The 112,350-nt window shown below is 70.5% G+C and carries 109 protein-coding genes and 1 pseudogene (2 of these 110 only partly in view); 51 read left to right on the top strand and 59 right to left on the bottom strand.

Translation table 11 applies throughout. The annotated features are described in order from the left end of the window. Positions 1 to 563, bottom strand: the start of a protein-coding gene (locus FKR81_RS23925; protein WP_235921729.1) for an ABC transporter substrate-binding protein. Its footprint begins 1,132 nt before the window's first position; only the first 563 of its 1,695 coding nucleotides appear in the window; the start codon lies at positions 561 to 563; its stop codon lies beyond the left edge, outside the window. A 123-nt stretch (positions 564 to 686) separates the two neighbouring features. Between FKR81_RS23925 and FKR81_RS23920 the strand changes: the two genes are divergently transcribed. Next, positions 687 to 1,514, top strand: coding sequence for a M55 family metallopeptidase (locus FKR81_RS23920; RefSeq protein WP_186763140.1), 828 nt, complete (start codon positions 687 to 689; stop codon positions 1,512 to 1,514). A gap of 38 nt (positions 1,515 to 1,552) precedes the next feature. Then, entirely contained in the window at positions 1,553 to 2,854 is a 1,302-nt protein-coding gene (locus FKR81_RS23915) for a M20/M25/M40 family metallo-hydrolase (RefSeq protein WP_146354560.1), read from the top strand. Here FKR81_RS23915 and FKR81_RS23910 read toward each other — a convergent pair. Then, complete coding sequence (locus tag FKR81_RS23910) at positions 2,851 to 3,426, bottom strand: pyridoxamine 5'-phosphate oxidase family protein (protein WP_146354558.1); 576 nt, start codon at positions 3,424 to 3,426, stop codon at positions 2,851 to 2,853. The two genes, FKR81_RS23915 and FKR81_RS23910, sit on opposite strands and share 4 nt — an antisense overlap. Then, positions 3,419 to 4,366: a helix-turn-helix transcriptional regulator gene (locus tag FKR81_RS23905; protein ID WP_186763139.1), complete on the bottom strand. Its 948-nt coding sequence runs from the start codon at positions 4,364 to 4,366 to the stop codon at positions 3,419 to 3,421. The genes FKR81_RS23910 and FKR81_RS23905 overlap by 8 nt, the downstream gene beginning before the upstream one ends. A 62-nt stretch (positions 4,367 to 4,428) precedes the next feature. Here FKR81_RS23905 and FKR81_RS23895 point away from each other — a divergent pair, with 62 nt between their 5' ends. Continuing rightward, positions 4,429 to 5,523 (top strand): epoxide hydrolase family protein, encoded by a 1,095-nt coding sequence (locus FKR81_RS23895; RefSeq protein ID WP_146354554.1) that lies wholly within the window; start codon positions 4,429 to 4,431, stop codon positions 5,521 to 5,523. A 33-nt stretch (positions 5,524 to 5,556) separates the two neighbouring features. Here the strand turns inward: FKR81_RS23895 and FKR81_RS23890 are convergent, their stop codons facing one another. The 3 genes from FKR81_RS23890 to FKR81_RS23880 are packed head-to-tail and all read right to left on the bottom strand — an operon-like array spanning position 5,557 to position 7,833. Next, a complete protein-coding gene (locus FKR81_RS23890) occupies positions 5,557 to 6,276 on the bottom strand; it encodes a MerR family transcriptional regulator (RefSeq protein WP_146354552.1) in 720 nt (239 codons plus the stop codon). A gap of 41 nt (positions 6,277 to 6,317) precedes the next feature. Beyond that, a complete protein-coding gene (locus tag FKR81_RS23885) occupies positions 6,318 to 7,028 on the bottom strand; it encodes a class I SAM-dependent methyltransferase (protein WP_146354550.1) in 711 nt (236 codons plus the stop codon). Positions 7,029 to 7,035: 7 nt separating this feature from the next. Continuing rightward, a complete protein-coding gene (locus tag FKR81_RS23880; protein WP_146354548.1) occupies positions 7,036 to 7,833 on the bottom strand; it encodes a DNA ligase-like domain-containing protein in 798 nt (265 codons plus the stop codon). Positions 7,834 to 7,988: 155 nt separating this feature from the next. Between FKR81_RS23880 and FKR81_RS45840 the strand changes: the two genes are divergently transcribed. Continuing rightward, the gene (locus tag FKR81_RS45840) at positions 7,989 to 9,632 is read left to right on the top strand and encodes a M14 family metallopeptidase (RefSeq protein ID WP_146354546.1); all 1,644 of its coding nucleotides are present in this window, start codon (positions 7,989 to 7,991) and stop codon (positions 9,630 to 9,632) included. 45 nt (positions 9,633 to 9,677) lie between these two features. Here the strand turns inward: FKR81_RS45840 and FKR81_RS23870 are convergent, their stop codons facing one another. Next, positions 9,678 to 11,450: an MSCRAMM family protein gene (locus FKR81_RS23870; RefSeq protein WP_146354544.1), complete on the bottom strand. Its 1,773-nt coding sequence runs from the start codon at positions 11,448 to 11,450 to the stop codon at positions 9,678 to 9,680. 56 nt (positions 11,451 to 11,506) lie between these two features. On the opposite strand from FKR81_RS23870, the gene FKR81_RS23865 reads away from it, so the two are divergent. Then, positions 11,507 to 12,040 (top strand): hypothetical protein, encoded by a 534-nt coding sequence (locus FKR81_RS23865; protein WP_186763138.1) that lies wholly within the window; start codon positions 11,507 to 11,509, stop codon positions 12,038 to 12,040. On the opposite strand, the gene FKR81_RS23860 is transcribed toward FKR81_RS23865, so the two are convergent. After that, positions 12,023 to 12,976 (bottom strand): helix-turn-helix transcriptional regulator, encoded by a 954-nt coding sequence (locus FKR81_RS23860; protein WP_146354540.1) that lies wholly within the window; start codon positions 12,974 to 12,976, stop codon positions 12,023 to 12,025. The two genes, FKR81_RS23865 and FKR81_RS23860, sit on opposite strands and share 18 nt — an antisense overlap. Before the next feature lie 12 nt (positions 12,977 to 12,988). Then, on the bottom strand, positions 12,989 to 14,206 hold the full coding sequence (locus FKR81_RS23855) for an FAD-dependent monooxygenase (RefSeq protein WP_146354538.1): 1,218 nt from the start codon (positions 14,204 to 14,206) through the stop codon (positions 12,989 to 12,991). A gap of 83 nt (positions 14,207 to 14,289) precedes the next feature. Between FKR81_RS23855 and FKR81_RS23850 the strand changes: the two genes are divergently transcribed. Together FKR81_RS23850 and FKR81_RS23845 are read left to right on the top strand one after the other, a co-directional pair. Continuing rightward, the gene (locus tag FKR81_RS23850; protein ID WP_146354536.1) at positions 14,290 to 14,820 is read left to right on the top strand and encodes a TetR/AcrR family transcriptional regulator; all 531 of its coding nucleotides are present in this window, start codon (positions 14,290 to 14,292) and stop codon (positions 14,818 to 14,820) included. Next, complete coding sequence (locus FKR81_RS23845) at positions 14,820 to 15,566, top strand: alpha/beta fold hydrolase (RefSeq protein ID WP_146354534.1); 747 nt, start codon at positions 14,820 to 14,822, stop codon at positions 15,564 to 15,566. Before FKR81_RS23850 ends, FKR81_RS23845 begins: the two co-directional genes overlap by 1 nt. A 9-nt stretch (positions 15,567 to 15,575) precedes the next feature. Here FKR81_RS23845 and FKR81_RS23840 read toward each other — a convergent pair whose 3' ends face one another. Further along, on the bottom strand, positions 15,576 to 16,082 hold the full coding sequence (locus FKR81_RS23840; protein WP_407936546.1) for a pyridoxamine 5'-phosphate oxidase family protein: 507 nt from the start codon (positions 16,080 to 16,082) through the stop codon (positions 15,576 to 15,578). Between the two features lie 256 nt (positions 16,083 to 16,338). Here FKR81_RS23840 and FKR81_RS23835 point away from each other — a divergent pair, with 256 nt between their 5' ends. Continuing rightward, positions 16,339 to 17,097 carry a putative protein N(5)-glutamine methyltransferase gene (locus tag FKR81_RS23835; RefSeq protein ID WP_146354676.1) on the top strand — a complete coding sequence of 253 codons (759 nt, stop codon included), beginning with the start codon at positions 16,339 to 16,341 and terminating at the stop codon, positions 17,095 to 17,097. Between the two features lie 18 nt (positions 17,098 to 17,115). Then, on the top strand, positions 17,116 to 18,129 hold the full coding sequence (locus tag FKR81_RS23830; protein WP_146354532.1) for a hypothetical protein: 1,014 nt from the start codon (positions 17,116 to 17,118) through the stop codon (positions 18,127 to 18,129). 1 nt (position 18,130) lies between these two features. On the opposite strand, the gene FKR81_RS23825 is transcribed toward FKR81_RS23830, so the two are convergent. Then, the gene (locus tag FKR81_RS23825; RefSeq protein ID WP_235921728.1) at positions 18,131 to 18,952 is read right to left on the bottom strand and encodes an alpha/beta fold hydrolase; all 822 of its coding nucleotides are present in this window, start codon (positions 18,950 to 18,952) and stop codon (positions 18,131 to 18,133) included. Between the two features lie 59 nt (positions 18,953 to 19,011). On the opposite strand from FKR81_RS23825, the gene FKR81_RS23820 reads away from it, so the two are divergent. Next, positions 19,012 to 20,031, top strand: a complete 1,020-nt coding sequence (locus FKR81_RS23820; protein ID WP_146354530.1) for a hypothetical protein — start codon at positions 19,012 to 19,014, stop codon at positions 20,029 to 20,031. On the opposite strand, the gene FKR81_RS23815 is transcribed toward FKR81_RS23820, so the two are convergent. Both FKR81_RS23815 and FKR81_RS23810 read right to left on the bottom strand, forming a co-directional pair. Then, complete coding sequence (locus tag FKR81_RS23815; protein WP_222598382.1) at positions 20,032 to 21,015, bottom strand: coiled-coil domain-containing protein; 984 nt, start codon at positions 21,013 to 21,015, stop codon at positions 20,032 to 20,034. A gap of 442 nt (positions 21,016 to 21,457) precedes the next feature. Next, positions 21,458 to 23,161, bottom strand: coding sequence for a right-handed parallel beta-helix repeat-containing protein (locus tag FKR81_RS23810; protein ID WP_146354526.1), 1,704 nt, complete (start codon positions 23,159 to 23,161; stop codon positions 21,458 to 21,460). 33 nt (positions 23,162 to 23,194) lie between these two features. Between FKR81_RS23810 and FKR81_RS23805 the strand changes: the two genes are divergently transcribed. Continuing rightward, positions 23,195 to 24,010, top strand: a complete 816-nt coding sequence (locus FKR81_RS23805) for a TetR/AcrR family transcriptional regulator (RefSeq protein ID WP_146354524.1) — start codon at positions 23,195 to 23,197, stop codon at positions 24,008 to 24,010. Positions 24,011 to 24,121: 111 nt separating this feature from the next. Here the strand turns inward: FKR81_RS23805 and FKR81_RS23800 are convergent, their stop codons facing one another. From FKR81_RS23800 to FKR81_RS23785, 5 genes are all read right to left on the bottom strand, one after another. Continuing rightward, the gene (locus FKR81_RS23800; protein ID WP_235921727.1) at positions 24,122 to 25,003 is read right to left on the bottom strand and encodes an acyltransferase; all 882 of its coding nucleotides are present in this window, start codon (positions 25,001 to 25,003) and stop codon (positions 24,122 to 24,124) included. 32 nt (positions 25,004 to 25,035) lie between these two features. Beyond that, complete coding sequence (locus tag FKR81_RS45150; RefSeq protein WP_235921726.1) at positions 25,036 to 25,404, bottom strand: hypothetical protein; 369 nt, start codon at positions 25,402 to 25,404, stop codon at positions 25,036 to 25,038. After that, the gene (locus FKR81_RS23795; protein WP_235921737.1) at positions 25,401 to 26,558 is read right to left on the bottom strand and encodes a cytochrome P450 family protein; all 1,158 of its coding nucleotides are present in this window, start codon (positions 26,556 to 26,558) and stop codon (positions 25,401 to 25,403) included. Before FKR81_RS23795 ends, FKR81_RS45150 begins: the two co-directional genes overlap by 4 nt. A gap of 289 nt (positions 26,559 to 26,847) precedes the next feature. After that, positions 26,848 to 27,039: an adenylyltransferase/cytidyltransferase family protein gene (locus FKR81_RS23790; RefSeq protein ID WP_146354520.1), complete on the bottom strand. Its 192-nt coding sequence runs from the start codon at positions 27,037 to 27,039 to the stop codon at positions 26,848 to 26,850. A 30-nt stretch (positions 27,040 to 27,069) separates the two neighbouring features. Next, positions 27,070 to 27,828 carry a M15 family metallopeptidase gene (locus tag FKR81_RS23785; RefSeq protein WP_146354518.1) on the bottom strand — a complete coding sequence of 253 codons (759 nt, stop codon included), beginning with the start codon at positions 27,826 to 27,828 and terminating at the stop codon, positions 27,070 to 27,072. Between the two features lie 240 nt (positions 27,829 to 28,068). Here FKR81_RS23785 and rox point away from each other — a divergent pair, with 240 nt between their 5' ends. Together rox and FKR81_RS43700 are read left to right on the top strand one after the other, a co-directional pair. After that, entirely contained in the window at positions 28,069 to 29,496 is a 1,428-nt protein-coding gene (gene rox, locus FKR81_RS23780; protein ID WP_146354516.1) for a rifampin monooxygenase, read from the top strand. A 274-nt stretch (positions 29,497 to 29,770) separates the two neighbouring features. After that, positions 29,771 to 29,911 carry a hypothetical protein gene (locus FKR81_RS43700; RefSeq protein ID WP_186763137.1) on the top strand — a complete coding sequence of 47 codons (141 nt, stop codon included), beginning with the start codon at positions 29,771 to 29,773 and terminating at the stop codon, positions 29,909 to 29,911. On the opposite strand, the gene FKR81_RS23775 is transcribed toward FKR81_RS43700, so the two are convergent. Further along, on the bottom strand, positions 29,908 to 30,444 hold the full coding sequence (locus tag FKR81_RS23775; RefSeq protein ID WP_222598381.1) for an RICIN domain-containing protein: 537 nt from the start codon (positions 30,442 to 30,444) through the stop codon (positions 29,908 to 29,910). The two genes, FKR81_RS43700 and FKR81_RS23775, sit on opposite strands and share 4 nt — an antisense overlap. Beyond that, a complete protein-coding gene (locus tag FKR81_RS23770; RefSeq protein ID WP_146354512.1) occupies positions 30,437 to 30,931 on the bottom strand; it encodes an RICIN domain-containing protein in 495 nt (164 codons plus the stop codon). The genes FKR81_RS23775 and FKR81_RS23770 overlap by 8 nt, the downstream gene beginning before the upstream one ends. Before the next feature lie 159 nt (positions 30,932 to 31,090). Here FKR81_RS23770 and FKR81_RS23765 point away from each other — a divergent pair, with 159 nt between their 5' ends. After that, complete coding sequence (locus tag FKR81_RS23765) at positions 31,091 to 33,703, top strand: ATP-binding protein (RefSeq protein WP_146354510.1); 2,613 nt, start codon at positions 31,091 to 31,093, stop codon at positions 33,701 to 33,703. A 107-nt stretch (positions 33,704 to 33,810) separates the two neighbouring features. Continuing rightward, positions 33,811 to 34,713 carry an ATP-grasp domain-containing protein gene (locus FKR81_RS23760; protein WP_146354508.1) on the top strand — a complete coding sequence of 301 codons (903 nt, stop codon included), beginning with the start codon at positions 33,811 to 33,813 and terminating at the stop codon, positions 34,711 to 34,713. On the opposite strand, the gene FKR81_RS23755 is transcribed toward FKR81_RS23760, so the two are convergent. Continuing rightward, a complete protein-coding gene (locus tag FKR81_RS23755) occupies positions 34,710 to 35,276 on the bottom strand; it encodes a TetR/AcrR family transcriptional regulator (RefSeq protein ID WP_146354506.1) in 567 nt (188 codons plus the stop codon). The two genes, FKR81_RS23760 and FKR81_RS23755, sit on opposite strands and share 4 nt — an antisense overlap. Positions 35,277 to 35,339: 63 nt before the next feature. Here FKR81_RS23755 and FKR81_RS23750 point away from each other — a divergent pair, with 63 nt between their 5' ends. After that, positions 35,340 to 35,837, top strand: coding sequence for an FBP domain-containing protein (locus tag FKR81_RS23750; protein WP_146354504.1), 498 nt, complete (start codon positions 35,340 to 35,342; stop codon positions 35,835 to 35,837). Here the strand turns inward: FKR81_RS23750 and FKR81_RS23745 are convergent. After that, positions 35,821 to 38,463: a P-loop NTPase fold protein gene (locus FKR81_RS23745; protein WP_146354502.1), complete on the bottom strand. Its 2,643-nt coding sequence runs from the start codon at positions 38,461 to 38,463 to the stop codon at positions 35,821 to 35,823. The two genes, FKR81_RS23750 and FKR81_RS23745, sit on opposite strands and share 17 nt — an antisense overlap. 54 nt (positions 38,464 to 38,517) lie before the next feature. Between FKR81_RS23745 and FKR81_RS43695 the strand changes: the two genes are divergently transcribed. Then, complete coding sequence (locus FKR81_RS43695; protein ID WP_186763135.1) at positions 38,518 to 38,676, top strand: hypothetical protein; 159 nt, start codon at positions 38,518 to 38,520, stop codon at positions 38,674 to 38,676. On the opposite strand, the gene FKR81_RS23740 is transcribed toward FKR81_RS43695, so the two are convergent. From FKR81_RS23740 to FKR81_RS23720, 5 genes are all read right to left on the bottom strand, one after another. Beyond that, positions 38,673 to 39,623 (bottom strand): NAD(P)-dependent alcohol dehydrogenase, encoded by a 951-nt coding sequence (locus FKR81_RS23740; protein ID WP_146354500.1) that lies wholly within the window; start codon positions 39,621 to 39,623, stop codon positions 38,673 to 38,675. The two genes, FKR81_RS43695 and FKR81_RS23740, sit on opposite strands and share 4 nt — an antisense overlap. A 2-nt stretch (positions 39,624 to 39,625) precedes the next feature. Further along, positions 39,626 to 39,847, bottom strand: a complete 222-nt coding sequence (locus FKR81_RS23735) for a helix-turn-helix transcriptional regulator (RefSeq protein ID WP_146354498.1) — start codon at positions 39,845 to 39,847, stop codon at positions 39,626 to 39,628. Next, positions 39,841 to 40,257: a hypothetical protein gene (locus FKR81_RS23730; RefSeq protein WP_146354496.1), complete on the bottom strand. Its 417-nt coding sequence runs from the start codon at positions 40,255 to 40,257 to the stop codon at positions 39,841 to 39,843. Before FKR81_RS23730 ends, FKR81_RS23735 begins: the two co-directional genes overlap by 7 nt. A gap of 67 nt (positions 40,258 to 40,324) precedes the next feature. Continuing rightward, positions 40,325 to 41,083 carry an alpha/beta fold hydrolase gene (locus FKR81_RS23725; RefSeq protein WP_235921725.1) on the bottom strand — a complete coding sequence of 253 codons (759 nt, stop codon included), beginning with the start codon at positions 41,081 to 41,083 and terminating at the stop codon, positions 40,325 to 40,327. Between the two features lie 4 nt (positions 41,084 to 41,087). Then, positions 41,088 to 41,816, bottom strand: a complete 729-nt coding sequence (locus tag FKR81_RS23720) for a PIG-L deacetylase family protein (protein ID WP_146354494.1) — start codon at positions 41,814 to 41,816, stop codon at positions 41,088 to 41,090. Positions 41,817 to 41,841: 25 nt separating this feature from the next. Between FKR81_RS23720 and FKR81_RS23715 the strand changes: the two genes are divergently transcribed. Beyond that, a complete protein-coding gene (locus FKR81_RS23715; RefSeq protein ID WP_146354492.1) occupies positions 41,842 to 42,411 on the top strand; it encodes a TIGR03086 family metal-binding protein in 570 nt (189 codons plus the stop codon). Here FKR81_RS23715 and FKR81_RS23710 read toward each other — a convergent pair. Beyond that, positions 42,367 to 42,885 carry a DUF2087 domain-containing protein gene (locus FKR81_RS23710; RefSeq protein WP_146354490.1) on the bottom strand — a complete coding sequence of 173 codons (519 nt, stop codon included), beginning with the start codon at positions 42,883 to 42,885 and terminating at the stop codon, positions 42,367 to 42,369. The genes FKR81_RS23715 and FKR81_RS23710 overlap by 45 nt on opposite strands. A gap of 115 nt (positions 42,886 to 43,000) precedes the next feature. Between FKR81_RS23710 and FKR81_RS23705 the strand changes: the two genes are divergently transcribed. Both FKR81_RS23705 and FKR81_RS23700 read left to right on the top strand, forming a co-directional pair. Beyond that, positions 43,001 to 43,402, top strand: a complete 402-nt coding sequence (locus FKR81_RS23705) for a VOC family protein (RefSeq protein ID WP_146354488.1) — start codon at positions 43,001 to 43,003, stop codon at positions 43,400 to 43,402. Between the two features lie 5 nt (positions 43,403 to 43,407). Further along, on the top strand, positions 43,408 to 43,818 hold the full coding sequence (locus tag FKR81_RS23700; protein WP_235921736.1) for a YciI family protein: 411 nt from the start codon (positions 43,408 to 43,410) through the stop codon (positions 43,816 to 43,818). A gap of 38 nt (positions 43,819 to 43,856) precedes the next feature. Here FKR81_RS23700 and FKR81_RS45145 read toward each other — a convergent pair whose 3' ends face one another. Continuing rightward, positions 43,857 to 46,145, bottom strand: coding sequence for a S8 family serine peptidase (locus tag FKR81_RS45145; RefSeq protein ID WP_146354484.1), 2,289 nt, complete (start codon positions 46,143 to 46,145; stop codon positions 43,857 to 43,859). 766 nt (positions 46,146 to 46,911) lie between these two features. Between FKR81_RS45145 and FKR81_RS23690 the strand changes: the two genes are divergently transcribed. Further along, positions 46,912 to 48,924, top strand: a complete 2,013-nt coding sequence (locus tag FKR81_RS23690; protein ID WP_186763134.1) for a TerD family protein — start codon at positions 46,912 to 46,914, stop codon at positions 48,922 to 48,924. A gap of 72 nt (positions 48,925 to 48,996) precedes the next feature. Here the strand turns inward: FKR81_RS23690 and FKR81_RS23685 are convergent, their stop codons facing one another. Genes FKR81_RS23685 through FKR81_RS23670 form a run of 4 tightly spaced genes read right to left on the bottom strand, consistent with a single transcriptional unit; the run spans position 48,997 to position 51,030 of the window. Further along, a complete protein-coding gene (locus tag FKR81_RS23685; protein WP_146354482.1) occupies positions 48,997 to 49,683 on the bottom strand; it encodes an aspartate/glutamate racemase family protein in 687 nt (228 codons plus the stop codon). A gap of 10 nt (positions 49,684 to 49,693) precedes the next feature. Then, entirely contained in the window at positions 49,694 to 50,245 is a 552-nt protein-coding gene (locus tag FKR81_RS23680; protein ID WP_146354480.1) for a TIGR03086 family metal-binding protein, read from the bottom strand. A gap of 9 nt (positions 50,246 to 50,254) precedes the next feature. Then, positions 50,255 to 50,692, bottom strand: a complete 438-nt coding sequence (gene tsaA / locus FKR81_RS23675) for a tRNA (N6-threonylcarbamoyladenosine(37)-N6)-methyltransferase TrmO (RefSeq protein ID WP_146354478.1) — start codon at positions 50,690 to 50,692, stop codon at positions 50,255 to 50,257. Further along, the gene (locus FKR81_RS23670) at positions 50,689 to 51,030 is read right to left on the bottom strand and encodes a VOC family protein (protein ID WP_146354476.1); all 342 of its coding nucleotides are present in this window, start codon (positions 51,028 to 51,030) and stop codon (positions 50,689 to 50,691) included. Before FKR81_RS23670 ends, tsaA begins: the two co-directional genes overlap by 4 nt. A gap of 74 nt (positions 51,031 to 51,104) precedes the next feature. Here FKR81_RS23670 and FKR81_RS23665 point away from each other — a divergent pair, with 74 nt between their 5' ends. Further along, positions 51,105 to 51,947, top strand: a complete 843-nt coding sequence (locus tag FKR81_RS23665; protein WP_146354474.1) for a sigma-70 family RNA polymerase sigma factor — start codon at positions 51,105 to 51,107, stop codon at positions 51,945 to 51,947. Further along, a complete protein-coding gene (locus tag FKR81_RS23660; protein WP_146354472.1) occupies positions 51,928 to 52,701 on the top strand; it encodes a DUF6597 domain-containing transcriptional factor in 774 nt (257 codons plus the stop codon). The genes FKR81_RS23665 and FKR81_RS23660 overlap by 20 nt, the downstream gene beginning before the upstream one ends. Here the strand turns inward: FKR81_RS23660 and FKR81_RS23655 are convergent. The 3 genes from FKR81_RS23655 to FKR81_RS23645 all read right to left on the bottom strand — a co-directional run bounded on the left by FKR81_RS23655 (position 52,675) and on the right by FKR81_RS23645 (position 55,866). Further along, entirely contained in the window at positions 52,675 to 53,874 is a 1,200-nt protein-coding gene (locus tag FKR81_RS23655; RefSeq protein ID WP_146354668.1) for an RNA polymerase sigma factor, read from the bottom strand. The two genes, FKR81_RS23660 and FKR81_RS23655, sit on opposite strands and share 27 nt — an antisense overlap. 83 nt (positions 53,875 to 53,957) lie before the next feature. Next, the gene (locus tag FKR81_RS23650; RefSeq protein ID WP_146354470.1) at positions 53,958 to 54,392 is read right to left on the bottom strand and encodes a YciI family protein; all 435 of its coding nucleotides are present in this window, start codon (positions 54,390 to 54,392) and stop codon (positions 53,958 to 53,960) included. Positions 54,393 to 54,615: 223 nt separating this feature from the next. After that, a complete protein-coding gene (locus tag FKR81_RS23645) occupies positions 54,616 to 55,866 on the bottom strand; it encodes an FG-GAP repeat domain-containing protein (RefSeq protein WP_146354468.1) in 1,251 nt (416 codons plus the stop codon). Between the two features lie 254 nt (positions 55,867 to 56,120). On the opposite strand from FKR81_RS23645, the gene FKR81_RS23640 reads away from it, so the two are divergent. Then, complete coding sequence (locus tag FKR81_RS23640) at positions 56,121 to 56,648, top strand: fascin domain-containing protein (protein ID WP_222598378.1); 528 nt, start codon at positions 56,121 to 56,123, stop codon at positions 56,646 to 56,648. Positions 56,649 to 56,720: 72 nt separating this feature from the next. Here FKR81_RS23640 and FKR81_RS23635 read toward each other — a convergent pair whose 3' ends face one another. From FKR81_RS23635 to FKR81_RS23625, 3 genes are read right to left on the bottom strand one after another with little or no spacing between them, the layout of a single operon-like run. Continuing rightward, complete coding sequence (locus FKR81_RS23635) at positions 56,721 to 57,569, bottom strand: NAD(P)H-binding protein (RefSeq protein WP_146354466.1); 849 nt, start codon at positions 57,567 to 57,569, stop codon at positions 56,721 to 56,723. Next, on the bottom strand, positions 57,566 to 58,321 hold the full coding sequence (locus FKR81_RS23630) for a TetR/AcrR family transcriptional regulator (protein WP_146354464.1): 756 nt from the start codon (positions 58,319 to 58,321) through the stop codon (positions 57,566 to 57,568). The genes FKR81_RS23635 and FKR81_RS23630 overlap by 4 nt, the downstream gene beginning before the upstream one ends. A gap of 48 nt (positions 58,322 to 58,369) precedes the next feature. Beyond that, the gene (locus FKR81_RS23625) at positions 58,370 to 58,693 is read right to left on the bottom strand and encodes a DoxX family protein (protein ID WP_235921724.1); all 324 of its coding nucleotides are present in this window, start codon (positions 58,691 to 58,693) and stop codon (positions 58,370 to 58,372) included. Between the two features lie 61 nt (positions 58,694 to 58,754). Between FKR81_RS23625 and FKR81_RS23620 the strand changes: the two genes are divergently transcribed. Continuing rightward, positions 58,755 to 59,642: a LysR family transcriptional regulator gene (locus tag FKR81_RS23620; RefSeq protein WP_146354460.1), complete on the top strand. Its 888-nt coding sequence runs from the start codon at positions 58,755 to 58,757 to the stop codon at positions 59,640 to 59,642. Continuing rightward, positions 59,639 to 60,064, top strand: coding sequence for an Ohr family peroxiredoxin (locus tag FKR81_RS23615; protein WP_146354458.1), 426 nt, complete (start codon positions 59,639 to 59,641; stop codon positions 60,062 to 60,064). The genes FKR81_RS23620 and FKR81_RS23615 overlap by 4 nt, the downstream gene beginning before the upstream one ends. On the opposite strand, the gene FKR81_RS23610 is transcribed toward FKR81_RS23615, so the two are convergent. Both FKR81_RS23610 and FKR81_RS23605 read right to left on the bottom strand, forming a co-directional pair. Next, the gene (locus FKR81_RS23610; protein ID WP_146354664.1) at positions 60,061 to 60,564 is read right to left on the bottom strand and encodes a GNAT family N-acetyltransferase; all 504 of its coding nucleotides are present in this window, start codon (positions 60,562 to 60,564) and stop codon (positions 60,061 to 60,063) included. The two genes, FKR81_RS23615 and FKR81_RS23610, sit on opposite strands and share 4 nt — an antisense overlap. A gap of 25 nt (positions 60,565 to 60,589) precedes the next feature. Continuing rightward, complete coding sequence (locus FKR81_RS23605; protein ID WP_222598377.1) at positions 60,590 to 63,091, bottom strand: AfsR/SARP family transcriptional regulator; 2,502 nt, start codon at positions 63,089 to 63,091, stop codon at positions 60,590 to 60,592. Positions 63,092 to 63,133: 42 nt separating this feature from the next. On the opposite strand from FKR81_RS23605, the gene FKR81_RS23600 reads away from it, so the two are divergent. Further along, positions 63,134 to 64,414: an MFS transporter gene (locus FKR81_RS23600; RefSeq protein ID WP_146354453.1), complete on the top strand. Its 1,281-nt coding sequence runs from the start codon at positions 63,134 to 63,136 to the stop codon at positions 64,412 to 64,414. A 1,577-nt stretch (positions 64,415 to 65,991) separates the two neighbouring features. On the opposite strand, the gene FKR81_RS23595 is transcribed toward FKR81_RS23600, so the two are convergent. Further along, complete coding sequence (locus FKR81_RS23595; RefSeq protein WP_146354451.1) at positions 65,992 to 67,242, bottom strand: hypothetical protein; 1,251 nt, start codon at positions 67,240 to 67,242, stop codon at positions 65,992 to 65,994. Continuing rightward, complete coding sequence (locus tag FKR81_RS23590; RefSeq protein WP_235921723.1) at positions 67,235 to 67,834, bottom strand: RNA polymerase sigma factor; 600 nt, start codon at positions 67,832 to 67,834, stop codon at positions 67,235 to 67,237. The genes FKR81_RS23595 and FKR81_RS23590 overlap by 8 nt, the downstream gene beginning before the upstream one ends. A gap of 79 nt (positions 67,835 to 67,913) precedes the next feature. On the opposite strand from FKR81_RS23590, the gene FKR81_RS23585 reads away from it, so the two are divergent. After that, entirely contained in the window at positions 67,914 to 68,321 is a 408-nt protein-coding gene (locus tag FKR81_RS23585) for an SRPBCC family protein (RefSeq protein ID WP_146354447.1), read from the top strand. A gap of 389 nt (positions 68,322 to 68,710) precedes the next feature. Here the strand turns inward: FKR81_RS23585 and FKR81_RS23580 are convergent, their stop codons facing one another. Together FKR81_RS23580 and FKR81_RS23575 are read right to left on the bottom strand one after the other, a co-directional pair. Further along, positions 68,711 to 69,463 (bottom strand): hypothetical protein, encoded by a 753-nt coding sequence (locus FKR81_RS23580; RefSeq protein ID WP_146354445.1) that lies wholly within the window; start codon positions 69,461 to 69,463, stop codon positions 68,711 to 68,713. A gap of 28 nt (positions 69,464 to 69,491) precedes the next feature. Further along, positions 69,492 to 69,968, bottom strand: coding sequence for a hypothetical protein (locus tag FKR81_RS23575; protein ID WP_146354443.1), 477 nt, complete (start codon positions 69,966 to 69,968; stop codon positions 69,492 to 69,494). A 50-nt stretch (positions 69,969 to 70,018) separates the two neighbouring features. On the opposite strand from FKR81_RS23575, the gene FKR81_RS23570 reads away from it, so the two are divergent. Further along, positions 70,019 to 71,029 (top strand): helix-turn-helix transcriptional regulator, encoded by a 1,011-nt coding sequence (locus FKR81_RS23570; protein ID WP_146354441.1) that lies wholly within the window; start codon positions 70,019 to 70,021, stop codon positions 71,027 to 71,029. Here the strand turns inward: FKR81_RS23570 and FKR81_RS23565 are convergent. The 4 genes from FKR81_RS23565 to FKR81_RS23550 are packed head-to-tail and all read right to left on the bottom strand — an operon-like array spanning position 70,975 to position 76,228. Continuing rightward, complete coding sequence (locus tag FKR81_RS23565) at positions 70,975 to 72,573, bottom strand: cholesterol oxidase substrate-binding domain-containing protein (protein ID WP_146354439.1); 1,599 nt, start codon at positions 72,571 to 72,573, stop codon at positions 70,975 to 70,977. The two genes, FKR81_RS23570 and FKR81_RS23565, sit on opposite strands and share 55 nt — an antisense overlap. A 52-nt stretch (positions 72,574 to 72,625) precedes the next feature. Continuing rightward, a complete protein-coding gene (locus FKR81_RS23560) occupies positions 72,626 to 73,153 on the bottom strand; it encodes a sugar O-acetyltransferase (protein ID WP_186763143.1) in 528 nt (175 codons plus the stop codon). Between the two features lie 46 nt (positions 73,154 to 73,199). Then, entirely contained in the window at positions 73,200 to 73,916 is a 717-nt protein-coding gene (locus FKR81_RS23555; protein WP_235921722.1) for an SWIM zinc finger family protein, read from the bottom strand. Next, positions 73,913 to 76,228 carry a DEAD/DEAH box helicase gene (locus tag FKR81_RS23550; protein WP_146354435.1) on the bottom strand — a complete coding sequence of 772 codons (2,316 nt, stop codon included), beginning with the start codon at positions 76,226 to 76,228 and terminating at the stop codon, positions 73,913 to 73,915. The genes FKR81_RS23555 and FKR81_RS23550 overlap by 4 nt, the downstream gene beginning before the upstream one ends. A gap of 41 nt (positions 76,229 to 76,269) precedes the next feature. On the opposite strand from FKR81_RS23550, the gene FKR81_RS23545 reads away from it, so the two are divergent. The 8 genes from FKR81_RS23545 to FKR81_RS44410 all read left to right on the top strand — a co-directional run bounded on the left by FKR81_RS23545 (position 76,270) and on the right by FKR81_RS44410 (position 87,074). Further along, a complete protein-coding gene (locus FKR81_RS23545; protein WP_222598376.1) occupies positions 76,270 to 77,025 on the top strand; it encodes a TetR/AcrR family transcriptional regulator in 756 nt (251 codons plus the stop codon). Positions 77,026 to 77,088: 63 nt separating this feature from the next. Next, entirely contained in the window at positions 77,089 to 78,339 is a 1,251-nt protein-coding gene (locus FKR81_RS23540) for a hypothetical protein (protein ID WP_235921721.1), read from the top strand. Then, complete coding sequence (locus FKR81_RS23535; protein WP_146354433.1) at positions 78,336 to 79,298, top strand: glutamate ABC transporter substrate-binding protein; 963 nt, start codon at positions 78,336 to 78,338, stop codon at positions 79,296 to 79,298. Before FKR81_RS23540 ends, FKR81_RS23535 begins: the two co-directional genes overlap by 4 nt. 13 nt (positions 79,299 to 79,311) lie before the next feature. Beyond that, positions 79,312 to 81,441, top strand: a complete 2,130-nt coding sequence (locus FKR81_RS23530; protein WP_146354431.1) for a serine/threonine-protein kinase — start codon at positions 79,312 to 79,314, stop codon at positions 81,439 to 81,441. Further along, positions 81,441 to 82,397 (top strand): PP2C family serine/threonine-protein phosphatase, encoded by a 957-nt coding sequence (locus FKR81_RS23525; protein ID WP_146354429.1) that lies wholly within the window; start codon positions 81,441 to 81,443, stop codon positions 82,395 to 82,397. The genes FKR81_RS23530 and FKR81_RS23525 overlap by 1 nt, the downstream gene beginning before the upstream one ends. A gap of 47 nt (positions 82,398 to 82,444) precedes the next feature. After that, positions 82,445 to 84,223, top strand: a complete 1,779-nt coding sequence (locus FKR81_RS23520; RefSeq protein WP_146354427.1) for a glycoside hydrolase family 9 protein — start codon at positions 82,445 to 82,447, stop codon at positions 84,221 to 84,223. Positions 84,224 to 84,291: 68 nt separating this feature from the next. Beyond that, complete coding sequence (locus FKR81_RS23515) at positions 84,292 to 84,660, top strand: hypothetical protein (RefSeq protein WP_146354425.1); 369 nt, start codon at positions 84,292 to 84,294, stop codon at positions 84,658 to 84,660. After that, entirely contained in the window at positions 84,660 to 87,074 is a 2,415-nt protein-coding gene (locus FKR81_RS44410) for a caspase, EACC1-associated type (protein WP_235921720.1), read from the top strand. Before FKR81_RS23515 ends, FKR81_RS44410 begins: the two co-directional genes overlap by 1 nt. Here FKR81_RS44410 and FKR81_RS23505 read toward each other — a convergent pair. Both FKR81_RS23505 and hrpA read right to left on the bottom strand, forming a co-directional pair. Next, positions 87,043 to 87,753: a polysaccharide deacetylase family protein gene (locus tag FKR81_RS23505; protein ID WP_146354423.1), complete on the bottom strand. Its 711-nt coding sequence runs from the start codon at positions 87,751 to 87,753 to the stop codon at positions 87,043 to 87,045. The genes FKR81_RS44410 and FKR81_RS23505 overlap by 32 nt on opposite strands. A 4-nt stretch (positions 87,754 to 87,757) precedes the next feature. Beyond that, positions 87,758 to 91,624 (bottom strand): ATP-dependent RNA helicase HrpA, encoded by a 3,867-nt coding sequence (hrpA, locus tag FKR81_RS23500; RefSeq protein ID WP_146354421.1) that lies wholly within the window; start codon positions 91,622 to 91,624, stop codon positions 87,758 to 87,760. A 76-nt stretch (positions 91,625 to 91,700) separates the two neighbouring features. Between hrpA and FKR81_RS23495 the strand changes: the two genes are divergently transcribed. Further along, positions 91,701 to 92,285, top strand: a complete 585-nt coding sequence (locus tag FKR81_RS23495; protein ID WP_146354419.1) for a DUF4240 domain-containing protein — start codon at positions 91,701 to 91,703, stop codon at positions 92,283 to 92,285. Then, positions 92,285 to 92,584 carry a hypothetical protein gene (locus FKR81_RS23490; protein ID WP_146354417.1) on the top strand — a complete coding sequence of 100 codons (300 nt, stop codon included), beginning with the start codon at positions 92,285 to 92,287 and terminating at the stop codon, positions 92,582 to 92,584. Before FKR81_RS23495 ends, FKR81_RS23490 begins: the two co-directional genes overlap by 1 nt. Here FKR81_RS23490 and FKR81_RS23485 read toward each other — a convergent pair. Next, entirely contained in the window at positions 92,574 to 93,077 is a 504-nt protein-coding gene (locus FKR81_RS23485) for a GNAT family N-acetyltransferase (RefSeq protein ID WP_146354415.1), read from the bottom strand. The two genes, FKR81_RS23490 and FKR81_RS23485, sit on opposite strands and share 11 nt — an antisense overlap. Further along, positions 93,058 to 94,029 (bottom strand): adenosine deaminase, encoded by a 972-nt coding sequence (gene add / locus FKR81_RS23480; protein ID WP_146354413.1) that lies wholly within the window; start codon positions 94,027 to 94,029, stop codon positions 93,058 to 93,060. The genes FKR81_RS23485 and add overlap by 20 nt, the downstream gene beginning before the upstream one ends. A 130-nt stretch (positions 94,030 to 94,159) precedes the next feature. Between add and FKR81_RS23475 the strand changes: the two genes are divergently transcribed. The 6 genes from FKR81_RS23475 (at position 94,160) to FKR81_RS23450 (ending at position 100,980) form a co-directional block, all read left to right on the top strand. Further along, positions 94,160 to 94,519 (top strand): DUF4180 domain-containing protein, encoded by a 360-nt coding sequence (locus FKR81_RS23475; RefSeq protein WP_146354411.1) that lies wholly within the window; start codon positions 94,160 to 94,162, stop codon positions 94,517 to 94,519. A gap of 166 nt (positions 94,520 to 94,685) precedes the next feature. After that, the gene (locus FKR81_RS23470) at positions 94,686 to 95,741 is read left to right on the top strand and encodes a threonine aldolase family protein (protein WP_146354409.1); all 1,056 of its coding nucleotides are present in this window, start codon (positions 94,686 to 94,688) and stop codon (positions 95,739 to 95,741) included. Continuing rightward, positions 95,738 to 96,877, top strand: coding sequence for a site-specific integrase (locus FKR81_RS23465; protein ID WP_235921719.1), 1,140 nt, complete (start codon positions 95,738 to 95,740; stop codon positions 96,875 to 96,877). The genes FKR81_RS23470 and FKR81_RS23465 overlap by 4 nt, the downstream gene beginning before the upstream one ends. A 375-nt stretch (positions 96,878 to 97,252) precedes the next feature. Continuing rightward, positions 97,253 to 98,827 (top strand): M4 family metallopeptidase, encoded by a 1,575-nt coding sequence (locus FKR81_RS23460; protein ID WP_146354407.1) that lies wholly within the window; start codon positions 97,253 to 97,255, stop codon positions 98,825 to 98,827. A gap of 114 nt (positions 98,828 to 98,941) precedes the next feature. Next, on the top strand, positions 98,942 to 99,334 hold the full coding sequence (locus FKR81_RS23455) for a hypothetical protein (protein ID WP_146354405.1): 393 nt from the start codon (positions 98,942 to 98,944) through the stop codon (positions 99,332 to 99,334). A 53-nt stretch (positions 99,335 to 99,387) separates the two neighbouring features. Then, positions 99,388 to 100,980, top strand: coding sequence for a trypsin-like serine peptidase (locus tag FKR81_RS23450; protein ID WP_146354403.1), 1,593 nt, complete (start codon positions 99,388 to 99,390; stop codon positions 100,978 to 100,980). Between the two features lie 20 nt (positions 100,981 to 101,000). On the opposite strand, the gene FKR81_RS23445 is transcribed toward FKR81_RS23450, so the two are convergent. From FKR81_RS23445 to FKR81_RS23435, 3 genes are read right to left on the bottom strand one after another with little or no spacing between them, the layout of a single operon-like run. Beyond that, positions 101,001 to 101,687, bottom strand: a complete 687-nt coding sequence (locus FKR81_RS23445) for a histidine phosphatase family protein (protein ID WP_146354401.1) — start codon at positions 101,685 to 101,687, stop codon at positions 101,001 to 101,003. Between the two features lie 9 nt (positions 101,688 to 101,696). Next, positions 101,697 to 102,521 carry an undecaprenyl-diphosphate phosphatase gene (locus FKR81_RS23440; RefSeq protein ID WP_146354398.1) on the bottom strand — a complete coding sequence of 275 codons (825 nt, stop codon included), beginning with the start codon at positions 102,519 to 102,521 and terminating at the stop codon, positions 101,697 to 101,699. Next, on the bottom strand, positions 102,518 to 103,567 hold the full coding sequence (locus FKR81_RS23435) for an LLM class F420-dependent oxidoreductase (RefSeq protein ID WP_146354396.1): 1,050 nt from the start codon (positions 103,565 to 103,567) through the stop codon (positions 102,518 to 102,520). The genes FKR81_RS23440 and FKR81_RS23435 overlap by 4 nt, the downstream gene beginning before the upstream one ends. 71 nt (positions 103,568 to 103,638) lie before the next feature. Here FKR81_RS23435 and FKR81_RS23430 point away from each other — a divergent pair, with 71 nt between their 5' ends. After that, positions 103,639 to 104,604, top strand: a complete 966-nt coding sequence (locus FKR81_RS23430) for an aldo/keto reductase (protein ID WP_186763133.1) — start codon at positions 103,639 to 103,641, stop codon at positions 104,602 to 104,604. A gap of 3 nt (positions 104,605 to 104,607) precedes the next feature. On the opposite strand, the gene FKR81_RS23425 is transcribed toward FKR81_RS23430, so the two are convergent. Further along, positions 104,608 to 105,414, bottom strand: coding sequence for an NPCBM/NEW2 domain-containing protein (locus tag FKR81_RS23425; protein WP_235921718.1), 807 nt, complete (start codon positions 105,412 to 105,414; stop codon positions 104,608 to 104,610). A gap of 220 nt (positions 105,415 to 105,634) precedes the next feature. On the opposite strand from FKR81_RS23425, the gene FKR81_RS43690 reads away from it, so the two are divergent. The 3 genes and pseudogenes from FKR81_RS43690 (at position 105,635) to FKR81_RS23410 (ending at position 107,332) form a co-directional block, all read left to right on the top strand. Further along, positions 105,635 to 106,318 (top strand): carbonic anhydrase, encoded by a 684-nt coding sequence (locus tag FKR81_RS43690; protein WP_186763132.1) that lies wholly within the window; start codon positions 105,635 to 105,637, stop codon positions 106,316 to 106,318. Between the two features lie 379 nt (positions 106,319 to 106,697). Continuing rightward, a pseudogene (locus FKR81_RS45135) lies at positions 106,698 to 107,123 on the top strand (YncE family protein); the annotation flags it as partial. Then, positions 107,120 to 107,332: a DUF5703 family protein gene (locus tag FKR81_RS23410; protein ID WP_146354388.1), complete on the top strand. Its 213-nt coding sequence runs from the start codon at positions 107,120 to 107,122 to the stop codon at positions 107,330 to 107,332. The pseudogene FKR81_RS45135 and the gene FKR81_RS23410, both read left to right, overlap by 4 nt. On the opposite strand, the gene FKR81_RS23405 is transcribed toward FKR81_RS23410, so the two are convergent. Continuing rightward, positions 107,325 to 107,816 carry a hypothetical protein gene (locus FKR81_RS23405; protein WP_146354386.1) on the bottom strand — a complete coding sequence of 164 codons (492 nt, stop codon included), beginning with the start codon at positions 107,814 to 107,816 and terminating at the stop codon, positions 107,325 to 107,327. The genes FKR81_RS23410 and FKR81_RS23405 overlap by 8 nt on opposite strands. 74 nt (positions 107,817 to 107,890) lie before the next feature. Between FKR81_RS23405 and FKR81_RS23400 the strand changes: the two genes are divergently transcribed. Together FKR81_RS23400 and FKR81_RS23395 are read left to right on the top strand one after the other, a co-directional pair. Beyond that, positions 107,891 to 111,487 (top strand): nSTAND1 domain-containing NTPase, encoded by a 3,597-nt coding sequence (locus FKR81_RS23400; RefSeq protein WP_146354384.1) that lies wholly within the window; start codon positions 107,891 to 107,893, stop codon positions 111,485 to 111,487. A 75-nt stretch (positions 111,488 to 111,562) separates the two neighbouring features. After that, entirely contained in the window at positions 111,563 to 112,009 is a 447-nt protein-coding gene (locus FKR81_RS23395; protein WP_146354382.1) for a hypothetical protein, read from the top strand. Positions 112,010 to 112,011: 2 nt separating this feature from the next. Here the strand turns inward: FKR81_RS23395 and FKR81_RS23390 are convergent, their stop codons facing one another. After that, a protein-coding gene (locus tag FKR81_RS23390; RefSeq protein WP_146354380.1) for an alpha/beta fold hydrolase crosses the window boundary here: on the bottom strand, positions 112,012 to 112,350 show its 3' end. 489 nt of this gene lie beyond the right edge of the window; 339 of the gene's 828 nt are visible here — the last part of the coding sequence; its start codon lies beyond the right edge, outside the window; its stop codon occupies positions 112,012 to 112,014.

The following is a 112,350-nucleotide window of genomic DNA, read 5'->3' as shown; positions in this document are numbered from 1 at the left end:
CGGTTGGCCTTGAGCTTGATGTACTCGCCCGCCTTGTACTCGGTGAGCACGAACGGGCCGCTGCCCACGACCGGGACCTGGTCGTTGGCGTAGTTCTTGATGTCGGTGACCGACTCCCACACGTGCTGCGGCACGATCGGGACGTCCAGCGCGGTCATCGTGATCTGCGGCGCCTTGGTCTTGACCACGACCGTCCGGTCGTCGGTCGCGGTCACGGACTCGAAGTTCGCGACGAAGCTGCCGTTCGCGGTGCGGGCGACCTCGTTGGTGAGCATCAGGTTGTAGGTGAACGCGACGTCGCGCGCGGTCAGCGGCTTGCCGTCGGACCACTTCTTGCCGTCCGGGACGGTGAACGTCCAGGTCAGCTTGCCCGGCGACGGCTCCCACGTCTTCGCGACGCCCTCGACGACCTTCTGGTCGGCCTGCGCGTACGCGGTCAGGTAGTCGTACATCAGCCGCCCGACCTCGGTGCTCGACTGGAACACCGCGATGAACGGGTTCAGCGAGTCGATCTGCTGCACGATCGCGACCTTCAGCGTGACCGGCGGCTGCGCCTGCGCCATCGCCGAAGGTGGTGAGGTAAATGGTGAAGTGATTGTCACCGCAATGATTGCAGCGGCCAGCCTGAGCACTTTCGCCCGCATTTCAGACCCCTCTCCCCAGTGATCGGTCGTAACGTTACCGGGGTGCGGATCATGATCTCGGCGGACATGGAAGGTGCGACCGGCGTGACGTGGACGGCGGACGTCGTGCCGGGGACCGAGCAGTGGCAACGGTTCCGGCGGGTGTTCACCGGCGACGTCAACGCGTGCGTCGCGGGACTCGCGGAGGGCGGCGCCGGAGAGGTGCTCGTCAACGAGGCCCACTCGTCGCAGCGCAACCTCCTGCTCGAAGAACTCGACACCCGCGCACGGATGCTCACCGGCAGGCACAAGCCGCTGTCGATGATGCAGGGCGTCGACTCCGGCGTGGACGGCGTCGTGTTCCTCGGCTACCACGCCGCGGCCGGCGCCGAGGGCGTGCTCGCCCACACCTACCTGGAGAACTCGATCACCGGCGTGTGGCTCGACGGCGTCCACGCCTCCGAGGGCCGCCTCAACGCCGCGCTCGCCGCCGAGCACGGTGTGCCGGTCCTGCTGGTGACCGGTGACGACCGCACCTGTGAGGACGCCGCGGACTACGCGCCGGACGCCGAGCTCGCCGTCGTCAAGGAGTGCGTCAGCCGGTACGCGGCGATCTGCGCACCGCCGCAGGTCACGGCCGAGCGGATCACCGCGGCGGCCAGGCGGGCGATGAGCCGCGCCGGCCACGGCCGCGGCGAGGTGCGGGCGCACCGCATCGAGGTCGAGTTCGACGCGACGCACCTGGCCGACGCCGCGGCCGTGATCCCCACGGTCGAGCCGGCGGGCCCGCGCCGGGTCGGGTTCGACGCGGCGTCGATGACCGAGGCGATGAAGGCGTTCAAGATCGTGACGGCCATCGCGGCGGGCGCCGTCGAAGGCATTTACGGGTAGTTAAGATTCCACGGAACGTCGCCATATACGGTTGGGGCGTGTCGACTTCTCCTGGGACGCCCGACGTCGTGGACCTGTGCGCGCAGCTCATCCGGTTCGACACCACGAACCGGGGCGGCGGCTCGTCGGAGGGCGAGCGCGAGGCGGCCGAGTTCGTGGCGGCCCGCCTCGAGGACGCGGGCGTGCGCCCGACCGTGCTCGAGCCCGCGCCCCGGCGGACCAACGTGCTCGCCCGCATCCCCGGTAGCCAGCCCGAGCTGCCCGCGCTGCTCGTCCAGGCCCACCTGGACGTCGTGCCCGCCGACCCGGCCGAGTGGTCGGTGCACCCGTTCTCCGGCGAGGTCCGCGACGGGTACGTGTGGGGCCGCGGCGCGGTCGACATGAAGGACATGGCGGCCATGACGATCGCCGTCGTGGCCGAGTGGGCCGCGACCGGCAGGCGGCCGCGCCGCGACATCGTGCTCGCGTTCGTCGCCGACGAGGAGGACCAGGGCGAGTTCGGCGCGCACTGGCTCGTCACGAACCACCCGCAGCACTTCGCGGGCTGCCAGGCCGCGATCAGCGAGTCCGGCGGCTTCTCGTACCACGTCGACGGAACGCGGCTCTACCCGATCGGCGCGGCCGAGCGCGGCACGTCGCACCTCAAGCTCACCGCCACCGGACGCGCCGGGCACGGCTCGCGCCGCAACCCTGCCAACGCGGTCACCCGGCTGGTGCAGGCACTCGCGCGGATCTCGTCCTACGAGCACCCGATCCGGTTGACGCCCGTCGTGGAGGCGTTCCTCGTCGGCACCGGCAAGGCGCTGGGCGTCGAGGTGGACCTGAGCGACGTCGACGGCACCATCGCCCGCCTCGGCCCGGCCGCGACGCTGGTCGAGAACACCGTCCGCAACAGCACCACGCCGACGATGCTGCAGGCCGGCTACAAGGTGAACGTCATCCCCGGTACCGCGACCGCGCAGCTCGACGTGCGCACGCTGCCCGGCACGGTCGACGAGCTCACCGCCACCATCGACGAGCTGCTCGGCCCGGACGTGCGGCGCGAGTACCTCGAACATCAGCCGCCGGTGCAGGCGCCGATCGACTCGCCGTGGTTCACCGCCATGGCCGACGCGATCACCGACGAGGACCCCGAGGCCGTCGTCGTCCCGTACTGCCTGGGCGGCGGCACGGACGCCAAGGCGTTCAGCACGCTCGGCATCGACTGCTACGGCTTCGCACCGCTGTCGCTGCCGGTCGGGTTCGACTACCGCGCCATGGCGCACGGCGTCGACGAACGCGTCCCCGTCGACGGCCTGCGGTTCGGCGTGCGGGTGCTCGACCGGTTCCTGTCGCGCTAACGAGGCGGCAGCGGGAGCGGCAACGCGGGCAGCCCGTCGATCGAGGTGTCGTTGTAGTCCTTGGACTCGCAGTACGCGCGGAACTCGTCGTCGGACTTCCGCCCGAAGAACTCGGCGTGCAGCGTGCGCTCCTCGCGGTACTCCATGAACGGCACCGCGAAGCCGCACGTGTCGCTGATCAGCTCCGCCGTCACCACGATCACCGCGCGCAACGCCGGCCCGTCCGCGTCACCGAAGCCCGCCACCAGCTCGGCGAAGCGCGGGTCGTCGCGGTACACCGGCTCACCGCGCCCGTGCACCCGCACGATGTTCGGCGGGCCGTCGAAAGCGCACCACATCAACGTGATCCGCCCGTTCTCCCGCAGGTGCGCGATCGTCTCGGCGTGGCTGCCGCCGAAGTCGAGGTACGCGACCGTCTGCTCGTCGAGCACCCGCCAGGTGCCCGCCCGGCCCTTGGGCGAGAGGTTGACGTGCCCGTCACCGGCGAGCGGCGCGGTCGCCACGAAGAAGATCTTCTGGTTGTCGATGAACTCGCGCAGGCGGCCGTCGATCCGCTCGTAGCTCTTACCCATGCTCCCCAGTATCGATGGCGCGCAAGAACCGGTCAGCAGTCTTTCCCAAGGCCTGGACCAGCTCCGGTGGCCCGGTCACCTCGAAGTCCGCGTCCAGCATCCCGAGGTAGAGCGTCAGCATCGCTGGGTTGTCCGACCCGACTGTGAGCACGCACGCGTCCTCGCCATCCGGTTCGACCACGGCCGCGGGCACCTTCGCCGCGATCACCGCGGCCGGGGCGTGCACCCGCACGGTGGCGCGGAACTGCCACGTCGCCGTCGCGAGGCCCCGCGTCACGTAGGCGGGCAGGTCCGGCATCTCCCGCGGGGTGAATCGCGGCCCGGTCGGGATCCTCGGCTCGACCCGGTCGGCGCGGAACGTCCGCCAGTCACCGCGCTCGACGTCCCAGCCGATCAGGTACCAGCGGCCGCGCGCGTGGGCCAGCCGGTGCGGCTCGACTTCGCGGCGCTCGGCGGTGCCGTCGTGCTTGACGTAGTCGAACCGCAGCCGCTCGTGCGCCCGGCACGCGTTCGCCAGCGCCACCAGCACGTCCGCGCTCACCCGCGGACCGCCCGGCACGGGCACGGTGAACTCGGTGAGCGTCGCGACCCGGTGCCGCAGCCGCGACGGCAGCACCTGCTCCAGCTTCGCCAGCGCGCGCACCGCGGTCTCCTCGACGCCGTGCACCGACCCGGCCGTGCGCAGGCCGACCGCGACCGCGACGGCCTCCTCGTCGTCCAGCAGCAACGGCGGCAGCTGCGCGCCCGCGCCCAGCCGGTAGCCGCCGGCCGCGCCGGGGGTGGCGTGCACGGGATAGCCCAGGTTGCGCAGCCGGTCGACGTCGTTGCGCACCGTCCGGGTCGTCACGCCCAGCCGGTCGGCCAGCTCGGGGCCCGTCCAGTCGCGCGTCGCCTGCAACAGGGAGAGCAGGCGCAGCAGCCGCGCCGAAGTTTCCAGCATTCTTCGATCCTGCTCCCCAATGCGGAACGAACCTTTCCGCATTGGATCATAGCGTTGCGGTCATGGAGAACTTCAGCATCGACATCCCGCAGGCGGACCTCGACGACCTCCGCACCCGGCTCACCCACACCCGCTGGCCGCGCGAGCTCCCCGGCAACGGCTGGACCCGCGGCGTGGCACTCACCGAGCTGCGCGAGCTCGTCGAGTACTGGGCGACCGAGTACGACTGGCGCGCCGCCGAGGCGTCGCTCAACAAGTTCCCGCAGCACGTCGTCGACTTCCAGGGCCAGCCGATCCACTTCGTCCACGTCCGCAGCGCCCGCGAGGCCGCGCTGCCGCTCCTGCTGATCCACGGCTGGCCGTCCACGTTCGCCGAGTTCGCCGACGTGATCGAGCCGCTGTCGCGCGACTTCCACGTCGTCGTCCCGACCATCCCCGGTTTCGGCTTCTCCGGCCCGGTCACCGAGAACGGCTGGGAGGTCGCCCGCACCGCGGAGGCGTTCGCGCACGTCATGGAACAGCTCGGCTACACCCGCTACGGCATCCAGGCCGGCGACGTCGGCGCGGGCATCGCGGGCGCGATCTCGCGACTCGGCGACGCGGTCGTCGCGATGCACGTCAACGGCCCCGGCCCGCACCCGTTCGGCGGCCCGGTGTCGCTGGACGGCCTGACCGGCAAGGACGTCGCCCGCGCCGAGCGGTTCAACGCGTTCGTCGCGAGCGGGCTCGGCTATCTGCAGGTGCAGGCCACCCGGCCGAAGACCGTCGGCTACGCCCTCAACGACTCGCCGGTCGGGCAGCTGGCGTGGATCGCCGAGAAGTACCGGGAGTGGAGCGACCCGAACAGCCCGCACGCGTTCGGCATCGACCGCGACGCGCTGCTGACGATCGCGAGCATCTACTGGTTCACCCAGGCAGGCGCGTCGTCGGCCGAGTACGTCTACGAGTCGATGAACGCGCCCGGCACCTGGGCAGCGGCCGCCGCGCCGACCGGGTTCGCGGTGTTCGCCGCCGACCCCGGCATCAGGTCGATCGTCGACCCGAACAACGAGATCGAGCACTGGGTCGAGTACGACGCGGGCGGCCACTTCCCGGCCATCGAGGTGCCCGACCTGCTCGTCGAGGACGTCCGGACCTACTTCAGCACCAGGAGCTAGCCCGGTAGTGCCGTCGGGGTGGCCCCGGCGGCACTACAGCGGTACCCGGTGCAGGTACTCGAGAACGTCGGCCATGTCGCCGGGACCCTCCCAGCCGATCCGCGACGTCAGGTGCTCGTTCAACCGTTCCCGGTTGGCCTCCCACATCGCGTTCACCTGAGCACCGACCTGGGCGTCCCCGGTGGTGAACGCCTGCCCGACCGCCGCCCACCGCCGGGCCAGCTCGCGCACCCGAGGATCGTCCGGCGGCGTGCCGGCCACGACGTGCCCGCGCAGCTCCTGCACCACCGCGAGCCACTCGGCCCGCAGCTCGTCGACCTTCTCCGCACCCAGCGAGGCGCGCTGTGAGGCGAGCGCGTCCCGCTGCTCGCGGCTCAGGAAGCCCTCCGACACCGACATCAGCTCGAGCGTCTTCAGCATCCGCGCCGCGTCGGGCTGGTCGACCAGCCCGCGGATCTGGTCGCGCATCTCGGCGATCCGGTTCGCCTGCACGTCCAGCACCGCCAGCTGCGCGGTCAGCAACGACCGCAGGTCGCCGGAGTCCAGCGCCGCGGCGATCTCCTCCAGCGACAGCCCGAGCTGCCGCAACCCCCGCACCCGGTACAGCCGCACGAGGTCCGCCTCGGTGTACCGGCGGTGCCCCGCGTCGGTCCGGTCGCTCGCCGACACGAGGCCGATCTCGTCGTAGTGGTGCAGCGTCCGGATCGTCAGCCCGGACGCCTGCGCCAGCTCGCCGATCGTCCACATCTCCATGCCGGAAACGCTAGGACCTCACGCGACGTCAGGAACAAGACCTAACTCAGCACCAGGAAGTCCAGGTAGTCGATCACCGGAGCGGACGGGGCGGTCGCGGCGGCATGGCGCAGCCGTTCCAGCCCTCGCTCGAACTCCTCGTCGGTCAGGCCGCGCAGCAACGTGTCCGCGTCGCGGCGCAACCCGTCCGCCTTGTCCCGCAACGACTCCGCGCTCTGCTGCGGGACAGGCTCGAGCGACACGACGTCGAAGCCGAGCCCGTCGGCGACCCCCTCGACCGTCGGGAACCGGGCGAGCCCGCGGGCCGCCTCCGGGAAGTGCTCGAGCAGCCCGAGACGGTCGGTCCGGCCGGGGAACACACCGCGGATCAACACGCTGCCGTCGCGCAGCACGCGCCGGATCTCGCGGCCGGCGGCGGCCAGGTCCGGGACGTGGTGCACGACCGTGGACATCCACACCACGTCCACCGAGCCGTCCGGCAACGGGATCCGAGCGGCGTCACCGGCGAGCATCTCCTCGCCCGACACCGCCCGCATGTCCGCGGACGGCTCGACCGCGATCACCTCGACGTCGAACCACTCGCGGAAGGCGCGCGTGAACAACCCGGTCCCCGCACCGAGATCCAGCACCGTCGTGCCCGGCACGAGGAACGGCGTCAGCACCTCGCGCCACGCCGTCAGCGACGCCAGCGGCAGCTCACGGGCCGCGCGAAAGCTCTCCGCCGTCGCGCGGTCGTACTCGATCATCCCCATGCGGCCATCATGCCGAGCGGGGGAAGTCCTTGCGCTTGATCTTGGCCCGCCGCCCGTCGGGGTGGTGGAACACGATCCCCTCGGCGAGGTGCCCCGGCGCGTACCGGCTGTCCAGCTCCGCCAGGAACTCCCGCAGCTCCGCGTACGAGCGCGGCGCCGTCTCCAGCACCGGCGCGTCGGTGTTGAACGGCACGCACAGGTGCGCGTCCAGTCCCAGCGCGTTGCCCTGGATCCGCGGCCCGAGGGCCTCGCACGGGTGCTCACCATCAGCCCACGCGGTGACGTCGGTGTTCCCGGCCGCCTCGAGGATCCACTTGTCCTCCGGGTCGGCGGTCGTGTCGACGTACCAGCCGTCGACGATGCCCTGCGCCTTGTGCTCCTTGCCGGGGTTGCGCCGCTTCTCCACCCGCACCAGCCGCCCCGACCGCACGGTCAGCCGCACGTTGGTCCCGTCGAGCTTCTCGGTGCCCACACCGTCGCCGTCGAACACCCAGGCGCACTCGGCGCGCGGCCGGTCGACGACCTTGAAGCGCTCGTCTCTCTCGAAAAGCGTCGGAATCTTCTCCATGACCTGTTTCCCCCTGTTGACGTGCCCCAGCAGTTCCTCGTGCGTGATGACGCCGCTCGCCAGGCCGCTGGCGAGCGACCGGACCAGGTCGGCGACCGACACCTCAGCCTCGACGGCGACGTGCTTGAGCGCCTTCTTCTCCTCCGGCGAGATCCACGCGACCAGCCGCGACCACCCCTCGGGCGGGGTCCAGCGCTGCAACGTCGACGGGTCCTTGCGCGGGCGTCCTCGTGTCACGAGAAGAACTTAGCAAACTTGTGCCTGTTGGCATAACAGAAATTCGTTCCACCGTTCGGGCCCGCTACGGACGGCGGATGACAGGTGAACCTCACGCGCATTACACATCTGATGAGTCCATGTCCCTGCCATGGCCAAGAAGGGGTAACCCACCCATGCGTAGACGCAGATCACTGCTGGGCGCGGCCACCGTCGCGCTCACCGCACTGGCGCTCGCCTCACCGTCGGGCGCCGCGCCCGGCGACACCGAGTCGAGCTCGTACGCGGTCTCCGGAGTCCGGACCGTCGAGCAGCGCAGCCAGGTCGCCCGCACCGGTGCGGCGATCGACGAGGTCGAGGAGCACGGCGTCGTCGTGGTCACCGCGACCGGCGCCGAGGTCCGCAAGCTCAAGTCGCAAGGCTTCCAGGTCACCGAGGTGCCGAAGCGCACCGTCGACGGCGCGGCGGTCGGGCCGTTCGACTTCCCGCCCGCGGACTCGAACTACCACAACCACGCGGAGATGACCGCGGAGATCAACCAGGCGGTCGCGGATCACCCGACCCTGCTCACCAAGCAGGTCATCGGCAAGACCTACGAGAACCGCGACATCATCGCGCTGAAGATCAGCGACAACGTCGCGACCGACGAGAACGAGCCCGAGGTGTTGTTCACCGCGCACCAGCACGCGCGCGAGCACCTCACCGTCGAGATGGCGCTCTACCTGATCCAGCAGTTCACCGACAACTACGCCACCGACGCGCGCATCAAGACGCTGGTGGACAGCCGGGAGATCTGGATCGTCCCGGACGTCAACCCGGACGGCGGCGAGTACGACATCGCGACCGGCAGCTACCGGTCGTGGCGCAAGAACCGGCAGCCCAACGCCGGGTCGACCGCTGTGGGCACCGACCTCAACCGCAACTGGGACTACAAGTGGGGCTGCTGCGGCGGTTCCTCCGGCAGCCCGAGCAGCGACACCTACCGCGGCGCGCGCGCCGAGTCGGCACCCGAGGTGAAGGTCGTCGCGGACTTCGTGCGCGGCCGGATCGTCGGCGGCAAGCAGCAGATCACCGCCGCCATCGACTTCCACACCTACAGCGAGCTGATCCTCTGGCCGTGGGGCTGGACCTACGACGACATCGCGCCCGGACTGAGCCAGGACGAGCACGACACGTTCGCCACGATCGGCCGGTCCATGGCGCAGACCAACGGGTACACGCCCGAGCAGTCCAGCGACCTGTACATCACCGACGGCACCATCCCCGACTGGCTGTGGGGAGCCCAGCACGTCTTCGCCTACACCTTCGAGATGTACCCCGGCTCGTCCGGCGGCGGCGGTTTCTACCCGCCCGACGAGGTCATCCCGGCGCAGACCTCTCGCAACAAGGAGGCCGTGCTGCAGCTGCTCGACCGCGCCGACTGCCCGTACGAGGCGATCGGCAAGGAAGGCCAGTACTGCGGCGTCACCCAGCCGCCCGGCAAGTACTTCGAGAACGCGACGGACTTCCAGATCAACGACCTGACCACCATCGAGTCGCCGATCACCGTCACCGAGCAGCCGGGCAACGCACCGTCCGCGCTGAAGGTCGGCGTGGACATCAAGCACACCTACCGCGGTGACCTGCGCATCGAGCTGGTCGCCCCGGACGGGTCGGTCTACCTGCTGAAGGACTACTCCAGCGACAGCGCCGACAACGTGCTGCAGACCTTCTCCGTCAACGCCACCAGCGAGATCGGCAACGGCGTGTGGAAGCTGCGGGTCCGCGACAACTACCGCCAGGACACCGGGTTCCTCGACAAGTGGAGCCTGCAGTTCTGAGCTGACCGGTGTGGGGCGATCACGTGATCGCCCCACACCGGCGTACTACGAGCAGTCCTTCAGGTCCACGCCGGACGTCGCCTGCCCGGCCACGACCCCGACCGGTGCCTGCCGCGAGCAGCTGCGGTCGATCCAGTACTCGAGTCGCACGTCCTGCGTCGCCAGGCTCTTCAGCGCGTAGGCGCCGCTGGTCCAGTCCGACGACGTCCAGCCGACGATGTCGCCCGTGCGCGCGTTGTACCCGTAGACGTAGCCGAACTTCGGCTTGTCCTGCTTGTCCAGCGTGCGTCCGGTGATCTGCCCGCTCGCGACCAGCGAGGCGTTCTGGTCCGTCGTGAACCCGGACCACACCGGGACCGGTCGCGCGGCGAACCGGTCGGCCGCGTCGCCCGACCACTGCCACGCGTAGCGGCCGCCGCGGGAGTCGGCGAACTCGAGGGGCCACCGGTACGGGCCGAGCCCGGTGATCGTGTACTTGCCGCCGTCGCGGGTGCAGTTCTTCCGGAACCCGAACCCGATCCTCGGGTCCACCGCGAACGGGTAGACGCACACGCCGTTCACCCCGGCACCGGTCGCCCGGTCGGTCACCACACCGCTGATCGTGCCCGCCCGGTCCATCCTGATCGGTGCGATCGTCTTCGGGTTGTTCAGCTCCGGCCGCACGACGATCGCCTCGCGCACGTCACCGGTGCCGCCGGACGCGCCGACCCACTGCATCCCGTACCCGTTGTCGCCCACCGGCTTGACCAGCAGCTGGTACGCGCCGGGATCCATGGGCCCGAGCACCAGGGTCCCGCTGCTGTCGCTGCAGCGGTCCAGGTAGTCGCGGTCGATGACCGCCACGACCGGCACGGTGTGGGTCTCCACGCACACGTTCTCGACGGGCCGGCCGGTCCGCGCGTCCTGCACGGTCGTGCGGACCGTCGCGGCCGGACGCAACGCCGTCGCGTGGTCGGTGACCTCACCGGCCCGCAGCGACACCTGCACCGAGTCGGCGGGCCAATGCTCGCCGTTCGACGCCCACACGCCCAGGGTGTAGTAGCCGTTGGCGGGCAGCCGGTCGAACCGCAGCACACCACCCGAGTCCGCGCACTGCTTGCGCTCGTTGCTCGTCGTGTCGTTCAGCTGCGCGCACACCGCGGGCGCAGGCGCGCCGCTCACCGAGTCCTTGACCACCACGCGCAAACCGGCGTAGGGCTGGATCGCCTCGTCGACCACGGTCACCGCGGCGTCCGGCACGGTGAAGGACGTCGCCGAGTAGAAGTCGCCCTTCTGGTGCAGCCACTGCTCCCGGTCGCCGAACCGCACCTTCAGCTTGTAGGTGTCGGCCTTGACCGCGGTGAACTCGTAGGTCCCGTCCGCGGCCGTCTCGACGGCCGACCACCAGCGCTGGTTGGCGTCGGTGATGTCGACACGGGCGCCCGCCGCCGGCGCGCCCGTCTCGTCCGTGATCCGGCCGCGCACCACCGCACTGCCCTGCTGCAGCGTGAAGTCGACGTTGTGCGGCAGGTTCAGCACCTCGGCCGAGAGTCCACTTCCCCTGTTGTAGGCCCAGATCTCCGGGAAACCGCTGGCCGTGGCGCGGGCCTTGTACGGCCCCGGCGCCACGTCGGCGAACGAGTACCTGCCCGCGTCGTCGGCACAGGTGGCCGCCACCTCGTGCAGCTCGAGGTCGAACAGCGACACGCACGCACCCGCCACCGGCTGACCGGTCGCCTCGGCTCTGACCACGCCCGACACGCCTGCCGCCAGCGCCGGAGTCGCGGTCAGCAACCCCAGCAGCGACACGCATGCGGACAGCACGAACACACGTCTCATCGACACTTCCCCCAGATCCCCAGAATCCCCAACCCCAGTGGTGCCTCAGCGTAGTGGTGCGCACCGACGAAATCCCCCCGGTCGGCGCACGACCGCCGGTGAACCGGTCGGGCAGCATCGGCGCCATGACGCTGTCCAGGGCATGGGTGCTCCCGCTGACACCGGTCGCGGCGGTGCTGTTGATCGCGCTCGCGCTGGTCCCCGTGCGACCGGGACAGCCGGAAGCGGCGTGGCTGCTGGGTTTCCTCGTACTCGACGTCGCGCTCGCCGCCGGGGTCGCGCTCGCCGCACGGCAGCTCGTCGGGAAGTTCCCCGAGCCCGTGCACCAGCGGATCACCCTCGCGATCGCCACCGGTGTGCTCACGCTGCTCGTGCCGTTCGCGGTCAGCCTGCTGCTGGGCGGGCCGTCGTCGCCGATGCTCGGGTTCCCCTGGCTGGTCTTCGGACTGGCGGCCGCGTGCTGGCAGCTCTACCTCTGCGAGGGACCGCGCAGCCGCGCGCTGCACGCCGTGATCGGGTTCGGCTACACGTTCTGCTTCGCCGGGCTCACCCTGTTCTTCAGCCTCGCCGCGTCAGGCCTGATCGACTGACCCCGTGTCGACGGACGACTGATCGACGCACCTCATCACCCGCGTCCCCAGCTCGCGGAAGTGCTCGACGAGCTCCGGCGGTGAGTTCACGACGAACTCGCAGCCCAGCGTCGCCACCCGCATCGCGAGCCACCCCAGGGTGTCCCCTGCCGTGCGCAGCCGGCACGTCCCGTCGTCCGCCGGCGTCACCTCGCCCAGCCCGTCCGGCACCTGGTCCGCGCGCATCCTGAGCGTCACGTCCATCTCGTAGACGGGCGCGAGCGAGTACATCCGCTTCGTGAAGTACGTGGCCGCGTCGGCGGGTAGCTCGCGCGGCGTGATCCTGGCGCCGGTCGGGAACGGCTCCGACAGCCGGTCCACCCGGAAGATCCGCCAGTCGTCGCGTTCCAGGTCGAACGCCAGCAGGTACCAGCGCCTGCCCGCGGAGACGAGCCGGTGCGGCTCGGTGTGCCGCTTCTCGTCGCGGTAGGCGAACCGCAGCCGCTCGCGGTTCGTGATCGCCGCGGCCAGCGTCGTCAGCACCTCCGGGTCGACCGGGGTGTCCTCGCTGGTCACCCGCACGGTCGCCGCGTGCAGGTTCGACACCCGGCGCCGCAGCCGTGACGGCAGCACCTGCTCGAGTTTCGTCAGCGCCCGCACGGACGCCTCCTCGACGCCCTCCACGGCGTGTGCCGAACGCAGGCCCACCGCGATCGCGACCGCCTCGTCGTCCTCCAGCAGCAACGGCGGCATCGCGGCACCGGCCACCAGCCGGTACCCGCCGAGCGCGCCCATCGTCGCCTCGACCGGGTAGCCCAGCTCGCGCAACCGGTCGACATCGCGGCGCACCGTGCGCATGCTGACCTCGAGCCGGTCGGCGAGCTCGCTGCCCGGCCACTCGCGCGGTGTCTGGAGCAGCGACAACAGGCGGAGCAGCCGGGCGGGGGTGTCGGTCATGGACGGAGCATGTCACGCATGTGTGTCAGCTTCTGACCTAGTTGCGTAGTCGCGCACGACCATCGAGTCGAGCGCCCGGATTCCCCTGGAGTTGAGCCTCGCGATCCCGCGGGTCACCCACCCCGGGAGCGCCGTGATCAACTGTCCGGCCTTCGCCAGCGCCCAGACACCCGCCTTCGACGTCGGGATGAGGCTCTTCGCCGCACCCAGCGCGAAGGTGCGGCTGTTGACCACGAGCGTGGCCATCTCCCGCTCGTAGGACGCGAACGCCGCCGCGTAGTCGTCGCCGGCGAGCGCGATCTCCCCGGCCAGCACGTACGCGCCGACCACGGCGAGGCTGGTGCTGCCACCGACCGCCGGACCGGGGCAGTAGCCGGCGTCGCCGACCAGCGTCACCCGGCCGCGCGACCAGGAGTCCGTCCGCAGCTGGGTGATCGAGTCGAAGTAGAACGCGGGCGTGCGGTCCAGCTCGTCGAGCCAGCCGTCGACGTCCGGGTGCATCCCCGCGAACGCCTGCCGCAGCAGTTCCTTCTGCTTCGGCACATCGCGGTAGTGGTAGTCGAGCTCGTGCTCGGTGCGGAACAGGAACACCGCCCGCGCGTCGCCGAGGTGCCGAGCCCCGTACACGCCGGCCACGCGGCCGACGCCCGTGTGGCTGATCATCTCGCCGTCGAGCTGCAGGCCGTTCGGCATCGTCAGCACCGCGAGGTACGCGCCGATGAAGTGCTTCGGCACCTCGCCGAACACGAGGTTCCGCACGTTGGAGTGCAGTCCGTCCGCACCCACGACCAGGTCGAACCGGCGCGGCGCCCCCTGCTCGAACGTCACGTCCCCGTCGTCGGAGATCGAGGTGATCGAGTCGCCGAAGACGTACTCGACGTCGTCGCGGGTGGCGTCGTAGTAGATCTCGCTCAGGTCGTCGCGCATGACCTCGACGTGCCGGTCCGACGCGGCCTGGAAGATCTTCGTGACGTCGATCCGCACCGGCTTGCGCACGCCCTCGCGGTAGACGGTCATCAGCGCGGTGCCGGTCGCCAACGACTCGATGCGCCGCAGCACGCCCATCCGCTCCGAGATCTCCATCGCGGGACCGAACAGGTCGACGGCGTGGCCGCCGGTCTTGCGCAGCACGGGCGCCCGTTCCACCACGGTCACCTCGTGGCCGTACCTCGTCAGCCAGTAGGCGAGCACCGGGCCGGAGATGCTGGCGCCCGAGATCAGGATTCGCATTGGGAGACCCCTTCTCTCCTTACTTAACGATAGGTAAGCCTACACCCGTCCTTACCTATCGTTAAGTCAGTTATTCTGTGACGGTGGCGAGACCGTCCGACACCAAACAGCGCATCCTCGACGTGGCGCGCGAGCTGTTCGTCCAGCAGGGCGTGCAGAAGACCAGCCTGCAGGAGATCGCCGACCAGCTCGGCATCACCAAGCCCGCGCTCTACTACCACTTCGCGTCGCGCGAAGACCTCGTCCGCACGATCCTCCAGCCGCTCATCGACGGCGGCGAGGACTTCCTGGTGCGGCACGAGGCGCAGCCCGAGGAGGCCCGCGCGCTGCTGGAGGGCTACTTCGACTTCCACTACGAGCACCGCGCCGAGCTCAACGTCGTGCTCAGCGACCTGACCATGCTCACCGAGCTCGGCCTCGTCGAGATGGTCGTGGCGTGGCGCGACCGGCTGACGAAGCTGCTGATGGGGTCCTCGCCGACGCTGGCCGAGGCCACCAGGGCGGTCGTCGCGATCGGCGGCCTGCAGGACTGCACCATCCAGTTCCCCGACGTGCCGCGCGACGAGCTGCGCGAGGCGGCGGTGAACGCGGCACTCGGCGCACTGGGCCGCTGATGCGCGACGTCGAGGTGCTGCCGGGCGCCCGGATCCGCTGGGTCGAGCTGCCCGGCACCTCGCCCGCCCGGCTCTACCTGCACGGACTCGGCTGCTCCTCGGCGCCGCACTTCACCGAGGCCGCCACCCACCCGCTGCTCTTCGGCCGCCGCACCCTGCTGATGGACCTGCTCGGGTTCGGCATCTCCGACCGGCCCACCTCGTTCGGCTACACCCTCGACGAGCACGCCGACGTGCTGGCCACCGCGCTGAGGTCCATCGGGCTGTCCGCCGTCGAGGTCGTCGCGCACAGCATGAGCGGCGCGGTGGCGGTCTCACTGGCCACCCGGCACCCGTCGCTGGTGGGCCGCCTCGCGCTGGTCGACAGCAACCTCGACCCGCTCACGCCCCGACCGGCGCCGGGCAGCGCCGGCATCGCGACCTACACCGAGTCCGAGTTCGTGCACGGCGTCGGCTGGGAACGCACCCTGCGCCGCGCCGGGCCCCGGTGGGCGGCCACGATGCGGCTCGCCGGCCGGGAAGCGCTCTACCGGACCGCGCTCGACCTGGTGAAGACCACCGCACGCGCACAGCTGCTGCGGCTGACCCTCCCGCGGATGTACCTGCACCCCACCGGCTTCGCACCCGCTGACGTCGCCGGGCTGGAGGCAGCGGGCGTGCGGGTCGTCGAGGTGCCGGACTGCGGCCACAACATCATGATCGACAACGTGGACGGGTTCGCCTCGGCGCTCGTGACCGCCTGGTAGACCTGGCGTTCACCGGCTCCGCTGACGCTCTTCCCGCTGCTGGATCAGCTCCTCGACCGCGCTCGGCAACGTCGTCTCGAAGTCGATCAGCTTCGCCCACGTCGGGGTCACGACGATCCGGACCATGCCGTCGTAGAGCGAACGCACCTCCGCCTCCCATTCGACCCGTTGCTCGGGCGTCATCTCGTAGCTGCCGTTCATCTGGAGGTACTCCTCCGGGATGCCGTCGACGACGTCCAGCTCGGCCCGGCCGCGGATGAGCAGGATCTTGGGCGGGTGCACCTCGGTGTCGATCGTCAGCGCGACCGCGGGGTTGGCGCGCAGGGCCGGGAGCTTCGGGGCGTTCTTCGTGGTGCACAGGACGATCTCCGCGCCGTTCCAGGTGAACGCGATCGGGACGGTGCGGGGTGTGCCGTCCTTGGCGACGTAGGCCAGGCGGGTCAGGTCGCGGGCCAGCAGCTCCTGGCTGAGCGGCCGGTTCAGCACCTCGGTGATCTCGTTCGGTTGCACGGTCATCCTCTCCTGTGGTCGTTTCTCGATCAGCTCGAGCCTGCTGTGACCGTCCGGAGTCCGCACCCGCTTGATCATGGTGGTCCTCCCTTGTCCTGCGGCCCGTCGTGGCCGCTGATGTCCCTGGGACGGAGCCGGCGCCTCGTTCTCGACATCCGCTCACGGATAGGTTGGAAATTTTTCGGCCTGATAGCGTGATCGCACGACCGGAGGAGGTGAGTCCGATTTCCGTTGCCCGCTGCTGGTACCGCGAAAGGTGCTCATCATCTCCGCTTCGATCATCCTGAAACTGCGTGCCGCCGGCTGTGTCTTCGCCGAGGACGAGGCGCGCCTGCTGGTCTCCACCGCCCGTGACGCTGCCGAGCTGGACTCGATGGTGTCCCAGCGCGTCGCCGGGCTTCCGCTGGAACACGTGCTCGGCTGGGCCGAGTTCTGCGGCCTGCGCGTCACCGTCGCGCCCGGCGTGTTCGTGCCTCGACGGCGCACCGAGTTCCTCGTCGAGCAGGCACTGTCGCTGTCACCACCGGACCCGGTGATCGTCGACCTGTGCTGCGGCTCCGGCGCGGTCGGCGCTGCACTGCTGGCCGCACGACCGTCCGCGACCCTCTACGCCGCGGACATCGACCCGGCCGCCGTGCGGTGCGCGCGGCACAACGTCCCGCTCGTGCTGCAGGGCGACCTGTACGAGCCGTTGCCGAAGTCGTTGCGCGGCAAGGTGAACGTGCTCGTCGTCAACGCGCCTTATGTGCCGACGTCGGCGATTCCCCTGATGCCGCCGGAAGCCCGCGACCACGAACCGCAGGTCGCGCTCGACGGCGGCGAGGACGGGCTCGACGTCCAGCGCCGCGTCGCACGGGAAGCACCGCGGTGGCTCGCGCCCGGCGGTCACCTGCTGATCGAGACGAGCACCGCCCAGGCACCGCTGCTGCGCGACGTGTTCACCGCGGCCGGACTCCACGCGAAGATCGTCAGCTCTGACCAAGCCACCGTCGTGACCGGTAGGTTGGGATCAAGTCACTGACGAACCTGGGGGTTTGACTTGAAGACCAGTGCAAAGCTGGGCGCGGTCGCCGCGCTCGGCCTCATCGCCGTGCTCACGCCCGTCCCCGCATCGGCCGCTTCCGTCGTCGAGCTGGGCCGGCTGCCCAACGGCAGGAGCGGTGTCCCCACCGCCATCAACGACCACGACGTCGTCGTCGGCTACGGCAACGCGGGCAACGGAATCCACGCGGTGCGGTGGAACACGCGCTACAACGTCGTCGATCTGGGCACGCTGCCCGGTGACGTCTCCAGCGTCGCCAACGCGATCAACTTCCACAAGGTCGCCGTCGGGGACTCCTCCGGCGGCAACGGCCAGCGCGCGGTCAAATGGGCGGCGGACGGCACGATCACCGCCCTACCGAGCCTGGACGGCGCGAAGTACTGCACCGCCACCGACATCAACGAGCACGGCGTGATCGTCGGTCACTGCGGTTCCACCACGAGCACCGTCGCCGGCCATGCGGTCCGCTGGGACACCGACGGCTCGGTCACCCAGCTCGCCTCGCTGCCCGGTGGCTCCTCGTCCTACGCCAGCGGTATCAACTCCGAGAACAGGATCGTCGGCTGGGCCACGGCGGCTGACGGAGGACTCGACGCCGTGACCTGGTTCGGCGGCACCCCGACCGCGCTCCCGATGCTGCCGGGCGGCGTGGTCGCCAGGGCCACCGGCATCAACGACAACGGCATGATCGTCGGCTACAACCGCATCCTCGGCACCGGCGTCAACCGCGCCGTGTACTGGAACAACGCCGGCCAGGTCACCGAGCTCGACGGCCTCCCGGACGCCCCCGGCGAGAGCGGCCAGGCCAAGGCCGTGAACGAGGGCGGCATCGCGGTCGGGGTCGCGACGTCGAGCACCGAGAGGTACACGCCCGCGTTCTGGGAGTTCGCTCCCGCGGTGGCGCTGCCGTTCGAGCCGGTGCCCGGCGCCCTCAACTCGGCGGTCGCGATCAACAACTCGAACGTGGTGGTCGGCACCGCGGGGAACAAGGCGGTGCAGTGGCGGATCTGAGTCAGCACGCGTGATGCAGCAACGCGGGCACGAACCGGTCCCACGTGCGCTGCGGCAGCTCGTGGCCGGTGTTGTCGAGCACCAGCAGCGCTGACCCGCGGATCGCGTCGAGCAACGCGAAACCGTGGTCCAGCGGGAACACCGGGTCCCGGTCACCGTGCACCACCAGCGTCGGCGTGCGCAGGCGCGCCAGCGCCGGTGGGCTGCCGAAGTCGATCAGGAAGTGGTTGGTGAGACAGGCCGCGACGTCCCTGGTGCGCCGCACGTCCCGCTCGCACAGCTCGCGGACCGCCGGTTCGTCGATCGGGCCGCCCGAGTAGATCCGCATGAGCCCGACCAGGAAGTCCACCACCTGGCCGGGCTCATGCGGATCCGGGCCGTTCGCGGTGTGGGTGAGGAAGTCCTGCGACATCGGCGGCAGGCCGGGCTCACCGGAGCTCGTGGTCACGAGGGTCAGCGTGAGCACCCGGTCCGGGTACTGCTCGGCCGCTCTGGTGACGGTCGCCCCGGCCATCGACCGGCCGACCAGGTGAGCCTGCGGGAGGTGCAGGGCGTCCAGCACGCCCATCGCGTCGTCGACCAGGTCGTCGAGCGCGTAGCCGGGACGGCCTGCCGGGTAGCTGGTGGAGCGGCCGGTGTCGCGGTTGTCGAACCGGATCACGTACCGCCGACCGGCGGCGATCCGCTCGCACAGCTCGTCCTCCCACCACAGCATCGACGCCGACGCGCCGTGGACGAGCAGGATCGCCGGGTCGGCCGCGTCGCCGAACGTCTCGACGCACAGCTCGACCCCGTTGGCCTCGATGATCCGTTCTGCGCCCACGCGGCCGAGTATTTCACCGGTACGTTGGGTGCAGTCGTAGACAAACCTGGGGGAATGACTTGAACACCAGCGCAAAGCTGGGCGCGACAGTCGCGCTCGGCATCCTGGCCGTACTCGCGCCCGTCCCGGCGTCCGCGGAACCGGCGATCAGCAAGCTGCCGGTGCCACCCGGCTCCAGCCAGAGCCTCGCCAACGACATCAACGACCACGGCGTGATCGTGGGCAGCGCGTTGTACGGCAACGCCTCACACGCCCTGCGGTGGAACACCGACGGCACCGTCACCGAGCTCGGTGCGGTCCCGGACGCTCCCAACAGTTCGGCCACGGCGGTCAACGCGGACGGTGTGGCGGTCGGCTCGGCGGGCAACCACGCGGTGCGGTGGGCGCCCGACGGCTCCGCGACCCGGCTGCCGATCCCGAACGGCACCAAGTACTGCCGGGCACTCGACATCAACGTCCACGGGCTGGTCGTCGGTCGCTGCGGCGACCAGAGCAACGGGCTGATGACCGGCCGGGCGGTGCTGTGGTCCGCGAACGACCAGGTCACCGACCTGGGCACGCTGCCAGGCGACGTGGCGGCGTACGCCACCGGCATCAACGACCAGAGCGTTGTCGTCGGCGCATCCGTCCGCAACAGCCTCCCGCGACCCGCGAGGTGGAGCCTCTTCGGGATGGTCACCGCGCTGGCCCTGCCCGAGGGCGGCACCTCCGGCGAGGCGCTCGGCATCAACAACAGCGGCGGGATCGTCGGTGACGTCCGCATCACCGCACCGTCCCGCCCGTCCGTCGACGTCGCGGTGCGCTGGACCGCCGACGGTGCCGCCACCAGGCTCGGCGGGTTCTCCGAGGGGTTCCGCAGCGGTGCCCGCGGGATCAACTCCGCGGGCACGACCGTCGGTGACGCCACCCACGAGAAGGACCGCCAGCGTCACGCGGCGCGCTGGAAACTCGGCCCGGCCGAGGACATCGGGACCCTGCCCGACACCCCTCGCGGCTCCGTCACCTCCGCATCGGCCGTCAACGACTCCGGCGTGATCGTCGGTACCTCGGGAAGCTGGGCGGTGCGCTGGACCTCCTGATCACGTGGCGCGGGCAGCCCTGAGCTGACGCAGCTCGACGGTCACCTCGTCGAGCTGCCGCTCGGCCCGTTCCGCGCGGGCGAGGGTCTGCGCACGCGCCTCCTCCAACGCGGCGACCCGGTCCTGTGCGGCCTGCCGCACCTGGTCGATCGTGCCCGCGGACTCCTGTTTCACCAGCGCCAGCTGGGCGTCGGCGGTGCGCCGCAGGTCGGTCAGCTCCGCACGTGCCCGGTCCAGCTCGGCGCGCGCGTCGGCGGCGGACTGCTCGGCTCGCTCGGCCCGCGTTCGCGCCTGTTCCGCCTTCGTGGTCTCCGTGTCGGCTGACGCCTTCGCCTGCTCGACCTCGGCTTTCGCGCGCTCGACTTGGGACTGCGCGGCGGCCTGCGCCCGTTCGATCTCGGCGTCGGCGGCGGCCCGCGCGCTCTCCACGTCGTGCTGCGCGGCGGCGCGGATCTGTTCGATCTCCTTGGCGGCCTGGCGGCGTGCCTGCTCGGCCTGTTTGACCGCCTCGGCCTGGGCTTGAGCGACCTTCTCGTCGGCGTCCCGGCGGATCTCCTCCACCGCGGCGGCCGCCTCCACCCGGATCGTGCCGATCTCCGACTCGGCCCGCTCCACAGCTGCCGTCGCCTGCGCGCGGGCCTCGTCCCGCTCGGTGATGGCGGTGTCCGCCGCGTCGTCGGCCTCCTCAGCCGCCTGCACAGCTTGCTCGGTGACCTCCTCCGCAGCCTTGCGCGCTTGGTCGGCGTCCCGGCGCCGGCGTTCGGCGGCCGCGACAGCCGCCTCGGCCTCGGCGACCTTCCTGGCGGCCTCCGCCTCGGCGGCCTGCACCTGACTCTCGGCGACGCTCGGGTCGGCGATCGTCGACAGCTCCGTCACGGCCTTCGTGAGGGTCTGCGACATCTGCTCGGACAGCACCCGAAACCGCTCCAGGAGGTCTTCGGCGCGTACTCGGGCGGTGGCCGTCCCACCAGGCTGTTTCGTCACGGTGACGGCCACCTGGTTTTCGTCGGCCGCCTCCTGCAGGCGTTGCCGTTCCCGCCAGGCCCTCCACCGCGTGTGTTCCGGCAGGTCGCAGTACTCCGACGGTCGCCCAGGCCCGCTGCCTCGGAAAACGGGGCGCGCACAGCCGGGGAAGTTGCAGCTCGTCTCCACGCGATTATCGTAGCAGAGTTACGTGTGTAATAACGTTACTTACACCAACGCAACGCTATTGAACCTGCAGATTCTGACCCCCGATAAGTGAACATTATCGGGGGTTAGGATTGAGGGATGCCCCGGAGGGCGGTGGCCCCGATGTGACGCGCAGCTGCGCCGCGCGACGTCGGCGACCTGACCTCCACGCGCGCGGCGCGCATGGACCAGGCCGACTGAGACCCGCGAACGTCCGGGACCCGCGACCCGTGGAGGGGCCGCGGGCCGGGTGCGGTCAGCGTCGGCGAGGTCCGGCTTGCGCGCGTGCCTCGGCGGCGTCCAGGTCGGCCGCGTCGGTCAGGGTCGCGTTGTCCTCGTAGGTGACCGAATCTGGGACGGCTTCGCTGCCGACCGGGTCGGCGTCCCACACGTTGCCGCGGTAGACCACGTTGTCCAGCGGCGGGTGGACGTGCAGCACGGCAGTGTTGTCGGCGCGCCGCACCACGTTGTCCGCCACCGTCACCCACGCCGCGCCGTAGTCGGTGTAGAGGGCGAAGTTGTACGGGGTGCGGGTGTCGGTGACGACGTTGCCGCGCACCACCGCCCCGTCCTCGTGCGATTCGCCCTGCGGCCCGGACACGTAGATGCCACCGCCGTCGGCCAGCACGCCCATCGCGCCTGTGACGTGGTTGTGCAGGATGCGCGTGCCCTTCGCCGGGCCGCCCACGATGCCGCAGTGCGGGACGTCGTCCACGCGGTTGTGCGCGACCGTGCAGTCCACCGTGTCGAGGAGGGCGATGCCGGGCGAGCCCGAGTGGTCGAGCCCGACGCGGCGGACCTCGTTGTCCTCGACCACCGCCCGGTAGGTGCCGGTCAGGGTGATGGCGCCGGCGGCGAGGGTGTCGAACCCGCACCCGCGCACCACGGTGTCCGCGCCACCGGTGACGCCGAGTGCGGTCGAGCCCAGGCGGGTGAAGCGGCAGCCCTCGAACCGGATATCGGTGGTGTCGACCAGGGACGCGCACGCCGGGACGGTCTCCGGCTCGCCGGTGACGGTCAGCCAGGACTGGCCCTCCACGACGACCACGGTGTCGATCCGGCCGCCGTCGTGGAAGCCGCTGCCGTGGTAGTGCAGGAAGCCCCGGTCGCCGGTCGGGCGTAGCCAGGTGGTGTCGGCGAAGATCAGGCCGCGGAAGGAGATGCCGCTGGCCCCCGTCGCCACCAGCAGGGTGTCCCGTTCCGGAGCGACGACCTGGGTGGCGGCGGGGTCCTCGCCGGTGCGCGGGAGGTAGTGCAGGACGTGCTCGCCGGGGCAGGAGCGGTCCAGGGCGAACGTGCCCGGTTCGGTGAGGAAGGACGGGTCGTTCTCCACGCGGGTCGGCAGGCCGGGGCCGGAGGAGGTCTGGCCGTCCCAGGAGGAGTTGTAGAGCTGCCGGGCCCAGGAGAAGGCGGGCTGCTTCATGGTGATCGTGCCGTCCGCGACCGACTCGACCGCGAGCCGGGCCTCGGTCCACGGGTAGACGCCCCGGTGGACGAACTCGACGCCCGCTCGCCAGTCGAGGCGAGCATCCGTGACGTAACCCGACTCGTTTTCACTCACTTCGCCTGGGATCCCGTCGATGGCGGCCCGGTCGACGCGCCGACCGTCGACGGTGAGGTGGCGGGTGTCGAGCGTGCCGACGTCCACGACCCAGACGCCGTCACCGCCCACCCGCCAGCCGGTGATCACCCGTCCGCCGCCGATCACCACCTCGTCCTGCGCGGGGGTGCCGAACCCGTTCGCCTGGTAGGCGATCCGGCTGCCTTCCCGCGCGGAGTCCTCCTCGGTGAACTCCCACGGCCCTGGGTAGGTGCCCGCCCGCACGTGGACGACCACGTCGCCCGCCGCCTCCCGGGCCGCCCTCCGCGCCCGGTCGATCGTGGCGAAGGGCCGTTCCGGGGTACCAGGGGCGTCGTCGTCGCCGTCGAGGGCCACGTGGACTTCGGTTGTGTATGCCATAAACGCATTTATACTATAAACAGGAGGTACTGGGTGACGCAGGACAACGAGCGGGTCGAACTGCTGTGGCGCGACGAGGACGCGCGGCCGGGGTTGAGCCCGGACCGGGTGGTGACCGCCGCGGTGGAGGTCGCCGACGCGGAGGGTCTGGCGGGCTTGTCCATGCGCAAGGTCGCCGAGCACCTGGGCTTCACCACGATGTCGCTGTACCGCCACGTGCCCAGCCGGGAGCACCTGGTCGACCTCATGCGCGACGCCGTCCTGGACGCGCCCGCGCCCGACGACACCGGCGCACCGTGGCGCGAGCGCCTGAAGACGGCCGTCCGGCACGGCTGGGAGCTGCGCAAACGCCACCCGTGGCTGGCCGAGGAGCGCAGCACGCGGCACCTCCCGGGGCCGAACGCGCTGGCGCACTACGAGCACCTGCTGAGCATCCTGGCGAGCACTCCCCTGCCGCCGGCGGAGGTCGTGGCGGTGGCGGGCCTGCTCGGCCGCTTCCTCGACGCCGAGGCCCTGGCGCTGGTCGAGGCGGCGCGCGCCGAGCGGGACAGCGGGGTGAGCGACGAGGAGTTCTGGGGCGCGCGCGACGGGCTCTGGTCGCGGATGAGCCGCTACCCCACCCTCACCGCGCTGTGGGAGACGGGCGGGTTCGAGCAGTCGGACCCGTTCGAGTTCGGTCTGGCGCTCCTGCTCGACGGCGTCGAGTTGCGCATCGCGCAGCGTGACGGAACGCGTGACGAAACCTGCGCGATGTGCGGCGGGCCGATCGAGCAACCCGCTTCGGGCCGTCCGCGCGCCTACTGCTCGCGAAGTTGCCAACAACGCGCCTACCGCAGCCGGAAGCGCTGACACCACCGGCATCACGCCGGCGCGGTCAGGCTCTCCAGGCGCACCGTGCGATCGGCCCAGCGGTCCAGCAGGAGCGTGTCGTGGGAGTGTGGCCCGGCAGCGGGACGAGCGTCAGCGCGCCTGAACGCTCGCCGAGCAGGCCCGCAGCCGGTCGGCGAACTGCGCTGGGACGCCCAGTGTCCACAGGTACCCGGAGTTGCCGAACGCCTTGGTCAGCACTCCCACCCAGGGAACCTCGAAGCACGTAGGGCCCGGAACAGGACAAGACAGGACAGGTGGACGCCCGTCGAACGTCAGGTCGTACAGGTCGAAGCTGCACCAGTTGCTGACCAGCAGCGGGCGATGGGCGGGATCCAGGCCGCGGAACATGACCCGGTGCAGCTGGGACTCGTCGCAGGCTTCGAGATAGGCGCGGTCGGCACGCAGGTTCAGCGGCGAGCGGCTGAGGTTCTCCACCGTGTCCCGCACGGTGCCCGCCAGCAGTTCGGGCCGGGCTCCCGGCCCGCCGGGCACCTCCACGATGGCGATCGTGTTGCCGATCACGGATGGCGGGATGCCCAGCCGCGGCCGGATGTTCACGACCAGGTTGAGGAACCTGGTGTCCGTGCCGCCCTCGATCTGGTGCAGGGTGTCCACGAGGTGTGCGCACAGCACGTCGTTCACCGTCAATGAGCGGCCCTGCGCCGCACTGAACTTCTCCCTCATGCGGCTCACCTCGGTCTCGCCGAAGTGGAGCTGGACGACCTCGGTGGTCTGCATCGCACGCTGGAGTTCGGCGAACATCGCAGCGGCGTCGTCCGCATCCAGCATCCGGTAGCTCGGCTGTCCGCTGTCCAGCGGCGGAAGCATCCTGTCGAGATACGCGTCCCGGTCTTCGACGATGGTCACCTCGGGTGGCGCGGTCCCGTCGACGAACGCGGACCAGGAACGCATCAGCAGCATGAAGCTGTGCATGTCGCCCACCACGTGGTGCAGCGAGCAGCCGAGCACCATGCCACCGCAGGCCAGCCTGGTGACCCGGATCTTCAGCAGCGGACCGTTCCCTGGCGAGTGGCGTCCGTGTCGATGTGGTCGATGAGACCCGAGTCCAGCCGAGCGGCGGTCCGCATCGCCTGATCCAGGGTCATGTCGCTGTCGCGGAAGGACATCGACGCGCCGTCGTCCGAGCAGACGATGTCCAGTGCCTTGCCGCGTTTGCGGAACCGGCCCGCGTAGAGCGGAACGTGGTCGAGCGCGAGTGCCAGGCCGGCTGTCAGGCCGGCCTCGTCCACCGCGTGGTCGAAGAAGAACGCCATCGCCACTGCGCGATCACCGGTGATGGACTCGACCAGCCCGCAGCGGACCACGGTCCCCGATGCCCTGCCCGCGCGGACCGGGCCTCCGGAACGGCTCACTGCCCGGCCGCCGCGGACACGGGCACGCTGGTGGGGCAGCGCAGGTGCACCGGTAGTGCCTCGAGCGTGCGCATGATTCCGCGCTCGACCCACGTGAGCTGATCGGAGTGGATCGCGAGGCGCGCGTCGGGAAAACGACCGATCAACTCACCGATGGCGATTTCCGCCTCCAGTCTGGCCAGATGCACCCCGAGACAGCGGTGGATTCCGTGACCGAAGGAGAGGTGCTGATTGTCTTCGCGGCGGACGTCGAACTCGCCGGGTGCGACGAACCTGGTCTCGTCGCGATTGGCGTCGTCCAGGGAGCAGATCACGATCTCGCCCGCCGGGATCGTGGTTCCCGCGATGGTGACCGGCTCGGTCGTGAGCCGGAAACCGGAAATGCTCAAGGGCGGCGAAACCCGGAGGACTTCTTCGACGGCCGAGGAGATCAACGCAGGCTCGGCGCGCAGCATTTCGAGTTGGGTGGGATGCGTGAGCAGCAGTGCGAGTGCCTTGGCGATCAGCTGAGCGGTAGCGGTCTGCCCGGCGATCAGCAGGATGAACACCGTCGAGGCGAGTTCGTCGTCGGCGGCCTGGTCGGCCGTGTCGAACGACGACACCAGTTGGGAGACCAGGTCGTCTCCTGGTGCAGCGCGCTTGCGTGCGACGAGTTCGTAGCAGTAGCCGAGCAGCGACCGGGTCGCGTCCAGCAGTGAGTCGCTGACGACCAGCAGTTCTTTGACGAACGTGTCGCTCCACGACCGGACGTTCTCGAGGTCCTGCGCGGCGATGCCGACGATCTCGGCCAGCACCCGTACCGAAACCTGGCTCGCGTACATCTCGACCAGGTCGACATCTCGGCGGCCGTCCAGCGCGTCGATGATCTCGTCGACGATGCCGCTCACGAGGGGCCGGAGCGTGGCGATCTTCCGCCCGGTGAATGCCGGGGCCAGCCGCTTGCGGCGTTTCGTGTGCTCGGGCGGGTCGGAGTTCAGCATGTCCATGGCGATCAGGGACTTGATCTCCGCAGGCAGGGACGCCAGCGGATCCATCGCGCCCATTCGCGTGGTGTCGTTGGACAGGCGCGGGTCGGTAAAGGCGCTGCGCGCCTCCGCGTAACCCTTGACCATCCACACCTGACGCCCGTCCGGCAAAGTGGTCTTGTGCACCACGTCCGTCAAGATTGCCTCCACACGCTGCCTTGGTAGTGGCCAGAACTATGTCGGCAATGTACGAGCGCCGCTACTGGCCGAAAGTCGCGGAAAAAACTCGATGCCCTGTTAGCTATCGGCCAGATCCGTGCACTGCGGCTTGTCATTTCAATTGCGCGTCTCAATTGCGCGTCACGCGCTTCGAACGGGCGCTATCGCTGGGCCGTCGCCGCGATGAGGGTCGAGGAGATGTACGCCTGCGCGGGACTGGTCGGGACGAAGAGCGTTTCGAGGCCGCTCAGGCGACGGTTCATCTGAGCCATCGGCAACTGGTCATGTCGGCCAGCAGGGCCAGTCGTTCGGCGAGCGGGAGGCGGCCGGTCTTCTTCGGGTTGGTCAGCACGCACATGACGACTTCGTCGAACATGCCCGCGGCCCGGCGCGCCACGTCGAGGTGGCCCTGCGTGGCCGGGTCGAAGGAGCCGGGGAATACGGCGCGCATCGCTTGATGCTAACGATCGGCGGTGACCGGTCAGATGGAGTGGCGGGACACCGGGAAGTCGAAGTAGGTGTCCGGGAACGGCTCGCCGTTCAGCGTGAAGTGCCACCACTCCTCGGGCAGGTTGCGGAACCCGTGCTGCTGCATGGTCGTCTTCAGCAGCTGCCGGTTCTCCCGTGCCTGCCCGGTCACCCGCGGGTCGTCGGTGTGCGAGAGCGTGTCGAAGCAGTCGTACCCGGTCGCCATGTCGACCGTGTTGTCCGGGAACCTGGTGGGCGCGAAGCACGGCACCAGCCGCTCCCCCGGCACGTACGGCCGCTGGAACCGGGCGGGCAGCTTCACGATCGTCAGGTCGACCGTCGATCCCCTGCTGTGCCCGGACTTCTCCGCGATGTAGCCGTCCTCGAACAACCGCGTCTTGTCCACCTGCGGGTAGAACTCGGTCTTCATCCGCTGGTCGGCCAGATCCTTCGCCCATCGCACGAAGTGGTCGACCGCGCGCTGCGGGCGGTAGCAGTCGTAGACCTTCAGCGTGTAGCCGCGCTTGAGCATCTCGCGCTGCACGCCGCGCAACGCCACCGCGGCCTGCTTGGTCACGATGCAGAGCGGCGCCCGGTAGCCGTCGATCCGACTGCCCACGAAGTTGTGCGCGGTGTAGTACCGCATGTCGTGGACGATCGTCGGATCCACGTCCCGCAACGCGACGAACCCGGTGGGCGAGGCCTGGGCGGCCGCCGGAGCCGTCAGCACGATCGAGAGCAGCACAGTCATCAAGGCGCGCACGGCGTTCATCTAACAGGCCTGGTGGACCGTGCCGAAGGGGTTGCACCGGTCAGCGGAACGAACACCGCAAGAACAATGGCAAGGAGAATTGCTCTCCTTGCCCACTTCAACATATAGCGCACCGGGGGTCTTGCGGCAAGACCCGTGTCGTGCTGCAGAATCTGCGGCCGAAGCCAGCACCTGCGGAAACAGGGGATTCACGACGTACGCGTGCTGGCTGGAAACACAACTCGGCACAGTGGGGGTTTCGTGATTGACGTGATCGTTGCCGGCGGCGGACCAACCGGCATGATGCTGGCCGGCGAACTGCGGCTGCACGGCGTGCACGTGGTCGTGCTGGAGAAGGACACCGAACCGACCAAGGTCGTCCGCTCGCTCGGCCTGCACGCGCGCAGCGTCGAGGTGATGGACCAGCGCGGTCTGCTGGAGCGGTTCCTCGCGGTCGGCACGCGGCACCCGGTCGGTGGCTTCTTCGCCGGCATCACCAAGCCGGCGCCGGACCGGCTGGACACCGCGCATCCGTACACCCTCGGCATCCCGCAGCCCATCACCGATCGCCTGCTGACCGAGCACGCCGTCGAACTGGGCGCCGAGATCCGGCGCGGCTGCGAAGTGGTCGGGCTGAACCAGGACGACGACGGGGTGACCGTCGAGCTGGCCGACGGCACGCAGCTGCGTGCGCGCTACCTCGTCGGCTGCGACGGCGGCCGCAGCACCGTGCGCAAGTTGCTCGGCGTGGACTTCGCCGGCGAGCCGTCCAAGGTCGACACGCTGCTGGGCGAGATGGAGCTGACCGCGTCGCCGGAGACGGTGACCGCGGTGAACACCGAAGTCCGCAAGACCCAGATCCGGTTCGGCGCCGGGCACCTCGGCAACGGGCTGTACCGCGTCGTCGTGCCCGCCGACGGGGTGGCCGAGGACCGCGCCGTCCCGCCGACCCTCGAGGAGGTCAAGAAGCAGCTGATGGCGACCGCGGGCACCGACTTCGGCGTGCACTCACCGCGCTGGCTCTCCCGGTTCGGCGACGCCACCCGGCTGGCCGAGCGCTACCGGACCGGCCGGGTGCTGCTGGCGGGCGACGCGGCGCACATCCACCCGCCGATGGGCGGGCAGGGCCTCAACCTCGGCGTCCAGGACGCGTTCAACCTCGGCTGGAAGCTCGCCGCCGAGGTCGACGGCTGGGCGCCGGAGGGGCTGCTGGACACCTACGAGGTCGAACGGCGCCCGGTCGCCGCCGACGTGCTGGACAACACCCGCGCGCAGATGCTGCTGGCCTCGCTCGATCCGAATGCTCAGGCGGTGCGCAGGTTGCTGACGGAACTGATGGACTTCGACGAGGTGAACCGGCACGTGATCGAGAAGATCATCGCGATCGGGATTCGCTACGACTTCGGTGACGGGCATGAGCTGCTCGGCAAGCGGCTGCGGGACGTGACGCTGAAGCGGGGACGCCTCTACGAGCTGACGCGCGGCGGCCGCGGGCTGCTGCTCGACCAGACCGGCCGCCTCTCGGTGGCGGGCTGGGCGGACCGCGTCGACCACGTCGTCGACGTCAGCGAGGAGCTCGACGTGCCCGCGGTGCTGCTGCGGCCGGACGGCCACGTGGCGTGGGCCGGTGAAGATCAGCAGGAGCTGCTCGGTCACCTGCCCCGGTGGTTCGGCGCCGCGGCCGGCTGAGGGCGCACGGGCTGCGCGAGTTCCAGCCGTCTTCGGGGTTGGTGGTCCTCCGGTGGCAACGCATGACGTGGTCCTCTCGGCCGGACGGCTGCTGGTCTGCCGCCGACTGTCCACGTGGTTGCCTCGCCCCAGGCAGATCCCGACCGAACCCGAATGCGGGTGATGGTGGATCGCCAGCCTCAAAACCATGGCGGCGGCGCAGCAGCTGGTTGACCCCTTCGCCGCGCGCAGGACCGGCCACCGCAGGGTCCGGCGGGCGCTGCGTCACGGGTGCGTGGACGGAGAAGCCCCAGCCATCCCGGCGATCTGCGTGATCGCCGGGATGGCCGGGGTGGGCAAGACCGGGCTCGCCGGCCACGCCCCGGAGGAGACCGCCCACATCGCCCAGCGCTGCGCACGCGCACATCGCCGCTAGAACAGGCGGGAGATCCATATCTTTTGCGCGCTGGTGTTGTTGCAGCGATGGATCCACATCGCGAGCCCGTCGGTCTCCTGACTGAAAGGAACGTCGAGGCAGAGGCTCTTGGTCCCGGAAACCCGCGAGAACAACGGCGGGAAGTCCTCCGGGCCGGGGTCCGGTCCTTCTTCCCAGTTCTCGTTGCTGATGCCGTTGCACGGCCACTGATCGACCGGAGTTTCGCGCGCGGCTGCCCCGTGCGCATTGAGGCACAGTCCACTGTGGATGTTGACGAAGTGGACGACGTTGCCGCTGACGGGTGCCCTCATCCAATGCTGGGCGGTGTTGTTGCGGTCGCACCGCGTCTGGACGATCCGTGTCCCCTGCAGGGTGTTGCCGCCCTCCGGCTGCAGGCACTGGAAGCCGCCACCAATCACGCGGATCTGAAAGGGGCCTGTCGTCGCGGCGGTCGCCGGCGTTGCGGCGATCACCGCTGCGAAGCTGGTGATCAACAACATGACCAGCGTGACGATCTGACGTCTTCTACCCATTGGGGCGGCTCCAGAGCTGTGACAGGTTGCCGTCGCAGAAGCGCAGCTCCATCGGCAGGCCGTCATCGGGTCCCGGCGAGGCGATGCAGTGGCTTCGGGTGCCCGCGACCAGCGAGGCCAACAGGTTGTTGCCGAGACCGAAGCTCCAGTTCTCGTTGCTGATGTCGTTGCACACCCACTGGATGATCGGTGTTCCGTTGGTGGCCCCACCGAAGGCGTCCATGCAGAACTGGCTCGCCCTGTTCACCAGGTGGACACCCCTGCGCTCGAACTTGACCGTCCACTGCTGAGCGCGGGTGCCGTTGCAGGTCATCTGAATGACCTCAGCTCCCTGGTTGAGAGAGGCCGGCTGCAGACACTTGCCGCTCTGGTTGCTCACGAGCTTGACGATGGCGTCTTCGGCCTGTGCCGGCGGCGAGACCGCTAGAGCAGCAGAGGTTGCCACAGCCGCTGCGAACAGCAGACTGGTAGATCGCCGACTTCGCATCTCAAATTCCTTCCGACGGGTGCTCGTCCTTGTGACGTTCCATCTCGTTCCAGCTCCCCCTGTGTCGGCCGACTGCCGGTCTGCTGTCGACTGTCCAGCTCTGGTGGATCACGCCGAACGATCCCGAACGAATCCGAATGTGATCGCTAGCCTTGCCGGATGGGGCAGCAGCCGGGCGAGGCGTTCGCGGCGCTACCCGATCCAGGACAGGCAGGCACCCTCGACGGCCTGGTCGAGCGGTTGCGGTCGTTGAAGGTCTGGGCGGGTGACCCGTCGTACGAGCGCATCACGGACCGCGTCAACGCGGCCTGGACCGCGATGGGCAGGCCCGCCGGTGAACTGGCGGGCAAGACGACCGTGGTCGACTGCTTCCGCCGCGGCCGGCGGCGGTTGAACGCCGAGCTGGTCGTGGCGGTGGTGCAGGCGTTGCACCCGGACGTGGGCTACGTGACGCAGTGGCGCCAGGCGCTGCAGGTGATCACCGGGTGGGGCGAGGCGGCGGCGCAGGTTCGTGCGCAGGACCGGCTGCCGCGAGGGCTGGCAGGGTTCACCGGCCGGTCCGCCGAGCTGGACCGGCTCCGGCGGGCACTGCGCGACGGGTGCGTGGACGACGGAGTCCCGGCGATCTGCTCGATCGCCGGGATGGCCGGGGTGGGCAAGACCGAGCTCGCCGTCCACGCCGGGCACCTGCTCGCCGCGGAGGGGCTGGTCGAGCGGGTGCTGTTCGTGAACCTGCGGGGATTCCACCCCGATCCGGCCCAACCGCCCGCGGACCCAGCTGCCGTGCTCGACGGGTTCCTGCGGCTGCTCGGGATGCCCGGCCAGCAGATCCCGCACGACCTGACCGCCAGATCAGCCGCCTACCGCGAACGGCTGGCAGGCACCCGCACCCTGGTGGTGCTGGACAACGCCGCCGACGCCGACCAGGTCCGCCCGCTGCTGACCGAAACGCCCGGCTGTCCGGTGCTGGTCACCAGCCGACGCAGTCTCACGAGCCTCGGTACCGCCACCCACCTGGACGTGTTCACTCCCGGCGAGGCGATCGCGCTCCTCACCGAAGCCGCGCCGCACGTTCCCGTCGGCCCCGACCCGGAGGCGACCGCCCGCATCGCACACCGCTGCGGCCACTTGCCTCTCGCGCTCGGGCTGGTCAGCGCGCACATCCGCGCGAGGTCCGGCTGGACGCTGACCGACCACGCCGATCGGCTCGACGAGCGTCACCACGACCGGCGCCTGGACTCCGGTGTGGAGCTCGCACTCGACCTGTCCTACCGGCAGCTGCCCGCCGACCGGCAACGGCTGCTGCGTCTGGCCGGGCTGCACCCCGGTCACGACCTCGATGCCCACGCCGCCGCGGCGCTGGCCGACATCGACCTGCCCACCGCCGAGGCCCACCTGCACGACCTGCACCGCGACCACCTGCTGCAGCAGAACGCCCCCGGCCGGTACACGTTCCACGACCTGGTCCGCGCCTACGCCACCGGCCGGGCCACCGACGAGGACCCGGCACCGCAACGCCGTGCCGCACTGACCCGCCTGTTCGACTCCTACCTCGCCACGTCCGCGACCGCGATGGACACCCTGTACCCGGCCGAAGCCCACCGTCGGCCCCGCCTCCCCCCGCCCGCCAACCCCGTGCCGGACCTGGCCGCCCCGGACACTGCCCGCGTGTGGCTGGACACTGAACGCCCCACCCTGGTCGCCGTCGCCGCTCACACCGCCACCCACGGCTGGCCCACCCACACCACCCGACTCTCGGCCATCCTGTTCCGCTACCTCATCGGCGGGCACTTCACCGACGCCCTGGCCGTTCACGGGCACGCCCACCACGCCGCCCAGCAATCCGGTGACCGGGCCGGACAAGGCCACGCCTTGAACGGCGTCGGCACCACCCACATGGTGATGGGCCGGTACGGGCCGGCCTGCGAGTACCTCGGGCAGGCACGAGACCTGTTCCGGCAGGCAGGCGACTCGGTCGGTGAGGCTCGCGCCCTGAACAACCTCGGCGTCGTCGAGATGTGGTTGGGCCGCTACCGGCCGGCCGCCGACCACCTCGACGAGGCGCTGCCCCTGTTCCGGCAGGCAGGCGACCGCACCGGCGAAGCCAACACCCTGGGCAACCTCGGCACCGTCGAGGAGCGGCTGGGCCGCTACCACTCGGCGGTCGACCACAAAGGACGGGCCCTGGCCCTGTGCCTGTTGGCCGGCGACCGGGCCGGCGAGGCCAACGCCCTGAGCGGCCTCGGCTACGTCGAGGTGCGGCTGGGCAGGCACGGTCCGGCCACCGACCACCTCCACCAGGCCCTGACCCTGTACCGGCAGGCAGGCAACCGCGCCGGCGAAGCCAGGGCGCTGGACAGCCTCGGCGCCCTCCGCCTCCTCCTCGACCAACCTGCCGAAGCGGCCGGGCACTACCAGCGGGCCCTGGCCATCTTCCGCGAGATCGGCGAACGCCAGGGCGAAGCCTGGCCGCTCAACGGCCTCGGCGAAGCAGCTCACACCGCTGGACGCCCTGCCGACGCCCTCATCCACCACACCGACGCCCACACCATCGCCACCGACATCGGCGCACTCGACCAGCAGGCCCGCGCCCACGCCGGCCTCGGCCACGCCCACCACACCCTCGGTAACCACGTGCAGGCCCGTCGGCACTACCAGCACGCCCTGACCCTCTACACCGAGCTCGGCATGCCCGACGCGGACCAGATCCGCGCCCACCTCGAACGTCCCGTCTTCGGGGAGCAGGCCGTTGACCCCTCGGACGTCATTTGAGCACTGCTTTCTCTGCTACGTTCGGATTTCACGAGTGCCTCCTGATGCCGCGGGTTAGTCGGCCTAGAGACGAGAACTGAATAGTGGATGCACGCGAGATTGTGCTGATGACCGATCACAGCTCGACGGAAGGCAGTCGGGCAACCCTGGTCACCGCGGTCGAGACGCTGACCGGACGCCCGCCCGTGCAGATGGACGCGCGGCACTTCATGACCGGCGGGATCGGCAGGGTGAACACCGCGGACGGAGCGCTCCGCCTGGAGGCGGGCGACGTCGTCGTGACTCCGTCGGTCGTCCTCATCTACGAGATTCCACCTGGCAAGCGGCGTGACTTCGAGGCGTTCCAGCGGCTGCTGGAACAGCACGGGGTGAACTCGCTCGGCCTCGACGCGGACGCGTCGCGGACAGCCACCGAGAAGAACCTCACGGTCGACCAGTTCGTGCTCGACAACGTGCCGCACATGGAGACCATCAGCCTGTCCCGGCCCACCGCGGAACTGGCCGCTGACTCGTTCGACGAACTGGGCGGCGACGTCTGGGCGCGCCCGGTGGTGGGCATGGGCGGTGACGACGTCTTCCACGTCACCAGCCACGAGCAGCTGCGGGACGCGGCCGACTACTACGCCACCTCCGAGCTGGACTGGTTGATCGCGCGGGATGCGAACAACGTGAACCACGGCGGGCTGCGGCACCAGTACCGAGTGGTGGTGCTGGAGGGCCGCGTGGTGCGGGCCTGCGAGCACGTGCAGGCGAATCCGGACGCGCCCTGCAACGAGATCCAGGGCGCGGTCTCGACCGTGCTCGACATCGACGACCTGCCCGCGGGGCTCGGTCAGCTGGCCGTGAGCGCCACGAAGTCCCTGGGGCTGGCGTTCGGCGGTGTCGACCTCGCCCTCGAGAACGGTGGCGTCGTGTTCGAGGTCAACGTGCACCCCGCGTTCGGCTCGGACGGCGGCCTGGAGACGGTCGCGATTCCTTACGTGGAAGCACATCTCGCGATGCTGAGCTAGTCGGGCCAGTTCCTCAGTGCGGTGTCGACGGCGTCGAGTGCCCGCGACCAGGACGCGTCGACACCGCGGGGATGGCCGTGGAACGCACCGGCCCTCTCCAGGCTCACGTACCCGTGGAAAGTGCTGTGCATGAACCGGACCGCGTCGGTCTCGTGCGGCTCCCCCAGGCCGTAGCCGCGCAGGACCGCCCGCGTCAGCTCGGCGTGCCTGCCCGCGGCGCTCGTGGCCGCGACGTCGGGGTCGAGTGCCATCTGGGTCGCGGTGTACTGGCCCGGATGGCGCTTCGCGTAGTCGCGGTAGGCGCTCGCGAACGCCACCAGCGCGTCCTTCCCGGCCCGGCCGGCCAGTGCGGACGCGACCAGGTCGGCGAGCTCCGCGAGTGCCAGCACCGCGACCCGTGTCCGCAGGTCGTGGGCGTTGCGGATGTGCGAGTACAGGCTCGCGTCCTTGACGCCGAACCTGCGTGCGAGCGCCGACACGGTCACGTTCTCGAAGCCGACCTCGTCGGCCATCTCCGCCGCCGCCCTGGTCAAGCGGTCAGCCGTCAGCCCCGCGCGTGCCATCTGCCGTCCCTAGGGATGTTATTCATTTGCCTAGACCCTCTAGGCAACTTTAGCGTCGCTGCCGTGAGACCAGCTACCGAACGCGACATCCGGGCATCGTTCGTCAACTGCACGAAGGGCGAGGCGAAGCGCCTCGCCGTGCCCAGGGACCTGGCCGAGCGACCGTGGGACGACCTGGACTTCCTCGGCTGGCGCGACCCCGCCGCACCGGACCGCGCCTACTTGGTGACCGAGTCCGGCGACGGTTTCGTCGGCGTCGCCCTGCGCCGTGCCGCCAACGCGGGCCGCGCGCGGCGCAGCATGTGCTCGCTGTGCCTGACCACGCACTCGGGCGACGGCGTCTCGCTGATGACCGCGCGCAAGGCGGGCAAGTCCGGGCAGCTCGGCAACTCCGTCGGCGCCTACCTCTGCGCCGACCTGGCGTGCTCGCTCTACCTGCGCGGCAAGAAGGACGCCGGGCCGGGCGGGCGGCTCCACGAGTCGATCACGCTGGAGGAGAAGGTCGAACGGGCCGTCGGCAACCTGATGGGGTTCCTGGCCAGGGTCACCAAAACGGCGTGACCTGGTCGACCGCTCTGCGCGCGAGGCCCGGATCCACCGAGAGCAGGGACCGGGCCTTCGCCAGCTGCTTGAGCGGGGCGTCGTCGTTGCGCAGGAGTTCGACCCACTCCCCCAGCCGTTCGCTGAACACGTCCAGCACCGCTGCCGCGTAGTGCAGGTGCGCGCAGCACTGAGCCACGAGGAGGCCGAGGTCGTCCTCGACGTCCGGCGCCTTGCCGCAGTGGTCGGTGAGCGCGGCCGACGTCATCGGCAGGTCCGCGGCGTCCGCGATCCAGCCGAGCACCTCACCGGCGTCGGCACGGCCGCTGGCCTGCGCCAACTGCCCCTGCGCGACGGCGCGGACGTCTTGGCGGACCAGTTCGGCCGCGAGCAAGGGCAACGCGGTCACCTCATGAGCGTTCCGCTCGTCGTACAGGGCGCGGACGATCCGGCCGAGGTCGCGCGGCAGCCCGCCGGACAGGCAGTGGCAGAACCACACGAACGGCTCCGGCAGCCGGATCACCTGCTGCACCAGCAACGCCCGCGTGTCGGCCAGCGAGAACCGGTCCACCTCGACGACGGCGTCGAACGCCGTGTCGAATGTGGTCCGCACCGCCAGTGCCCGGCGCGAGAACGAGGTCAGCGCGTCCTCGGACACCGACACGAGGAAGTACGAGTGCCGCACCCGGAAGATCGCCTTGATGTCGTTGAGGAACTTCTCCGCCTGCTCCGGTGTGCCGATCTTGTCGAGCTCGTCGATGCAGATGACGACGCGGGCGTCCTTGCTGCGCAGGCTCAGGCCGACCTGTTCGAGGAAGGTCCGGAAGTCGTCGACGAGCTCCGGGTAGGTCTTGAGGATCTCCGCCCGCTGCCGCGCCTTCGACGCTCCGAGGTCGCCGAGCGGTGTCTTCGCCGAGCCGGTGCGGGTGACCGTCTGGGTCTCGAGGTACCGCAGCGTGCGCAGGTGGCCCCTGGCCATCTCCTCGATCGGCGAGTCCCGCAGCGTTGGCCTCTCCGCGCCCCACCAGACGAATCCGGCCAAGGCCGTGAACATGCCGAACACGAAGACGAGCCCCAGCACGTGCGCCCCGGCCCACGTCGCCGCCTCGACGACTGGAGCCCAGAAGAAGGTGATGGCGCCGGTTGCGAGGCCCAGCAGCACCATCATCCCCGGCCAGTTGATCCGTCGCATGATGCCGATCTTGGGCGGCGGCTGGTGGGGCAGCACGACCTCGCACAACCGAGCGAACAGATGCGTCAGGAACTCGCGCGCGTCGTAGCTGGTCGGCGCAGGCACGATGAGCCCCAGGTCGGAGGGGTTGGCCCGAAGTTCGCTCAGCACCCGCAGGACGGTGCTCTTGCCGACACCACGCGGCCCGCTCAGCCCGATCGCCGCGCTCGGCATCGACGTCATCACGCGGCCGAGCCGCGCACTGGTCTCCGTGGGCACGAACTGGGTCAGTTCGGTGATGTCGCCCAGCTTCTCCACGGACGCGGGCGGCAGATCCGTGCCGTAGGAGCGCTGCACGTACTTGCCGATCTTGGCACTCACGATCCGCAGCACGGCGACCTCGAACATCGCCCGGAGCCACTCGTCGTGGCTGCGCACCGCCTCGTCGTGTTGTCTGTCGGTGTCCCTTGGCCAGGCGGCCGGGTCGTTCGACCGCAGCCACCGGTCCCGCTTCAGCAGGGGCCCCACGACGAGCCGGCCGACCAGCGCCACGGCCGACAGCACGGCGAAGGCCGCGGAGCTCGACGGCCACCGCGTGTCCGCAGGCAGCAACAGCGCCACGGTGGCCGCTGCCGCACTCGCGGCGAGCAGGATCGGTGCGGCGGAACGGACACCGGCCGACCACCGGAGGCTGCCCGGCGCCGCCGTGGCGCCCACCGTCAGTGCCGGCAGCACCACGGCGGCGATCGGTGTCACCAGGTGCGCGCCGGGCACCCTGACGGTCAGCAGCATGAGTCCGGAGACACCCGCGCAGTAGAAGATCAACCACTTGAGCCACGGCGCCAGGAACACGGCGATCGGCTCGAGCCCGATGTACGCCCTCTTCGCTCGCACGAACTGCGCGTGAGGCAACGACGTCGCGCGGGCGATGTCCGCCGCCTCCCGCTCGACCTCCGCCTCGATCTCAGCGCGCAGTTGCTTCTTCTCGTCCTCGCTGAGCCCGGCGTTCTGCACCTGAGGCTGCTGCAGCGCCATGTCCGCCAGCCTGTGCCGCTGCTCGACGACCTCCTTCCCCTCGGGCTCGGCGACCGGCTGCGGCGGCAGGGTCAACCAGCCGAGCAGGGGGTTGAACGCGGACGCGATCGCGACGGCACTGATGACCGTGATCGCGACGGCGACCTCCGGCTGCGGTAGCTGCACGCGGAGGACGACCAGTGCTCCCGTCGTCGCCAGCCCGGACAGGACGGCTCGCAGTCCCGTCGACCCCAGCAGGATCATCAGGAAGGACCGGTCGTGGCGCAGCTCCACCCGCAGCACCAGTGCGCCCAGTGGCACCGCGAACGCCAGTGCTCCCAGCGCGCTGCGGATGACGACCGGTGTCGGGATCCCGCCCCACGCGAAGAGCGCGAGCGCGACTTCGACGTAGATGACACCGGCCCGGATCACCACGGCACGCCAGAAGTCACGAGTGAGCACATGGTGTGTTCGTCAGCAGGGGTCGATTCGTTCCAGCGGGCCTACCATCGGTGCATGGGCACCCACGTCCTCGAACTGACGAACGAGGAGGTCACCCTCCTCCGTCACGCGCTGCGCCACTACCTGTCGGAGTTCGGCCACGACGAGGCCGACGTACTCCGCGCCACGAAGAAGCTGATCGCCAGACTGCCGGAGCCGACGCCGGCCCCCTAGACCGTGACGACGACCTTGCCGCGAGCGCGGCCTTCCTGGGCGTAGCGAATCGCCTCGGGGGCCTCGCCCAGCGGGAACGTGCGGTCCACGACCGGCGTGATCTTGCCGGCGGCCGCGAGTGAGGACAGCTCCTCCAGGTCCGGCTGGCGTTCGGCGGAGAACAGCCCGACCAGCCGCTGACCGATGAACGGCGACCACAGGGCGGCGCGCAGCAGGCGTTCCGTGCCGCCGAGCAGCCGGCCGCCCTTCTCGCCGCCGACGATGACGAGCGTGCCGCGTGGCGTCAGGAACTTCCGGAGCACCCGCAACGTCCGGTTGCCGGCGATGTCGAACACCACGTCGTAGGTGCCGGTGATGCCGTGACGCGTGTAGTCGATGACGTCGACCGCGCCCAGCGACCGGACCAGGTCTGCTTTGGACGTGCTGCACACGCCGGTGACCTCGGCGCCGCGCGCCACCGCGAGCTGCGTGATGAACGTGCCGACGCCGCCGCCCGCGCCGATCACCAGCACCCGCTGGCCGGACGGGGCCGCGCGGAGTGCGTGCAGTGCCGTGAGGCCGGAGATGGGGAGCGCGGCGGCCTGTTCGAACGTCAGGTTCTCCGGCAGCGGCACGAGCTTGGCGGCGCGAGCACGGGCGTACTCGGCGTAGGTGCCCTCGCCGATGCCGAACACCTGGTCGCCCGGCGCGAAGCGGGTGACACCGGCCCCGACCGACTCGACGACACCGGCGACCTCGCGGCCGCGGACCGGGTTGGACGGCGCGCGCAGGCCGAGTGCGAGGCGCAGCAGCAGCGGCAGGCCGGTCATCAGGTGCCACACGCCCGCGTCGACACCGGCGGCGCGCACCTGGACGATCACCTCGTCGTCACCGGCCACGGGTCTGTCCACGTCACGCAACTGGAGGACGTCGGCTGTGCCGTAGACGTCCTGGACGATCGCTTTCATCTTCATTCCTCCGTCGGGTACTGGAAAACGTCGTCCAGCGGGACGCCGAACACGTGCGCGATCTGGAAGGCCATCTCCAGCGAGGGCGAGTAGCGGCCCTGTTCGATGGCGATGACGGTCTGCCGGGTGACACCGATCCGCTCGGCCAGGCCGGCCTGGGTCATCTCGCCCGCCGCGAACCGCAGTGCGCGGATCGAGTTCGTCACCTTCGTCGGCTTCACCACTGGAAGCCCCGGTGGTAGGCGACGAGCTTGGCCACGCCGCCGACCAGCGCGGACAGGAAGAACGCCAGGTAGATGGCGTTGGCGATCCAGAAGTGGTCGAACTCGGCCATGGCCATGCCGAGTGCGGCCACCGCGCCGATGACGACGAACGCGTGGCCGACGTACTCGCCGAACCGGTAGATCTCGCGGTCGCGCTGGTCCTTCTCGTCCTTGAAGAAGATCGCCAGCGCGATGCTCAGGACGATCGTCACGAGGATTCCCGCGCCGAGCGTCCACAGCATCGGCGCCACGTAGGACACCGATGCGAGCGCGGTGTTCTGCGCTCTGCCGAGGATGACCATGAGGTACACGGCGTACGTGAGGACCGCGAGCACGGTCGCGATCCACGTGCGCTTCTGTTCGAACGCCATCGGTTGAATGTAAAGGAGCGCTGACATCGTGTCAAAGATTCTTGACACGCCGAACCATGAGGCCAGGTCAGTGCGCCAAGAACCGCCGCAGCACGCGGTTGAACTCCTCCGGCTGATCCAGGTTGATCATGTGCCCCGCGCCGGTGACCACCTTCTTGTGCGCGTTCGGCGCCGCTCCCGCGACCAGGTCCGCCACGGTGTGGATGTCGGACGAGTCGAGGTCTCCCACGAGCACCAGGGTGCGGGCGGTCAGCTCGGCGACCCGGTCGATCGCGCCGAGCTCCCTGAGCAGCCCCAGCCACCGGGCACCGTGCCGGGTGATCGTGTCGCTCATGGCCGCGTGGCACGGCTCCCGCACGGCGGGGTCGACCTCGTCCGGCGTGCGCTGAGGACCGTCGACCCACATCCGCAGGAAGCACTCGACGACCGACTCGATGTCGGTGGCCTCGCTCAGCTTCTTCATGTACGACAGCACGAACGGGTCGCGGAACGTCATGCCGCTGATCCCGGTACCGGCCAGCACGATCTTGGCGACCCGGTGCGGGTGGGCGATGGCGAAGTCGATGGACGTGCGGCCGCCCTGCGACAGGCCGACCAGCGAGGCCCGCGCGACGCCGAGGTGGTCGAGCAACTCCAAGAGATCCTCGTAGTGCGAGAACGGCTCGGTGGGTGTCGGCGACAGGCCGTGGCCGCGCGCGTCGAACGTGATCACCTGGTGGGTCGGGGCGAGCAGCTCCACCTGGGCGTCCCACATGCTGCTGTTGAGCAGGCCGCCGTGCAGCAGCACAACCGGATCACCCTCGCCGCGGACCGTGTGGTTCAGCACCCCGTCAGCCTCTCAGCACGAACCACTCGCGGCCCAGCAAGATTCCGAACAGCGGCACCGGCAGCTTCACCAGCACCCGCATGATCGTCGCCGGACGGCCGTTGCCGGACACCTGCGAGTGGTGCACAGCCAGCGCCGCCTGCTTCTGCCGGGCGAACCGCCGCACGTCGAACCGGTGGGTGATCGCCGAGCGCGGGCTGTAGACGACGACGTCCGGGTCGTAGCGCACCGGGATCCTGAGCAGCCGCACCAGCCGCTGCACCCGCACCAGTGGCTCGCGCGGCATCGTCGCCTCCAGCACCCGGACACCGGCCAGCTCGCCGGCGCGCGCGCCGACCTCGTGCACGCGGACGTGGTCGCGGTGGCCGTATCCGCCGTTGGCGTCGTAGCTGAGCAGCACGGACGCCTGTTCCTCGCGCAGGATCTCGGCCAGGCGCGACGCGGCCTCGTCGACGGAAGCTCGGGCGAACCGGGTGCGGTCGGGCGGATCGGGGTAGAGGATCGGCCCGTGCCCGCTGTCCGCGTAACCGAGGTGCACGACCCGGTGCACGCCGAGGATCGCCGCGCTCGCGCGGAGCTCGTCCATGCGGCGCGGCTCGCTCGGGCCCATGATGCCGTCGGTGGCCACCACGATCACCACGCGGTGACCGTCGGCGGACGCGCGGGCGAGCGTGCCGCCCGTCATCAGCACCTCGTCGTCGGGATGGGCGTGGAAAGCGACGATGGTCGTCATCGATCCACTACTACCAGGAGGAGCCGTGGGCGAGATCGCTGAGCGGTACCGCAGGCACGCGGACGCGTTCGAGCGGAAGGTCGCGGCCGTGCAACCGGACCAGTGGGACAACCCGTCGCCGTGCGCGCGGTGGTCGGCGAAGGACGTCGTCGACCACATCATCGCGATGCACGGCTACATGCTGCCCGCCGGGCACTCGCTCAGCCCGGCGCCGGACGACCCGCTGAGCAGGTTCCGGTCGGCGCGCGCGGACGTCGAGGCGGTGCTCGGATCCGAGCTGGCGCACGAGGAGAGCGACACCCCGGCCGGCCGGATGACCGTCGCCGACCACATCGACCAGGTCGTCAGCGACGACATGGTGCTGCACGGCTGGGATCTCGCCCGCGCCACCGGCCAGGACGACACCATGGACCCGGTCGACGTCGAACGGCTGTGGGCGGCCACGTCGAAGATCCCGCCCGAGCTGATGGAGAAGTGCCGGACGCCGGGCGCGTTCGGACCCGGTGTCGAGGTCTACGGCCCCGAGGTGGAGGTGCCCGGTGACGCGTCGCTACAGGACCGGCTGCTGGGTCTCATCGGCCGCGACCCGGCCTAGCCGGTACACGCCGTCCGCGCGGGTCAGCAGGCGCAGGTCGACCAGGTACCGGCGGACGGTCACGTGGTCGATCTCGCCGCCGTCGCACCACGCCCGGAGCGCCTCGTTGACCTCGGGCTCGGTGTACGCGACGTCCGGCGAGAACGCCCGCGACACCACGTGTGCCAGCACCACCCGGCGCCGCTCGAACGACACGGGCAGGGTGACCAGCCGGTCACCGGCGACGAACGGGTGCAGCGGGCCCGCGGGAGCAGCAGGCTCGCGCTCGATGAGCTCCTTGAAGTCGCGCACGGCCAGGCCGTCGACGATCAGCTCACCGGCCATGAGCTTCTGCAGCGCCGTGGCGACCTCGCGTGCCGAGAGCCCGGTCGCGGCGGCCACGTCCGCGGGTGTGCGTGCGCCCAGTGCGACGGCGGCGAACACGCGGAGGCGGGCGGGTTCGGCGAGCAGCCGGACGACGGAGGCTGAGGTCATGCACCGCAGGATGGCAACACCCGGTGGCCGTTACAAATTGTTTATAGAGTCCTGTCGAATCGCGGCCCGGCCGTTCGACGCGTTGGTGAGCACCTGACTGCGAAAGGACGATGCGATGGACTGGACACTCGAGGTCATGGTGGTACCGGTGTCCGATCTGGACCGCGCGAAGCACTTCTACGCCGACCAGCTCGGGTTCACCCTCGACCACGACACCACCATCAGCGACGAGATGCGCGTGGTGCAGCTGACGCCGCCCGGCTCCGGCTGCTCGATCGTCATCGGCACCGGGATCATCAAGAACACGCCCGGCTCGCTGAAGGGCGTCCAGCTCGTGGTGTCCGATCTGGACAAGGCTCGCGCACAGCTGCTGGAACGCGGCGTCGAGGTCAGCGAGATCCAGGTGTTCAACGACATGGACGGTGGCCGGTTCGTCTACTTCGACGACCCGGACGGCAACAGCTGGGCTGTGCAGGAGATCCGTGCCCGTGCGACCGGTGGGGAGTGGAAGCAGTGAAGTACATGCTGATCACGTACGGCGGCAACCAGGAGGACTGGGAAGGTCTGGCCGCCTGGACCGACGAGGACATGCTGCGCATGATCAAGTACATGCGCGACCTGAACGACGAGCTGGCCGCCTCCGGTGAGCTGCTGCAGAGCGAGGGGCTCAGCGGTCCCGCGCGGGCGTTCGTCGTGACGGCCGACGGCGACCAGCCGATCGTCAAGGACGGGCCGTACGCCGAGTCCAAGGAGGTCATCGCCGGCTACTGGGTGGTCGACGTGGAGAGCGAGGCGCGGCTGCTGGAGATCGCGCGCAAGTGCTCGGCGACACCCGGTCCCGGCGGGCGGATCCTCAACCAGCCGGTCGAGGTGCACCCGATCATGGGCGCGCCGGACGTGGACCCGGAAACCCTGGCGCCGTACCAGAAATGAGGCTCGTGGGGGCCACCTCGACGGTGGCCCCCACGGCTCTACTTCAGCCCGTAGGCTCGGATGATCGTCTGGTCGACGGTGTTGCCCGACGCGTCACGCGCCTGCGCCTTCAGCGACACGAACTTCGCGTCCTTCGGATGCTTCACGGTGACGAGCCAGCGGTCGCCGATCCGCACGAGATGCGCGGGCTGCCACTTCGCGCCGTCGTCGTAGGACACCTGCACGACCGGTGCCTTGACGTCGGTGACCTGGTCGGAACCGTTGCGCTGCACGTACATCGGGAACGTGAACGCGTTGCCGGCCCGCGCGCGGTTCTCGATGTCGAGCGTCGGCGCGAACCGCACGGCCAGCAGCGGCAGCACCGCGCGCTGGTCCCCCGCCGCGTGACCGGACGTGAAGCCCCAGTCCGCGGTGATCTTCGTGGACAGCTCCGAGATGCCGTCGCGGGCCGCCTCGGCGTGCAGGCGGTACGCGGTCCGCTCCGCGGGCACCGGGGTGTAGATGTAGCCCTGGTAAGGGGATTCGGACACCACGGTGTCGCCCCGGTACAGCACCGTGCGCGCACGGCTGATCTTCGACGTGCCGAAGTGCGTGGCGCTCTGGTCGGCGAACATCGGCAGGCTGATGCTGATCTGGTCACCGCCGCGCCCCGCCCACCGGTCCAGCCGGAGCGGGAACTTCGGGAACGCGGGCCCGAACACGGCCTGGTTCCACCGCTCGGTGACCGGCCTGCCGAGCTTGAACGACCGGGGCGTCGCGGACTGCTGGCTGGTCAGCGGCGGGAACGGCTCGCCGTTGTCGAGCTCCAGCACCGAGCCGTACCACGGGGTGTTGGGCGTGTAGAACTCCTTGATCTTCAACGGCACCGCGCCGCGGGCGACACCGTCGCGCTCGGCCGTCGCGCCCTTCGTGTGCGACGCGACCTCCGAGTGCACGACCGCCAGAGACCGGTCGGACACCTTGCGCACCAGGCCCTTCGGCACCGTGCTGTCGTGCTGGAAGGTCAGGTGGTAGAGGTACGGGCTGCCGGCGAACCCGCCGCTGCCGTCCGGCTCGGCCAGCACCGCGGACTGCCCGTAGGTGAACGCGCCCGGCGCGGACGTGGTCGCGGGCCGCACGAGGAAGCCCTCGAAGTCCCTCAGGTACATGCTGAGGCCGGTGTCGCCCCACTTCAGCCTCATGCCGAACTGGAGGTCGGCCGAGCCGATCTTCGCGTTCGGCTGCTCCGTGGTGAAGCCCGGTTGCTCGCCGACGCGCGCATCGTTGACGAACGACGAGTTCCCGGAGACCTCGAACGCGGGCTCGACGATCTGCGTCAGCCCCCGCCTGCCGGTCGTCTGGACGTAGGCCTCGTAGTAGTACTCGCCCTTCGGGATGCGCTGCGTGAGCGTGCCCGACGGGTCGTACCGCAGGAACGCCTTGGGCTGGGCGTGCGAGACGAACCGGTAGAAGTACTGGTCGGTGGGCTTGCCGTCGAAGTCGAGGAAGCTGAGGTTCACGTCGTAGCTCTCGACCTCCTTGGTGAAGCCGATCGGCGTGCGCACGGCCGTGGTGCCGTCGGACGCGACGAGCGCGCCGCTGTACCGGCCGTCCGGTGACTCGACCGAGGTCCTGACGGTGAGCTTCGCCGACGCCTCACCACCCGCGGGCACGGTGATCGTGCTGGGCTCGACCGTCGCGATGCCCGCGACCGCGGGCTTTCCCGACTGGTCGGTCAGCGCGGTGGTCAGTGCGAACGTGACCGGGGTGGCGCCGGTGTTGCGGTAGGTCACCGTCTTCTCGATCGGCGCGTCGTCGTGGTGCGGCCACAACGCCGTGCCGAGGCTGAGCGACCCGGCCGACGGCGTCACCCGCAGCGTCGTGGCGCGGGCGACGTCCACCCGGCCCGCGCCCTGCTGGTACGCGGTGAGCGTGTCGTTCGGCTTGGAGCTGGCCATCAGCGCGGACTTGAGCTGTTCCGGCGTCCAGTCCGGGTGCTGCGCGGCCAGGATCGCCGCCGCGCCTGCCACGTGCGGGGTGGCCATGGACGTGCCGGACGCCGCGAAGTGCGTCTCCCCCGGCTTGCCCGCGCTCGAGTTCGCCGCGCGGGCCGCGACGATGCCGACGCCCGGTGCGGTGATGTCCGGTTTGATCGCGCCGTTCACCCAGCGCGGGCCGCGCGAGGAGAACTCGGCGAGCCCGTCCTGCCGGTCCACCGCGCCCACGGTGAGCGCGCTGTCCGCGGCCGCGGGACTGCCGATCGACTCGTCGCTCGGACCCGAGTTGCCCGCCGCGACGACGAACAACGTGCCGTGCTGCGCGGTGAGCCGGTTGACGGCCTGCGACATACGCGGTCGTCGGTTCCGGACGGGCTGTTGCTGAAGTCCTTCGCCTCGACGACGGAACCCGCGAGGTCGGGGTGCGTGGCGTCGATGCCGGTGTCGAGCACCGCGACCACCGCGTCCTTGCCGGTGTGCCCGGAGTCCCACGCCTGCGGTGCGCCGATCTGCGGCACGCTCTTGTCGAGCGACGCCGTCACCCTGCCATCCAGCCAGATCCGCTGGTCTCCCGCGGCCCGCGGTCCGGCGAGGAAGTTCGCGCCCTTGTCCGCCTTCACCGCGACGGCGCCGATGCTGCTCAACGCCACGCCCTGCGCCGTGACGCCGCCCTGGACGATCAGCGGGGTCACCGGGCTGGACGCGTCGTCGTACCCGGAGCGCAGGAGCTCCGTGACGTCGAACAGCCGCGGGTCGAGCCGTTTCGCCGACAGCAGCGGCTGCACGTCGGTGGGCACGACGTGCAGGTCGCCTCGCTCGTCGGTGTACTGCCGGAACGCCACGTGCTCTCGGCCGTCGCCGGGCCTGATGCGCGCGCGGCCGCCGTCGAGCGTCACGTGGTCGCCGGTCAGGAGGGTGACCCCGGCACCGATCGGTGCGGAGGGTGCGGCCTGCGCCGGGACCGTCACGGCGGCCACCGCCGCCGCCGTGGCCAGTCCGGCCGCGAGCCAGGAACGTCTACTCACACAAACCCCCGGTTCGGTTGCGTTTCCGTTCTCTTTCCGCAGATAAAGACAATTCAGTTCGCGGCGGCGTTGCAATCTGTGAAAATCCTCCGGTGCTCGTGCCGCTGCTGATCCAGAAGACCCTGCGTGTGCCGCTGTCAACCGCTGAACAGGGTGAGGGATCCACAGTGGCCCGCCAGGTCGACGTCGTGCTCATGTCGACGGGCTTCGCCTGCTCACCGGAACTGTTGCGGCACCTGTCCGGACTGCGGCCGCTCGGCGCGATCAACGCGGGCCTGCAGATCCTCGACGCGGTGCGCGGCCTGGTCGGCGACCACGTGCAGCACAACCCGTACTTCCGCGACTTCCCCGCCGGGGTGCCGGACACGTTCGACTTCTGGCTCGAGTGCCTGCGGCTCGCGGCCGGTGACGTGTTCCTCCAGGTCTACGGAAGGGCGCAGCACAGCTACGAGGACATGCTCGCGCGACGTGGCGAGCTGCTCGCGTCCACCAAGGACAAGATCAAGGTCCTGCAGCTCGGCGGCACGCTCGACGAGGAGGCGCGGGCGCACTACCTGACGCTCGCGGCGAGCCCGATCCCGCTGGAGGAGTCCGACCGCGACCTGCTCGGTCTGCTCGCCGTGTGGTGCGCCGACGCGCCGCAGCCGTCCGCGATCCCGGTGCGCGAGAACCGCGCGCTGATCAACCGGGTGCGGCTCGCGCACGGCAGGCCGTTGCTCGTCGACACGGTGACCGACGTGCTTCGGCTGGCGTGCGCGGTGTCCGGCGGTGACGTGACGTTGGAGGAGCCGACGAAGTTCGGGACCTTCGCCCGCCGCGACCGGCGTGCGCTGCTCGGCGCCCTGCACGACGTCGTGAGCGCCCAGCCGGCCAAGCTGGCCGACGTGGCGCGCTTCGGCGAGCGCTGGAAGCGACTCGGTGAGCGGCTGCACCCGCACGAGTACCCGAAGTACCCCGGCGCGGCCGAGGTGTTCGCGGTGGCGCGGGGCGACCGGCGGGTGCCGACCCTGGCGGCACGGGTCGAGGCCGCCTACGCCGACGGCGACGTGGTCGCCGTGACCAAGCTGCTGACGACCGCGCCCGGCATGTTGCTGCGCGGGCTCGACCGCCTGATGTCGACGGCGACCGAGGACGAGGCCGCTCACGTCGTGGACGCGGTGCGCGCGGTCGCGGGCCGGGTGTCCGGGCGGGTGCTGCTGTCCGTGCGCGAGCACCTGCAGAACCGGGCCGCCCCCGGCTGGCGGCGGTTGTTCGTGAACCGGAACGGGCGTGGCGTGGTGGTGCGCGACACGCGTCCGCCGCTGTCCGTTTCGGCTGTGCTGTCCGTGGTGGACGACGAGATCCGGTCGCGGATGCCGGCTGTCGGGTCGCTCGAGGTGGACCCGGACGTGCTGTCGATCGCGGTCCCGCTGTCGGACAAGACGTCGTCCGGCGGGTTCGGCGTGCTGCCGCGCGGTTCGGTCGTGCCCGTGTCCGGTGACCTGGTGCGGTTCTTCACGTACTGGAAGGAGCGCGGCGAGCGGACCGACTACGACCTGTCCGTGCTGCTGCTCGACGACACGTTCCAGTACGACGGACAGGTGTCGTGGACGAACCTGTCCGGCAACGGCGCCACGCACTCCGGAGACTTCGTCGAGGCGCCTGACGGCGCGTCCGAGTTCATCGACCTCAACCTCGCCGAGGTGACGGCCCGGTACGTGGTCCCGCAGGTCAACGTGTTCTGCGGCGAGAAGTTCGACGAGGTGGAGGAATCGTTCTTCGGCTTCATGGACCGCGATCTGCTGCGCGGCGGCAAGCCGTTCGAGCCGCGCACCGTGCGGGCGAAGTCCGACCTGCGCGGGCGTGGCCGGGTGGCGCTGCCGCTGGTGTTCGCGCGGGATGACGACGGGAGCTGGTCCGCGAAGTGGCTGCACCTGTACCTGGGCGGCAGCCCCGGCTTCAACCGGGTGGAGACCAACGCGGTCACGACGTCCGACCTGGCCGCGTCGGTGGTGCGGCGCGAGTACCTGACCATGCGGTACCTGGTGGACATGGTGCGCACGACCGGTGAGGGGCCGGCGCTGCGCGTGGATCTGACCAACTTCGGGACGCTGGTGCCGGACTAGGTTAGGGTGATCACGAGGCCATGGGGCGACTTCCTTCTCCTCCAGTGAATCCAGTCGTCCCGCTTTCCTCACTCACCCGCGCAGTGCCAGCTCCACCGCCGCCTCGACGTGCAGCCGCGTCGTCGGGAACGTCGGCAGTGGACAGTCGTCGGGCTTGATCAGCAGCTCGATCTCGGTGCAGCCGAGGATGATCCCCTCCGCCCCGTCGAACCGGCCGATGACCTCCTGGTAGGCGGCGCGCGAGCTGTCCCGCACGATCCCGAGGCACAACTCGTCGTAGATGATCCGGTGCACGGTGGCCCGGTCCTCGGCGTTCGGCACCAGCACGGTGAGCCCGTGACTCTCCAGCCGCCCGCGGTAGAAGTCCTGCTCCATGGTGAAGCCGGTGCCGAGCAGCCCGACCCTGCTGAGCCCGGCCTTCTTCACGGCGTCCGCGGTCGTGTCGCCGAGGTGGACGAGCGGGATGCCGATGGCCTGCTGCACCTCGTCCGCGACCTTGTGCATGGTGTTGGTGCAGAGCAGGAGCAGATCCGCGCCCGCGGCCTCGACCTTCGCCGCGGCCGCCGCGAGCAGCTTGCCCGCGTCGTCCCAGCGGCCGGCGACCTGCATCTCCTCGACCTCGGCGAAGTCCACCGAGTACAGCACGCAGTGCGCGGAGTGCAGGCCGCCCAGCCGTTCCCGGACGAGCTCGTTCACGAGGCGGTAGTACTCCGCGCTGCTCTCCCAGCTCATCCCGCCGAGCATTCCGATGGTCAGCACACCCCCAGCTTTACACGGGTGTGCGTCCCGTGGCCGCGAGGAGCTTCTGGAACGGGTCGGCGTCCGCAGGCACGTCCACGGGCGCGCCGAACACGTTCATCTCGCGCGCGGTCGGGCCCATCTGGTCGACGAGCTCGAACAGCGCGGTCACCGCGTCCGGGTCGGGCGTGAAGTCCTGGCCGGTGGCGTGCGCCAGGTCCCACGCGTGGACGGTCAGGTCGAGCAGCGCCATCCGGCCGACCGTGGTCGCGGGCAGTCCCATCTGGCCGGACGTGCCCTCGTCGGCACCGGGCGCGGCCCACGCGGCGACCAGCTCCTCCGCCTCGGTGGCGAACAGCGCGCGCCAGTCGCCGGTCAGGCGGTCCGGCGTGGTGCTGAAGTCCGCCATGCGTTTCGCAGCCAGCTCCTGGAAGCTGATCACGACGTGCAGCAGGTGGTTGAGCAGGTCCCCGACCGTGTACTCGGCACACGGCGTGCGTGCGTCGAGCTGGTCGTCGGTGATGTTCCTGATCACCGGTTCGGCCTGCTTGCGGGCTCCGTCGAGCAACGAGCTGATCTTCATGCCCCCACGCTACGAAGTCGCGCCGCCGGTCTCTTGAACAAACGCGACACGCTCGGTGTCCAGCACCGGCTTCACGTCGAGCACGGGCGTCCCGTCGACCGCCTCCAGCGGCGTGACCAGCACGCGGAGCCCGTCGACCGCCACGACCCGCACCCGGTGCAGCCCGATCGGGTTCGGCCGGTCCGCGGACCGGGTGCTGAACACGCCGGTCACCGGGTTGCGCGGGTCGTCACGCGGATGGACGGCGAGCACGTCGCGCCGGGCCAGGTGCAGCCAGGTCAGCACGAACACCTCGGCGCCGGGCCGGATGTCGCGGAGGGCGTCGGCGACTTCGGGGGTGAAGGCGATCCACGCCTCGGGTGCGCCCTCGACGCCCTGCTTCGGCGCGGACGCGGGGTCGGTCAGCGGCGACTCGACGCGGCCGACGGGCCTGACGTCCACGGTCACGCGGGCTGCTGGGCGATGCCGATCATGTTGCCGTCGGCGTCCTTGAGAGCGGCGACGAGCAAGCCTCCGCCCACGTCCTTCGCGTCCTCGACGACCGTGGCGCCCGCCCCGGCCAGTGACTCGAGCGACTTCGCGATGTCGTCGACGAAGTAGTACGGGGTGGCGCCGGTCAGGCCCCGCTGCTGCCCGTTCGGCACGAGGCCCACGTCCTGGCCGTCGGCGCTGAAGGCGACGTAGTACGGCTGGTCCACGTACGGCTCCACGCCGAACAGCGTGCTGAACAGCGTCTTCGCCTGCGCGAGGTCCTGGACCGGGTAGAGGATCGTCTTGAGCGCCATGGCCGTCTCCTGTCACATCATGTCGTTGTCGGGCTGTCAGTGATATGACACGCGGCGACGGAGGAATGTGACTGATGAACACCGACGACTTCGAGCAGCACCGGACGCACCTGACCGCGGTCGCCCAGCGCATGCTGGGTTCACGGGTCGAGGCGGAGGACGCCGTCCAGGAGGCGTGGCTGCGGATCAGCACCGCCGACACCAGCGGCGTGGACAACCCGGCTGGCTGGCTCACCACCGTGGTCGCGCGGGTGTGCCTCAACATGCTCCGGTCACGGGAGACGCGCCGCGAGGAGCCACTCGAAACGCACACCCCGGAGACGGTCGAGGGGCCGGAGCAGGACGCGGTCATCGCCGACTCCGTCGGGCTCGCGCTGCTGGTCGTGCTCGACGCGCTGAGTCCCGCCGAACGGCTCGCGTTCGTGCTGCACGACCTCTTCGCGCTGCCGTTCGACGAGATCGCGCCGGTCGTCGGCAAGTCGACCGCGGCGACGCGGCAGCTCGCGAGCCGGGCCCGCCGCCGCGTGCAGGGCGCCCAGCCCGGCCAGCAGGCCGCGAAGAAGGAGATCGTCAGGGCGTTCATGGACGCCGCGCGCGGCGGCGACATGGGCAGGCTGCTCGAGCTGCTCGACCCGGACGTCGTGCTGCGCTCGGACGCCGCGGCGGCCGCGATGGGCTCCGAGGCCCTGGTCGTGGGGCAGCGGGACGTGGCAGGGGCGCTCTGCGGAAAGGCGAAGGCCGTGCGGCTGGCGTTGCTGGACTCCGCACCCGGCGCGGTGTGGACGCACCGCGGCGAGCTGAAGGTGGCCTTCGAGTTCACCATCGCGGACGGTTTGATCACCGGTATCGAGCTGGTGGCCGATCCCGAGTACCTGGCGGAGCTGGAGGTGGAGTTCCTTGGCCGCACCGCGCCGTGACACGCGGGGCATCGTCAACGCGCCCGAGTTGTTCTCGCGGGTGCGGTTCCGGCGGCGGCTGCCCGCCGAGCCGCTGCGCCGCTACCTCGAGCACTACTGGCTGATCGACGGCCACCTGCCCGAGCCGTACACCACGCACGTGGTGCCGCACCCGTCGGTGAACCTGGTGTTCCAGCCGGGCGGCGGTGAACTGGCCGGCGTCGGGCTGGACCTGTTCAGCCACACGATGCTCGGTGACGTGCGGATCTGCGGAGTGCAGTTCCGGCCGGGCGGGTTCCGGCCGTTCCTGCCGGAGCACCCGGTGTCGCGCTGGACCGGGCTGCGGGTGCCGTTCACCGAGATCCCGTGGCAACAGATCGTCGGCCCGGATGACGAGGACGCCCGCGTCCAGGCACTCGACGACGCACTGCTGGCGCGCGATCCGAAACCGGACCCGCAGGTCGACGAGGCGATGGAAGTCGTCCAGCACATCCGCACCGACCGCGAGATCCGCAAGGTCACCGACCTCGGCCTGCCGGTGCGGTCGCTGCAACGGCTGTTCAACGCGCACGTCGGCGTCAGCCCGAAGTGGGTGATCCTGCGCTACCGCATCCACGAGGCGCTGGAGCGGGCCGCGACGAACGTCGACTGGGCGCGGCTGGCCGCCGAGCTGGGCTACAGCGACCAGGCGCACCTGGTGCGGGACTTCACCCAGACCATCGGGGTGCCGCCCAGCGCGTACGCCAGGTCAGCAGTCGGCGGCGCGCCCGAGTAGAAAGGCGCGTTCGCGTTCGTTGCGGGTGAGCGACGCGGCCCGTTCGAACTCGGCGCGGGCCTCGTCGGTGCGGCCGAGCTTGTGCAGCAGGTCGCCGCGCACGCTGGGCAGCAGGTGGTAGTCCTTCAACGCCTTCTCGCCGAGGAGCTGGTCGACCAGCTCCAGCCCCACCTCAGGGCCGAACGCCATCGACATCGCGACCGCGCGGTTGAGCTCCACGATCGGCGACGGGGTGATCTGGGCGAGCGCCGCGTAGAGGAACGCGATGCGCCGCCAGTCCGTGTCCTCCGGTGTGCGGGCCCGCGCGTGGCACGCCGCCAACGCGGCCTGCACGAGGTACGGGCCGGGTTCCTGGCCGAGCGTCTCGGCGCGTTCGAGCGCGGCCAGGCCGCGGCGGATCAGCAGCTGGTCCCAGCGGCTGCGGTCCTGTTCGAGCAGCAGCACCGGTTCGCCGTTCGGGCCGGTGCGCGCGCGGGACCGGGAGGCCTGGATCTCCATCAGCGCGACCAGCCCGTGCACCTCGGGCTCCTTCGGCGCCAGCTCGGCGAGGATGCGGCCGAGCCGCAACGCGTCCTGGCACAGCTCGGGCCGCATCCAGTCGTCGCCCGCGGTCGCCGAGTAGCCCTCGTTGAAGATCAGGTAGATGGCCTCGAGCACGGACGAGAGCCGTCCGGCGAGCTCGGGACCTTCGGGCACCTCGAACGGCACGCCGGCGTCGGCCAGCGTCTTCTTCGCCCGCACGATGCGTTGCGCGACGGTCGACTCGGACACGAGGAACGCCCGCGCGATCTCCTCGGTCTTGAGCCCGCCGAGCATCTTCAACGTCAGCGCGACGCGCGCCTCGGTGGTGAGCACCGGGTGGCAGGCGGTGAACATGAGGCTCAGCAGGTCGTCGCCGATCTCGTCCTCGATGCCCTCGCTCGCGTCGGGGGTGACCTCGGTGAGCTCGCGGCCGATCTCCTCGACCTTGCGGTTGAAGTTCTCCTTGCGCCGGATCGTGTCGATCGCGCGGCGCTTGGCGGTGGTCATGAGCCACGCACCCGGATTGTTCGGCACGCCGTCGTTCGGCCACTGCTCCAGCGCGGCCACGAGTGCGTCCTGCGCGAGCTCTTCCGCGAGTCCGACGTCGCGCACGTATCGCGCGAGTGCGGCGATGACCTTCGCCGACTCCATTCGCCAGACCGCGTCGATGGTGCGGTGCACCGAGGTTGTAGTCGCCCCCACGGGCCACTGTCTACCTCAGTGCACCGCAGGTGTCACTTCTGCTGCTGCGACTCGATGCGCTCGCGCTGCGAGTCCTCCTGGGCGCGCAGCTCGGGGGTGTACTCGTCGCCGAAGTCCTCGGCCTCGAAGATCTGCCGGATCTCGATCTCGGACTCGGTGCCCTCCGGGTCGCTCGGCACCTTCTTGACCCACTCGACGCACTCCTCGAGCGACTTCACGTCGAGCACCCAGAAACCCGCGATGAGCTCCTTGGTCTCGGCGAACGGGCCGTCCACGACGGTGCGCTTGTCACCGTTGAACTTGACCCGCGCGCCACGGGAGCTGGGGTGCAGGCCAGCGCCGTCGAGCATGATGCCCGCCTTCACGAGCTCCTCGTTGAAGTTGCCCATCGCGGTCAGCAGCTCGGTGCTGGGCATGACGCCGGCCTCGGTGTCGGCGTTGGCCTTGACGATCACCATGAAGCGCATCTGGATCTCCCTGAGTCGTTGTCTCCGGTTGTTCTACTCAGGCGTCGAGCGGCCGCGACCCGGTTTCGACATTTCGCCTTGAATGTGACCGGCGTCACATCCAGTGGCTTCCGCGGTCTGCGGCCCAGCGCGCGAACGAGGTGCCGAACCCGCTGGCGTCGGTCCAGGGGGTTCGGCCGCCCGAGGGTTGGTGACCTCAGTTGCAGGAACGGACGAGTGCGGGTCAGAACCCGCCGTCGCCGCGTGCCACGGCGGTGAAGACGCCCGCGTTGCCGAACCCGACGATGTCCGCGCGCCCGTCACCGGTGATGTCGGTCGCGAGCCGCACGTGCAGAGCGTCCCGCCAGCCCGAGTTGAACCCGAAGTCGGCGAGCACGAAGCCCGCCGGAGCGAACCCGCCGTCGCCGCGTGCCACGGCGGTGAAGACGCCGGCGTCGCCGAACCCGACGATGTCCGCGCGCTTGTCACCGGTGATGTCGACGACCGTCCTCGGCCGGTCCGCGCGCCATCCCGAGCCCGCTCCGAACGTCTCGGACGCGGGCGCGAAATCGGCGAACGTGCCCGCGAAGCGCGACACCGCGGAGTGCGAACCGGGTTCGACCTGGCCGAACGCCACGAGGTCCGCCTGGCTGTCGCCGGTGATGTCCGCGATCGCGTCCATGAGTTGGGGCGACGACGTCGTGTTCGACTGCGCCGGGATCGACGCGGGGTACGTGCCGCTGCCGTCGCGCCGGGGCGTGGCGGTCACGATGCGGATCGGCCCGTTCGTCCTGAACGCCAGCAACTCCGCGCGTCGGTCGCCGGTCACGTCGGCGACCCGGATCGCGTCGAACGGGAAGCCGTTGAACGTCGTGCTGAACTCCGAGGTCGCGAAGACCGGGCCGGTGTACCGGCCGTCCGCCTGTGCGATCGCGATGTCGATCCCGCGGGGGCTCGAGCTGTACAGGTCGTTGCGGCCGTCCGCGTTGACGTCCGCGACGAAGAACCTGCTGAACGGACGTCCCGTGCCGAACGCCGCGAGCACGAACTGGGGCGGGGCGAAGCCGCCGTTGCCCAGCGACATCGCCGTGAAGACACCGGCGTTGCCGATGCCGACGATGTCCGCGCGCCCGTCACCGTTGACGTCGGTGACGAAACGGGGGTGCTGCGGGATTCGCCAACCCTGGTCGAAGCCGAAGTCGGCCAGCACGAACTGCGCCGGGCCGAACCCGCCGTCGCCGCGTGCCACGGCGGTGAAGACGCCCGCGTTGCCGAACCCGACGATGTCCGCGCGCCCGTCGCCGGTGATGTCGGCCAGGAAGCGCGGGTGCCGGTCCACGCGCCAGCCCTGGTCGAAGCCGAAGTCGGCCAGCACGAACGGCGCCGAGGCGGTGGTAGGTGGTGCGGGCCCGTCGGCCGCTGGCGCGGCCGCGGTGCCCGCCAGCAGGCTGGCCGCGACCGCCGCCAGTGCTGTGACGATGCGCTTCGCTGACATGTGCCTTCTCCCCTGTGTCGCGGTGTGTTCCACCAGGTACGGCGTTCCACCCCGTTCCAGCGGGCGACGGTCGGCGTGCCGGGTTGTGCAGGTCTCCGGAAACGACCACGCCGGTCACAGGACCCCGGTTGCCTGCGTGCCCTTTGGTCACCCGCTACGGCGTGACACGGCCGTTCCAGCCACGTGCTGGAACGGCGTGGAACGCCGACTGGATGCGCGTCCCAGAGGGGGACCGCGTCGGAAGGAGAGTCATCGTGCAGCTTCGGAGCAAGATCCTGGGCATGCTCACGGCAGGCGGGTTCGCCGCCGCGAGCCTGGTGGGCGCGGGGACAGCACAGGCCGCCACCGATCCGAACACGTGCTTCATCCGGACCCACGACGGCCACTACGTCACGGCCGTCGGTGGCGGTGGACGGTCGAGCGACGTCATGCACACCAACGCCACGGTGCCCTCCACCTGGGAGCGGTTCACCATCGTGTACTCGGGCGACGGCGTCCACTACGGCCTGCGGACCGCGTTCGGCTACTACGTGACCGCGGTCAACAGCGGCGGTCTGAGCAGCAACAACGTCCCCGACGTCCTGCACACCGACGCGACGGTCCTGCGAAACTGGGAGAAGTTCACCTTCGCGGTCGACGGTGACGGCAAGTACGGGCTCCGCGCCTTCGACGGCCACCTGCTCAGCGCGGTCGGCGGCGGGGGCCGCAGCAGCAGGGCCTTCGACTCGAACCGGACCGTGCTGGACACGTGGGAGAAGTTCGCCTTCACCTGCAACGTCTGACCTGCGGCGGGTGTTGTCTTCCCTCGTGATTTCGCGCGGCACGGCGCTGGGGCGCCGCGCCGCGCGAAACACTCAGTCCGGACGCTGCCCCGCCCAGTCATCACGATGATCGTCGGCCCAGCGCGCGAACGACAGTCCTGGACGCCCCAGCACGCGCTCGACATCGGGCGACGGCGTCAGGTCCCACACCGTCTCCGCCTCGCCGCCTTCGTAGCCCTCCTCGCCGAGCAGGAACGGCGCGACCTGCGCCGCGAACCCGCCCTGACGCCGGTAGAACTCGAGCGCCTCGGCCGTCGTGACGTCCCTGATCCGCAGCTCACGGCCGATCGCCTGACCGACGCACGCGACCTGCTCGCGCGTCGTGAGCACCTGCGGCCCGGTGAGCGTGTACGCCTGCCCGGCGTGGCCGTCGTCGAGCAGCGCCCGCACGGCCACCGCCGCGATGTCGGCCTCGTGCATCGGGTAGCTCTGCGCGTCCGGGTTCGGTTCCCACACCGTGCCGTCCGCGCGCACCGACGGCCCCCACATGAACAGCCTGTTCAGCGCGAACTCACCGGCGCGCACGTGCGTCCACTCGGCGCCGGACGCCTCGACGGCCTGCTCGACCGGCAGGTGGAACTGGGTGTCCATGCCGAACGTGACCGCGCCGGACGACAGCACGACGAACCGCCGCACGTCCTTCGCCCGCGCGACGACCTCGTGCGCTGTCTCCGCGACGGGGAAGAGGTACACCCGGTCGACGCCGTCGAACGGCACCGAGTCCGGCTCGGTCAGGTCGCCCCGCACGACCTCGACCTGCGCCGGGAAGTTCGCCTTCGCCGGATCGCGCGTCAGCGCCCTGACCTGCTCCCCCGCCTCGACCAGCTCGTTCACCACGAGCCTGCCCACGTGCCCGGTCGCGCCGGTCACCAGGATCGTCACCGGAAGCTCCCCTCGATGCCGTCCAGCAGCCGCTGCAGCCCGAACGCGAACGCGGTGTCGGACTGGTCGGCCGTGCTGTCGTTGAACGCGCCCTGATGCCACAGCCGGGTCATCGCGGGGTACTTCTCGACGTCGAAGTACTCGTCCCAGAACACCTGCCGCGCGTCCCACCAGGCGTCGTTGGACTGCCCGGTGACGCGTTCGAGCTGCTCGGTGTCCGCGACGGCCGCCACCGCGCCGTCGACGAACGTGATGATCGCGCCCATCGCGGCCGTGACCTGGCGCGGTGCGAGCGCGGTCTCGGACAGCGCGGCGAGCAGGAACTCCTCGCCTGCCATCAGCCCCGGCCCGAGTGGCGGCCGCACCATCGAGACGTCGCGCAGCCACGGGTGCCGCTGGTAGGCGTCGCGGGTCCGCTGCGCGTACAGCTCGACCTGCGCGCGCCAGCCGTCGGGACGCGGCTCGCCGGTCGCGGGCAGGTCCCGTTCCAGCAGCACCGCGTCGATCATCAGGTCGACCAGCTCGGCCTTGCCCGGCACGTGCGTGTACAGCGACATCGTTCCGAGGCCCAGCTCCTTGGCGACGCGGGCCATGGACATCGCGGCGAGCCCGTCGGCGTCCGCGGCGGCGACGGCCGCGGTGATGATCTGGTCCACGGTCACCTTCGGCTTGCGTCCGCGCTTGGCCTCCGGTTCCGCGCGCCACAGCAGCGCGACCGTGCGCGCGGGGTCTCCGCCACCAGTGCGTTCCACCCGTCCCCCTCATATCCGTATGCCATACGGACAACAATACCGTACGTGCTACGGAAATAGGGTCAGTGCGGCGAGCGCGAGGAACGCGAGCGGGCCGGCGATCGTGCGGAAGGCCCGTGCGCGGACGTGGACGACCGTGGCTCCGGTGAAGAACAGCACAAGCCCGATCGCCGCTGCCTCCCCGATGAACGGGACGCCCAGCAGCCCGAGCAGGAGACCCGCCGCACCGGCCGCCTTCAGCCCGCCGAGCAGCGGGAGCCAGGACGGATCGACGTGGACCGCGGACGAGTTGGCGAGCACGAACTTCGCGCGGGCGAAATCAGCGGCGGCGACGCCCGCGTTGGCGGCGATCGCGAGGATGGTGATGATCACCCTGCCCACCTTGCTCCGCCCGCCGATTTGCGTCCAATACCTGCATCTATAACCTTGCGGAATGGACGTGGACACGCGGCTGCTGCGCTACTTCGCCATCGTCGCGGAGGAGGGCAGCCTGACCCGCGCCGCCGAGCGGCTGCTCGTGTCCCAGCCCGCGCTGACCAAGCAGGTGAAGCAGCTGGAGTCGCAGCTCGGCGTGCGGCTGTTCACCCGCTCGCGCACAGGCATGGCGCTGACCGGACCGGGCCGGCTGCTGGCAGAGCGGGTGCCGTCGCTGCTGGCGACCTGGAACCAGGTGCTGCGGGAGACGAGGCACGCGGCCAGCCGGGAGGCGCGGGTGCTGCGGGTCGGGTTCATCGGCAGCGCCGCGAACGAGGCGACCCAGGACATCATCGCCGCGTTCACCATCCGCAGGCCGGGCTGGCGGGTCGAGATGCGGCAGGCGTCGTGGGCGAACCCGTCCGCCGGGCTCGCCGACGGCGACGTGGACGTGGCACTGGTGCGGCTGCCGTTCCCCGGCCAGGACGCGCTGCGGGTCGAGGTGCTGCTCACCGAACCCCGCTTTGTCGCGCTGCCGTCCGCGCACCCGCTGGCCTCGCGTGACGTGATCGCGTTCCACGAGCTGTGGGACGAGCCGTTCGTCGCCGCACCGCCGGAGACGGGCGCGTGGCGCGACCACTGGCTGGCCACCGGCGAACGCGACGGCCACCCGGTCCGCATCGGCGCCGTCACCGACCAGCCCGACGACTGGCTCAACGCCATCGCCAACGGGTACGGCGTCGCGCTCGCGCCGGCGTCCAACGTCCGCTTCTACGCGCGTCCGGGCGTGGTCTACCGGCCGGTGACCGGCGTCAGCCCCAGCCAGGTCGCCGTCGCGTGGGCACCCGCCGACACCAACCCCGTCGTCGGCGACTTCGTGCGCTGCTGCCTAGACTCCCGCCCGTGACGACCGAGCTGAACAAAGTCCTGTACACGGCCAAGGCGAACGCCGTCGGCGGCCGTTCCGGCACCGTGGTGACCGACGACGGGCGGCTCGACGTCCAGCTCGCCCCGCCGCGCAAGAAGACGCCCGGCGCCACCAACCCCGAGCAGCTGTTCGCCGCGGGCTTCGCGGCCTGCTTCACCTCCGCACTGGCCGAGGTCGCGGCCGAGCACGGCGTCGACGCCTCGCAGGCCGAGGTGTCCTGCGAGGTCGACCTGGGCACCACGTCCACGCCCGGCGGCTACGGCCTCGGCGTGCGGATCGAGGTCGCCGTGCCCGGTGTGCCCGCCGAGAAGCTGCAGGACCTGCTGCACGCCGCCGACGCGACGTGCCCCTACTCCGAGGCCGTGCGCGGCAACATCCCGGTAGTGCTCAAGGCGCGTTAGGCCCGGCGGGACTCGAGCCAGCTCTCGCGGGTGAGCTCGTAGGCGACCTCGCCGTGCTCGGAGCCGGGGATCGGCTCCGGCCAGTCCTGGAAGAACGTGCGGACGTGCCGCAGCCCGCACTTCTCCATGACGCGCCGCGACCCGGCGTTGACGAACATCGTCTCGGCGACGACCCGCCGCACGCCGTTGGCGAACCCGTGCTCGATGAGCGCGAGCGAGCCCTCGGTGGCGAGGCCGCGCCCCCATGCGGACCGGTGCAGCCGGTACCCGAGCTCGACGGTGTCGTCGGCGAGGGCGCGGAACTCGAACCAGCCGAGGAACCGGCCGGTGGCCTTCTCGGTGGCGACCAGGAAGTCCGGCGTGAGGTAGCGCGGGAACTCGGCGACGACGGCCTCGCGGGACATCGGCACGCCGCCGAACAGGTAGCGCAGGACCTCTGGGTCGGCGTTGAGCTCGACCAGGTCGTCCACATCGGACTCGGTGAACCGCCGCAGCACCATCCGTTGGGTCTCCACCTGGTGGTTCCTACCCGAGTGCCAGCACCTTGTGCATCCGATATTGCGACCGGTACAGCTCGACGGCCTCGGCGTACGCGGCGCTGGGGTCGCGGCCGAGCAGCTTGAGCGCGTGTCCCATCTCCTCCAGCGTGATCGCCTCGCCGAACGGGGTGTCGGCGGCGCGCATCAGCTCGAGCGACCGCCGGTAGAGGTCGAGCGAGGCGTCCTCGCGGCCTTCCACCGCCCGCAGGTAGCCGAGGTTGGCCAGGTTCTCGGCTTCACCGACGCGGTCACCGTGCGCGCGGAACAGCTCCAGTGCGCGCTCGATGTGCGTGCTGTCGCGTGAGCCGAGCTGCAGGCCGTACCAGCCGACGGCGGTGTGGGCGAGCGCCAGCCACAGGTCGGCGGACGCCATCCGCTCGTACGCCTCGAGTCCGCGCTCGGCCAGCTCCAACGCCCGCGCGTAGTCGCCCCGGTGCGCCAGCACGCGGGCCATGGAGAACTCGGTGTGCGTGATGTTCACGCCGTCCGCGAACCGCATCGCCTCGTCGAGCTGAGCCATGGCCGTCACCGTGTCGCCGAGCTGGGAGTTCGCGATGGCCAGCGCCCGGTGGCCGAGGTGACGGGCGAGCCGGTCGCCGATGCGTTCGGCCGCGGCGAGCCCGTCGGTCCACGTGGCCCTGAGGTCGAGGAGCAGGCCGCGCCAGTGGTGGTAGCCGTCCATCACCCACGCCAGCCGCCACACGTCGTCGTCCCAGCCCAGCTCGATCGCCCGCCGCTGGACCGCGCGCAGGCAGGTGTGCTCGGCGGCGAACCAGGCCAGCGGGTCGGCGGGCGTGGCGAGTGGCGTGACGTCGATCGGCAGCCGGTAGAGCTGGAGCCGCCGGTCGGCCGCGAACGCGGTGCCGAGGTAGAAGTCCACGAGCCTGCGGGTCGCCGCCGGATCGGCGTGCTGCTCGGCGGCGAAGAGCCGCACCAGGTCGTGCATCCGGTAGCGGCCGGGAACGTGCTGCTCGACCAGGTGCGCGTCCTCCAGCCTGCGCAGCTCGTGGCGCACCTGGCGTCCGGCGAGCGCGCCCGCGGCGTCCAGGCTCACGTCCGGCCCCGGTGCCAGGCCGAGCAGGCCGAACACCTCGACGGTCTCCGCGTCCAGTGCGCGCAACGACCACGAGAACACCGCGCGCAGGCTCGCGCTCAGATCACCGCCGTCCAGTGCGCCGAGCCGATCCTCCCGCAGCTCCCGCACGAGATCGGGCACGGCGTGCGCCCGCGCGGCGGCGATGCCCAGCGCCAGCGGCAGCCCGCCGCACAGCTCGACCACCTCACCCCAGGCCTGCTCGTCGTCGTCCTGGCGGCGAAACGCGCTCAGGTGTGCGTGCAGGACCTCGCGGGCGTCACCGGTGTTCAGCGCGGTCAGCGGGACCGGTCGGGCGCCGTGCGCGGTGATCAGACCGTGCAGCCGATTTCTGCTGGTCACGAGCACGGTCGCGGTACCGCCGGGCAGCAGCGGCACCACCTGAGCCGCGTCGCGGGCGTTGTCCAGCACGACCAGCATCCGCCGCCCGGCGGTGATCGTCCGGTACAGCGCGACCTGGTCGTCCAGCTCGACCGGCGGCTCGGCCACGCCCAGAGCACGCAGGAACCCGCGCAGCGCGACCTCGACCGGGGCGGGCTGGCGCGCCGGGTCGAACCCGCGCAGGTCGACGTGCAGCGCACCGTCCGGGAAGTCGTGCGCATGAGCCCAGTGGAGCGCGAGCCACGTCTTCCCGACGCCTCCGGGCCCGCTGATCACCGAGATGCCGCCGAGCGTGATCCGCGCCAGGTCCGCGTCCCGCGCGGCGAACGCTCGAGGCGGGGCGGGCAGCTGGCGCGGCACGGTGTGCTGAGAGGGTCCGAGCACCTCGAGGTGCCGTTGCCGCAGCAGTGGTCCCGGCTCGACGCCCAGCTCGTCGATCAACGTCCGCCGGGTCCGGTCGTAGTGCTCCAGCGCGTCGGCGGTGCGTCCGGCGAGGTGCAGCGCGACCAGGTACTGGGCGGCGAGCCGTTCGTCCAGCGGCCGCTGCGCGCACCGCGCGGCCAGTCGCGCCAGGTCGACCGGGCGTCCGTCGCGCAGGGCGTGGTCGACGACCTCCAGCTCGGCGGCGTCGCGTTCGCGCACCAGCGCGGCCCGCACCTCGGTGAACCACGGCGAGTCCAGCTCGGCGAACGGCTCGCCGCGCCACAGCGCCAGTGCCTCTTCCCATCGCCCCGAAGCCACCAGTGACCGGAACCGGGAGACGTCCACAGTGGAGGGAGTGATCACGTACCCGGCGGGCTGCCGCACGATCGGCACACCGGCGGACTTGAGCCGGGAGAGGTAGCTGAACAGGGTGCGCCGCGCAGTCCGCGGCACCTCTGGGCCCCACACGCGTTCGGCGAGCCGATCCACCGGCACCGGCGCGTCGAGCAGGACGGCCGCGAGCACGGCGCGCTGGCGCAGCGGTCCGAGATCGACCCCCGCCTCCACCGGCCCGAGCAGCGCGAACTCCACGGCACAACATTCGCACATCCGTGAACGGCGACCGTGTCGACCATGAACCGCTTCTGGTCCGCGACCATCGTGTCCGAGCTGGGCACGCACGTCACGACGCTCGCCATGCCGCTGTTCGTGCTGACCGTGCTGCACGGCTCCGCCACCGACGTCGGCCTGCTCAACGCCGCCCGCTGGCTGCCGTACCTCCTCTTCGGACTGCTCGCGGGCGCGCTGGTCGACCGCTGGCGCCGGGTGCCCGTCCTGGTGACCTCGGACATCGGCCGCGCGGTGCTCCTGACGGTCGTCGCGCTGTTCGTCCGCGACTTCACGCTCCTGCTGGCGATCATGCTCGTGGTCGGCCTCCTGTCGCTCGGCCACGACGTGGCGACCCAGTCGTTCCTGCCGCGCCTCGTCCCCACCGACCGGCTGCCCACCGCCAACGCCCGGCTCGCCCAGACCGGATCGGCGGCGGCCGCCACCGGACCACTGGCCGGCGGCACGCTGGTCACCGTGCTCGGCGCGCCGCTGTCGATCGTGCTCGACGGGTTCTCCTACCTGGTGTCGGGCCTGCTCACCGCGACGGTCCGGGTGGACGAGCCGCCCGCACCGGCCAAGCGCGGCACGATCCGCGAGGGCCTGGCCTGGGTGTACCGGCACCCGATGCTCAAGCCGCTCGCGCTCAACACCCACGCGTGGATGGTGTTCTCCAGCGCGGCGGGCGCGGTCTACGTCCCGTTCGCGACGCTCGACCTGCACCTGAGCCCGTTCGAGCTGGGCGTCACGCTGGCGTTCGCCGGGGCGGGCGGGGTGCTCGGCGGTGCGGTGTCCGGCTGGGCGGCGCGCCGGTTCGGGCTCGGCCGCAGCGCGGTGACCGCGCGGTTCCTGCCGCTGGTGGCGTTCGCGATCATCGCGTTGTCGCACGACTGGACGGGCGCCGCGGCCGGGCAGTTCCTGTTCTGGCTGGGCATCGGCATCGAGAGCCCGAGCACCATCGCCTATCGCCAGTCCGTCACGCCGGACCGGTTGCAGGGGCGGATGAACGCGACGATCCGGTCGTTCAACTGGGGTGTGGTCGCCATCGGCGCGCCGGTCGGCGGCTGGCTCGCCGACCACACCGGCCACCGCACGACGTTCTGGGTGGCGGTCGCCGGGTTCGCGCTCACCGCCGTCACGTTCGCCTGCTCGCGGTTCCGCCTGGTGTCAGCGCCCCCAGCCGTCGGGGCTGTTGGGGCTGGTCAGCCTGCCGATGTCGAGCGGGTGCAGTGCGTTGCGGCGGCTGCGGAGCCTGCCGCGGATCCGGTGCTGCCGCAGCGCGAGCGCGTCGACGACGTCGAACGGTGACGACTCGGTCGACGCGTGCCGGTACCAGTTGCCGAGCACCTCGAACGTGAAGTCCACCACCAGCAGCCCGCCCTGTCCGAGCACGTCGTCGCCGTCGGCGGAGAACATGCCCGCGTGCAGGGTGAGGTTGCGGGCGCCGTAGAGCGCTTCGAGCAGCGTGCGCAGCCGGACCTCGGTGTCGCCCAGCCACTCCGCGCACGACGCCGGCGACGCGAGCCGGGCCCGCCACTCGGCGACCTGCCGCGCCGCGAGCGGAGCCAGCGGCAGCCCGTCCACCGCGGCACGGGCGTCGACGAGTGCTCGCGGGTCGCGGTCGCGGTGCGGGAGCAGGACGTCGGCCCACGCGTTGAGGTCGCACAGCCGCCGGTGCTCGTCGACCTCGGCGTGTCCGGCGATCACCGCGAGCGCCGGGTCGAACGCGCGACTGCCGGTGAACTTGGACGTCGCGGTGACGGACTGGTGCACGAGCTGGTGCGTCTCGGCGATCTGCTGCCGCATGGCCTGCAACGACAACGCGGCCGCCAGCCGTTCGGGCTTGCGGTGCACGCCGCACGCCTCCAGCGCGGACCAGGACAGCGCGGCGGCGGCCAGCGGCGACTCGGTCACCCGCGCCAGGTGCGCCATGCGCAGGCCCTCGCGCATGCCGGACGGCCAGTGCGGCACCAGCGGATGCGCCCGGCGAACGGTCACCCGCCGCGCACCGACCTCCTCGGTGTCCAGCGCGCCCACCCGCGCCACCAGCACGCGCGGGTCGAGCGTGATCGTGAGCAGCCGGTGCCCGGCGACGTACTGGTCGAGCAGCTCGGTGACGCGGCGCTTGGCGAGCCGCCCGGCGCTGGGCTTGTCGACCGCGTCGACCTCGATGCCGACGACGCACCCGCTGACCTGGGCCAGGAACTCCCGCAGCCGCACGGTCGACGGGCCCCACCGAGACTCGGCCGTCAGGTGCCGGGCGGACGGCTCCAGAGTGGACAGTCCGACCAGCTCGCGCACACCCTGCACGACGCAGGCGACCTGGCAGCGCTGGGGTGGCGGCAGCAGCACGTCCACCACGTCGTCCAGCGGCGCCCGCACGAGCGCCCGTTCGAGCGCGGTGACGTCCCGCCCGGTCGACGCGACCAGGCACGCCATCTCGTCGGCCGCCCGGTCGAGGTCGTCACCGGACTTCCAGGCGGCCCGGAACTGTTCGACCACCGACGGCCGCAGCCCCGGCAGCAGCGCGCCGAGCCGTGCGGCGTGATCGGCGGCGTTGATCCGGAACTGCCGGTCGTTGCACGCGGTGTCCGCCGCGACGTCCGCCAGCACCTCGGCGCAGTCCGGCGGCGCGACGGCCTCGGCGTTGGCGCACAGCCGCCACAGCAGGTTGCGCATCGGCTGGCCGAGCGCGGCGTGGCTGAGCAACGCGGCGTGCGCGCGTGGCACCTCCGACGCCGCACCCGCGATCGACGCGACGTGCTGGCTGAGCAGACTGGCAGGCTCGACGGCGCGGAGCACCCGTTGCAGCAGGTAGATCTGCGCATCGGTGGCACCGCGCTCGCCGAGCCGGCCGAGCAGTTCGGCGTCGAAGCCGCGGAAGGTCACTCCCGCAGACTAATTTCCTCCAGCACCGCACCGGACGCGTCCTTCACGGTGATCTTCGCCGTGGTGTCGGGCGGTACCGGTCCCGGCAGCACGTACGTGCCGTTCGAGATCACCGCCGACTGCTCGGGCAGGCCGGGTGCGGTGGCCGTGATCGACGTGGCCCGCTGGTCGAGCACCTGCCCGACGATCGCCCGCTTGTCGCTGCTGGAGCTGCCGTTCTCATCGGCCCTGAAGTCGAAGTAGTACCACTCGGCGCTGATCGTGTTGTACCGCTGGCCCTCACCGGCACCCACGTGGTCCTGCACGAGCATCATCAGCTCCTGACCGGCCTGGTAGCGGCACTGGAGCAGGAGGTCGCCGAAGCGGCCCAGCTGCACCTCGCTCTGCTCGCTGAACTTCACGTGGGCGCCCGCGACGAACTGGTCCCGGTCGGGAACCGCGAACTGCTGGTCCGCGAGGCAGGCCTGCAGCCGCTGACCGGCCTCCGACGTGCGTTCCGCCGGTGGCTGCGGCCGGTCGACGACCGGCGGGGTGACGGCGGGGACGTCGGCGATGGGCACCTCGTCCCCGTCGATCAGGAACGAACTCGGGTCGCCCGCCCGGCTGAACCCGCCCGGCACCAGGAACAGCGAGTCGACCACCGCGGCGTGGCCACCGGAGACGATGGTGTGGTTGCCGACGGGCAGGCTGCGGTTGACCCCCAGGTGGCGCACACCGGGTGGCACGAGACCCGCGATCGCGCCGTTGGGCGCGGCGAACAGGATGCGGGCGGGCGCTCCGCCGAGCTCCTGCCGCACAGGCGCGGAGACCGCGGCGGTGGTGGCGGTGGTCGTGCAGAAGATCCGGCCTGCCGGGACCTCGAACGCGGCGATCGTGACGCCGTTCGAGAACACGGACAGGACCGGCCGCCACTGCGCCACCGGCGGGTTCTCCGGCTTCGCAGCGGCGCAGCGTTCGGCCATGCCCGGTGGCGCGAAGCTGCGCTTGATGTCGTACAGCTCGGTCATGTCGAGCCCCTGGAACTGGGGCGGGCCCGAGGTGGGCGGGGTGGCGAGCGGCGTGGTGCCGGGCGACCAGATGGCCTGGCCCGTCACGACGGCGCCCGCGGCGAGCGCGGCGACGGTGGCCGCGATGGTGAGCGGCCCGCGCCACGCGGGCGGCTTGCGGTCGAGCCCTTCGACGAGCTCCTGGCGGGCCTTGTCCCGCACGTGGTCGGGTAGCGGCTGGAACGGCGGCAGGTCAGTCATGGGTGGTCCTCGCGGTCAGTTCACGCAGGCGGGAGCGGGCACGGGAGACGCGGGAGCGGACGCTCACCTCTGCGATGCCGAGCGCGGTCGCGGCGTCGGACGTCGACAGCTCGCCCAGCAGGCACAGCTGGGCGACCTCGCGTTCGGCTCTGGGCAGCTGGTCGACGGCGGCGACGACCTCGCGCAGGCGTTCCCGCGCGTCCATCCGGTCGGTGACGTCCTCGGCGTGGTCGCGTTCGTGCTCGGTGCTCAGCCGGGACAGCATCCGCAGTCTCCGCTTGCCCGCGCGCCACTCGGTGCGGGCCAGGTTGGCCGCCACGGTGTACAGCCAAGGCAGCGCGGACTCGCGCACCAGCACCCCGTCGCCGCGCTTGCGCCACGCGGTGAGGAACGTCGCCGAGAGCATGTCCTCGGCCGCCGTCCAGCTCGCGGTGAGCCGGTAGACGTAGTTCCACACCGCCTCGGCGTGCCGCTCGAACAGCGTGGTGAAGGCGCCGTGATCCCCCTGTGCGATGAGCTGCCACAACTCGGCGTCGGACGGTGACGCGTCCAGCGTCGTCACCCCCGTGCAGTAGCTCGTTCTCGTTGTCACACCCGGTCTGGTGCCGGTCGGACCCGCGTGTTGCAGATCAGGACCGAAGATGTCCGCAGTGCGGCCTACAGTCGGCCCCATGGTGACAGGGCAGACGAAGGACGTCGGCTGGAACATCGGGGTGTCGAAGACCGTGCCATACCCGATCGAGGCGGTGTGGGAGCTGCTGACCAGCCCCGAAGGCATCGCGATCTGGCTCGGCGACGGTGTCGCGTCGATCGGCGGGAAGGGCGACCGCTACGAGACGACGTCCGGCACGAAGGGCGAGATCCGCAGCAACCGCCCGCACGACCGGATGCGGCTCACCTGGCGTCCGGCGGACTGGGACCACGACACGACGATGCAGGTGGCGGTCGTCGCGCAGGCCGGGCGGACACTGCTGCGGTTCCACCAGGAGTGGCTCGCCGACGCGGACGAGCGGGAACGGCAGCGTTCGCACTGGCAGCGGGTGATGACGGCGTCCGTGGAAGCCCTCGCGCAGGCGTAGCGAGGCGTGATGGCAAGATCACTGCGTGCCGACGACTCCCCCTCCCGGCGCCGAGCCGGAGAACGCAGCCACGATGCCCCTGCAGGCCGTTCAGTCCGCGCAGGCGACGCCGACACCACGCCCGCAGAAGTCGATTCCACGCCGCATCGCGCGCCGGATCCTAGGTCCGACGCTGTTCCTCAGGAAGGACTGAACTCGCTACCGGTCGGGGACCTGGCCGATCCCGCCGCACACACGGCAGGCGGTCCGGTCCTCGTTGAGTCCAGAACCAAGGCAACGGCTGCACTCTTTCACCCACCCAGTGTCCGGTCCACAGTGGCCGGTGTGCAGCCGCCGAGCGGGGAACGCGCCCGCAATTATGGGTGATCCCCATGGTTGACCCAGAGTGATCAAACTGATCCGGCCGGGTGTTCGAGTTCATTCGCCTGGGCGCAGTTGCCCGCCACGACGCCAGCGCGTTCGGCGGCGGGCAACCTCCACCACCCAGAACACCCGCGCGGGCACGGATGCGACATCTCGTGCAGCACAAGGCCCTCCGGGCCGGGCACCGGTTGCTTCCAGTACATCGTTCCGGACCCCTGGCACAGCGTGCAGGGGTCCTCTTCGCACTCCACGACAACTCCGTACTGGTCCGGCGGTGACTGTGCACAAGTAAGTACTCCACACCGGACACTCCCGGCAATTACTCGATCGTGGAGCGCCGGGTGAACGTCATGATCCAGTTCTTCGCCCAGGTGACGCCGCCGTCGTAGGAGAAGGACTGCTCCCCAGACCGGCGTCTCCCCCGGCGTCCAGTCGAACCGGACCCGCACCGGCTGCCCGCCGACGACGTCCTCGCCGAGGAAGACCCCGTGCCCGTCGGCGAATCCGCCCTCCACCGGCGGGTCGAGGTGGCCGGGCTGCCGGGTCGACGCCCACCAGATCCGCCAGACGTCGCGCTCGGTGTCGTACAGCCGCAGTGGCATCCCCTCGAAGTCCAGGGCGACCATGTTCTCCACGGTGCCGATCCCGCCGAGCACCGGCCACACCTCGGTCGTCGCGGGGAACTCCACCCATTCGGTGCCGCGGCCGGCGATGTCGGCGATCTTGCGGTGGTGCACGTGCCACCGGCCGTGCAGGAAGTCGAAGTCGGTCGCGCTCATCGGGCCGGACTCCCCGTCCAGTCGTTCCTCACCGCCCGACCGTCCCCTCGGGAAAGGTGTCCGCGAGGTACCCGGCGAGGTCCGGTTCGTCCGGCGCGAGCATGTGCCGCACCCACGCGGAGCGCTCGTGCTCGAGCGGCGGCAGCTCCCACACGCAGCCGATCAGGTCCTTGGCGATCACCGTGAACGACGTGAGGTCGTCGCCGTGGCTGCCGAGGAACGGCTGGTCGCCGGACGCCGCGGTGCGGCAGTGCAGCACGTTGTCCCACACCCAGTTGTAGGCGTTGAGGTACATCCCCGCCGCGCCCTTGTGCAGCACCGTCACGGTGACCGGCGGCGTCGGGTCGGCGAAGTCCGGGTACAGCTTCGGCAGGAACTCGAACGCCGCGTCGCGCACGGAGGGGTCGATCACCAGTCCCGGAGTGGTGACCTCGTACCGCTTCACGTGTCTGCCGTTGACGACAACGGGGTCGAGAACCCGCAGGTCCTTCTCGGAAAAGCCCATGTCAGGAACCCTATTTGGGGGTCACTGACATCTTGTGTCAGTGTTAGAACGTGCGTGCGAGCCGGCTCGTCTCACTGCTCCTGCTGCTGCAGACGCGCGGCCGGATGACCGCCGCCGCGCTGGCCGATGAGCTGGAGGTGTCGGTCCGCACGATCTACCGCGACGTCGACTCGCTGCACGCCGCGGGCGTTCCGCTCTACGGCGACGCGGGCCCGCAGGGCGGCTACCAGCTGCTCGACGGCTACCGCACGAGGCTGACCGGGCTCACCGAGTCGGAGGCGGAGTCGTTGTTCCTCGCGGGCCTGCCCGGTCCGGCGAAGGAGCTGGGGCTCGCGAACGCGGTGACGGCGGCGAACCTCAAGCTGATGGCCGCGCTGCCGGAGGACATGCGCAGCCGCGCCTCGCGGATCGCCTCTCGCTTCCACCTGGACGCGCCGGGCTGGCACAACGACGCCGACGACACCCCGTTGCTCGCGGAGGTGGCCGCGGCGGTGTGGGACTCCCAGGTCGTCGAGGTCGTCTACCGGCGGTGGAAGGCGCCCGAGGAGGTCACCCGCACGCTCAGCCCGTACGGGCTCGTCCTGAAGGGTGGCCGCTGGTACCTGGTCGCCCAGGCCCGGCGCGGTGTGGCGACCTACCGGGTGGCGCAGATCCTCGGCCTGCGAGTTCTCGACGAGAAGTTCGATCGGCCCGCCGACTTCGACCTGGCCGGGTACTGGGAGCGGTCGCTGGCGGACTTCGAGTCGCGCAGGCACACCGGTGAGGCGCTGATCAGGTTGTCGCCGCGCGGCGTGGAGCGGTTCCCGAACATGGTGCTCCCCCGCGTCGCACAGGCGGCGCGGGACACGGCTCTGCCCGATGGCGGGTGGACGCGGGTGACGGTGCCGATCGAGTCGATCGACCACGCGCTGGTCGAGTTCCTGCGGCTCGGCACCGACGTCGAGGTCCTCGAACCACCTGAGCTGCGCGAACGGTTCGTCGCGACGGCGCGCGGACTGACGGAGATCTACTCGAGCAGCTCGTCCAGCAGCGGCGAGGTGAACACGCGGTGCGGGTCGTAGCGGTGGAGCGTGCGCACGGCGCCGTCCCAGTCCGGGTAGGCGGCGGGGATGCGCCGGAGGTCGGTCCACGGGCCGCGTGAGGTGTGGCCCCAGCGCTTGGACCACTCCGCGCGCACCCGGCCGGGCCAGGTGGCGTGCGCGAAGTCCTCGAGGTCGCGGTAGAACTCGTGCGCGCCGGGTGTGCCGGGGAACGTGATGACGTCGAGCCAGACGGCCACGTCGCAGCCGGGGTGCGGGCGCACCGGCGACAACGCGGGCGCGACGGCGCCGGGAACACCCGTGTCGGCCGGGTCGTCGAGCCCGCTGACCCTGATCTCGACGGCACCGTTGATCGGGTACAGCCCGCGCGCCCGGTAGCTCTCCAGCAGGTTCGCGTAGAACGTCGTGAAGCGGTGCACGACGTCCTGCAGCTTCGCGCGTGGTGTGAGCACCGCGCAGCTGCTGGAGGTGATGCGGGCGGTGGTCGGCTTGACGAACAGCATCACGTGCCGCGACGGGCCCCACAGGTCCCAGGCCGCCGTGGCGGTGAGCCCGGCGCCGATCGCCAGTCGCTGGACGTTGCCGTACGCCGGGGCGAGGTCGGGTTTGCCCTGCACGATGCGTTTCGCGAGGTCGGCGACGTCCGGTGGGAGGTTGTCGGTGAACGGGTAGTTGTACGGACCCTGCGTCGGCCGGGACAGCGCCGGGCGGGTCGGCGACACCTCCCAGACCTGCACCCACGGCTTGTCGGTGAAGGCGAACCAGATGACCCCGACCCGGCCCGCCCGGTCGAGCAGCGTCGAGTACGACCGCGGCCCCGGCGTGGCGGAGAACAGCTCGGCCGCGGGTACGTCCAGGTGGCTGCGGCAGTGCAGGTTCTGGTCGGGCCCAGCGCGCAGCGTCACCTCGGTGACGAACGCGCGGCCGAGGTGGGTGAGGAACGCGGCGCAGTCGGCCTCGTCGCGGCGGAACGTGCGTTCCGCGTACTTCGCGCCGTCCCACACGACCGCGGTGAGTGCGAGCACGGCGTTGGCGAGCGAGCCGAACGTGTGCCCGGCCGCGACCCGCTCCCCGCGTGCCGGGATCGCTGAGCCGTGGCCGTTGACGGCGAGCACGCCGCCGACGGTGAGGCTGCCGGGCGAGGGTGCCGCGGTGAGCCCGAGCCCGTGCCCGGCGAGGTGCTCGAGCAGGCTCTCCATGGTCGCGCCCGCCTGTACGCGCACCTGGTCGCCTGACACGCTCATGGCCGTGAGGTGCTGGGTGGTGTCGACGAGCAGCACGTCGCCGCGCTGGCCGGGTGCGACGGTGAGCGGCGACCAGCCGCGCCGCAGGCCCTGGGCGCGGACGGTGTAGGAGTGCCGGTGCGCCCAGTTGACGACCGTGACGACGTCGGTGGTGGTGCGCGGGACGCACGTCCAGAGCGGGCCGGTGGTGATGGTGCCGTCCCAGTTGGCGTACGCCTCCGGCCGGATCTCGACGTGCTCGGGGAAGTCCGGTGGGGTGATGGCGCCACGCGCGAGCCACACCGCGGCAGGGGCTGCGAGGAACTGTCTCCGACTGACCACGCTCCATGCGTAGCATGATTTTCTTTTGCGACGAAACGACCGTCTCAGCTGGTCAGAGGTCCCGAATCACGCGACACGGCGATCCAGCGGCGAGCACCTTGGCCGGGATGTCGCGGGTGACGACGCTGCCCGCGCCGATCACCGTGTCGGCCCCGAGGGTGACGCCGGCGCAGACAATGACGCCGCCGCCGAGCCACACGTTGTCGCCGATCGTGATCGGCGCGGCGGTCTCGAAGCGCTGCCTGCGCAGCTCGTGGTCCTCGATCGGGTGCAGCGCGGTGAGCAGCTGCGCGCGCGGCCCGATCGACACGTCGTCGCCGATGGTGATCGGGGCGCAGTCCATGAGGATCGCGTCGTAGTTGAGGAAGCTGTTGGCGCCGACGCTGATCTGGGTGCCGTAGTCGACCTGGAGCCGCGGCATGACCCACGAGCCGTCCCCGATGTGGCCGAACAGTTCGGCCAGCACACCGTGGCGCTCGTCCTCGGGGCAGGCGTTGAACCTGTCCACGAGGGACTGGGCGCGGCGGCGTTCGGCGATGAGCTCGGGGCAGCTGTCCCGGTAGAGCTGGCCGCTGAGCATCTTCTGCTTCTCGGTGATCACCTACTGCCGACGCATCAGCCGCCGATCAGGTTGCCCCGAGCAGCGCGCGGGCCTTTCGCGCGGCGCGCTCGACGAGCTGCCGGAGGTGTTCGGGGTCGTGTCCGGGCGGCGTTTCCCCGTGCAGCACCACATCTGTGGTGGTCGCCGGGAGCAGTGGACGCGCTGGTAGGAGGTCGACCACCACAGGTGTTCTGGTGTGCTGGCGTAGTTCGGCGAGCAGTTCGGACTCGCCGCGGCCGCGCAGGAGCAGCAGGACGAACGGGTCGGCGTCGAGCAGCCACGACACCTGGAACGCGAGTGCGGCGGCGTGCCGGCACGGGAGTTCCCAGCCGGGGCAGTCGCACTCGGGTTCGAGGTCGCCGATGCCGGGCAGCAGTCGCACGCCGGCGTCCTCCGCGGAGGCGACGAGGTCGCGCGGCATGTCGTTGTCCAGCAGTGCGGCGATGTGCCCGGCCTGTGCGGCGACGCGGTCGAGGAACCGCTTCCACTGGAGGTCGGTCATCTCCTCGACGAACACCGCGGTGCTGTAGACGGTGTCCTCGTCGTGGACGACGGCGGCGATCCGTCCCGGTGAGACGGTGATGGGTCCGACGACGCCCGCGTGGGCGTAGCGGCGGCCGAGCTTGAGCGGCGCGGGGTCGAGCGAGGTGTCCTCGAGTGCTTTGATCCACGCCTTGCCCCACCACGTCTTCGCGCCGCGCCGGGTCGTCTTGGGGAACGCGGTGAAGCCGCGGGCGCTCATGCTTCGCTCCTGAGTGCGACCAGTTCGGACAGTTCGGCGTCGGTGAGTTCGGTGAGCGCCGACTCGCCGCTGGTGAGGACGGCGTCGGCGAGGTCGCGTTTGCGGGTGAGCATCTCGGAGATGCGGTCCTCGACGGTGCCTTCGGCGACGAGCTTGTGCACCTGGACGGGCCTGGTCTGGCCGATCCGGTAGGCGCGGTCGGTGGCCTGGTCCTCGACGGCGGGGTTCCACCAGCGGTCGTAGTGCACGACGTGGTCGGCGCGGGTGAGGTTGAGGCCGGTGCCCGCGGCTTTGAGCGACAGCAGGAAGACGGGCACGTGGCCGTTCTGGAACTCGCGGACCATCTCCTCGCGCCGGGCGACGGGCGTGCCGCCGTGCAGGAACCTGGTGGTGATGCCGCGCCTGCCGAGGTGGGTTTCGAGCAGGCGGGCCATGTCGACGTACTGGGTGAACACGAGCACCGAGCCGTCCTCGGCGAGGATCGTGTCGAGCAGTTCGTCGAGCAGGTCGAGCTTGCCGGACCGGCCGGTGAGCTCGCGTTTGAGGTAGTGCGACGGGTGGTTGCAGATCTGCTTGAGTCCGGTGAGGAGCTTGAGCACGAGCCCGCGCCTGGCGATGCCGGTGGTGGCGGCGATCTGGTCGAGGATCTCGCGGACCAGCGCCTCGTAGAGGACGGCCTGTTCCTGGCTGAGCGGCACGGGCTGCTCGGTCTCGGTCTTGCTGGGCAGCTCGGGCGCGATGCCGGGGTCGGACTTGCGGCGGCGCAGCAGGAACGGCCTGATCAGGCGGGCGAGGGTGGCGTCGGGTTCGGGCCAGCGGGCGCGGAACCTGCGCAGCGGGCCGAGCAGTCCCGGCGTCGTCCAGTCCAGGATGGACCAGAGCTCGGAGAGGTTGTTCTCGACGGGTGTGCCGGAGAGCGCGACCCGAGCGGTCGCCGGGATCGTGCGCAGTGCTCGGGCGGTGCCGGACGTGGGGTTCTTGACGTGCTGGGCCTCGTCCGCGACGACCATGCCCCACTGGTGCCGGGCGAGGACTTCGGCGTCGACGCGCATGGTGCCGTAGGTGGTGAGGACGAAGCCTTCGCGCGCGACCGTCCTTCCTGGACCGTGGTAGCGGCTGACCGGTGTGCCGGGCGCGAACCTTCGGATCTCGCGTTCCCAGTTGCCCAGCAGTGAGGCCGGGCAGACGACGAGCGTCGGGTGTTGGTCGTCGCGGTGCAGGTGCAGTGCGATGAGGGTGATCGTCTTGCCGAGTCCCATGTCGTCGGCGAGGCAGGCGCCGAGCCCGAGGCCGGTCAGGTGGGCGAGCCAGCTCAGGCCGTGCAGCTGGTACTCGCGCAGCGTGGCCTCGAGTCCGTCCGGCTGGGGCACGGGCTTGATCTCGGCCAGCACGTCGCGCAGCACGCTCGGCGCGACCTCCGCTTCGGCGCCGTCGATGGTGGTGGTGCCGGTGAGGGCGGCGGCGAGCGCGTCGACGGCGGTGATCGGCCGCAGCTTCTCGCGGGCCTTGCGGGCGATGGCCGGGTCGACGAGCACCCACTGGTCGCGCAGCCGCACGACCGGGCGGGTGGCTTCGGCGAGCTGGTCCAGCTCGGTGCCGGTGAGCGGGTCACCCCGCAGCGCGATCTGCCAGTCGAGCTGGAACAGCTCACCGAGCCGGAACTCGCTGGTCGCCGAGATGACCGCGCGGGCTTTGACGTCGGTGAGCAGCTCACGGGGCCAATGCACCTCGATGCTCGGCGCGGTGAGCAGTTCGAGCACCTCGTCGTCGGTGAGGTCGAGCGGGTCGAGGCGCTGCTGTTCGAGCAGCCTCTCCAGGGGTGGCCACACGCGTGCGGCGCGGCGGACGGCGAGCATCGCCTCGAACTCGGTCAGGTGGTGCTGGACGACCGCGCGGAACCGCATCCGGTCGTCGGTCTCGATGCGCAGCGAGATCCGGAGCTGGTCGTCGGCCCACTCGCGCAGCTCGCCGACGTCGTGCACCTCGGTGCCGGCGAACGGTCCTTCGCCGGGTTCGCGGGGCAGCGTGTCGGCCACCGCGTCGAGGAACCGGCGCAGCTCCTCGTAGTCGGTGGCGAACTCGCGCAGGTGCGCTTCGTCCTGCGGGTCGAGCGGCCCGATCCGCCACGTGTCATGCCCTCGCGGGGACACCCCCGGCACGATTCGCCCGCGCGCGACCAGCTGCAACGCGGTCGCCGTCGCCACACCCCAGTAGCCGTGGTCGGCGAGCAGCGCGGGTATCGCCTCCCCGACCGGCCGTCCGTCGATGCACCCCAGACGCGGCGGGTCCGCCGCCTCGAACCTGTCGACCATACTCTGTACCGTACACCATACGGTACGCTAGGGTGGCGCTCGTGATCGAACACACCGGCAGCGGGGACCCGGCCCGCACGCTCGCCCTGCTGTGGCGCACCCAGGAGCGCACGAGCCGCAAGGGCAAGCCGGACCTGAGCGTGGACCGGATCGTGCGCGCGGGCATCGAGATCGCCGACGGCGAGGGCCTGCGCGCCCTGTCGATGCGCCGGGTCGCCGAGTCGCTGGGCGTGGGGACGATGTCGCTCTACACCTACGTGCCCGGCAAGGGCGAGCTGGTCGACGTCATGGTCGACACGGTGGCGGGCGAGACGGGCCGCGCTGAGGAGTTCGACGGCTGGCGTGCGCACCTGACGTACATCGCGCGGGAGAACCTGGGGATGTACCGGCGGCACCCGTGGCTGATGCAGGTCGCGCCCAACCGGACGGTGCTGGGCCCGCAGGTCGCGGCGAAGTACGACTACGAGCTGCGCGCCGTCGACGGCATCGGCCTGACCGACGTCGAGATGGACTCCGTCGTCAACCTCGTGCTCGGCCACGTGCAGAACGCCGCCCGCGGCCTGGCCGGCGCGTCGCAGACGGAACGCGAGACCGGCCTGACCGACCAGCAGTGGTGGGACGCCGCCGCGCCGTTCCTGATGAAGGTGTTCGACCCCGGCCGGTATCCGCTGGCCGCTCGCGTCGGGAACGCCGTCGGGGAGCTGCACAGCAGCGCCTACTCCCCCGAGCACGCGTTCGAGTTCGGGCTGGAGCGGATTCTGGACGGCGTGGAACAGCTGGTCACCACGCGCGGCTGATAGGGCGGCAATGCAAGTCGCGTCGTGCCCCCGCGATGTCACTCGAGTGCTTACCCTTACGCCGTGGTGATCGAGACTGAGCAGCCTCGTGAGGCGATGCTGCGGCGGGTCACCGGCCTGGCACGCTCCACGCCCGGCCGGTTGAGCCTGATCGCGCTGCTCCTGATCGCCGCGAGTTTCATCGCGGGCAGCCTCACCGCGATGAGCGTGATCAACCGCGCGGCGGCGCTGGAGGAGCTGGCGACGCGCAGTGAGCCGCTGGCCCACGCGGCGCAGGAGGTGTACCGGTCGCTGCAGGACGCCGACGCGGCGGCGGCGAGCGCGTTCCTCTCCGGCGGGCTCGAGCCGGTGGACCTGCGGGCGCGCTACGAGACGGACATCGCGCAGGCGCAGGCGGCGCTCTCCCGTGCGACGGCGTCGCACCCGGAGCTCACCGCGACGCTGGCCAGTCAGCTGCCGGTCTACACCGGACTGATCGAGACGGCGCGCACGAACAACCGGCAGGGATTCCCGGTCGGGGCGGCGTACCTGCGCGAAGCGTCGGGGATGATGCGCAACCAGCTGCTGCCCGCGGCGCAGGAGCTGTACCGGGCCGAGTCGGACGGGGTGGCGCAGGCGCAGGACCGGGCGGCGCGGTTCCCCGTGTCGGAGGTGCTGCTCGGGCTGCTGGCGCTCGTTGCGCTCGGGCTGGCGCAGGCGTACCTGACGCGCCGGACGAACCGGCTGCTCAACGTCGGGCTGCTGGTCGCGACGGGCGCGGCGTTCGTGTCGCTGGTGTGGGTCACGTTGTCCGCGGTGATCGTGATCAACGACGTCGGCGACAGCCGCAGCGGCGGGTCGAGCCGGGTCGGGGTGCTGGTGGACGCGCGGATCGCCACGCTGACCGCCCGCAGCGACGAGACGCTGACGCTGGTGGCGCGCGGCAGCGGGCAGAACTACGAGAAGAGCTACGTCGAGGTGTCGGAGAAGCTCGAAGGGCTGCTGGGCCAGGCGAGGAAGATCGCGCCGAGCGCGGAGGTCGACTCGGCGTCGCGGCATTTCATGGACTGGCAGGCGACGCACCAGCGGATCAGGGAGGCCGACGACGCGGGGCAGTACAACGAGGCGGTCGCGTTGATCGCGGAGCCGTCCTTCGACGAGCTGGACGCGGATCTGGTGCGGGCGATCGGGCTGGCGCGGCAGGGGTTCAGCGGTGAGATCGCGGCGGCACGGGGTGCGCTGGTGGGCACGGCCGTCGGGGTGCTGGCGCTCGCGCTGGTGAGCGCGGTCGGGTCGTCGATGGGGTTGTGGCAGCGGCTCAAGGAGTACCGATGAGACTCGCCGTCGCACTGCTCGCCGCGGCGCTCACCGCGTGTTCGGTGGGGCCGACGGAGCCGACCCGGATCACGCCGCGTGAGGCGGCCGCGCCGTCACCGCCCGAGGCGAGCGACGTCTCCGTGCCGCCCACGACGTCGGCGGCCAACCCGCCGAGCTGCGACGCCACGGCCAGCCTGCGGCCCGCTGCGGTGCAGCCGGCGGCCGGGCAGATGCCGGCCGGGTCGACGATGGCGAAGATCGCGGCCAGGGGCAGGCTCATCGCGGGCGTCGACCAGAACACCTACCTGATGGGGTTCCGCAACTCGTTCACCGGCGAGATCGAGGGCTTCGACGTCGACCTGGCCCGCAGGCTGGCGCAGGCCATCTTCGGTGACCCGTCGAAGGTGCAGTTCAAGATCGTCACGAGCGCCGGGCGCATCCCGGCGTTGAAGAACGGCGACGTGGACGTGGTGGTCCGCACGATGACGATCACCTGCTCGCGGCTCACCGACGTCGACTTCTCCGCCGTCTACTACCAGGCGGGGCAGCGGGTGCTGGTGCGCCGCAACTCCGGGGTGACCGGGGTGGAGTCGTTGCGCGGCAAGAAGGTCTGCGCGACCTCAGGCTCGACGTCGCTGGCCAACGTGACGGCGCGCGGCGCGAACGCGGTGTCCGTGCCGAACTGGACCGACTGCCTGGTGATGCTCCAGCAGATCCAGGTGGACGCGATCTCGACGGACGACACGATCCTGGCCGGCCTGGCGGCGCAGGACCCGTACACCGAGGTCGTCGGTGACCGGTTCACCGAGGAGCCGTACGGCATCGCGGTGCCCAAGGGGCAGGAGGACCTCGTCCGGTTCGCGAACGGCGTGCTGGAGGAGATGCGACGCGACGGCAGCTGGGTAGCCCTCTACCAGCGGTGGCTCGGTCCGCTGGGTCCGGCACCCTCACCGCCTGTCGCTCGTTATCGGGACTGAGAGGGGGTGGCAGATGACAGAGGAGACGCAGTCGGGGGAACTTCCGGACACCGGTCCGTCCACGTGTCCCGGCACCGCGCCGTGGTCCGTGGCGACCACCTCGTCGTCGGGCCGGTCGCGCCGCAACTCCACCCGTTCGGTGAGCCGGGGCAGGCTCGGCGCCGGGCTGGTCGAGGTGCCGCGGGTGCCGTACCGGGACCCGAAGACCGCGGTGCTGACCGATCCGGAGGTGCCGGAGGCGAAGCGGTTCTGCAGCCGCTGCGCCAAGGGCGTCGGCCGGGTCCGCGACGGCAGGCCGGGCCGGGTCGAGGGCTACTGCCCGCAGTGCGGTCACCGGTACTCGTTCACGCCGAAGCTCGCGCCGGGCGAGGTGCTGCACGACCAGTACGAGGTGCTCGGCTGTCTCGCGCACGGCGGGCTGGGCTGGATCTACCTGGCGCTGGACCACGCGGTGAGCGACCGCTGGGTGGTGCTCAAGGGCCTGCTGGACTCCGGTGACGCGGACGCGCTGGCCGCGTCGCTCGCCGAACGCCGCTTCCTGGCCGAGGTCGAGCACCCGAACATCGTCAAGATCCACAACTTCATCCGGCACGCGGACCGCCAGACCGGCAACCTCGTCGACTACATCGTCATGGAGTACGTGGGCGGTCAGTCCATCAAGGACATGATCACCGCGCGCCGCCGCGATGGCAACGGCGACGAGGCGCTGCCGTTGGCGCAGGCGATCGCGTACGTGCTGGAGATACTGCCCGCGCTGGGTTATCTGCACGGCGTGGGCTTGCTGTACTGCGACTTCAAGCCGGACAACGTGATCCAGACCGAGGAGCAGCTGAAGCTGATCGACCTGGGCGCGGTGCGGCGGATCGACGACCACCACTCCCCCATCTACGGCACGGTCGGCTACCAGGCGCCGGAGATCGGGACGATCGGACCGTCGGTGTTCTCCGACATCTACACCGTGGGCCGGGCGCTGGCAGTGATGTGCTTCCCGTTCGACTTCCGCGGCAAGTGCAAGGACCGGCTGCCGACGCCGGAGGAGGAGCCGCTGCTCGCGCGGTTCGGCTCGTTCCACCGGCTGTTGCTGCGCGCCACGGACCCGAACCCCGAGCTGCGGTTCTCCTCGGCGGAGGAGATGGCCGAGCAGCTGACGGGTGTGCTGCGCGAGGTGCTGGCGATCGAGGACGGCGAGCAGCGCCCCGGCCCGTCGACGCGGTTCACCCCGGAGCGGCGGCGGTTCGGGGTGGACAACACGCGCATGGACCTCGCCGCGGTGGCCGCCGCGTTGCCCGCGCCGCGGGTGGACACCTCCGACGCGGCCGCGTCGTGGCTGGCGACCGCGACCACGTCCGACCCGGCGGGGTTGCGCAAGGCGCCGGAGTACACGGTCGAGGTGCGGTTGCGGATCGTGCGGGTGCTGATCGAGTCCGGTGACGTGGCGGCGGCGTTGTCCGAACTGGACGGGATCACCGCGCCGTCGATGTTCGACGAGTCGGAGATCGACCCGGAGGACTGGCGGCCGGACTGGTACCGGGGTCTCGCGGCGCTGGTGGCGCGGGAGCCGGACAAGGCGCGCGGGCACTTCGAGGCGGTGTGCGACCGGGTGCCGGGTGAGGCGGCACCGAAGCTGGCGATCGCGGTGTGCGCGGAGGCCGTCGGCGACGCGGACGCGGCCGACTTCTACGAGCTGGTGTGGCGCACGGACCACTCGTACGTGAGCGCGGCGTTCGGTCTGGCGCGGGTCGCGATGGCCCGCGGTGACCGCCAGCACGCGGTCCAGGTTCTGCTCGACGTGCCGGACACGTCGAGCCAGCACGTCGCCGCTCAGGTCGCGGCGGTGCGCGCGATGATCGACGACCCGACCGAGGACGACCTCGTCGCCGCTGGTCAGCGGCTTGACTCGCTCGATCTGGACGTGCCGAGGATGGCTCAGCTAACAGGTGAGTTGCTGGCGGCCGCGTTCGACTGGGTGACCCGCAATTCGGCGTGTCCGAGCAGGGTGCTGGACTGTGCACTGTCCGAACACGAGCTTCGGCTGGGTCTGGAGCGGTGCTACCGCACCCAGGCTCGGTTCGCGGCGACGCCGGAGGAACGGATCGCATTGGTGGACCGCGCGAACGCGGTGAGGCCTAGGACGTTGGTTTGATGGACACCCCGAACTGCCCCGAATGCCTGGAACCGATCTCGATGGACGATCGGTTCTGCGAGGCGTGCGGGCGCAACCTGCTCGTGCGACGGACCCCGATCGGTGGTCCGACCGGCCCGGCCGAGGCGACGTGCATCCTGTGCGCCTCGCCCGACATCGACGACGAGCACTACTGCACCCAGTGCGGACGGCACCAGCCGGCCGCGCGTGACCGGGTGGAGTACACGCTCGGGCAGGTGTCCGGTGTCTCGGACCGCGGCCGCAGACGCGCCCGCAACGAGGACTCCATGGCGTTCGGCGTCGTCGCGGGCAAGGGCATCGCGGCGGTCGTGTGCGACGGCGTGGCGTCCTCGGAACGCGCCGAGCAGGCCTCCCAGGCCGCAGCGGACGCGGCGACCGACGTGCTGGTGGACGCGCTGATCGACGGCTCGGACCCGGAGCAGGCGACGATCGACGCGGTGTCGGCGGCGTGCCTGTCGGTCGAGCAGCTCGACGGGCCGGAGAACGGTGGCGGCGTGGCGCCGTCGTGCACGTTCGTGTCGGTGGTGACCACCGAGGAGGACGTCACGGTCGGCTGGGTCGGCGACAGCCGCGTCTACTGGCTCGCGGGCGACACGTCGGCGCAGCTCACCAAGGACGACACGTGGGCGGCGCAGCTCGTCGCGGAGGGCGTGCTGACCGAGGAGGAGGCCAAGACCGACCGGCGCGCGCACGTGCTGTCGCGGTGGATCGGCGCCGACGCCGGTCAGGTCGTGCCGTCGGTGACGACGTTCAAGCCCACCGAGAGCGGCGTGTTCCTGCTGTGCAGCGACGGTCTGCACAACTACCGGCCGGACGTCGAGGACCTGCTGCCGCTGGCCGACTGCGGGCCGGACGAGTACGTGAAGGTCGCGCTGGAAGCAGGCGGTCACGACAACATCACCGTGGTGGTCGTACCTTTCACGCCCCGAGCCTGACTAGGTTGAGTGCCGCCGCCGTCTCCTAGCGTGATGGGGAGTGTGCGGTGAGTACTGGGCGGCGTGGTTTTCTGCTGGGATCGGCCGGGGTGGCGGGTGCGCTCGCGTTTCCCGGCACCGCCTCCGCAGGCGGGGCTCGTGCTGTGGTGTTCACGAACAACGTGGGCTACGAGGCGTCCGGGCCGAAGCGGGCGGTGATCGCGGGCCAGCGGCCGGGAACGTACCGGTTCGAGCTGGTCGAGTACGGCAGCGGCGCGGTCGTGCACCGCGGCACGGCGCGCCGGGTGGGGCCGGTCGCGGACTGGCAGGCCAACCACTTCCCGGAGATCCCGTCGCACTACTCGGTGGTGGACTTCTCGTCGTTCACGAAACCGGGCGAGTACGCGCTGCGGGTCGATGGCGCTGGGTCCGACGGATTCGGCTCCCGGCCGTTCCTGATCGACGCGCTGGTGCTGGAGCGGCACACGCTGCACCACGTGGTGCGGTTCTTCCGCGACTCGCGCTCGTTCGGCGAGTACGACCAGGTCGACCGGAACCTGCCCTACGAGCCGGATCCGGCGGTGCGGGTGGACGCGCACGGCGGCTGGTACGACGCGGCTGCGGACTGGTCGAAGCACTTCACGCAGCTGTCGCGGTACTCGTTCTGCAACACGCTGCAGCTGCCGTTGACGGCGTGGGTGCTGTTCGCGGCGCACGACGAGCTGGTGCGGCGCGGCGACCCGAACTTCGTGCACCTGCGGGAGCTGCTGCTCGACGAGGCGATGTACGGGGCGGACTACCTCGTGCGGGTGAAGATGCCGGACGCCTCGTTCTACGGGTCGGTGCGGCAGCCGCAGGAGGACGACATCAGCGTCGACCCGAAGAAGCGCTTCCTGCGCAAGGGGCCGTTGAACTTCCGCGAGGGCTGCGGCGTGGCGATCGCCGCGCTGGCACGGGCGGGCGGGCCCGCGCACGTGGCGGCGGCCGAGTCGGCGTTCGCGTGGTTGCAGGTCAACAACCTGCGGCTGACCAACGACGGCAAGGAGAACATCCAGGACGACTACAACGCGCTGCTCGCGGCCGTCGAGCTGTTCAAGGCCACGAAGAAGGCCGCGTACCTGGAAGCAGCGAGCGCGCGGGCGTCGTCGTTGACGGCGCGGCTGGTGTCGTGGCAGTCCTATCGGGACTACTGGCGCGCCGACGACAAGGACCGCCCGTACTTCCACCCGTCGGACGCGGGCATGCCCGTGGTGTCGCTGCTGGCGTACGCGTCGATCGCCGCGGACCCGGCGCCGGTGCTGGCGGTGGTGCGGCGGTCGCTGGAGTTCGAGCTGTCGATCACCGGTGAGGTGGCGAACCCGTTCGGCTACGGCCGCCAGCTCGTGCAGACCGCCTCGGGCCAGCGGTTCAGCGGGTTCTTCTTCCCGCACGACGCGGCGGGCTCGTGGTGGCAGGGCGAGAACGCGCGGCTGGCGTCCATGGCCACCGCCGCCCGGCTCGCGGCTCCGCGGTTCGACGCGGCGTTCGCGACGCGCCTGCGCGGGTACGCGGCCGACCAGCTGAACTGGATCGTCGGGCTGAACCCGTTCGACGTGTGCATGCTGGAGGGCCAGGGCAGGCGGGCGCCGGTGTACCTCGAGTACCCGGACGGCTCGCCGACCGGGTCGTGGCGGTGGATCCGCGCGGCGGGCGGCATCGTCAACGGCATCACCGGGCGCGCGGCGGACGGCCGGGGCATCGAGTGGGATCCGGGTGTGGCGTCGTCCGGACCGAACACCGACTGGCGGTGGCTGGAGCAGTGGCTGCCACATTCGACCTGGTTCCTGTACGCGGTGGCGGCCGGTTAGGCCGCCTGGGCGGGCACACCTGAAACGGATTGACCTCCTCACGCGAGATCCAGGTGAGGAGGCGCTACATGAACCTCAGACTGCACCTCGCCGAGCGCGGGGCGGACGCCGAGCGCCTCGACCAGGTGACCGGGTACCTGCGTGAGGAACTCCTTCAGCTGGACGTGCGCGCGGTGACCGCACTCCCGGCGGGCCCGCCGCCCGCCGGGTCACGCGCGTTGGACGTGGCCACGGTCGGCGGGCTGATGGTGACGCTCGGCCAGTCCGCCACCGCGTTGCAGACCATCGTCACGGCCGTCCGGATGTGGCTGGGCCGGGGCAGACCGGTGCAGCGGGCGGTGCGCGTCGAGATCGACGGCGACGTGCTGGAGATCGCCGACGCGTCCGGTGAGGAGCAGGAGCGGCTGGTGGCGCTGTTCGTCGGCAGGCACACCTGATGGGCAGGCGGCGGGCGCTGATCGTCGCGAACTCCGAGTACGACCACTCGGGGCTCTCCGCGCTGCGCTCCCCCGCCGCCGACGCGGCCGCGCTGGCCGAGGTGCTGGGTGATCGCCGGGTCAGCGACTTCGAGGTCGAGGTCGTGCGCAACGAGACGGCGAACGTCGTGCAGGAACGCATCGAGGACCTGTTCCTCGAGGGCGAGCCGGACGACGTGCTGCTGCTGCACTTCTCGTGCCACGGCGTGAAGAGCGAGTCCGGCGAGCTGTACTTCGCGGCGCGCAACACGCGTCCGCACCGGCTGGGTTCGACGGCGGTGCCCGCGGACTTCGTGCGGCGCTGCATGCGGGTGAGCCGGTCGCGCAGCATCGTGCTGCTGCTCGACTGCTGTTACGGCGGCGCGTTCAGCGAGGGCGTGTCGGTGCGGGCGGCCGGTGACGTGGCGGTGCTCGACAGCCTCGCCGGCGGCCGGGGCCGTGCGGTGATCACCGCGTCGAACTCGATGGAGTACGCGTTCGAGGGCGACCAGCTGGCCGAGGAGCACGCCGCGCCGTCGGTGTTCACCTCCGCGCTGGTGCGCGGGTTGTCGACGGGTGAGGCCGACCGCGACGAGGACGGACTGATCTCGCTCAACGAGCTGTACGACTACGTGTTCGAGCAGGTGCGGCAGAACAACCCGAACCAGACGCCCAGTCGTGACATCGAGATGCAGGGCGAGCTGTACCTGGCGCGGTCGGGGCGGCGGCGGATCAAGCCGTTGCCGATGCCCGCCGACCTGGCCGCCGCGACGTCCGATCCGAACATGTTCACGCGCCTGGGTGCGGTGGCCGAGCTGCGCTCCCGGTTGCGCAGTCCCAACCTGGAGGTGGCCGCGGGGGCGTTCGAGGCGTTGACCGGGATGGCCCGGACGGACATCGCGAACGTCGCCGCCGCCGCTTCGGAGGCGTTGAGCGATGTGGCGGTGCGGCCTTCGGTGGAGGAGCTGCGGTTCTCCGAGGCCTCGCCGCAGGTCGTGTCGTTGAGCGGGCCGCCGCTGGCTCGCGCGTGCTCAGTTGCCGCGTCCGAGGCGTGGATCGTGGTGGCGGAGGCGGGTGACGGGTGGTCGGTGTCGGTGCGGCGGGTGCCTCCCGGCGTGTCGCACGGGCGGGTCGTGTTCACCGGGCCCACCGGAGACGCGTCGGTGGCTGTGATCGCCGTGGAGACGCCGGTCCCGGAGCCTGCGCGCGCCGACGTGCCCCAGGTGCCGGAGCAGCGGCCCGAGGCCGTGGGGCTCTCCGCTCCCGAACACCTGACGGGTGAGTTGACCGAGCCCCGCACGGAGGCCGGGATCCCGCCGACTGCGCGAGTGCCGCACGCCGGGGGCAGTCCGACGGCACGACCCCGGCAGAACCTGGCCGGCACGCCGCCGCAGCAGCAGCGCCGACAGCCCGCGAGCGAGGCCCAGGGAGCGCAACGGCCGGTCGACGGGCCACCAGCGACCGCGCCGCCACCAGATCACTCAGCGGCCCCGCAGCCACCGCGCGACGCACCGCAGTCCGCGGTACCTGGCCGATCGCAAGCGGCGGTTTCGCAGCCGGTTCGCGAGACACCGCATTCCCCGGCACACGGCCAATCGCACTCGGCAGCTCCGCAGCCGCTGCGCGAGACCTCCAGGCCATCGGCCCGTCCGGACCAGCTGGTCCGGCGGTGCGCGACCCTGTCGTTGATCGCTGGGGCGTTGCTGCTGGTGACGCAGCTGGCGCCGTACACCTACGGCGATCCGTTGTTCGTCACGAGTCCGGTGGTGCTGTGGTACTTCACGCCGATGGCGGTGGCGGCGCTCCTGGCCGGTGGTTGCCTGCTGGCCGGTGCGCGGGCGGCGGGGCTGGGCGTGCTGGTGGCGACCGCGACGGTGTCGTCGTGGGGCTGGGGTGTGGTCATCGGGGAGCTGGCCACGGGCGGATTCGCCCCGTACAACGTGGGGTTCTGGGCCGCGCCGCTCGGGTGGGCGGGGTTGTGCGTGGCGGCGGGTGTCGCCGGGGTGGTCGTGCGGCGGGACGCGCAGCTGACGTTCAGCGGCGGCCGAGTCGACTGGCGGGGCGCTGCGCTGATGGCGTGCGGGGTGGCCGTGGCGGTGTTGTTCCTCGTGCTGATGGGCCAGGTGGTCGCGTCCGCGAGCACGGTCGTGGCGGCGGAGAGCCTGCCGTCGCTGGTGCTCGTGTTGCCTCCGGTGCTGCTCGCGCTGACCACACCGGTCACGCCGGTGCTGGCGGCTCGCGCGCGGCCGCACGGGTTCGCGATGGCGTTGGTGGTCACGTGGGCGGTGCTGCTGGCGTCGACCGCCGCGTTGTACCACTTCAGCTTCGTCAGCCTGGCGTGGCTGGTGTGGGTGCCGCTGGCTCTCAGCGCAGCCGCAGCAGTTCGTCCACGGTGACGAACCGGTAGCCCTGGCCGCGCAGTTCGCTGATGATGCGCGGCAACGCGGTCACGGTGGCCTTGTTGTACTCGTTCATCGGGTGCAGCAGCACGATGGAGCCCGGCCGCACGGTCTCGGCGACGGCGCGGACGACGGCGTCGGCGTCACCGGCGATGCCGGGGTCGGTCTCGGGCTCGACGTCCCACATGATCGTGGTGCGGTGGTGTTCGGCGAGGTAGCGCGGCAGGGTCCACAGCTTCTTGCCGTACGGCGGCCGGAAGTGGATGTCGCCCTGGTAGCCGGCGGCGCGGACCTCGGCGTCGGTGCGTTCGATCTCGGACGCGACCGTGCCGGATCCGGTGAACACCATGCGGGAGTGGGTGTAGCTGTGGTTGCCGACCTGGTGGCCGTCGGCGACGATCTTGCGGCCCAGCGCGGGCTGTGCGTGCAGGTCCGTGCCGACGAGGAAGAACGTCGCCCGCACCTGCTGTTCGCGCAGGACGTCCAGCACGGACTCGGTCTTGTCGCTGGGGCCGTCGTCGAAGGTGAGCGCGACGACCTTCTCCGCCGTCTCGACGCGGTGCACGAGGTCGCCGCCGAGCTGGAACGTCCTGGCGTTCACCAGCCGGTCGGCGCCGATGACCGCGCAGGCGAGCACCAGGACGACGACCAGCGCCACGACGAGTCGTCTGCGCACGGGACTACAGCGGTACCGCGTCGAGCGCCTTGAAGATGCGCTTGTCGGAGACGGTGTAGGCGGTGCCGACGGTCTGCGCGAAGTACGACAGCCGCAGTTCCTCGATCATCCAGCGGATCTCGTCGAGCTCGGGCGCGGGTTCGTCGGCCGGGCTCTGGGAGCGCAGTTCGCGGTACTCGGCGTGCACCTGGTGGACGCGGTCGGTCCACTCCTGGTCGCGCGCCGCGTTCTGCGGCAGCTTCTCGATCCGCCGTTCGATGCCGCGCAGGTAGCGGCCGAGGTCGTGCAGCCGGTCGTAGCCGGTGGCCGTCACGAAACCGTTGTACACCAACGCGTTGTACTGCGCACGAATGTCCTGTTTGGACGCGTCCGCGCCCTTGAGCGCATTGAGCTTCAGCTCGACGTCCTGCGCGATCTCGAGGACCTTGCGGACCTCCTGGACGACGACCCAGGTGGTGTCGTTGAGCGCGGCGCGGACCTTGGCGATCTGCTTGGTGTAGGCGGCCTCGTCCCACGCGGGTTCGCCCATGAGCCGGTCGACGGCGCAGGAGATGCAGTCGGCGAGCAGCTGCGCGACGCCGCCGTGCGGGTTGCGGGTGAGCACGAGCTTGGCGGCGTTGTCGAGGTTGCGCTGCAACATCTTCACCGGGGAGTTGAGGTTGAGCAGCAGCAGTCTGCGCACGCCGCGGCGCATCGCGTACGCCTGGCGGCCGGGGGTGTCGAGGACCTTGATGGCGACGCTGTCGCCCTGGTCGACGAGCGTCGGGTAGGCGGTGACGGTGATGCCGGCCTGGCGTTGCTCGATGGTGCGCGGGAGCGTCCCGATGTCCCAGGTGGTGATGCCGGTGCGTTCGAGGTGTCCGGCGGCGGCGGAGAGGGTTTCGCGGACCTCCTGGCGCAGCTGGTCCTTCAGCGCGGCGAGGTCCTTGCCCTCGGCGAGCTTGCGGTTGTCGGCGTCGACGATCTGGAAGGTGAGCTTGAGGTGGTCGGGCACCTGGTCGAACTGCCACGCCTCGCGCGGCACGGTGACGCCGGTGAGCGCCCGCAGCTCGCGTTCGAGCCCGCCGAGCAGGGAGGTCTCATCGGGGTTGATGCGGGCGAGCACGGCGGTGGCGACGTCGGGGACGGGCACGAAGTTGCGGCGGATCTGCTTGGGCAGCGACCGGATGAGCGCGACGACGAGCTCGTGGCGCAGTCCGGGGATCTGCCAGGAGAACGCGTCGTCCTCGAGCGTGGTGAGCGCGGGCAGCGGGAGCTGGACGGTGACGCCGTCCTGCTCGGCGCCGGGCTCGAAGTGGTAGCTGAGCGGCAGGGTCAGCTCACCCTGGCGCCACTCGTCGGGGTACTGGTGCTCGCTGACGTCCGCGCGGTCGTTGACGAGCATCTCGCGGGTGAAGGTGAGGAGGTTCTTGTCCGGGCACTTCTTCCACCACGTGTCGAAGTGCCGCGCGGACACGACGTCCTTGCCGACGCGCTGGTCGTAGAACTCGTAGAGGGTCTCGTCGTCGACGATGATGTCGCGGCGGCGGGCGCGGTTCTCGAGCTCCTCGACCTCGTCGAGCAGGGCGCGGTTGGCGTGGAAGAACTTGTGGTGGGTGGTCCACTCGCCCTGCACGAGCGCGTGGCGGATGAACAGGTCGCGGCTGAGCTCGGGGTCGATGCTCCCGTAGCCGACCTTGCGGCCGGTGACGATGGGAACGCCGTAGAGGGTGACTTTCTCCAGTGCGACAACGGATCCGCGCTTGGCTTCCCAGTGCGGTTCGCTGTAGTTGCGCTTGACGACGTGCTCGCCGAGCCGTTCGGCCCACTCGGGTTCGATCTTGGCGACGATGCGGCCCCAGAGCCTGGTCGTCTCGACGAGCTCGGCGGCCATGACCCACTGGGGTGGCTTCTTGAACACCGCGGAGCCGGGGAAGATCGCGAACTTGGCGTTGCGGGCGCCGATGAACTCGGTCATCGGCCGCCGTTCCTTCTTCTGCGTGTCCTTCTTGAGGACGTCCTTGAGGCCGATGTGCGACAGCAGCCCGGACAGCAGCGAGATGTGGATGTTGCGCGGGTCGCCCGGCTGCTCGTCGAGCGTCATGCCGAGCTGCTTGGCGACCTGCCGGAGCTGCAGGTAGATGTCCTGCCACTCGCGCACGCGCAGGTAGTTGAGGAACTCGTTGCGGCACAGCTTGCGGAACTGGTTGGACGACAGCGCCTTCTGCTGGTCCTTGAGGTACTGCCACAGGTTCAGGTAGGTCAGGAAGTCTGACTCGGCGTGGACGAACCTGGCGTGCTGCTCGGTGGCCGCCTGCTGCTTGTCCGCGGGGCGTTCGCGGGGGTCCTGAATGGACAGCGCGGCGGCGATGATCATGACTTCGCGCAGACAGCCGTTGGTGTCGGCTTCCAGGACCATGCGGCCCAGGCGCGGGTCGACGGGCAGCTGGGCGAGCTTGCGGCCGACCGGGGTGAGCTTCTTCTCGGCGGCGTTGATCGCGCCCAGTTCCTGGAGCAGGCCGATGCCGTCGTTGATGTTGCGGCTGTCGGGTCCGTCGATGAACGGGAACGCGGCGATGTCGCCGAGGCCGATGGCGGTCATCTGGAGGATGACGCTGGCGAGGTTGGTGCGCAGGATCTCCGGGTCGGTGTACTCCGGGCGCGCCTCGAAGTCGTCCTCGGAGTAGAGCCGGATGCAGATGCCTTCGCTGACCCGGCCGCAGCGGCCCTTGCGCTGGTTGGCGCTGGCCTGGGAGACGGGTTCGATGGGCAGCCGCTGGACCTTGAGGCGGTGGCTGTAGCGGGAGATGCGGGCGTTGCCGGGGTCGATGACGTACTTGATGCCCGGCACCGTCAGCGAGGTTTCGGCGACGTTGGTGGCGAGCACGACGCGGCGTCCGGTGTGGCGCTGGAAGACGAGGTGCTGCTCCCCCACCGAGAGCCGCGCGTAGAGCGGGAGGATCTCGGTGTTGCGGATGTCCTCCTGCTTGAGCGCGTCGGCGGTGTCGCGGATCTCGCGTTCGCCGGAGAGGAACACGAGGATGTCGCCTGGGCCTTCGTGCTGGAGCTCGTGGACGGCGTCGATGATGCCCTGGGTCTGGTCGTCATCCTCGCCGAGCGGCCGGTAGCGGACCTCGACCGGGTAGGTGCGGCCGGAGACCTCGATGATCGGCGCGTCGCGGAAGTGCCGGGAGAACCGCTGAGGGTCGATGGTGGCGCTGGTGATGACGACCTTGAGGTCGGGGCGCCGCGGCAGCAGCTGCTTGAGGTAGCCGAGGAGGAAGTCGACGTTGAGGCTGCGTTCGTGCGCCTCGTCGATGATGATCGTGTCGTACCGGCTCAGCTCGCGGTCGGTTTGGATCTCGGCGAGCAGGATGCCGTCGGTCATGAGCTTGACGAGGGTGTTGTCGCCGGACTGGTCGGTGAAGCGGACCTTGTAGCCGACGGTGCTGCCGAGCGGGGTGCCCAGTTCCTCGGCGACGCGTTCGGCGACGGTGCGGGCGGCGAGGCGGCGGGGCTGGGTGTGGCCGATCTGGCCCTTGATGCCGCGGCCGAGCTCGAGGCAGATCTTGGGGAGCTGGGTGGTCTTCCCGGAGCCGGTCTCGCCGGCGACGATCACGACCTGGTGGTTCGCGATGAGCTCTTTGATGTCGCCCTTGTTCTGGCTGACCGGGAGCTCTTCGGGATAGCGGATGACCGGGACGGACTCCCGCTTGAGGTCGAGCCGGAGCCGCGCCTCGTCGATCAGGCCCGCGATCTCCTCGGCGATCTTGCGCCGGGCCATCGGGTCCTTCACCTTGCGTGCGCCGTCGATCCGGCGCCCGAGCCTGCGTTGATCACGCAGCATCAGCTCGGGTAGGCGTTTGTGCAGTTCAGCGAGCGGGGTGTCCATTTGGTGCACAGGATAGTCAGTCCTCGCGGAGGGCTCGCGCCAATAAATTGTCGGTGCTCGGTCCTATGGTCGCGGCATGGACATGAGCGCTTTCTGGGGCCTCGTGGAGCGCTCCCGCGACGAGACCCCTGACCAGGACGAACGCTTGGAGTGGCTGACCGATGCGCTGGCCGGTCTGCCGCCGGGTGACATCGCCGACTTCCAGGTGCACTTCGATCGGCTGAGATCTCGCGTGGACACATGGGATCACTGGGCGGCGGCCGCGGTGGTGTGCGATGGCCTGTGCTCGGACGACGGGTTCTTCTACTTCCAGGCGTGGCTGGTGGGTCTGGGGCCGGAGGTGTTCGAGCGGGTGGCGGCCTCGGCCGACGCGCTCGCGGCCGTGCCCGCGGTGGTGCGGCTGGCCGGGCTGGGCGAGGTGGACGCGTGGGAGGACGCGGACTGGCCGGACTGGGAGTCGCTGGACTACGTGGCGGGTGAGGCGTTCCGGCGGGCGACCGGCCAGGAGGAGGGGCTGGAGCGGCTGCTGGAGGCGCGTGGCCACTCGTCGCGGTCGTCGCCGGATCCGGTGGGGGTGTCGTGGGACTTCGACGATCCGGCCGAGGTCCGCGGCCGGTTGCCACGTCTGAGTGAACTGTTCCTCGGGGAGAAGGTGGCGTGATGGACGTCGTGGTGTGGCCGGCTCCTGGTCCGTCGTCGTACGCGGAGGCGGCCGCGCGGTACGCGGAGCTGCGGTCCTCGCCGGTGGAGGATCCGGCGGTGGTGGCGTTCCACCGGGAGCTGCTGGAGACGTGTCCCGATCCGGGTGCGCCGGTGCCGTGGGACCTGACGGCGGGTGCGGACGCGGTGATCGTGCACGTGGAGCCGGAGTCGCAGCGGCTGATGGATCTCGTGACGCTGCTGGCGTTGAAGCACGGCCTCGCCTGTTACGTGCCGTCGCGTCAGGAGGTCATGACGTGAGCGGGAGCCACCAGTCCTGGCAGCGCAGCCAGCTGCCCTCGGGGTACTCGAAGTCGCATTCGCGGCGGAGTGTGAAACCGGCCTTGCGGCAGACGCCGATGGACGCGACGTTGGTGACGGGCGGGAAGGCGTGGAGCTCGCGGTGGGTGCCGGTGGCGGCGGCGATGCGGGCGATCTGGACGGCGGCTCGGGTGGCGATGCCGCGGCCCTGGGCGTGGGGCAGCACGTGCCAGCCGGTCTCGAAGACGGTCTGGCCGTCCCACTCCTTCTCCCAGTACCCGATGGATCCCGCGACCTCGCCGCCGTCCTCGATCACGTACATGCGGCCGGTGGAGGTCAACTCGACGTACCGGCGGTGGCGGTCGATCACCGCGTCGTCGGGTTCGGGGCCGCCGAGGTGGACGAGGGCCTCAGGAGTGTTCTGCGCGCGCAGCACCCACAGGTCGTCCTCGCCCCACGGGCGCAGGGTGAGGTCAGGTGGTGAGCCAGGCATCGATGTCCTTGTGCAGCAGCGTCTTGGTGGCTTCGGACGCGTATGAGGCGTCGACGGCGTTGCGGGCGAACGTGGCGAGGACGGTGTCGTCGTAGCCGAACGTCTCCCGCACGCGGATGTACTCGTCGGTGAGGGTGGTGCCGGTCGAGTCGGGGATGTCGGTGTTGAGCGTGACGACGAGGCCGGCGTCGAGCAGGTGCGGCAGCGGATGAGAGGAGAACGACTCGACGAGCCCGAGTGCGGCGTTGGACGAGGGGCACACCTCGAGCGGGATGCGCCGGTCGCGCAGCTCGGCGATCACCGAGGGGTCTTCGAGTGCGCGGATGCCGTGCCCGATCCGGTCGGCGCGCCCGGTGGTGAGCGCGTCGCGGACGCTGTCGGCGCCGCAGGTCTCGCCCGCGTGGTGCACCAAGCCGATGCCGGCGTCCGCGGCTTCGCCGAACAGGTCGGCGAACGGCGCGAGGGGGTGGTTCTCCTCCCCCGCGACGCCGATTCCCACGACCTCGGGGTGCCGGCGGGCCAGGTCGAGGGTGCGCTTCAGCCGTGCGGCGGGACGGCGGCGCGGGTGGTCGAGCAGCACGCGACACTCGACGCCGGTGAGCGCCTGGCCTTCCTTCAGTCCGGCGAGCACCGCCTGCAGCGGCATGTCCGGGTCGCCGAGGCGTTCGCCGTGGGCGGCGGCGGTGAAGGTGACCTCGGCGTAGCGGACGCCGTCGGCGGCCTGGGACGCGCAGAACTCGCGGGCGACGCGGGTGAAGTCCTCGGGGCGGCGCAGGCAGTCGCGCACGGCTCCGTTGTGGGCGGCGAACTGCGTGAAGCCTTCGAACGCGTCCGGTTTCCGCGGCAGCGTGACGCCGTGGCTGTCGGCGAGCTCGGCGAGGGTGCCGGGGCGGACCGTGCTCTCGAGGTGCACGTGCAGGTGTGCCTTGGGCAGCGTCGCGAGGTCGGGCATGGCCACGAGCCTAGGTATTCCCGGCTGTGGTTTCGCCGGAATATCGGCGACGGGCGCGCCGCGACCGTCCCGTTCCGGATGGTGGAAAACCTGGCCGGGAGATCGCTGGGGCGCCGGTAGCTTGATCGGCATGCTCCAGACCTTGCACGGTGTCAGCACCTACGTCGTCCCGGCCGACAGCGCGAAGCTCGACGGCGAGCAGGCCGTCGTCGACCTGATCGGTCAGCTGTGGGGGCAGGACGTCGACCTGGTCGTGGTGCCGGCGGAGCGACTGACCGACGACTTCTTCCGGCTGCGCACCGGGGTCGCGGGCGCGATCGTGCAGAAGTTCGTGAACTACGGCCTGCGGGTCGCGGTCGTCGGCGACATCAGCGGCCACGTCGAGGCGAGCACGTCGTTGCGGGACTTCGTGCACGAGTCGAACCGCCGCACGCAGCTGTGGTTCGTGCGCGACGAGGCCGAGCTGCACGAGCGCCTCGCGAACGCCTGAGTCACCAGCCCGCGCCACGCCACCGCCGATCACCGCGAGGTCGCACACCGCGGCTGTCGCGGCGATCGCGAGCCTTGCCCGCTCCAACGCCCGCCTGGAGTTGTCGGCACGGTCCGCCTCTTCTCCGCTCTATTGCAAGTCACTGGCGGCAACGTAGCCTCACGAGATGACGCAGATCCGCCGATCGCTCAACCTGCACGCTCCGCTGCGCCGCACACCACACCACGTGCTGCGCACGCTGCTCGCACACCTCCCCGAGGACACCACGGCCGAAGAACCCGTGCGCCGCCTGGAAGAACGCGTCGCCACCCTGCTCGGCAAGCAGGCGGCGCTGTTGTTCCCCACCGGCACGATGGCCCAGCAGGTCGCACTGCGCATCCACGCCGAGACCACCGGCAGGCACACCTTCGCCGCCCACCCGCAGTCCCATCTCGCGGTGCACGAGGCGAACGGTTACAGCGTCGTGCACGGTCTGCGGCTGCATCCGCTCGGTGATCCCAACAGGCTGTTCACCGCCGAGGACCTGGACGGCGTGGCCGAACCGCTCGCCGCGTTGCTGGTCGAGCTGCCGCAGCGCGACATCGGCGGCCAGGTCCCGTCGTGGGAGGAGCTCGAAGCGCACACCCGCTGGGCGAAGGACGGCGGTGCCCGAGCGCACCTCGACGGCGCCCGGCTGTGGGAGGCGCAGACGGCGTACGACAAGACGCACGCGGAGATCGCGGCGCTGTTCGACACGGTCTACGTGTCGCTCTACAAAGGACTGGAGGGCACCGCGGGCGCCGTGCTCGCGGGTGACGAGGCCACGATCGCGCACGCGAGGGTGTGGCGGCAGCGGTTGGGCGGCTCGATGCCGGACGCGTGGCCGATGGCGGCGATCGCGCTGGTGGGGCTGGAGGAGACGCTGCCGCGGATGGCCGAGTTCCGCGACCACGCCCAGGCGCTGGCCCGCGCGATCAACGCGGGCACACCGGCGCACACGGTTCCCGAGGTGCCGTGCACACCGCTCTTCCACGTGCACGTCCCCGCGCCGCGGCACGAGGTGGAGGAGGCCGCGCGGAAGTTGCTCGAGCGGGAGGGGATCCAGCTGTTCCACCGCACCCGGTCGAACCCGGATCCGCGCCGCTGCAGCTTCGAGGTGGTGGTCGGCGTCAACGCGGTGGACTTCACGCCGGACGAGGTTGCCGCGCTCATCGGGCTGCTGGCGATACGATCACCGGTGTGAGCCTGCCCGAGCCCGTCCGGGCCGCACTCGGCCGAGTGAGTCACACCGTTCTGGTGGACTTCGCCGAGCTGGAGTCGGTGCGGCAGCGGTTCGACGACGAGCAGGCCGCGTCGCTGGCGACGTACCTGCACGCGGCGCAGTCCCCCAACACGATCCGCGCCTACCGGTCGGACTGGATCGCATGGGCGGCGTGGTGCGCGTCGGAGAACCGGCAGGCGTTGCCGGCGAACCCGCTGGACGTGGCGGTGTACCTGGCCGCGGCGGCGGACGCGGTGCGGCCTGATGGCTCGCGGGCCTTCGGTGCGTCCACTTTGGATCGCAAGTCGGCGGCGATCGCCGCGGTGCACGCCGCGAACGGGCTGCCGAGCCCGACGCGCAGTGACGTGGTGCGGATGACGTTGCGAGGTATCCGCCGCACGCGCAAGACGCAGCCCCAGCGCAAGCGGCCGGTGCTGCTGGACACGCTGGAGGCGTTGCTGGCCGAACGGCCAGAGCCGGGTCTGACGCGGGCGCGGGACACCTTGCTGCTGCTGGTGGGGTTCGCGGGGGCGTTGCGGCGCAGCGAGCTGGCGGCGTTGTCGTTCGAGGACGTCACGGCGGACGTCGACGCGCGCAGCCACGAGCCGCTGCTGCTGGTGCACCTCGGGGTGACGAAGACCGATCAGACGGGTCAGCACCAGCAGCGGGTGGTGCTGCCGCGCGGGTCGCGCAGGCGGACGTGCCCGGTGTGCGCGTTCGCGGACTGGGCGGACCTGCTGACCCGGCACCGCGCGGGTGAGACGCGTCCGGTGGCGGAGGAGTCCGAGCTGCACCGGTGCCACAGCTTCCGGGGCACGGACCTGACTGGCTCGTTGTTCCCGTCGATCAACCGGCACGGCCAGCCGAAGGCGGCGGCGATGTCGGGGCGCGCGGTGGCGGAGCTGGTGAAGCGCTACGCCGAGCGCGCTGGCCTGGATCCGGCGCTGTTCGGCGGGCATTCGCTGCGGGCGGGTTTCGCGACGCAGGCGGCGCTGGGCGGGGCGAGCGACCGGGAGATCATGCGGCAGGGGCGGTGGACGAACCCGCGCACCGTGCACCGCTACATCCGCACCGCGAACCCTCTCGAGGACAACGCGGTCACCCGTCTGGGCCTGTAGTGGATAGACCGAACGGCGCACGTTAACGCTCGTTCACGCCGTTAACACTAAACATGACCCCCGCCGGGCGGGCTGCGCTGAACGGTGCAGCCGAATAGCCCGTAGGCGGGTACGTCGCTGTTTGTTTCCGAGTTGTTTCCACCCCGGTTGAGCTGCCCTTTTGTTCCACTATTCGGGCAAATCCCGATCTCCTGACCAGCGAAGTAGCTCGTTTTGTGAAGCGATCTCGGATTCTGGGAGGAGGGTCAAACATGCACTGCCCGCAATACGATCACTACGCCCGGTCATCGAACGATGGTCGGGTGTTCCTCGGCACTTGGTCCGGTTTCCCTGTAACGCCGGACCAGGAGTCCCCTGCATTGGAACGGAGCGTCCATGAAGCGCAAAGCCCTCGGCTACTGCGTGGCTCTGGCGTCGGTGGCACTGGTGAGCGTCAACAGCGCACACGCCGCGCCAGAACAAGCGGTCAGCCCGCTCGAGACCAAGGCCACCGCCTTGAGGTTCGCCGAGCAGCAGGCGTCCGCGATCGGATCGGCGATCGGACTGAGCGGCCAGGAGCAGCTCGTCCCGAAGGACGTCGTCACCGACGCCGACGGCACCCGCCACCTGCGCTACGACCGCACCTACAACGGACTGCGCGTCATCGGCGGCGACATGGTCGTCCGCCAGACCGGATCCGGCGAGATCCGTTCGGTGGAGAAGGCCAGCAAGGCCCAGCTGACCAACCTGTCGGTCACCCCGGACATCGCGGCACCCGCCGCGGCCAACGCAGCCGTCGCAGGCCAGCCGGGCGTCCAGTGGACGCAGGCCGCGCCCAAGCTCGTCGTGTACGCGCTGGACACCGCGCCCGTCCTCGCCTGGGAGACCGTGCTGAGCGGTATCAAGGCCGACCAGACGCCCAGCGACGTGCACGTGTTCACCGACGCCAAGTCCGGCAAGGTCCTGCTGACCTACGACGACACGCACCACGCCTCGGGCACCGGCGCCAGCACCTACAGCGGCACCGTCAGCCTCGAGACCACCCAGTCCGGCAGCAGCTTCCAGCTCAAGGACCCGGTGCGCGGCAACCAGCAGGTCAACAACCTGAACAACGGCTCCGGCACCGGCACCCTGTTCACCGACGCCGACAACAAGTGGGGCAACGGCACCTACACCGACAAGGCGACCGCGGGCGTGGACGCCGCGTTCGGCGCCGCGAAGACCTGGGACTACTACAAGAACGTCCACGGCCGCAGCGGCATCAAGAACAACGGCGTCGGCGCGCTCAGCAAGGTGCACTACGGCAACAACTACGTCAACGCCTTCTGGAGCGACGGCTGCTTCTGCATGACCTACGGCGACGGCGCGCAGAACCGCAACCCGCTCACGTCGATCGACGTGGCCGCGCACGAGATGTCGCACGGCGTCACCTCGGCGACCGCCGGCCTGATCTACTCCGGTGAGTCCGGCGGCCTCAACGAGGCCACCAGCGACATCTTCGGCAGCACCGTCGAGTTCTACGCGAACACCAGCGCGGACGTCGGCGACTACCTGATCGGCGAGAAGATCAACATCCGCGGCGACGGCAAGCCGTTGCGCTACATGGACAAGCCGTCCAAGGACGCCCGCTCGCTCGACTACTGGTCCACCAGCGCGGGCAGCGTCGACGTGCACTACTCCTCCGGCATCGCCAACCACTTCTTCTACCTGCTGTCCGAGGGCAGCACCCCGAAGACGATCAACGGCGTCGCCTACAACAGCCCGACCGTCGACGGCCAGCCCGTCACCGGCATCACCCGCGCCAAGGCCGAGAAGATCTGGTACCGCGCACTGACCACCAAGTTCACCTCCAGCACCAAGTACGCGGCCGCCCGCACCGGCACCCTCGCCGCCGCGGCCGACCTCTACGGCGCCACCAGCGCCGAGTACGCGGCGGTGAACCGCGCGTGGGCAGCGGTCAACGTCAAGTGACCCACTAGCTCCACCTGAAAAAGAAGCCGAGGCCCGGACCGCCCCCCTGCACGGTCCGGGCCTCGGCATGCAACCGCCTCGCCGCACCAACTCCGGCCGTGTATCCATGACGCCATGGGGTTGTGGAGCCACCTGAACGTGCGCCGCATCGAGTGCCCGAAATGCCACACGATCAGCGACCACTGCGTGCAGTTCTTCTTCGGCGGCTGCAACGACGACCACCTCGAGATCGGCCACACCCTCAGCTGGGGCCCCGACGGCCGCGGCGAACCCGGCCACCGCCTCGTCGTCACCGACGGACTCGGCTCCCCGTGCCCCGGCTGCGGCGGACCCCACGCCCCGCCCGCGGTCCACACCCCGAACCAGTTTGACATCTTCATCGAGAACGACGTGATCACCCACGCGCGCTGGGCCACCGGCGAGTTCGACTACGACACCAAAGACGAACCCGACCCCGAATCCGACTACCTGGTGCTCGACGACTACCCGCCGAGCGTCACCCGGTAGCGACCTCAGCACGCGTCATCAACTTGTCAGCGGCTCTCCCTAACGTCGAACCCGTGTCCAACAGAACCGTCGCCCGCTGGGCGACCGCTCTGGCCCTGACCGTCGCGTGCCTCCCGGTCGCGACCGCGTCGGCGGCCACCCCCCAAGCCCACGAGACCGCACCGCACCCGGCGATCGGCTCGCTCTCGGGCAGCAGCAACCCGAACGACCACGGCTGCTCCGCCAGCATCGTCGGCCCCAACATCATCGTCACCGCCGCGCACTGCGTGTACGGCGAGCGCAACATCTACTTCACCCCCGGCTACCACGACGGCCAAGCCCCCCACGGCACCTGGCGCGGCCTCGCCACCTACGTCGACGACGGCTGGAAGACCGACAACGACATCAACGGAACCGAAGGCACCGGCGGATCGCCCTACGACTTCGCGTTCGTCGTGCTGGAGAAGCGCAACGGCAAGAACGTCGCCGAAGCCACCGGCTCCGCACTGCGGCTCAAGATCGACGCCGCACTCCCCGCCGACGCCACCGTGACCGGCTACCCGTCCGCCAAGGACAAGCCGTACTCCTGCGACGCCACCGCGAGCCGCAACGACCAGCACTGGGAAACCCTGCAGTGCCTCGGCATCCCCAGCGGCTTCAGCGGCGGCCCCTGGGTCGCCAAAGGCACCACCGACGTCATCGGCGTGATCGGCGGCCGCGGCCAGAAGCTCCCGCCGACCGACGCCCGCAACTACAGCGTCCGCTTCGACGCGAAGGTCAAGGCCCTCTACGACAAGGCCGTCACCAGCCCCGTCCCACCCGGCGACGGCAACCTCGGCTACCCGCTCGGCTCCGGCGCCACCTGGAAGCACGCCGACCTGATCACCTCCGGCTACTACACCGGCGGATCAGCGGGCGGCAGCAGGCACATGGACATGATCGTCAAGTGGAGCGACGGCGAGGTCACCCTCTACCAGGGCAGCACCAGCACCGACCCGCAGAAGCCGTTCGCCGGCGAAACCCGGCTCGCCGCCCCCGACAGCATCTGGACCCACGCCAAGAGCATCGCCGCCGTCAACACCGGTGCGGGCCGCGACGGCCTGGTCGTGCGCTGGACCGACGGCGAAGTCACCCTGTACCAGACCGTGGACCAGGGCGGATTCCACGGCGAAACCACGCTCACCGCCCCCAACGACCTGTGGCGCGACCACGCCTCCCACATCGCCGCCGGCCGCTACACCGGCAACGGCCAGCGCGACGACCTGATCGTCGTGTGGACCGACGGCGAGGTCACCCTCTACGCCGACATCGCCGCCAACAGCCTCGGCCGCGAGACCCGGCTCGCCGCACCCAACAGCACCTGGACCCACGCCCAGACCATCAGCGGCGGCGACTTCACCGGCTCAGCCACCAGCGACCTGCTCGTCCGCTGGAGCGACGGCGAACTCACCATCTACTCCGACGTCAGCACCGGCGGTTTCGGCACCGAACACCAGGTGCGCGCACCCGACGACCTGTGGACCCACGCCACCGTCGTCTCCGGCGGGGCGTTCGCCGCCAACCAACGCGCCAACGACCTCATCGTGCGCTGGAGCGACGGCGAGGTCAGCCTCTACCCGGCCGTCGACACCGCACTGCACAGAGAGATCCAGCTCGTCAGCCCGTAGGAACCCCGGCGCGGCCGGCCTCAGCCGGTCGCGCCACCCACGGTCGCATCCGACGTCGGCTTCTTCTCCTCCCGCGGAGGCACCACACCGGACAGATCACCGCCGTTGTCGTTGACCCGCAACACGAACGGCCTCGTCTCGGTGTACTGCACCACCGACACCGAACACGGATCCACCACGATCCGCTGGAACCCGTCCAGGTGCACCCCGAGCGCGTCCGCCAGCACCGACTTGATCACATCACCGTGGCTGCACAACAACCAGATCGCACCCGGCCCGAACTCCGCCGCGATCCGCGCATCATGCGCCCGCACCGCCGCGACAGCACGCGCCTGCACGTTCGCCAGCCCCTCACCCTCGGGGAACACGGCCGCGGACGGGTGCTGCTGCACCACCTTCCACAGCGGCTCACCACCGAGCTCGGACAACGCACGACCCGTCCACGCCCCGTAGTCCACTTCGGACAAGTCCGGTTCGGACACCGCCGCGAGCTGCTGATCGGCCAGCAACGGCGCCAAGGTCTCCTCACACCGCTGCAACGGCGACGACACGACCGCAGCGACCGGCACACCCTTCAACCGATCCACCAGAGCAGCCGCCTGCGCCTGCCCCCGCTCGTCCAGACCCACCCCGAGCGAACGCCCGGCGAGCACACCCGAGCCGTTCGCGGTCGACCGGGCGTGACGCAACAGGATGACAGTGGCCATGACCCCACCTTAGGTGGCGGGCAGCAGACCCATCGACAGAAGCCCCATCAGGACGATGCCCAGGAGCAGCCGGTACCAGACGAAAGCCGAGTAGCTGTGCTTCGACACGTACTTCAACAACCACGCGATCGTGGCGTACCCGACCGCGAACGCCACGATCGTCGCCACCACCATCTGCGGCACCGACGCCGTGTTCGCCCCGGACCGGTCCAGCACATCGGGAATGCTGAACAACCCCGCACCGAACACCGCCGGAATCGCCAGCAGGAACGAGTACCGCGCCGCCGACTCACGCGTCAGCCCCAGCGCCAGACCCGCCGTCAACGTGCCACCCGACCGCGACACACCGGGAATCAGCGCCATCGCCTGCGCCAGACCCATCCCGATCGCGTCCCGCATCGTCAGCTGATCACGCGCGTGCTTCGCCAACTGGTCCGCCAGACCCAGCAGCAGACCGAACACCACCAGCATCGTCGCCGTGATCCACAGATTCCGCGCCGACGTGCGGATCTCGTCCTTCAACAGATACCCCAGCACGCTGATCGGGATCGACCCGATGATCACGTACCAGGCCAGCTTGTAATCCGGCTCGCGCCGGGCCGCGGCGCTGAACAACCCGCGAAACCAGGAGGAGACGAACCGCCCGATGTCCTTCGCGAAGTAGATCAGCACCGCGACCTCGGTCCCGAGCTGGATGACCGCCGTGAACGACGCACCCGCATCCTTGCCGAAGAACAACGTCGACACGATGCGAACGTGCGCCGAGGAAGAAATGGGCAGGAATTCCGTCAGTCCTTGGACGAGTCCGAGAACCAGAGCCTGCAACCAGCTCAACTACCCACTCCTGCCAGATCCAGAGCTTCGGCCGCGGTGCGAAGGCCCGCGATCCCCTGCTCCAGATCTTGCAGCATCGGCGAAACGGACAGCGTGGTGACCCCCGCCGCCGCGAGAGCCTTCATCTTGTCCGCGATCCGCTCCTTCGGCCCGAGCAGCGACGTCGCGTCGAGGAACTCCAGCGGAATCGCCGCCATCGCACCCTCGTAGTCCCGCGCCAGGTACTTGTTCTGGATCTCCTCCGCCTGGTCCGGGAAACCCATCCGCACCATCAGGTTGTTGTAGAAGTTCTGCTTGCGCGACCCCATGCCGCCCACGTACAGCGCCGCGTACGCCCGCACCGGGTCCGCACACGCCTTCCAGTCGTCACCGACGATCAACGGCGCCGTCGGCACGACGTCGAACCCGTCCATCGTCTTACCGGCCTTCTCCCGACCGGCCTTCACCGACGCGAGCGACTCACCCGAGTGCTCCGGCGAGAAGAACACCGCCAGCCACCCGTCCGCGATCTCACCCGCGAGCTCCAGGTTCTTCGGGCCCACCGCCGCCAGGTAGATCGGGATCTGCTCCCGCACCGGGTGCACCGTCAGCTGCAACGCCTTGCCAGGACCGTCCGGCAGCGGCAACGTGTAGTGCTCGCCCTCGTAACGCAGCTTCTGCCGCGACAACGCCAGCTTCACGATCTCCACGTACTCACGCGTCCGCGCCAGCGGCTTGTCGAAGCGCACGCCGTGCCAGCCCTCGGACACCTGCGGGCCCGACACGCCGAGCCCCATCCGGAACCGGCCACCGGACAACGTGTCCAGCGTCGCCGCTGTCATCGCCGCCATGGCGGGCGTCCGGGCAGGGATCTGGAAGATCGCACTGCCCACGTCGATGCGCTCGGTCTGCGCAGCCACCCAAGCGAGCACCGATGGCACATCGGAGCCGTAGGCTTCCGCGGCCCACACCACCGAGAAGCCGAGCCGGTCGGCCTCCTTGGCCAGCTCAAGGTTGGCGGCGTCATTGCCGGCGCCCCAATATCCGAGGTTGAGTCCCAGTCGCACGGGCGAGACCCTACTGGCAGGTAACCCCGATTGCCAGGCCTGTGTGGTGATCACCCCTTAGCATCGCCGACGTGGAACAGCGATACCTCGGCCGCAGCGGCCTCCGCGTGTCCCGAACGGCACTGGGCACGATGACGTGGGGCCGCGACACCGACGCGGACGAGGCCGCCACCCAACTCATGGCCTTCGCCGACGCCGGCGGCACCCTCGTCGACACCGCCGACGTCTACGTCGAAGGCGAGAGCGAACGCATCCTCGGCGGACTCCTCAAGGAAGTAGTCCCCCGCGAAGAGCTGGTCATCGCCACCAAAGCCGTCGCACGCCGCTCCGACGGCCCCTTCGGCGGCGGCGCCTCCCGCGGCGCCCTGCTCACCGCACTCGACGGCTCACTGCGCCGCCTCGACGTCGACCACATCGACCTCTGGCAGCTCCACGCCTGGGACGCCAACGTCCCGCTCGAAGAAACCCTCACCGCACTCGACACCGCCGTGACCAGCGGAAAAGTCCGCTACGCCGGCATCTCCAACTACTCGGGCTGGCAACTCGCCACCGCCGCCACCCTGCCCACCCAGCACCCCATCATCTCCACCCAGGTCGAGTACTCCCTGCTCGAACGCGGCATCGAACGCGAAGTCGCCCCCGCCGCCACCCACCACGGCATCGGACTCCTGCCCTGGGCACCACTCGGCCGCGGCGTCCTGACCGGCAAGTACCGCAACGGCACCCCACCCGACTCACGCGGCGCCTCCGCGCACTTCGCCGGATACGTCGAGCAACACCGCACCGAACGCGCCGCGCGCATCGTCCAGGCCGTCACCACCGCCGCCGACGGCCTCGGCACCTCACCGCTGTGCGTCGCACTCGCCTGGGTCCGCGACCGCCCCGGCGTCGTCGCACCCGTCGTCGGGGCCCGCGACACCAACCAGCTGCTCGGGTCCCTCGACGCCGAGCAACTCACCCTGCCACCGGCGATCCGCGCTGCTCTGGACGACGTCAGCGCACTCGAGCTCGGCTATCCCGAGCGCCCGATGGGCTGACGGTCAGCGCGATTTCCCCGGCGGTGTGCTGCAAAAGACCCGCGGGGTGCCCCACGCGTTGTACGCATCGGCGCTGCCACCGCGCGTGTCGAAGAGTGTCAGACGCACGACGCCGGTGATGTCGACATCCATATGCTGCGCCGGGGTGCTGATAGTCGCTTCTACCGCCGCCATTTCGGCCTCCTCCGCCTGGACGACGAACCTTCCGGTGCCGCTAGTACGCGGTGAACCGGCGTCCTTACCAACCCACGCGGACAACTTCGTGCAGTTGCCGCCGGTGAGCCAGGTGCGGCGATTGTTCGGGTCTGCGGCTGACGACGGGTACGTGGCACGGATGCTGTCCGGGTAGGACTGGGCGCCAATCGTGATCGTGTTGACCGAGTTGTGCCCGTTTCCGAACGCCACGGGCTGGTGGGCGGTCAAGACGTACCAAGTGGGGCCTGAGGCCTTGGACGTCGGCTGACCAGCTGCTGACTGGGTGGTCCCAAGGGTCGATGTGCTGCTCGAAATGGGCTCTGCTGTCGTAGTCACAGTCGTTGTGGGCTGCTGGCTCGAGTCCGGTGCCGACGACGCCGTGGTCCCTCCGCTGCGTCCACTCGCCGCATCGCCGAGCGGTGTGCCGACTACGAACACACCCACCACCAGGCTGGCCACGATGAGGAGCACCCCTCCCGCCTTGAACAGCTTGTTCGGCAGCAGCAAGGCCCCGATGCCCGCCAACAGCGCGACGGCCAGCGCAACCACCAGCACGGGCTTGATGCCCTGTCCCAGCAGAGCCACCACAGCGGACACATCGGCGACAACACCCAACGCCAACAAGATCCATCTGGCTGGACCAGAACTGGGCGCGGGACCAGACGAGGGCGAGGTCATAACCGGGTTGATCCGCCATGCAGTTGGTGGTGTTACAGGTGCTGCGGCGTGCGACCTGATCGCAGCATGGACCGTCCTCCTCGACGAGTCCATCAACGACCCGCAACTAACGACCCCCGGTGACTACTCCGAACGGAGCAGGTCTACGTTGCTCCGCGTGCCCGAATTAACACGGCGCGGATTCATCGGAATCACCGCGACATCACTGGTCGCCACCAGCACGGCGAGCGCCTCCACGGTCAGCACCAAGGCCGCCGAGGACGCCTGGATCCGGCTGATGGACGGCAACACCCGCTTCGTCGAGGGCAGGCAGCAGCACCCGCACGCCTCCAGCCACTGGCGCGAGTCGCTCATCGACCACCAGCACCCGTTCGCCTGCGTGCTCGGCTGCGCCGACTCACGCGTGCCGCCCGAGCTCGTCTTCGACGACGGACTGGGCGACATCTTCACCATCCGCGCCGCGGGCGAAGTGCTCGACAGCAGCGTCATCGGCAGCATCGAGTACGCCGTGCAGCACCTGCACGTGCCGCTCGTCGTCGTGCTCGGCCACGCGAACTGCGGCGCCGTCAGCGCCACCATCGAGGTGGTCAAGGGAAACGCCCAGGTCAGCGGCGACATCAGCACGCTCGTCCGCACGATCGAACCGGCCGTGCGCGCCACCCCGCCGAAACCCGACAGCAAGACGTTCCTCGCCGCGTGCGTCAACGAACAGGCCCGCCGCACCGCCGCCATCCTGCAGGAACGGTCGGTCATCATCCGCGACGCGGTCGTCCACGACGGCCTTGCCCTCGTTGCTGCTTCTTACGACTTGGGGTCGGGCCGGGTCGTGCGACTCGGATAGGATTGCTTTTAGTCAACACTGAAGCAATAGAGACTGATGAGTGAACGACACCTCCGAACGGGTAATCCGCCACCCCTTGCGTGACCTGCGCGGGCGCTTCGGGGATGCTGGAGGTCTGCGCCACTGACGTCCAGGAGGACCCGCGTTGCTTCGACCCACCGCTCTGCTGCTCGCCAGCGCCTTGCTGGCCACTGCCTGCGGCACGAGCGACGAACCGACCGATCCCCTGCAGATCGCGGCCACGCTCGAGGCCGCGAAACCCGCGAACTCCCCCGCGCAGCCGCAGCAGATCCCCACCACCGACCCCGTCGACCAGGCGATCAAGGACCAGCTGAAGGTCAAGACCGACGACCACCAGCTCTTCGAGGTCGGCGACCGCCAGGTCCAGCTCGACCGCCTGCGCAGCGCGGTCTTCGAGCGCGACGGCGACAAGAACGGCGCGGGACTCCGCGCGGGCGACGGCGCCACCAACGCCGTCCCCGACCGCTACGGCCGCCTGCTCGTCGTCGACACCCGCGGCGGCGAGCTCATGGCGTTCTCGGTCAACCCGCTGATCATGCGTCAGCGCTTCCCCGTGCCCGGCGCGCCGTACGGCATCGCCTACGACGCGAAGCGCGACCTCGCATGGATCACGCTCACCGAACGCAACGAAGTCGTCGGCTTCGACGTCGCGGGTGGCGAACCGGTCGAGAAGCACCGGTTCCCCACCCTCCGCCAGCCCAACGCGGTCGCGACCGACGAAGCCACCGGACGCGTGTACGTCTCATCCGCCGACAACGGAGGGATACAGGTGATCTCGCCATGAACGAAGGGGTGATCGACGGGGACTGGGAGTACCGGCCGCTGCGGCTGCCGCCCGGTGTCTCCCGCCGAACCGCGACCACGCAGCTGGCCATCCAAGCCGAGTTCGCGGGCTGGGAACTCTCCCGCACGCTGCTCTACGGCGACGGCTCACGAAAGGTGTGGCTGCGCCGCAAGCGCACCCTCGCCGTCCTACCCGGACTGATCACTTAGCGGGCCACTCACCGTCCGGCGGGCACTCCGAGGCACCCGGCACCACAGCCGGCCGGACGAACGGCTCCACCCTCTTCGCCTGCGAGTACTTCGTCCGCAGGTCGCCGGCCAGCGCGCGCACGTCCGCGCCCGCGTTCGGCAGGATCTTCAACCCGGACGGCATCGCCTCCACCCTGCCCAGCTTCAGCTTGTCCGGGTGGTCCTGGAAGATCACCTTGAAGTGCTCGAACGCCTCTTCCTTGTTCTCCGTGTACACCTTGCGGACCCGGTCGTCCGCCTCCGCCGCCGCGACGGCGGCGTACATCTCGTCATCGGTCTTGAAGTCGGCCATCACGTGGTCACCGCACAGGGAATGCCCGGTCAGCGGCACCCCCGCGGTCGTCGCCGGAACCGGCTGCAGAGGCGGCACCGCCTCCTGCGTCGTGCACGCCGACAGCACCACCAACAGGCCCATAGCGCCCAACGCGCTCCCCCAGTTGCTCATGCCGGAATGCTGACACCTAGATTTGGGCCCGGCAAAACCGGGCTGGGGGCCCGACCAGAGGGGAACTGCAGCACATGCCACGCCCGGAGCGTCCGGTCGACCCGTTCGCCGGTCCCGTCGAGCAGTTCGCCTTCGACCTCCGCAAGCTCAGGGAGAAGGCGGGCTCACCGGGCTACCGCGAACTCGGCAAGGTCGCCCACTACTCCGCCAGCACCCTCGCCGACGCCGCCCGCGGCGCCAAGCTCCCCACCCTCGCCGTCACCCTCGCCTTCGTCCGCGCGTGCGGCGGCAACGAGAACGAGTGGCGCGACCGCTGGCAGGAGCTCAACGACACCACCGCACCCGAGCCGATCGACGCGCCCTACGTCGGCCTCTCCCCCTTCTCCGAGGCCGACGCGGACCGCTTCCACGGCCGCGAACGCCTCCTCGTCAAACTCAACGAGAAGGTCGCCGCCCACCGGTTCGTGCTCGTCACCGGCGCATCGGGCTCCGGCAAGTCCTCCCTGCTCAGAGCAGGTCTGCTCGCCTCGGACGACCGCCCCCACAAGCTGATCACCCCCGGTGCCACTCCCCTCGCCCACGACCTCGGCGACGTCGAACTGCTCGTCGTCGACCAGTTCGAGGAGCTCTTCACCCTCTGCCCCGACCAAACCGTCCGCACCGCGTTCATCCGCGCGCTGCTCGACTCCCCCGCCCAGGTCGTCGTCGGCCTGCGCGCCGACTTCTACGGCCACTGCGCCCAGCACCCCGAGCTCGTCGACGCGCTCGAGGACGCCCAGGTGCTGGTCGGCCCCATGACCACCGACGAGCTCCGCAGCGCCATCACCCAACCCGCAATCGCCGCGGGCTGCACGCTCGAGACCGCCCTCGTCGCCCGCCTCATCGCCGACGCCACCGGCGAACCCGGCGTGCTCCCCCACGTCTCCCACGCCCTGCTCGAAACCTGGTCCCGCCGCCGCGGCACGACCCTCACCCTCGCCAGCTACCACGAGAGCGGCGGCATCACCCGCGCCATCGCCCAGACCGCCGAGAAGGTCTACACCGGACTCGACCCGGACCAGCAACACCAGGCGCGCCAGGTGCTCCTGCGCCTCACCAGCCCCGGCGACGGCACCGAGGACACCAAACGCCGCGCGGGCAAGGCCGAGCTCGGCGCCCCCGGCGTCGTCGAACAGCTCGCCGCCGCCCGCCTGCTCACCCTCGACGAGGACACCGTCGAGATCAGCCACGAGGCCGTCATCCGCTCGTGGCCACGCCTGCGCGACTGGATCTCCGAAGACCGCGAGGGCCTGCGCGTGCACCGCAAGCTCACCGCCGCCGCGGCCGACTGGGAAGCACACGACCGCGACCCCGGCGCCCTCTACCGCGGCGTCCCGCTCTCCCTCGCCACCGAACGCGCCGCCCGCACCGACCTCAACCCGCAGGAACAGGCCTTTCTCGACGCCAGCACCGCCGCCGAGCAACGCGGCACCCGCAAGCTCCGCCGCCTGGTCGCCCTGCTCTCCGTGCTGCTGCTCGTCGCGGCCGTCGCCACCGGCTTCGCCATCCACGCCCAGCGCACCGCCACCGAACAGGGCACCGTCGCACTCGTCCAGAAGGCCATCGCCGAAGCGAACGCGATGCAGGACACCAACCCCGCGCTCGCCGCTCAGCTGCGCCTCGCCGCGTACCGCCTCTCCCCCCGCCCCGAGGCCCGCGACAGCCTGCTCAGCACCTTCGCCGCCCCGTACGCGACCCGCATCGCCGCGCACAGCGACGCCACGTCCGAAGCCGAGTTCACCCCGGACGACAAGACGATGGTGACCGCGGGCCGCGACAACATCCTGATCTTCTGGGACACCACCGACACGCACCGGCCGGTCGAGCTGAGCCGCCTCGGCCCGTTCACCGACTACGTCCACGACCTCAAGTTCTTCAACAACGGCAAGTCACTCGTGACCGCCGGCCGCGACGGCACCGCCCGGCTCTGGGACACCAGCGACCCCCGGCACCCGACCGAGCTGGGCCGGGTCACCGGCCACGCGCCCATCCTCCTGACCGTCGCCGTCACCCCGGACGCGCGCGTCCTCGTCACGGGCGGCGAGGACAAGACGATCAAGCTGTGGGACATCACGGACCTCCGCTCCCCCAAGCCGCTGTCCATCCTCACCGGTCACGAGCACCCCGTCCACGGCGTCACGATCAGCCCCGACGGCACACTCCTCGCCAGCGCCAGCCTCGACGGCACCGCCCGGCTCTGGGACATCGCGAAACCAGCCGAGCCGCAGCACCTGTTCACCATCACCGAGCCGGACGAGCGGGCCGTCCAGGCGGTCGGCTTCAGCCCGGACGGCAAGCTCCTCGCCACCGCCGGCAACAACCGCACCGCGAAGATCTGGGACATCACCGCCCCGCGCGCCGCCAAACTGCTGTCCACCATCACCGACCACACGTCTCTCATCCACGACCTCCAGTTCAGTCCGGACGGCCGCCACCTCGCGACCGGCAGCGAGGACAAGACCATCCGGCTCTGGGACATCACGGACCCGGCGAAACCCGTGCGGTACAAGGAGTTCCGCGGCCACGCCGACATCATCTGGTCGCTGCGGTTCAACCACGACGGCTCCATGCTGGTCACCACGAGCGATGACCGCACGGTGCGCATCGAGCACCTCCGCGAACAACCGCTCATCGCGCACCTGGACACCATTTGGGGCGTCGAGTACGACACCGCGGGCCGGTTCGTCGCCACGGCAGGTGAGGACCGCACCGCCCGGCTGTGGCGGCCGGACGGCCCGCACCTCCGGCCCCTGGCCACGCTGAACCACCCGATGCCGGTCGGTGTGGTCCTGCTCAACCGGCGTGGTGACGTGCTGCTCACCTCCGACTTCGGCGGCACCGCGAAGCTGTGGGACACCACCGATCCCGCGCACCCGCGTGAGCTCGCCACGTTGCCGCGCGGACAGATCTGGACCGGCGGCGGCGCGTTCAGCCACGACGGCCGCACGCTGCTCGCGATCGACGCCGCAGGCAGTGCGCGGCTGCTCGACGTCTCCGACCCGCGCAACCCGGCGGAGGTCGGCGTGCTGAAGCTCGCCCCGGCCTCGTCCGTCGCGTGGGGGTCGTTCAGCGGCGACGACCGCACGGTGGCCGCCGTCGTGGGCAGCAGGGAGATCCAGCTCTTCGACATCTCGGACCGCGCCCACCCCGAGGAGCTGCCGTCGATCAAGGAGAGCAGCAACGTCCTGTCCGCCGAGTTCTCCGGCTCGACACTGGCCGTGTCCGGCACTGACAGCACCGCGTCCCTCTGGAGCCTCGCGGACCAGCACAAACCTTCAAGGCTCTCCACCCTCACCGGTCGGAGCGGACCGGCGACCCGGCTCGCGTTCAGTGTGGACGGCCATCAGCTCGCCACCGCGGGGAGCGACCAGACCGTGGACGTGTGGGACATCCAGGACCCCGCGAAGCCGGTCGAGATCGCGACCATGACCGGCCACACCGACCACGTGTGGGATCTCGCGTTCGGCCCGGACGGGTCGTTGCTCAGCGCCAGCGCCGACCACACGGTGCGGCGCTGGGACGTCGACGTCGACCGCGTCGCTCGCCGAGTGTGCGAGACGGCTGCCCCGGTCATGTCCAAAGCTGAGTGGGACCGGTACTTCGCCGGCGTCAGCTACCAGCCGCCATGTTGAGCTTCAGTCAACACTGAAGTGATCGAAGCAATAAAATCCACCGGAGTAGTTGGTGATGTGATCAGATTCTTGGTCATGGAGCTCGTACCGCTGGACGACCAACCTGGCGTAGCCGAAGCCGCCCTGCCCACCGATGAACCCGCAGTGCACGACCTGCTGGCGAGAGCGGCCGCGGCGGGCCTGCACACCGTCGTCGTGACGCTCGACCCCGACGACTCCCCCGCACTGGACCTGCTGCGCGAGCTGCGCGTGGAGACGCAGACCGTCGACGGGCGCGTCGTCGCCGAGCTGGACTCCGATCCGTCCGGCCAGCTCGCTCACCTGCGGACGCTGTCCGTGGAGGACCGGGAGGCATGGCTCGCGACGTACTCGCGCGCCAGTGACCCGAACTGGTGGATGCACCGGCTGCTGGTGCTCAACCACCATCCCGAGTGGACGGACCTCAAGGCGTGGCTGGTCGACCACCACGTGAAGGTCTTCGGCAGGCCCCCTGGCCGGGCCCGCCGCGCCTCGACCAGCTAGTTCTACCGGCCGGCCAGCTCGCGGATCAGGCCCGCGATCTCCGCGGGCCTCTCCAGCGGGAGCATGTGCCCCGCGTCCTCGAGCACGACCACCTCGCCACCGAGGGCGCGGGCGTTCGACTCGGGCACCAGCCGGTCCTCGTCCCCCACCACCGCGACGACCGGCTTCTCCCCCGCCACCGTCAGCGCTGCCTCCCGGTCGACGCGGTCGACGGCGGGCCGGAACAACGCGACCGTCTCCGGCCACTGCGCCCACACCATCTCGGCCGTGAGCGCGACGTCCTCGTCGCGCGGCTGGTCACCGAAGAGCCACCACCGCAGCCCGGCGGTCTTGGTGGGCTC

The organism is Lentzea tibetensis (genome assembly GCF_007845675.1).
Taxonomy (GTDB): Bacteria; Actinomycetota; Actinomycetes; order Mycobacteriales; family Pseudonocardiaceae; genus Lentzea; species Lentzea tibetensis.
Note: the sequence above shows the minus strand (reverse complement) of the source record. Positions and strands in the feature narration are given on the sequence as shown.

Excerpts from the sequence above, each read along its gene's own strand:
- FKR81_RS23595 (WP_146354451.1), bottom strand. The coding sequence starts at position 67,242 with ATGACTGACCTGCCGCCGTTCCAGCCGCTACCCGACCACGTGCGGGAC.
- FKR81_RS23495 (WP_146354419.1), top strand. The coding sequence starts at position 91,701 with ATGGACATGAGCGCTTTCTGGGGCCTCGTGGAGCGCTCCCGCGACGAG.
- FKR81_RS23740 (WP_146354500.1), bottom strand. The coding sequence starts at position 39,623 with ATGAAAGCGATCGTCCAGGACGTCTACGGCACAGCCGACGTCCTCCAG.
- FKR81_RS23395 (WP_146354382.1), top strand. The coding sequence starts at position 111,563 with ATGGAGCTCGTACCGCTGGACGACCAACCTGGCGTAGCCGAAGCCGCC.
- FKR81_RS23665 (WP_146354474.1), top strand. The coding sequence starts at position 51,105 with ATGAACACCGACGACTTCGAGCAGCACCGGACGCACCTGACCGCGGTC.
- FKR81_RS23895 (WP_146354554.1), top strand. The coding sequence starts at position 4,429 with ATGGAGAACTTCAGCATCGACATCCCGCAGGCGGACCTCGACGACCTC.
- FKR81_RS23705 (WP_146354488.1), top strand. The coding sequence starts at position 43,001 with ATGGACTGGACACTCGAGGTCATGGTGGTACCGGTGTCCGATCTGGAC.
- FKR81_RS23845 (WP_146354534.1), top strand. The coding sequence starts at position 14,820 with ATGCGCGACGTCGAGGTGCTGCCGGGCGCCCGGATCCGCTGGGTCGAG.
- FKR81_RS23890 (WP_146354552.1), bottom strand. The coding sequence starts at position 6,276 with ATGGAGATGTGGACGATCGGCGAGCTGGCGCAGGCGTCCGGGCTGACG.
- FKR81_RS23610 (WP_146354664.1), bottom strand. The coding sequence starts at position 60,564 with ATGGTGCTGCGGCGGTTCACCGAGTCCGATGTGGACGACCTGGTCGAG.
- FKR81_RS23840 (WP_407936546.1), bottom strand. The coding sequence starts at position 16,082 with ATGACCGTGCAACCGAACGAGATCACCGAGGTGCTGAACCGGCCGCTC.
- FKR81_RS23760 (WP_146354508.1), top strand. The coding sequence starts at position 33,811 with ATGACCGATCACAGCTCGACGGAAGGCAGTCGGGCAACCCTGGTCACC.
- FKR81_RS23710 (WP_146354490.1), bottom strand. The coding sequence starts at position 42,885 with ATGACCTCAGCCTCCGTCGTCCGGCTGCTCGCCGAACCCGCCCGCCTC.
- FKR81_RS45840 (WP_146354546.1), top strand. The coding sequence starts at position 7,989 with ATGCGTAGACGCAGATCACTGCTGGGCGCGGCCACCGTCGCGCTCACC.
- FKR81_RS23785 (WP_146354518.1), bottom strand. The coding sequence starts at position 27,828 with ATGAACGCCGTGCGCGCCTTGATGACTGTGCTGCTCTCGATCGTGCTG.
- FKR81_RS23870 (WP_146354544.1), bottom strand. The coding sequence starts at position 11,450 with ATGAGACGTGTGTTCGTGCTGTCCGCATGCGTGTCGCTGCTGGGGTTG.
- FKR81_RS23470 (WP_146354409.1), top strand. The coding sequence starts at position 94,686 with ATGACGCAGATCCGCCGATCGCTCAACCTGCACGCTCCGCTGCGCCGC.
- FKR81_RS23885 (WP_146354550.1), bottom strand. The coding sequence starts at position 7,028 with ATGGGGATGATCGAGTACGACCGCGCGACGGCGGAGAGCTTTCGCGCG.
- FKR81_RS23475 (WP_146354411.1), top strand. The coding sequence starts at position 94,160 with ATGCTCCAGACCTTGCACGGTGTCAGCACCTACGTCGTCCCGGCCGAC.
- FKR81_RS23790 (WP_146354520.1), bottom strand. The coding sequence starts at position 27,039 with ATGCGCGCCGTATTCCCCGGCTCCTTCGACCCGGCCACGCAGGGCCAC.
- FKR81_RS23485 (WP_146354415.1), bottom strand. The coding sequence starts at position 93,077 with ATGCCTGGCTCACCACCTGACCTCACCCTGCGCCCGTGGGGCGAGGAC.
- FKR81_RS23655 (WP_146354668.1), bottom strand. The coding sequence starts at position 53,874 with ATGGAGTCGGCGAAGGTCATCGCCGCACTCGCGCGATACGTGCGCGAC.
- FKR81_RS23530 (WP_146354431.1), top strand. The coding sequence starts at position 79,312 with ATGACAGAGGAGACGCAGTCGGGGGAACTTCCGGACACCGGTCCGTCC.
- FKR81_RS23775 (WP_222598381.1), bottom strand. The coding sequence starts at position 30,444 with ATGGGTAGAAGACGTCAGATCGTCACGCTGGTCATGTTGTTGATCACC.
- FKR81_RS23515 (WP_146354425.1), top strand. The coding sequence starts at position 84,292 with ATGAACCTCAGACTGCACCTCGCCGAGCGCGGGGCGGACGCCGAGCGC.
- FKR81_RS23720 (WP_146354494.1), bottom strand. The coding sequence starts at position 41,816 with ATGACGACCATCGTCGCTTTCCACGCCCATCCCGACGACGAGGTGCTG.
- FKR81_RS23670 (WP_146354476.1), bottom strand. The coding sequence starts at position 51,030 with ATGGCGCTCAAGACGATCCTCTACCCGGTCCAGGACCTCGCGCAGGCG.
- FKR81_RS23535 (WP_146354433.1), top strand. The coding sequence starts at position 78,336 with ATGAGACTCGCCGTCGCACTGCTCGCCGCGGCGCTCACCGCGTGTTCG.
- FKR81_RS23855 (WP_146354538.1), bottom strand. The coding sequence starts at position 14,206 with ATGCGAATCCTGATCTCGGGCGCCAGCATCTCCGGCCCGGTGCTCGCC.
- FKR81_RS23600 (WP_146354453.1), top strand. The coding sequence starts at position 63,134 with ATGAACCGCTTCTGGTCCGCGACCATCGTGTCCGAGCTGGGCACGCAC.
- FKR81_RS23800 (WP_235921727.1), bottom strand. The coding sequence starts at position 25,003 with ATGGTGCTCGGCTGCTCGCTGCACCACGTGGTGGGCGACATGCACAGC.
- FKR81_RS23400 (WP_146354384.1), top strand. The coding sequence starts at position 107,891 with ATGCCACGCCCGGAGCGTCCGGTCGACCCGTTCGCCGGTCCCGTCGAG.
- FKR81_RS23445 (WP_146354401.1), bottom strand. The coding sequence starts at position 101,687 with ATGGCCACTGTCATCCTGTTGCGTCACGCCCGGTCGACCGCGAACGGC.
- FKR81_RS23700 (WP_235921736.1), top strand. The coding sequence starts at position 43,408 with ATGCTGATCACGTACGGCGGCAACCAGGAGGACTGGGAAGGTCTGGCC.
- hrpA (WP_146354421.1), bottom strand. The coding sequence starts at position 91,624 with ATGGACACCCCGCTCGCTGAACTGCACAAACGCCTACCCGAGCTGATG.
- FKR81_RS23490 (WP_146354417.1), top strand. The coding sequence starts at position 92,285 with ATGGACGTCGTGGTGTGGCCGGCTCCTGGTCCGTCGTCGTACGCGGAG.
- FKR81_RS23765 (WP_146354510.1), top strand. The coding sequence starts at position 31,091 with ATGGGGCAGCAGCCGGGCGAGGCGTTCGCGGCGCTACCCGATCCAGGA.
- FKR81_RS45145 (WP_146354484.1), bottom strand. The coding sequence starts at position 46,145 with ATGTCGCAGGCCGTCAACCGGCTCACCGCGCAGCACGGCACGTTGTTC.
- FKR81_RS23905 (WP_186763139.1), bottom strand. The coding sequence starts at position 4,366 with ATGCTGGAAACTTCGGCGCGGCTGCTGCGCCTGCTCTCCCTGTTGCAG.
- FKR81_RS23770 (WP_146354512.1), bottom strand. The coding sequence starts at position 30,931 with ATGCGAAGTCGGCGATCTACCAGTCTGCTGTTCGCAGCGGCTGTGGCA.
- FKR81_RS23550 (WP_146354435.1), bottom strand. The coding sequence starts at position 76,228 with ATGGTCGACAGGTTCGAGGCGGCGGACCCGCCGCGTCTGGGGTGCATC.
- FKR81_RS23575 (WP_146354443.1), bottom strand. The coding sequence starts at position 69,968 with ATGGGCTTTTCCGAGAAGGACCTGCGGGTTCTCGACCCCGTTGTCGTC.
- FKR81_RS23755 (WP_146354506.1), bottom strand. The coding sequence starts at position 35,276 with ATGGCACGCGCGGGGCTGACGGCTGACCGCTTGACCAGGGCGGCGGCG.
- FKR81_RS23730 (WP_146354496.1), bottom strand. The coding sequence starts at position 40,257 with ATGGCGTTCGAACAGAAGCGCACGTGGATCGCGACCGTGCTCGCGGTC.
- FKR81_RS23585 (WP_146354447.1), top strand. The coding sequence starts at position 67,914 with ATGGTGACAGGGCAGACGAAGGACGTCGGCTGGAACATCGGGGTGTCG.
- FKR81_RS23910 (WP_146354558.1), bottom strand. The coding sequence starts at position 3,426 with ATGGGTAAGAGCTACGAGCGGATCGACGGCCGCCTGCGCGAGTTCATC.
- FKR81_RS23645 (WP_146354468.1), bottom strand. The coding sequence starts at position 55,866 with ATGTCAGCGAAGCGCATCGTCACAGCACTGGCGGCGGTCGCGGCCAGC.
- FKR81_RS23405 (WP_146354386.1), bottom strand. The coding sequence starts at position 107,816 with ATGAGCAACTGGGGGAGCGCGTTGGGCGCTATGGGCCTGTTGGTGGTG.
- FKR81_RS23525 (WP_146354429.1), top strand. The coding sequence starts at position 81,441 with ATGGACACCCCGAACTGCCCCGAATGCCTGGAACCGATCTCGATGGAC.
- add (WP_146354413.1), bottom strand. The coding sequence starts at position 94,029 with ATGCCCGACCTCGCGACGCTGCCCAAGGCACACCTGCACGTGCACCTC.
- FKR81_RS23810 (WP_146354526.1), bottom strand. The coding sequence starts at position 23,161 with ATGGCATACACAACCGAAGTCCACGTGGCCCTCGACGGCGACGACGAC.
- FKR81_RS23580 (WP_146354445.1), bottom strand. The coding sequence starts at position 69,463 with ATGAGCGCGACCGACTTCGACTTCCTGCACGGCCGGTGGCACGTGCAC.
- FKR81_RS43695 (WP_186763135.1), top strand. The coding sequence starts at position 38,518 with ATGGGCACCCACGTCCTCGAACTGACGAACGAGGAGGTCACCCTCCTC.
- FKR81_RS23455 (WP_146354405.1), top strand. The coding sequence starts at position 98,942 with ATGGGGTTGTGGAGCCACCTGAACGTGCGCCGCATCGAGTGCCCGAAA.
- FKR81_RS44410 (WP_235921720.1), top strand. The coding sequence starts at position 84,660 with ATGGGCAGGCGGCGGGCGCTGATCGTCGCGAACTCCGAGTACGACCAC.
- FKR81_RS23560 (WP_186763143.1), bottom strand. The coding sequence starts at position 73,153 with ATGCTCAGCGGCCAGCTCTACCGGGACAGCTGCCCCGAGCTCATCGCC.
- FKR81_RS23410 (WP_146354388.1), top strand. The coding sequence starts at position 107,120 with ATGAACGAAGGGGTGATCGACGGGGACTGGGAGTACCGGCCGCTGCGG.
- FKR81_RS23860 (WP_146354540.1), bottom strand. The coding sequence starts at position 12,976 with ATGACCGACACCCCCGCCCGGCTGCTCCGCCTGTTGTCGCTGCTCCAG.
- FKR81_RS23460 (WP_146354407.1), top strand. The coding sequence starts at position 97,253 with ATGAAGCGCAAAGCCCTCGGCTACTGCGTGGCTCTGGCGTCGGTGGCA.
- FKR81_RS23620 (WP_146354460.1), top strand. The coding sequence starts at position 58,755 with ATGGACGTGGACACGCGGCTGCTGCGCTACTTCGCCATCGTCGCGGAG.
- FKR81_RS23650 (WP_146354470.1), bottom strand. The coding sequence starts at position 54,392 with ATGCGCTTCATGGTGATCGTCAAGGCCAACGCCGACACCGAGGCCGGC.
- FKR81_RS23555 (WP_235921722.1), bottom strand. The coding sequence starts at position 73,916 with ATGAGCGCCCGCGGCTTCACCGCGTTCCCCAAGACGACCCGGCGCGGC.
- FKR81_RS23680 (WP_146354480.1), bottom strand. The coding sequence starts at position 50,245 with ATGAAGATCAGCTCGTTGCTCGACGGAGCCCGCAAGCAGGCCGAACCG.